This is a genomic window from Pedobacter psychrodurus, from assembly GCF_032678585.1.
In the GTDB taxonomy this organism is placed as follows: domain Bacteria; phylum Bacteroidota; class Bacteroidia; order Sphingobacteriales; family Sphingobacteriaceae; genus Pedobacter; species Pedobacter psychrodurus_A.
This window is the reverse complement of the sequence record NZ_JAVTSN010000020.1, coordinates 1-115343: the sequence shown is the minus strand read 5'-3', so window position 1 is coordinate 115343 and position 115343 is coordinate 1. Positions and strand designations below refer to the sequence as shown.

Annotated in this window: 93 protein-coding genes (1 of these 93 running past the window's edge); 58 read left to right on the top strand and 35 right to left on the bottom strand. The window is 39.6% G+C overall.

From position 1 onward, the window contains the following. Positions 1-2280 carry the 3' portion of a M16 family metallopeptidase gene (locus R2S57_RS14750; protein ID WP_316845719.1) on the top strand. The gene continues 654 nt to the left of window position 1, outside the view, so only the last 2280 of its 2934 coding nucleotides appear in the window; the start codon falls outside the window, past its left edge; it ends in the stop codon at positions 2278-2280. A 566-nt stretch (positions 2281-2846) separates the two neighbouring features. Here the strand turns inward: R2S57_RS14750 and R2S57_RS14745 are convergent. Further along, positions 2847-3899 (bottom strand): glycoside hydrolase family 130 protein, encoded by a 1053-nt coding sequence (locus R2S57_RS14745; RefSeq protein WP_316845718.1) that lies wholly within the window; start codon positions 3897-3899, stop codon positions 2847-2849. A gap of 64 nt (positions 3900-3963) precedes the next feature. Beyond that, complete coding sequence (locus tag R2S57_RS14740) at positions 3964-4149, bottom strand: CsbD family protein (RefSeq protein ID WP_029276197.1); 186 nt, start codon at positions 4147-4149, stop codon at positions 3964-3966. A gap of 197 nt (positions 4150-4346) precedes the next feature. On the opposite strand from R2S57_RS14740, the gene R2S57_RS14735 reads away from it, so the two are divergent. Beyond that, positions 4347-7355 carry a TonB-dependent receptor gene (locus R2S57_RS14735; RefSeq protein ID WP_316845717.1) on the top strand — a complete coding sequence of 1003 codons (3009 nt, stop codon included), beginning with the start codon at positions 4347-4349 and terminating at the stop codon, positions 7353-7355. A gap of 12 nt (positions 7356-7367) precedes the next feature. Next, positions 7368-8735 (top strand): RagB/SusD family nutrient uptake outer membrane protein, encoded by a 1368-nt coding sequence (locus R2S57_RS14730; protein WP_316845716.1) that lies wholly within the window; start codon positions 7368-7370, stop codon positions 8733-8735. 67 nt (positions 8736-8802) lie between these two features. Here R2S57_RS14730 and acs read toward each other — a convergent pair whose 3' ends face one another. Continuing rightward, complete coding sequence (gene acs, locus R2S57_RS14725) at positions 8803-10698, bottom strand: acetate--CoA ligase (RefSeq protein ID WP_316845715.1); 1896 nt, start codon at positions 10696-10698, stop codon at positions 8803-8805. Between the two features lie 121 nt (positions 10699-10819). Here acs and R2S57_RS14720 point away from each other — a divergent pair, with 121 nt between their 5' ends. From R2S57_RS14720 to R2S57_RS14685, 8 genes are all read left to right on the top strand, one after another. After that, positions 10820-11311: a hypothetical protein gene (locus R2S57_RS14720; RefSeq protein WP_316845714.1), complete on the top strand. Its 492-nt coding sequence runs from the start codon at positions 10820-10822 to the stop codon at positions 11309-11311. 91 nt (positions 11312-11402) lie between these two features. Next, positions 11403-11636 carry a 50S ribosomal protein L28 gene (rpmB, locus tag R2S57_RS14715; protein WP_025145121.1) on the top strand — a complete coding sequence of 78 codons (234 nt, stop codon included), beginning with the start codon at positions 11403-11405 and terminating at the stop codon, positions 11634-11636. A 44-nt stretch (positions 11637-11680) separates the two neighbouring features. Further along, positions 11681-11863, top strand: coding sequence for a 50S ribosomal protein L33 (gene rpmG / locus R2S57_RS14710; protein WP_010599807.1), 183 nt, complete (start codon positions 11681-11683; stop codon positions 11861-11863). A gap of 97 nt (positions 11864-11960) precedes the next feature. Further along, entirely contained in the window at positions 11961-12116 is a 156-nt protein-coding gene (locus R2S57_RS14705) for a DUF4295 domain-containing protein (protein WP_010599808.1), read from the top strand. An 85-nt stretch (positions 12117-12201) separates the two neighbouring features. Then, the gene (gene ftsY, locus R2S57_RS14700) at positions 12202-13164 is read left to right on the top strand and encodes a signal recognition particle-docking protein FtsY (protein WP_316845713.1); all 963 of its coding nucleotides are present in this window, start codon (positions 12202-12204) and stop codon (positions 13162-13164) included. A gap of 86 nt (positions 13165-13250) precedes the next feature. After that, positions 13251-13700: a GxxExxY protein gene (locus tag R2S57_RS14695; protein ID WP_316845712.1), complete on the top strand. Its 450-nt coding sequence runs from the start codon at positions 13251-13253 to the stop codon at positions 13698-13700. A 7-nt stretch (positions 13701-13707) separates the two neighbouring features. Continuing rightward, positions 13708-15039, top strand: a complete 1332-nt coding sequence (gene rimO, locus R2S57_RS14690) for a 30S ribosomal protein S12 methylthiotransferase RimO (protein ID WP_316845711.1) — start codon at positions 13708-13710, stop codon at positions 15037-15039. A 192-nt stretch (positions 15040-15231) separates the two neighbouring features. After that, positions 15232-15735 carry a hypothetical protein gene (locus R2S57_RS14685; protein WP_316845710.1) on the top strand — a complete coding sequence of 168 codons (504 nt, stop codon included), beginning with the start codon at positions 15232-15234 and terminating at the stop codon, positions 15733-15735. A gap of 61 nt (positions 15736-15796) precedes the next feature. Here R2S57_RS14685 and R2S57_RS14680 read toward each other — a convergent pair whose 3' ends face one another. From R2S57_RS14680 to R2S57_RS14670, 3 genes are all read right to left on the bottom strand, one after another. Further along, positions 15797-16141, bottom strand: coding sequence for a hypothetical protein (locus R2S57_RS14680; protein WP_316845709.1), 345 nt, complete (start codon positions 16139-16141; stop codon positions 15797-15799). Between the two features lie 104 nt (positions 16142-16245). Then, complete coding sequence (locus R2S57_RS14675; RefSeq protein WP_316845708.1) at positions 16246-18753, bottom strand: family 16 glycoside hydrolase; 2508 nt, start codon at positions 18751-18753, stop codon at positions 16246-16248. A gap of 34 nt (positions 18754-18787) precedes the next feature. Beyond that, complete coding sequence (locus tag R2S57_RS14670; protein ID WP_316845707.1) at positions 18788-20833, bottom strand: glycoside hydrolase family 127 protein; 2046 nt, start codon at positions 20831-20833, stop codon at positions 18788-18790. A gap of 162 nt (positions 20834-20995) precedes the next feature. Here R2S57_RS14670 and R2S57_RS14665 point away from each other — a divergent pair, with 162 nt between their 5' ends. Continuing rightward, on the top strand, positions 20996-21865 hold the full coding sequence (locus R2S57_RS14665) for an AraC family transcriptional regulator (protein WP_316845706.1): 870 nt from the start codon (positions 20996-20998) through the stop codon (positions 21863-21865). A gap of 3 nt (positions 21866-21868) precedes the next feature. On the opposite strand, the gene R2S57_RS14660 is transcribed toward R2S57_RS14665, so the two are convergent. From R2S57_RS14660 to R2S57_RS14650, 3 genes are all read right to left on the bottom strand, one after another. Continuing rightward, positions 21869-22870 carry an NAD(P)H-dependent glycerol-3-phosphate dehydrogenase gene (locus tag R2S57_RS14660; protein WP_316845705.1) on the bottom strand — a complete coding sequence of 334 codons (1002 nt, stop codon included), beginning with the start codon at positions 22868-22870 and terminating at the stop codon, positions 21869-21871. A gap of 119 nt (positions 22871-22989) precedes the next feature. Next, positions 22990-24330 carry an efflux RND transporter periplasmic adaptor subunit gene (locus R2S57_RS14655; RefSeq protein ID WP_316845704.1) on the bottom strand — a complete coding sequence of 447 codons (1341 nt, stop codon included), beginning with the start codon at positions 24328-24330 and terminating at the stop codon, positions 22990-22992. A gap of 76 nt (positions 24331-24406) precedes the next feature. Beyond that, positions 24407-25900 carry a TolC family protein gene (locus R2S57_RS14650; protein ID WP_316845703.1) on the bottom strand — a complete coding sequence of 498 codons (1494 nt, stop codon included), beginning with the start codon at positions 25898-25900 and terminating at the stop codon, positions 24407-24409. 20 nt (positions 25901-25920) lie between these two features. Here R2S57_RS14650 and R2S57_RS14645 point away from each other — a divergent pair, with 20 nt between their 5' ends. The 3 genes from R2S57_RS14645 (at position 25921) to R2S57_RS14635 (ending at position 32284) form a co-directional block, all read left to right on the top strand. Beyond that, a complete protein-coding gene (locus R2S57_RS14645; RefSeq protein WP_316845702.1) occupies positions 25921-26589 on the top strand; it encodes a polysaccharide deacetylase family protein in 669 nt (222 codons plus the stop codon). 455 nt (positions 26590-27044) lie between these two features. Beyond that, positions 27045-29810 (top strand): bifunctional aconitate hydratase 2/2-methylisocitrate dehydratase, encoded by a 2766-nt coding sequence (locus tag R2S57_RS14640; RefSeq protein WP_316845701.1) that lies wholly within the window; start codon positions 27045-27047, stop codon positions 29808-29810. A 194-nt stretch (positions 29811-30004) separates the two neighbouring features. Next, positions 30005-32284, top strand: a complete 2280-nt coding sequence (locus R2S57_RS14635; RefSeq protein WP_316845700.1) for an aconitate hydratase — start codon at positions 30005-30007, stop codon at positions 32282-32284. 1527 nt (positions 32285-33811) lie between these two features. Here R2S57_RS14635 and R2S57_RS14630 read toward each other — a convergent pair. Both R2S57_RS14630 and R2S57_RS14625 read right to left on the bottom strand, forming a co-directional pair. Further along, positions 33812-34246 carry a DUF2007 domain-containing protein gene (locus tag R2S57_RS14630; protein WP_316845699.1) on the bottom strand — a complete coding sequence of 145 codons (435 nt, stop codon included), beginning with the start codon at positions 34244-34246 and terminating at the stop codon, positions 33812-33814. 55 nt (positions 34247-34301) lie between these two features. Further along, the gene (locus R2S57_RS14625) at positions 34302-35639 is read right to left on the bottom strand and encodes a GH1 family beta-glucosidase (RefSeq protein WP_316845698.1); all 1338 of its coding nucleotides are present in this window, start codon (positions 35637-35639) and stop codon (positions 34302-34304) included. A 258-nt stretch (positions 35640-35897) separates the two neighbouring features. Between R2S57_RS14625 and R2S57_RS14620 the strand changes: the two genes are divergently transcribed. Then, entirely contained in the window at positions 35898-36749 is an 852-nt protein-coding gene (locus R2S57_RS14620; RefSeq protein WP_316845697.1) for a hypothetical protein, read from the top strand. Here the strand turns inward: R2S57_RS14620 and R2S57_RS14615 are convergent. The 4 genes from R2S57_RS14615 to R2S57_RS14600 all read right to left on the bottom strand — a co-directional run bounded on the left by R2S57_RS14615 (position 36698) and on the right by R2S57_RS14600 (position 43645). Beyond that, positions 36698-38092 carry a c-type cytochrome domain-containing protein gene (locus R2S57_RS14615; RefSeq protein WP_316845696.1) on the bottom strand — a complete coding sequence of 465 codons (1395 nt, stop codon included), beginning with the start codon at positions 38090-38092 and terminating at the stop codon, positions 36698-36700. The two genes, R2S57_RS14620 and R2S57_RS14615, sit on opposite strands and share 52 nt — an antisense overlap. A 3-nt stretch (positions 38093-38095) precedes the next feature. Further along, positions 38096-39022, bottom strand: a complete 927-nt coding sequence (locus R2S57_RS14610; protein ID WP_316845695.1) for a sugar phosphate isomerase/epimerase — start codon at positions 39020-39022, stop codon at positions 38096-38098. Between the two features lie 361 nt (positions 39023-39383). After that, positions 39384-40895 carry a DUF1501 domain-containing protein gene (locus R2S57_RS14605; protein WP_316845694.1) on the bottom strand — a complete coding sequence of 504 codons (1512 nt, stop codon included), beginning with the start codon at positions 40893-40895 and terminating at the stop codon, positions 39384-39386. A gap of 11 nt (positions 40896-40906) precedes the next feature. Next, complete coding sequence (locus R2S57_RS14600) at positions 40907-43645, bottom strand: DUF1553 domain-containing protein (protein ID WP_316845693.1); 2739 nt, start codon at positions 43643-43645, stop codon at positions 40907-40909. A 208-nt stretch (positions 43646-43853) separates the two neighbouring features. Between R2S57_RS14600 and R2S57_RS14595 the strand changes: the two genes are divergently transcribed. Beyond that, on the top strand, positions 43854-44738 hold the full coding sequence (locus tag R2S57_RS14595) for an AraC family transcriptional regulator (protein ID WP_316845692.1): 885 nt from the start codon (positions 43854-43856) through the stop codon (positions 44736-44738). Positions 44739-44788: 50 nt separating this feature from the next. Here R2S57_RS14595 and R2S57_RS14590 read toward each other — a convergent pair whose 3' ends face one another. Further along, positions 44789-45667 carry a hypothetical protein gene (locus tag R2S57_RS14590; protein ID WP_316845691.1) on the bottom strand — a complete coding sequence of 293 codons (879 nt, stop codon included), beginning with the start codon at positions 45665-45667 and terminating at the stop codon, positions 44789-44791. 100 nt (positions 45668-45767) lie between these two features. Further along, a complete protein-coding gene (locus tag R2S57_RS14585; protein ID WP_316845690.1) occupies positions 45768-47582 on the bottom strand; it encodes a MutS-related protein in 1815 nt (604 codons plus the stop codon). Between the two features lie 111 nt (positions 47583-47693). Here R2S57_RS14585 and rlmH point away from each other — a divergent pair, with 111 nt between their 5' ends. Next, entirely contained in the window at positions 47694-48167 is a 474-nt protein-coding gene (rlmH, locus tag R2S57_RS14580) for a 23S rRNA (pseudouridine(1915)-N(3))-methyltransferase RlmH (RefSeq protein ID WP_316845689.1), read from the top strand. 108 nt (positions 48168-48275) lie between these two features. Beyond that, positions 48276-48404, top strand: a complete 129-nt coding sequence (locus R2S57_RS14575; protein WP_255352031.1) for a hypothetical protein — start codon at positions 48276-48278, stop codon at positions 48402-48404. 60 nt (positions 48405-48464) lie between these two features. Here the strand turns inward: R2S57_RS14575 and R2S57_RS14570 are convergent, their stop codons facing one another. After that, entirely contained in the window at positions 48465-49007 is a 543-nt protein-coding gene (locus R2S57_RS14570) for a DUF5606 domain-containing protein (protein WP_316845688.1), read from the bottom strand. Positions 49008-49160: 153 nt separating this feature from the next. Next, positions 49161-49622: a peptidylprolyl isomerase gene (locus R2S57_RS14565; RefSeq protein WP_316845687.1), complete on the bottom strand. Its 462-nt coding sequence runs from the start codon at positions 49620-49622 to the stop codon at positions 49161-49163. Between the two features lie 233 nt (positions 49623-49855). On the opposite strand from R2S57_RS14565, the gene R2S57_RS14560 reads away from it, so the two are divergent. Both R2S57_RS14560 and R2S57_RS14555 read left to right on the top strand, forming a co-directional pair. Continuing rightward, entirely contained in the window at positions 49856-51037 is a 1182-nt protein-coding gene (locus R2S57_RS14560; RefSeq protein ID WP_082458716.1) for an asparagine synthetase B, read from the top strand. 276 nt (positions 51038-51313) lie between these two features. Beyond that, positions 51314-52054 carry an outer membrane beta-barrel protein gene (locus R2S57_RS14555; protein ID WP_316845686.1) on the top strand — a complete coding sequence of 247 codons (741 nt, stop codon included), beginning with the start codon at positions 51314-51316 and terminating at the stop codon, positions 52052-52054. 68 nt (positions 52055-52122) lie between these two features. On the opposite strand, the gene R2S57_RS14550 is transcribed toward R2S57_RS14555, so the two are convergent. The 4 genes from R2S57_RS14550 to R2S57_RS14535 all read right to left on the bottom strand — a co-directional run bounded on the left by R2S57_RS14550 (position 52123) and on the right by R2S57_RS14535 (position 57543). Beyond that, on the bottom strand, positions 52123-54093 hold the full coding sequence (locus tag R2S57_RS14550; protein ID WP_316845685.1) for a putative porin: 1971 nt from the start codon (positions 54091-54093) through the stop codon (positions 52123-52125). A gap of 37 nt (positions 54094-54130) precedes the next feature. Continuing rightward, positions 54131-54946, bottom strand: coding sequence for a purine-nucleoside phosphorylase (locus R2S57_RS14545; protein ID WP_316845684.1), 816 nt, complete (start codon positions 54944-54946; stop codon positions 54131-54133). Next, complete coding sequence (lpxK, locus tag R2S57_RS14540) at positions 54918-55979, bottom strand: tetraacyldisaccharide 4'-kinase (protein WP_316845683.1); 1062 nt, start codon at positions 55977-55979, stop codon at positions 54918-54920. The genes R2S57_RS14545 and lpxK overlap by 29 nt, the downstream gene beginning before the upstream one ends. A gap of 406 nt (positions 55980-56385) precedes the next feature. Beyond that, positions 56386-57543, bottom strand: coding sequence for a carboxypeptidase-like regulatory domain-containing protein (locus R2S57_RS14535; protein WP_316845682.1), 1158 nt, complete (start codon positions 57541-57543; stop codon positions 56386-56388). 220 nt (positions 57544-57763) lie between these two features. On the opposite strand from R2S57_RS14535, the gene R2S57_RS14530 reads away from it, so the two are divergent. The 10 genes from R2S57_RS14530 (at position 57764) to R2S57_RS14485 (ending at position 68567) form a co-directional block, all read left to right on the top strand. Then, a complete protein-coding gene (locus tag R2S57_RS14530; RefSeq protein ID WP_316845681.1) occupies positions 57764-58903 on the top strand; it encodes a sterol desaturase family protein in 1140 nt (379 codons plus the stop codon). 409 nt (positions 58904-59312) lie between these two features. Next, entirely contained in the window at positions 59313-60443 is a 1131-nt protein-coding gene (locus R2S57_RS14525; RefSeq protein WP_316845680.1) for an NAD(P)/FAD-dependent oxidoreductase, read from the top strand. Next, a complete protein-coding gene (locus tag R2S57_RS14520) occupies positions 60444-61157 on the top strand; it encodes a methyltransferase domain-containing protein (RefSeq protein WP_316845679.1) in 714 nt (237 codons plus the stop codon). Continuing rightward, on the top strand, positions 61154-62206 hold the full coding sequence (locus R2S57_RS14515) for a type III polyketide synthase (protein ID WP_316845678.1): 1053 nt from the start codon (positions 61154-61156) through the stop codon (positions 62204-62206). Before R2S57_RS14520 ends, R2S57_RS14515 begins: the two co-directional genes overlap by 4 nt. A gap of 67 nt (positions 62207-62273) precedes the next feature. After that, on the top strand, positions 62274-62711 hold the full coding sequence (locus tag R2S57_RS14510; protein ID WP_316845677.1) for a 3-hydroxyacyl-ACP dehydratase FabZ family protein: 438 nt from the start codon (positions 62274-62276) through the stop codon (positions 62709-62711). Then, positions 62704-63981, top strand: a complete 1278-nt coding sequence (locus R2S57_RS14505; protein ID WP_316845676.1) for a beta-ketoacyl-[acyl-carrier-protein] synthase family protein — start codon at positions 62704-62706, stop codon at positions 63979-63981. Before R2S57_RS14510 ends, R2S57_RS14505 begins: the two co-directional genes overlap by 8 nt. Beyond that, positions 63974-64237: an acyl carrier protein gene (locus tag R2S57_RS14500; protein WP_316845675.1), complete on the top strand. Its 264-nt coding sequence runs from the start codon at positions 63974-63976 to the stop codon at positions 64235-64237. The genes R2S57_RS14505 and R2S57_RS14500 overlap by 8 nt, the downstream gene beginning before the upstream one ends. Then, the gene (locus R2S57_RS14495; protein ID WP_316845674.1) at positions 64224-64700 is read left to right on the top strand and encodes a 4'-phosphopantetheinyl transferase superfamily protein; all 477 of its coding nucleotides are present in this window, start codon (positions 64224-64226) and stop codon (positions 64698-64700) included. The genes R2S57_RS14500 and R2S57_RS14495 overlap by 14 nt, the downstream gene beginning before the upstream one ends. Before the next feature lie 526 nt (positions 64701-65226). Beyond that, positions 65227-66861, top strand: coding sequence for an L-glutamate gamma-semialdehyde dehydrogenase (pruA, locus tag R2S57_RS14490; RefSeq protein WP_316845673.1), 1635 nt, complete (start codon positions 65227-65229; stop codon positions 66859-66861). Between the two features lie 197 nt (positions 66862-67058). Continuing rightward, complete coding sequence (locus tag R2S57_RS14485) at positions 67059-68567, top strand: arylsulfatase (protein WP_316845672.1); 1509 nt, start codon at positions 67059-67061, stop codon at positions 68565-68567. 224 nt (positions 68568-68791) lie between these two features. On the opposite strand, the gene R2S57_RS14480 is transcribed toward R2S57_RS14485, so the two are convergent. Then, entirely contained in the window at positions 68792-69673 is an 882-nt protein-coding gene (locus tag R2S57_RS14480; RefSeq protein ID WP_316845671.1) for an AraC family transcriptional regulator, read from the bottom strand. Positions 69674-69838: 165 nt separating this feature from the next. On the opposite strand from R2S57_RS14480, the gene R2S57_RS14475 reads away from it, so the two are divergent. The 8 genes from R2S57_RS14475 (at position 69839) to R2S57_RS14440 (ending at position 80329) form a co-directional block, all read left to right on the top strand. Next, complete coding sequence (locus R2S57_RS14475; RefSeq protein ID WP_316845670.1) at positions 69839-70603, top strand: SDR family NAD(P)-dependent oxidoreductase; 765 nt, start codon at positions 69839-69841, stop codon at positions 70601-70603. Between the two features lie 15 nt (positions 70604-70618). Then, positions 70619-71836, top strand: coding sequence for an enolase C-terminal domain-like protein (locus tag R2S57_RS14470; protein WP_316845669.1), 1218 nt, complete (start codon positions 70619-70621; stop codon positions 71834-71836). Between the two features lie 17 nt (positions 71837-71853). Continuing rightward, the gene (locus R2S57_RS14465; protein ID WP_316845668.1) at positions 71854-73506 is read left to right on the top strand and encodes a sodium:solute symporter; all 1653 of its coding nucleotides are present in this window, start codon (positions 71854-71856) and stop codon (positions 73504-73506) included. Positions 73507-73513: 7 nt separating this feature from the next. Continuing rightward, the gene (locus tag R2S57_RS14460) at positions 73514-74815 is read left to right on the top strand and encodes an alpha-L-fucosidase (RefSeq protein WP_316845667.1); all 1302 of its coding nucleotides are present in this window, start codon (positions 73514-73516) and stop codon (positions 74813-74815) included. 15 nt (positions 74816-74830) lie between these two features. Further along, complete coding sequence (locus R2S57_RS14455) at positions 74831-75280, top strand: L-rhamnose mutarotase (RefSeq protein WP_316845666.1); 450 nt, start codon at positions 74831-74833, stop codon at positions 75278-75280. A gap of 41 nt (positions 75281-75321) precedes the next feature. Continuing rightward, positions 75322-77748 carry a glycoside hydrolase family 95 protein gene (locus R2S57_RS14450; RefSeq protein WP_316845665.1) on the top strand — a complete coding sequence of 809 codons (2427 nt, stop codon included), beginning with the start codon at positions 75322-75324 and terminating at the stop codon, positions 77746-77748. 39 nt (positions 77749-77787) lie between these two features. Then, a complete protein-coding gene (locus tag R2S57_RS14445) occupies positions 77788-79980 on the top strand; it encodes an alpha-galactosidase (RefSeq protein ID WP_316845664.1) in 2193 nt (730 codons plus the stop codon). Positions 79981-80068: 88 nt separating this feature from the next. Continuing rightward, on the top strand, positions 80069-80329 hold the full coding sequence (locus tag R2S57_RS14440; protein WP_316845663.1) for a hypothetical protein: 261 nt from the start codon (positions 80069-80071) through the stop codon (positions 80327-80329). A 63-nt stretch (positions 80330-80392) separates the two neighbouring features. On the opposite strand, the gene can is transcribed toward R2S57_RS14440, so the two are convergent. The 3 genes from can to R2S57_RS14425 form a co-directional block, all read right to left on the bottom strand. Further along, positions 80393-81049, bottom strand: coding sequence for a carbonate dehydratase (can, locus tag R2S57_RS14435; protein ID WP_316845662.1), 657 nt, complete (start codon positions 81047-81049; stop codon positions 80393-80395). Positions 81050-81051: 2 nt separating this feature from the next. Continuing rightward, positions 81052-82659 (bottom strand): SulP family inorganic anion transporter, encoded by a 1608-nt coding sequence (locus R2S57_RS14430; RefSeq protein ID WP_316845661.1) that lies wholly within the window; start codon positions 82657-82659, stop codon positions 81052-81054. 157 nt (positions 82660-82816) lie between these two features. After that, complete coding sequence (locus R2S57_RS14425) at positions 82817-83119, bottom strand: hypothetical protein (protein ID WP_316845660.1); 303 nt, start codon at positions 83117-83119, stop codon at positions 82817-82819. 407 nt (positions 83120-83526) lie between these two features. On the opposite strand from R2S57_RS14425, the gene R2S57_RS14420 reads away from it, so the two are divergent. The 7 genes from R2S57_RS14420 (at position 83527) to R2S57_RS14390 (ending at position 89620) form a co-directional block, all read left to right on the top strand. Continuing rightward, positions 83527-85068 (top strand): acyl-CoA carboxylase subunit beta, encoded by a 1542-nt coding sequence (locus R2S57_RS14420; protein WP_316845659.1) that lies wholly within the window; start codon positions 83527-83529, stop codon positions 85066-85068. 134 nt (positions 85069-85202) lie between these two features. Continuing rightward, complete coding sequence (locus tag R2S57_RS14415) at positions 85203-86330, top strand: MFS transporter (protein WP_316845658.1); 1128 nt, start codon at positions 85203-85205, stop codon at positions 86328-86330. Further along, positions 86330-86779, top strand: a complete 450-nt coding sequence (locus R2S57_RS14410; RefSeq protein WP_316845657.1) for a GNAT family N-acetyltransferase — start codon at positions 86330-86332, stop codon at positions 86777-86779. Before R2S57_RS14415 ends, R2S57_RS14410 begins: the two co-directional genes overlap by 1 nt. Positions 86780-86820: 41 nt before the next feature. Then, positions 86821-87936 (top strand): M42 family metallopeptidase, encoded by a 1116-nt coding sequence (locus R2S57_RS14405; RefSeq protein ID WP_316845656.1) that lies wholly within the window; start codon positions 86821-86823, stop codon positions 87934-87936. After that, positions 87936-88190: a hypothetical protein gene (locus tag R2S57_RS14400; protein ID WP_316845655.1), complete on the top strand. Its 255-nt coding sequence runs from the start codon at positions 87936-87938 to the stop codon at positions 88188-88190. The genes R2S57_RS14405 and R2S57_RS14400 overlap by 1 nt, the downstream gene beginning before the upstream one ends. Positions 88191-88292: 102 nt before the next feature. Beyond that, a complete protein-coding gene (gene gpmA / locus R2S57_RS14395) occupies positions 88293-88982 on the top strand; it encodes a 2,3-diphosphoglycerate-dependent phosphoglycerate mutase (protein WP_316845654.1) in 690 nt (229 codons plus the stop codon). Positions 88983-89209: 227 nt separating this feature from the next. After that, positions 89210-89620, top strand: a complete 411-nt coding sequence (locus tag R2S57_RS14390; RefSeq protein ID WP_316845653.1) for a PAS domain-containing protein — start codon at positions 89210-89212, stop codon at positions 89618-89620. Here R2S57_RS14390 and xth read toward each other — a convergent pair whose 3' ends face one another. From xth to R2S57_RS14365, 5 genes are all read right to left on the bottom strand, one after another. Beyond that, positions 89621-90397, bottom strand: coding sequence for an exodeoxyribonuclease III (gene xth / locus R2S57_RS14385; RefSeq protein WP_316845652.1), 777 nt, complete (start codon positions 90395-90397; stop codon positions 89621-89623). It lies immediately after the preceding gene. A 286-nt stretch (positions 90398-90683) separates the two neighbouring features. Continuing rightward, positions 90684-91202 carry an RNA polymerase sigma factor gene (locus R2S57_RS14380; protein WP_316845651.1) on the bottom strand — a complete coding sequence of 173 codons (519 nt, stop codon included), beginning with the start codon at positions 91200-91202 and terminating at the stop codon, positions 90684-90686. A 125-nt stretch (positions 91203-91327) separates the two neighbouring features. Beyond that, positions 91328-91978 (bottom strand): response regulator transcription factor, encoded by a 651-nt coding sequence (locus tag R2S57_RS14375; protein ID WP_316845650.1) that lies wholly within the window; start codon positions 91976-91978, stop codon positions 91328-91330. A gap of 40 nt (positions 91979-92018) precedes the next feature. After that, complete coding sequence (locus R2S57_RS14370) at positions 92019-93095, bottom strand: PAS domain-containing sensor histidine kinase (protein ID WP_316845649.1); 1077 nt, start codon at positions 93093-93095, stop codon at positions 92019-92021. A 364-nt stretch (positions 93096-93459) separates the two neighbouring features. After that, on the bottom strand, positions 93460-94575 hold the full coding sequence (locus tag R2S57_RS14365; RefSeq protein ID WP_316845648.1) for a Gfo/Idh/MocA family oxidoreductase: 1116 nt from the start codon (positions 94573-94575) through the stop codon (positions 93460-93462). 137 nt (positions 94576-94712) lie between these two features. On the opposite strand from R2S57_RS14365, the gene R2S57_RS14360 reads away from it, so the two are divergent. The 8 genes from R2S57_RS14360 (at position 94713) to R2S57_RS14325 (ending at position 103949) form a co-directional block, all read left to right on the top strand. Next, positions 94713-95129, top strand: coding sequence for a DUF1801 domain-containing protein (locus R2S57_RS14360; protein ID WP_316845647.1), 417 nt, complete (start codon positions 94713-94715; stop codon positions 95127-95129). Positions 95130-95444: 315 nt separating this feature from the next. After that, positions 95445-97862 (top strand): alpha/beta hydrolase family protein, encoded by a 2418-nt coding sequence (locus R2S57_RS14355; protein ID WP_316845646.1) that lies wholly within the window; start codon positions 95445-95447, stop codon positions 97860-97862. Between the two features lie 645 nt (positions 97863-98507). Continuing rightward, entirely contained in the window at positions 98508-99404 is an 897-nt protein-coding gene (locus R2S57_RS14350; protein ID WP_316845645.1) for a J domain-containing protein, read from the top strand. A gap of 5 nt (positions 99405-99409) precedes the next feature. After that, positions 99410-99715 carry a chaperone modulator CbpM gene (locus R2S57_RS14345; RefSeq protein WP_316845644.1) on the top strand — a complete coding sequence of 102 codons (306 nt, stop codon included), beginning with the start codon at positions 99410-99412 and terminating at the stop codon, positions 99713-99715. A 94-nt stretch (positions 99716-99809) separates the two neighbouring features. Beyond that, a complete protein-coding gene (locus R2S57_RS14340; RefSeq protein WP_316845643.1) occupies positions 99810-101384 on the top strand; it encodes a helicase HerA-like domain-containing protein in 1575 nt (524 codons plus the stop codon). 260 nt (positions 101385-101644) lie between these two features. After that, entirely contained in the window at positions 101645-102544 is a 900-nt protein-coding gene (locus R2S57_RS14335; protein ID WP_316845642.1) for an NDP-sugar synthase, read from the top strand. Further along, positions 102535-103611, top strand: coding sequence for an aminoglycoside phosphotransferase family protein (locus R2S57_RS14330; protein ID WP_316845641.1), 1077 nt, complete (start codon positions 102535-102537; stop codon positions 103609-103611). The genes R2S57_RS14335 and R2S57_RS14330 overlap by 10 nt, the downstream gene beginning before the upstream one ends. A gap of 47 nt (positions 103612-103658) precedes the next feature. Then, the gene (locus R2S57_RS14325) at positions 103659-103949 is read left to right on the top strand and encodes a hypothetical protein (protein ID WP_316845640.1); all 291 of its coding nucleotides are present in this window, start codon (positions 103659-103661) and stop codon (positions 103947-103949) included. A 508-nt stretch (positions 103950-104457) separates the two neighbouring features. Here the strand turns inward: R2S57_RS14325 and dnaK are convergent. Continuing rightward, the gene (gene dnaK, locus R2S57_RS14320) at positions 104458-106362 is read right to left on the bottom strand and encodes a molecular chaperone DnaK (RefSeq protein ID WP_316845639.1); all 1905 of its coding nucleotides are present in this window, start codon (positions 106360-106362) and stop codon (positions 104458-104460) included. Positions 106363-106821: 459 nt separating this feature from the next. Between dnaK and R2S57_RS14315 the strand changes: the two genes are divergently transcribed. Further along, on the top strand, positions 106822-107181 hold the full coding sequence (locus R2S57_RS14315) for a DUF1304 domain-containing protein (RefSeq protein WP_316845638.1): 360 nt from the start codon (positions 106822-106824) through the stop codon (positions 107179-107181). 106 nt (positions 107182-107287) lie between these two features. After that, the gene (locus R2S57_RS14310; RefSeq protein WP_316845637.1) at positions 107288-107863 is read left to right on the top strand and encodes a murein L,D-transpeptidase catalytic domain-containing protein; all 576 of its coding nucleotides are present in this window, start codon (positions 107288-107290) and stop codon (positions 107861-107863) included. Between the two features lie 184 nt (positions 107864-108047). On the opposite strand, the gene R2S57_RS14305 is transcribed toward R2S57_RS14310, so the two are convergent. After that, complete coding sequence (locus R2S57_RS14305) at positions 108048-109235, bottom strand: SAM-dependent methyltransferase (protein WP_316845636.1); 1188 nt, start codon at positions 109233-109235, stop codon at positions 108048-108050. Between the two features lie 289 nt (positions 109236-109524). On the opposite strand from R2S57_RS14305, the gene R2S57_RS14300 reads away from it, so the two are divergent. After that, positions 109525-111261, top strand: a complete 1737-nt coding sequence (locus R2S57_RS14300; RefSeq protein WP_316845635.1) for a GMC family oxidoreductase — start codon at positions 109525-109527, stop codon at positions 111259-111261. A gap of 11 nt (positions 111262-111272) precedes the next feature. After that, positions 111273-111905: a gluconate 2-dehydrogenase subunit 3 family protein gene (locus R2S57_RS14295; protein ID WP_316845634.1), complete on the top strand. Its 633-nt coding sequence runs from the start codon at positions 111273-111275 to the stop codon at positions 111903-111905. A gap of 185 nt (positions 111906-112090) precedes the next feature. Here the strand turns inward: R2S57_RS14295 and R2S57_RS14290 are convergent, their stop codons facing one another. Beyond that, complete coding sequence (locus tag R2S57_RS14290; RefSeq protein ID WP_316845633.1) at positions 112091-115060, bottom strand: glycoside hydrolase domain-containing protein; 2970 nt, start codon at positions 115058-115060, stop codon at positions 112091-112093. Positions 115061-115343: the final 283 nt, after the last annotated feature.

Here is a 115343-nt window from a genome sequence, read left to right as displayed (position 1 = left end):
AAAAATATCGGTATGGATAACGATGGACGTAAAATGTACGAGAAAATGTTATATGCTTTGTTTCCAACACACAACTACGGACAACAAACTACCATTGGTACCATTGAACATTTAAAAAACCCATCGTTAGTTGAGATCAGAAAATATTACAACAAATATTATGTGCCGAACAATATGGCCTTAATTATGAGTGGCGATATTAACTATGACGACCTGATCAAAAAAATCGATAAAGATTTTGCCTATATGGTTTCAAAACCATTGTCGCTTTACAACCCTGCTCCAGAAAAACCTTTAACTCAGGTTCAAACAGTTGATATTTACGGTCCGAGTGCCGAAAACCTATATGTAGCTTACAGAGGTTTTGCACAAAATACCCACCAAAGTTTATTGCTGGATTTAATCGGAAGCATTTTGGCCAACGGTAAAGCGGGTTTAATGGACATCAACATCAACAAACAACAAAAAATGTTGCGTGCCGGTGCAGGTTATAACTCCATGAAAGATTATGGAATCTTTATTTTATCTGGTTCGCCTAAAGCCGGACAAAGCCTGGAAGAAGCACAGAAATTATTGTTAGAACAAATAGAACTGCTTAAAAAAGGCGAGTTCGACGAAAGCCTGATTAAAGCAACTGTTGCAAACATCAAATTGGCCGAGTTGCAAAGTTTTGATAATAACGATGTTCGCGCAGATTTCGCCATGAATGCCTTTATCCAAAACCGCGGTACGGAGTGGGATAAAACCTTAGCTTCGACCGATGCAATGGGCAAAGTAACCAAAAAGGAAATCGTAGATTTTGCCAATAAATTTTTCATCAATGATTATGTTTCCATCTTAAAACATAAAGGTGAAGACAAAAGCATTGTTAAAGTGGAAAAACCAGCTATCACAGCTGTAAAAACCAACGTTAATGAGGTTTCTCCATTTACAAAAGACATTATTGCTGCTCCGGTAAAACCGATCGCTCCGAAGTTTTTAGACTATACCAAAGACCTTAATTTTGGTAAAGCAGGTATTGCTGATGTAATTGCGGTTCAAAACACGGAGAACGGAATTTTCCGTCTGGGTTACCGTTTCGACATGGGTTCTTACAATTATAAGTTATTGCCATATGCAGCTCAATACCTGTCTTTCTTAAGTACGGATAAATATTCTGCTGAGGATATCAGCAAGGCTTTTTACAACATTGCCTGCAGTTATAGTGTTAACGTGGGTACTGATGTAACCACGGTGTCGATCAGTGGTTTACAGGAAAACTTCGATAAGGCCGTTGCACTTCTTGAAGACGTACTGGCACACTGCAAACCAAACGAAAAAGCTTTGGAAGATTTAAAAGGCCGTTTGTTAAAATCTAGAGATAATGCGAAATTAAATAAATCATCAATTTTAGGCGGTTTAATGAGTTATGCACAGTTTGGTGCCGATAATCCTTTCAATTATGGATTAACCAATGATGAGATCAAGAATATGAAATCAGCTGATCTGATTTATATCTTACATAACCTCACCAATTACAAACACACCATTACTTATTACGGGCCTAAAACTTTAGCAGCGTTTTCTGCTGATATTGTTAAAGCACACCCATTGGCAAAAGAATTTACCGATGCTGCGCCGATCAAGAAATTTGTATACACCAAAACCGATTCGAACAAAGTTTACTTTGCCGATTACGATATGGTGCAGGCAGAAATCCGTTGGGTACGCAATGGCGGCTTATACGATCCAACTAATGCGGCAAAAATCGCTTTATTCAACAATTATTTTGGTGGTGGCATGGGTTCTGTGGTATTCCAGACCATCCGCGAATCTAAGGCGCTTGCCTACTCTACTTTTGCCGTATATTCTTCTCCAAATACCAAAGAGAAAGAGAATTCGATTATCGCTTATGTAGGTACACAGGCCGATAAAATGAACGAGGCCGTTGCTGGAATGAATGAGTTGCTAACTACGCTACCAGAATCGGATAAATCGTTCGATTTGTCTAAAGCCAATTCATTAAATGGTATCGAAACCAGCCGCATCACTAAGGATGGAATTATCTATACCTATCTGGCTGATAAAAAATTAGGTTTCGACCACGATTCAAGAATTGATGAGTACGCCAACTTAAAACCATTAACTTTTAACGATGTAAAATCTTTCCACCAGACCAATCTTTCGGGCAAACCTTACAGCTATTGTATCGTTGCTTCTGAAAAGAAAATCAACATGGCTGATTTAGCAAAATTTGGTCCGGTGACTAAATTGAGTTTAGAGCAGATTTTTGGATACTAATAAGGTTGAGGGCAGGAAGGTAACCCTGATCCCTTAAAATCAAAATTACAAGCGATTCTCGGAAACGGGGGTCGCTTTTTTATTTAGTTCATTAGCCATTGGTTCATTGGTCATTAGTAACAACGTGATCCAGAAACAAATTGTGCTCTTCGTGTCTTAGTGGTAAAAAAGCAAACATCTTCTGTGCTAATCCGTGCTTCCCTGTCTGAATGACAAGGCAGGCGTAGCAGTAAGTTCATTAGCCATTCTTTCATTGATAGCAGGGCGTAGAAACAAATCCTGATTTGGATTGGGAAAGCAGGGTTCCGTAGATTTTTTTAGTGTTTCTTCCGGCTTTCTGTTGCGATCTTTTTTGCCCAACACTTATGCTTAGCCGCAAAAAGGATCTCCACTTCAATCCGGTTTAAAAACGAGATTTTGTGGTATTATTTGGGGCTGTAAAGTGATAAAAACCACTCCGGACTATTTAATCGGTTAACTGACTCCAAACTCTCAACTCCAAACTCCCATCTTAGACCGGTTCATTTGTTGCATCATGTAGAAAAAACAAATTGTGCCTTTGTGTCTTAGTGGTAAAAAACCAGTGCCCCCAAAATTTCCTTTATCGAAAACCTGGCTCCACAAACAAATTCATCGGCGGCGCCATAATAAATGGTTAACTCATCCCCTTTAACAATATGGCCATTTGTAAACACCACCTCACCGAAGAAACCATGCAACTCATAATCAGTGCTTGGCACCATAATAGGCGCTTCGGTTCTGGCCAGTACTTTCGATGGATCATCCAAATCCATTAAAAAAGCGCCCAGACAATACTGGTGTTTTTCGTTTGCACCATGGTATATTTCGAGCCAACCACCTGCAGTTTTTATGGGTGCAGCACCTGCGCCAACACGGGCACTATCCCAAAGGCCCGGTCTGGTTTTAACAATACATTTGTGTTTACCCCAATGGATCCCATCAGGAGATTCGGCCAGCCAGATGTAGTTGCCGCCCAAAGCAACACTACTCGGACGATGAAGCGCATAAAATTTGCCCTTGATGCGTTCCTCAAATAAAGCACAATCTTTATTATGCGGTGGAATAATCATTCCATGATTCTGAAAAGTTTTCCAATCCTTCGTGGTACGCATGCCTACGCCAACGCCATGCTCAGATACTGCAGTAAAAGTTAAATAATAAGTGCCGTCAATCAAGGACACGCGACAGTCTTCGATACCAAAAGTTTCATCCTCTCCCTCACCTTGTAACAAAGAATAGCCATCAGGCTGATAAAAATGTATACCATCATCACTACAAACCAATCGTAAATGCGATAAGGTGGTTAAGTAGTCGGCTCCTTTATAATTGATCACTCTTGGATCGGTTGCATCCAGATGCGGATCGTTTTCTGCGATTGCCATAATTTCTATCCCACTGCCCTTTAATACCGGAAACGAGATTAAACCTTCTTTTTGTTGAGGTCTTTCCGCCACGCGGATGAGCAACCAGATTTTACCGTCAAAGGTAAAAACACCTGGATTTAACAGGCACTCGATTTCCAGTCCGGCCCTGCTGGGGATTAAATCTTTAGGAGAAAGTATAGGGTTTTGGGGAAATCTTTGGGCAATATCGGGCATAAAAATTGTTTTAAAGCAAACAGGCGGCCAAATTGACCGCCTGTTTTTTTTTATAGAATTGATCTTATAATGAGTTGATCCATTTTACGAGTTCATCTCTTCCCTTGCCTGTTTTCTGTTGCAATTTCCCCAACAGCTCATCGTCTTGCCCCTCTTCGTGTTTTAAATCATCATCAGTTAAATCGGCGTAAGCTTGTTTAACCTTTCCTTTTATTTCATTCCACTTTCCTTTTAATTCTAACTTATCCATGCCCGTATTTTTTGGTAATAAATCATATAATTCTTACATCTATCAACACTTTTAGCCACTTTTTGTTTTGATGTAAGCCTCACTAACCAAATAACAAGCAGATTATTTCCTATTTATCAAGGTTTTAAATAAATTTTTAAGTATATTAATGTATTATTTTACAAAAATCAAACATTACTAACTAAACTATCCATTTGATGAAAAAATTACTACTCAGTATGCTTTTGTTTCTCGGTTTAATTTCATTTGCTTTCGCACAAGGCAAAGTAATTACCGGGAAAGTAACATCAGCCTCCGTACCAATTCCAGGCGTTAGCGTATTCGTAAAAGGTTCACCAGCCAACGGTACACAGAGCGATGCCTCCGGTGCTTTTAAATTAACCGTTGCAGATGATGCCAAAACACTCGTTTTTAGCTTTATCGGTTACAAAACCAAAGAAGTGCCCATTACCGGGCAAACCATTAACATCAGTTTAGACGAGGAAAACAATACCTTATCGGATGTGATTGTGGTGGGTTATGGTACACAGAGTAAAAGAGATGTAACGGGATCTATTGCCAGGGTAACTGCAGAAGATTTTAAAGATAAACCGATAACAACTGTTGAAAGCGCATTACAAGGTAAAGCACCAGGTGTTTTTATAAACTCTAGTAGTGGAAAACTTGGTCAGGCCTTGCAGATTCGGGTGAGGGGTATTTCTTCTATATCTGCAAGTAATCAACCTTTATTTGTTATTGATGGGGTACCTATCGTGAGTGAGGCATTGGGAACATATACCGAAGCTGATAATCCGCTTGCGGCCATTAGTCCTGATGATATCGAATCGATGGAAGTGTTAAAAGATGCCGCATCTGCGGCAATTTATGGCGCAAGAGGATCGAACGGAGTCGTATTGATCACTACAAAAAAAGGTAAGCAGGGTAGAACCAACATTGATTTTGGCTATTATGCCGGATTTAGTGACCCAACCAAAAAAGGCGAGTTTTTAAATGCCGATCAATACCGTCAATTATTGGACGCCTCATTTAAATACAATAACTATGATGACGGCGATTATGCCAATGCAGCCGAAATGTGGAAAGATTATACCGGTACTGATGATTGGACCAGTAATAACAACACCAATTGGGTTAATGAAGCTTTTAGGAGAGGCCATACACAACAGTATAGCTTAAACATTAATGGAGGTGATGCAAAAACCAGGTTTATGCTATCAGGAAACTACAATAACAATGACGGAATTATTGTTAATAACCGTTATGTACGTACTGGTGGCCGATTAAGCTTAGACCATACCGTTTCGAAAATTTTAGAGGTTGGAGGTGCTGTAAATATATCCAAAGTAGATAATTACCGTATTCCTACAGATAATGCCTTTTCTAACCCTTTACAGTTAAATGCCTTACCTCCAATTCAACCTGTACGAGATGCATCAGGCGAATTAAATGGTTCTACCGTTTACTATAACAGCTTAATCGATTATGAAAATGGTAAGAATCTATCAACCACGTATAGAACTTTCGCCAATGCTTATGCAAGTTTAAAAATCACACCCGATTTGGTTTTTAGAAGTGAATACGGATTTGATTTCAACAATTTGGAAGAAGAGCAGTTTTTAGGCTCGAAAACACAGGACGGTGGGAGTACAGGAGGTTCTTCTTCAGATTACATGGCCAAATCCATAAACTTTAACACAAACAACACCCTAAACTATACCAAAACTTTTAACGAGAAACATAACCTAAATGTATTGGCGGGTTTTGCATTCCAGGACACAAAATTCCGCTATTCATCGGTAACGGGAACTACCCTTCCATCAGATAATTTTACCAAGATTGCAAGTGCAGCGGTAATTTCTGCTGGTGCATCTTCAGAAACAAGACACACTTTTGTGTCATATCTGGCCAGGGTAAACTACAAATATGAAGATAAGTATTTGCTAAGTGCTTCAATCAGAACAGATGGTTCGTCAAGGTTTGGCGTAAACAATAGATACGGAACTTTTCCTGCAGTTTCTGCTGGCTGGATTATCAACCAGGAAGAGTTTTTAAAATCCAGCAATTGGTTAAGCTTATTAAAACTTAGAGGAAGTTATGGTTTAACAGGTAATGCAGAAATCGGCGATTTCGCTTCTCGCAATCTGTACCGTGGTGTTAATTACGCGGGCATTGGTGGGACTCGTCCAGACCAGTTGGGAGATCCTAATTTAAGCTGGGAAAACACAACCAATTATAATGTAGGTTTAGATTTTGGATTTTTATCCGATCGGATTTCGGGTACCGTCGAATATTATAAAAAGAAAACAACCGATTTATTATTAAATGCGCCAATTGCTGCAACAAATGGTTTTTCTTCCATTACGAGGAATATTGGCGATATGCAAAACAAGGGATTTGAATTCTCATTAAATACCAGAAATTTTGTTGGGGAGTTTAAGTGGTCTACCTCCTTCAATATTTCCTTTAACAGAAATAAGGTTTTACGTTTGGTTGATGACCAACCGATTTATCCTGGAGGAAGATTTTTAGGTAGAATTGCCGTTGGAGAGCCATTGGGTTATTTTTATGGAAAAGCATACGCCGGCGTAGATGCGGCGAATGGCGACGCCATTTATTATGTTGATGCATCAAGAACAACAACGACCAGTGATTATGCTGCTGCTCAAAACCAAAAACTTGGTGATCCAAACCCTAAATTCTTCGGCGGTTTTGGAAATCATTTCTCTTTTAAAAATTTCGATCTGGATATTCAGGCGCAATTTGTTAGTGGTAATGATATTTATAATATGGCAGGTGTTTTTCAATCAGCAAATGGCGATTATTTTGATAACCAAACCATTGATCAGTTAAATTATTGGACACCGACCAACACGATAACCAATATTCCACAGCCAAGGTTTGGTGAAGGAAATGGAACAGATCCATCATCCAGATGGATACAGGATGGGTCATACCTCAGGATAAAAAGTGTAGTTTTTAGCTACAATATACCCAAAGCATTTGCCAACAAATATAAACTTCAAAATGTAAAACTCTTCGCCTCGGCACTAAACCTATTTACCATAACAGGCTATAATGGCTACGATCCTGAAGTAAATACACCCAGTGGTGGTTCTCTCCAGTCTGATAACATTCAACTCGGTCACGATTTCTATACCCCGCCACAAGCAAGAACCATTACTTTCGGCGTAAACATTGGCTTATAAAAACATTGACATATGAAAAATTATAAAAATATATTAGCTGCAATTCTTCTTGTTTTAAGCGTATCCAGCTGTAAAAAACAATTAGAAATAGATCCTAAGCAGAATATAGATGCCAGCGTGGCACTAAACACAACAGCAGATGTTCAAAATGCATTAACCGGCGCTTATACCTTTTTGGCTACAGGCGACTTATACGGAACAAATCTTGTCTTTTTACCAGACCTTTATGCAGACAATAATTATTTAAACTGGCGGGGGACTTTTTCTACTTACGATGATATTGCAAACAAAACCATTGTATCGAATAATGGCGATGTAACCCGGACCTGGATAACCGCTTATAGCGCAATTAACACCGCCAACATTGTACTTTCGGCATTAAATGTGGTAAGTGATGCAGATACCAAAAATGTAATAGAAGGCAAAGCTTTATTTATAAGGGGCATTATGCACTTTGAATTGGTGAGGTTATATGCTCTACCTTACGATGCATCTGGCGCCAATATAAATTTAGGTGTACCCATCATTACAAAGGCCGTTAAAACGATAAATGATGTAAACAATTCAGTTGCGAGAAATACGGTGATAGAAGTATATACAGCAGTAGAAAATGACTTGAAATCTGCCATTACTAAATTGGCTTCTGTTGATGATCAATATGCTGCTAAAGCATTTTTAGCAAGGGTATATCTACAGGAGGGTAAATATAATTTAGCAAGGGATATCGCTAACGATATTATCACTAATAGCCCATATACATTGATTACAAATTCGCTTGAAGCACCTTTTAGAACAAAAAATTCAAGTGAGGGAATTTTCGAAATTAGGCAGAATGAACAAAGTAATGCAGGAACATCTAACGACGGCTTAGCCACTTTTTATGCCAGTTACCAAAACAGTACAGGTGGAGATGTAGGAAGAGCAGACGTTCAGGTAAATACAACTTTTTACAATTCGTTCGAAACTGGTGATAAAAGACAAACTGAATTGATTTATGAGGGTACTGGATCAGGAACTGGTTTTTATACTAAAAAATGGTACAGCTTTTATGATAATATTCCTGTTTGTAGAATTACTGAACAATATTTAATTCGGGCCGAGTGTAATTTTAGATTGGGTACAAGCATTGGTGCTAGCCCGGCTAGCGACATCAATACGTTAAGAACCAGGGCTGGATTAGGAGATGTTGTTCCAACACTGGCCATCATTTTAAACGAACGTGAAAAGGAATTAGATTATGAAGGTTTTAGGCTTCATGACTATAAACGTACAAAGCGATCAATCGGAACTCTTGCCTATAACGACCCTAAATTGGTTTTCCCAATTCCAGACCGCGAAATAAATGTGAATAAAGCTTTGAAACAAAATCCAGGTTATTAAAATAATTCAATAAAGAAAATGCCCCCGAAAAATTTCGGGGGCATTGCTTTTATGCTAAAAATTATGATTACAGCTTCTTTGCTGCTTCAATAATTTCCTCTACAACTCCCGGATCCAATAAAGTAGAAGTATCTCCCAGGTTCGCAGTATCTCCTTCGGCAATCTTGCGTAAAATCCTACGCATAATTTTGCCTGAGCGGGTTTTTGGTAAACCAGAAACAAACAATATTTTATCAGGCTTTGCAATGGCGCCAATTACGCGGGTAACCGTTTGTAAAATATCTTTTTTAGATAATTCTGCCTCGCCATGCATTTCAGGATAAATTACAAAAGCATAAATCCCCTGCCCTTTTACATCATGCGGATACCCTACAACTGCACTTTCTACCACGCCCGCATGCATGTTAATGGCATTTTCTACCTCAGCGGTACCAATTCTATGCCCCGAAACATTTAATACATCATCTACCCTGCCAGTTATTCTATAATAACCATCTTCATCACGCAAACAGCCATCACCGGTAAAATATAAATTTTCGTAAGTAGAGAAGTAGGTCTGTTTACAACGCTCATGATCGCCATAAGTAGTACGCAACATGCCTGGCCAAGGGAATTTAATACAAAGGTTTCCCATTACCCCATTTCCTTCAATCTCCTTACCGTTTTCATCAACCAAAATTGGCTGGATGCCCGGTAAAGGCAAAGTAGCGAAGCTAGGTTTGGTTGGTGTTACCGTTGCAATAGGCGAAATCATAATGCCCCCGGTTTCCGTTTGCCACCAGGTATCTACAATAGGCGCCTTGCCATGACCGATTTTTTCATCGAACCAATGCCAGGCCTCTTCATTAATCGGCTCTCCTACAGATCCTAAAACGCGAATGGTGCTTAAATCCTTGCCATTCAAAGGATCCTCACCAAAACTCATCAAAGAGCGGATGGCTGTAGGCGCAGTGTATAAAGTATTTACCTTGTGTTTTTCTACAATATCCCAAAAACGGGATGGTGTTGGGTAAGTGGGTATGCCTTCGAAAAGAACTGACGTTGCACCTTGCGAAAGCGGTCCGTAAACAATGTATGAGTGACCGGTAATCCAGCCGATATCAGCGGTACAGAAATATACTTCACCTGGCTGATAGTTAAATACGTTCGAAAAAGTATAACCTGCATAAACCATATAACCACCACAGGTATGCACCACACCTTTGGGTTTACCAGTAGAGCCTGATGTATAGAGAATAAAGAGCATATCCTCCGCATCCATTTCTTCAGCCTCGCAGATATCGTTAACGTGTTTCACTTCATCTTCCCACCAAACATCCCTTCCTTTCAACATCGAAACAGGTGTACGGATATGGGTGAGTACAATACATTTTTCAACCGTTGGGCAACCGATCAATGCATCATCAATTACATCTTTTAAAGGAATCTGTTTGTTGCCACGGTAAGAACCATCGGCAGTAATCACGACTTTACATTGCGAATCGTTAATGCGGTCGGCGATTGATTTTGCCGAAAATCCACCGAAAATAACCGAATGAACAGCGCCAATTCTGGCGCAGGCCAAAACAGCGATGGCCAGCTCGGGTACCATTGGCATATAAATACAGATGCGATCGCCTTTTTTAGCGCCGTTACGTTTTAATACGTTTGCAAAGCGACAAACACGCTCGTGCAACATTTTATACGTATAAGTAACACTTTCTTCTTCAGGATTATTCGGTTCCCAAATAATGGCGGGTTTATCACCATTGGTAGCGAGATGACGGTCTAAACAATTTTCAGTAATATTAAGTTTAGCCCCCTCGAACCATTTAATATTGGGTTCGTTAAAGTTCCAGGATAAAACTTTGAACCAAGGTTTACGCCATTGAAAGTTTTGCGCTACCTCACCCCAAAACTGCTCCGGGTTTTCGACGCTTTTTTTATAATCTTCTTCGTACTGCTTAAAAGATGTAATTTGCATTGCTCTGTTTTATATTTTGGATTAGTTGCGGCTAATTTAAATAAATAATATCAACGAAAAATAGTCTAATCGTATCAAAATGAATATCAAACGTTTGATCAAAAAAAATTATATTTGATTTATGAAAAATTTAATGTTATCACTCGCCTTAATGTTAGTTGCGTTCAGCAGCAAATCATTCACCACTATCGAATACAAGAACCTATCTTCTATCGATTCCACCCAAACCTATATTATTCTGGGTAAATCACCTGCAATTGAGTCGGTTATAGTCAGAAAAAGCAAAAAAAAAGGAAATATTTTATATGTATCTGTTGGAAATAAAAAACTTAACGCAACAGATAATAATATGACAGGACTTGGTTTACAAGGAAAATCAGAATCAAAGGAAGCCAGAAATGCATCTGGTCCGGTTTTCGACCAGATAGAAGTTTTAAATGGCGGCTATGACGAAATCAAAGTCGACAAAATATCTACAACGCAGAATATCTACACCATTAAAAACATTAATTTCCCTTTAAGGTTAAAAATGCATTCGGGAAAAGATTATGTAGAATTTGAGTTAAAGGATGCAGGCCGTTGGGATGTGAATGTAAATTATAAAAATAATTAGCTCCGCTATTGTCATTTACAATTATTATTCAGATATTTGCACACTCTTAAAAAAATTAAGCGGACGTATTAAACAACTATATTTACAAGTCATGTCAAGAGTTTGTGATTTAACAGGAAAAAAAGCAATGGTAGGTAACAACGTTTCTCACTCGAACGTTAAAACCAAACGCAAATTTTACCCAAACCTACAACTTCAGAAATTTTATATTCCTGAAGAAAACCGTTGGATTACGTTGAAAGTTTCTACTTCAGCGATTAAAACCATCAATAAAGTGGGTATTAGCGAAGCAATTAACCGTTTCGTAAAAAAAGGATTTTTGTAAAAAACATTAACTGTTGAGATTAACAGTTTTCAATTTATATTAAAATGGCAAAAAAAGGTAACAGAGTTCAGGTTATTTTAGAATGTACTGAACATAAAGAAAGTGGCATGCCGGGTATGTCTAGATATATTTCTACCAAAAACCGTAAAAACACTACTGAGAGATTAGAATTGAAAAAATTCAATCCAGTATTGAGAAAAGTAACCGTACATAAAGAAATTAAATAGGTTAAGAATAAAAGACCAAAGCTTAAAGACTAAAGCATTTGCAAGTCTCAAATCTAATGTCTGATATCTCAAATCTAATAATTAAAATTATAAGAACATGGCAAAGAAAGTAGTTGCAACCCTTAAAACAGGTACAGGTAAAGAATATTCGAAAGTAATTACAATGGTAAAATCACCAAAAACTGGTGCTTACTCATTCAAAGAACTTATCGTACACAACGACCACGTAAAAGATGCTATCGCATCTAAATAAGGTTAATATTTTTTAATATTAAAAGATATTAAAGGCCGTTCCGTTTTAACCGGAAGGGCTTTTTTTGTTATATAAAAATTTAGATATGGGTTTATTCGATTTTTTCAAAAAGAAAGAAACTGCACCTGAGGCTCAGGAAGCACTGGATAAAGGTTTAGAGAAAACCAAAGACGGTTTCTTTAATAAAATCACCAAAGCTGTAGCAGGAAAATCTTCCGTTGATGATGAAGTACTCGATAATCTGGAAGAAGTTTTGGTTACTTCTGATGTTGGCGTAAGCACTACGTTAAAAATTATCAAACGTATCGAAGAACGTGTAGCCAAAGACAAATACCTCAATACTTCTGAACTAAATTTTATTCTCCGTGATGAGATCCAGCTGCTTTTGTCAGAGAACAATAGCAACGATTTCCGCCAGTTCGAATACGGCGACCATAAACCATATGTAATTATGGTGGTTGGCGTAAACGGGGTGGGCAAAACCACGACGATCGGAAAGCTGGCACATAAATTAAAAGAATCAGGACTTAAAGTTGTTTTGGGTGCTGCCGATACTTTTAGGGCCGCAGCTGTTGACCAGATTAAACTTTGGGGCGAACGTGTTGGTGTAAGGGTAGTAGCGCAGGCCATGGGTTCTGACCCTGCTTCTGTAGCTTTTGATACTTTACAATCGGCAGTTGCCAATGGCGAAGATGTTGTCATTATCGATACTGCCGGACGTTTACATAACAAAATCGGTTTAATGAACGAGCTGGGCAAAATCAAACAGGTGATGCAAAAGGTTGTACCTAATGCACCGCACGAAATTTTACTGGTATTGGATGCTTCAACCGGACAGAATGCTTTTGAGCAGTGTAAACAGTTTACCGAAGCTACCGATGTAAATGCATTGGCCATTACAAAATTAGATGGAACCGCTAAAGGTGGTGTAGTAATCGGAATTTCAGATCAGTTTAGAATCCCGGTTAAATACATTGGTGTTGGAGAAAAAATTGGCGACTTACAGCTTTTTGACAAAAAAGAGTTTGTGAACAGTTTGTTTAAATAATACTTTGTAGTTGATTCCATAGAGGGCTCGCTTCGTGGTTGATTTCACAGATAATTGGATGACACAGATTTTTATTAATTTCAGTAATGGAAGAGTATGAAAATCATGAACTTACAGGAATTATAATTGGTTGTTGCTGTAATGTCCATACGCAGTTGGGATTAGGCTTTTTAGAGAAAATTTATGTTAATGCGCTAAAAATAAAACTTAGCCAGGCTGGATTAAAATTTGATATTAAGAAGGAGTTTGTGGTAGTATTCGAAGATCAAATGATTGGCAAATTTAGATGTGACCTGGTAGTAGAAGGAAAAGTAATTGTCGAGTTAAAATCGGTGACTGGATATCAGCCTAGAGTATTTCAGAACCAGCTTATCTCTTATTTGAAAGCAAGTAAAATTAAGACAGGATTATTGATTAATTTTGGCAACACTAGCTGTGAGGTCAAAGAATATCTGTATAAATCTTTTAAATATCCACACCAAAATCAGTGGAATCACCAAATCTGTGGAATCAGGCCGCAAGGAAGGTGTAAATAACAATAATATGAATACCAAAATAGCAAGAAGTAAAAGCGCAGTAAAGCAACCAAAAATTAATGTCATTACATTGGGTTGTTCTAAAAACATATACGATTCGGAAGTATTGATGGGGCAGTTACGTGGCAATAATTTAAACGTTGTACACGAATCTGACAAGATGGGCAAAGATGATATCGTTGTGATCAATACATGCGGTTTTATCGACAATGCCAAACAGGAATCAATTGATACCATTCTACAGTTCAGCGAACTGAAAGAAGCCGGTAAAATTGGCAAAGTAGTGGTTACGGGTTGTTTATCTGAACGTTACAAACCCGAACTGGAATCAGAAATTACAAACGTTGATGCTTTTTTCGGCACGAACGATCTACAGAATATATTACATGAACTGGGTGCGAATTACAAACACGAACTGATTGGTGAGCGTTTATTGACCACGCCTTCTCACTTTGCTTATTTTAAAATTGCTGAGGGCTGTAACCGCCCCTGCTCTTTCTGCGCCATTCCATTAATGCGTGGCAAACACTTAAGCAAGCCAATGGAAGAATTGGTTAACGAGGCTAAAATATTGGCCAAAAATGGCACAAAAGAACTGATCTTAATCGCTCAGGATCTTACTTATTATGGTTTAGATCTTTATGGTGTGCGTAAATTAGATGAATTGATGCGTCGTATTTCAGATGTTCCTGGTATCGAATGGATCCGTTTGCAATACGCCTACCCTTCTGGTTTTCCAATGGAAATTTTAGATGCCATGAACGAGCGCGATAACATCTGCAAATATCTGGACATGCCATTACAGCACATTACAGATAACATGCTAAAATCAATGCGCCGTGGTACAACCAAACAAAAAACTATTGATCTGGTTAACCAAATCAGGGATAAAGTACCTAACATTGCCATGCGCACCACATTAATCTGCGGTTACCCAGGCGAAACAGAACATGACTTTGGAGAAATGAAAGAATGGGTTGCCGAAACAAAATTCGACCGTTTAGGCTGCTTTACCTACTCACATGAAGAAAAAACACATGCCCATACGCTAGTTGATGATATTCCTGATGAAGTAAAACAACAACGTGTAGATGATATCATGGAAATTCAACAAGGTATTTCCTTAGATATCAACCAGGAAAAAGTGGGTAAAACCTTTAAAGTGTTGGTGGATAAAAAAGAAGGCGATTTCTTTGTAGGCAGAACCGAATTTGATTCGCCAGAAGTTGATAACGAAGTTTTAATTGATGCAGCCACAGGTTATGCTGCTAACGGAAGTTTTGTGAACGTGAAAATTGACCGGGCTGAAGATTTCGATCTGTACGGAACGATAGTTTAAAAAATCTATAAATAATATTAAAGCCCGGAAACATCGTTTTCGGGCTTTTATGTTTGCGGTCTGCCAGGATTTAAGTTATTTTAACTGTAGCGAATGCCATACCTTATTCGTTTAAGCTAAAAACCAGATATAAAGCGGTTATAATTAATCATTTATAATCGCTTCATCGTCTCTAAAATAAACATTATTCAGATGAAAAAAATTCTAATTGTGCTTATGGTGATTTTTATCGCCAACTTAGGTTGCAAAAAAGCAGGTGTTGGCGGTGGCGGTTTATGCGCCTGCTCACCAATTACAAATAATCCATTAATTTTAGTAATTAAAAATAGTACCGACGTTGATTTACTGAATCCGAAAACGACGGGCTATTTCGATAAAAACCAGATTCAGCTGTATTCGAAGGATAACAATAACGCAATTAAACAGATCAATTTTGATATCCGTCAACCCTTTAATTATAACAATACCCAGAAAATAGATTATTATCAGCTTACATCCGGAGAAATAACTTATCTAGCTACAAGTATGGAGCATACTTTTTATCTTAAACTTGGTGATAGCAAACCTTACGAACTTAATTTAAAGGTAAATAATAATCTTGTAGAGAAATTATTGATCGATAAAACTGAGGCGCCTAGAGAAATTCAGCAAGTAACCAATTCGTATATAGATAGTATTTACAGGTTAAAGCTTTAGGCCATCTTATCGCTTATCTATTCAATAAAAAAACCCGATGAACATCATCGGGTTTTTTATATTATTTTTTAGGGTCAGGTCTGTTTTTAATCTGACTAGGTTTTAACCAGATTTTAGCACCTTTTGAGTTTACATAATATTTTTCATTTTTTGAATTAATGTAAACATCAGTTCCATCTGGTGCCATTTTACCTTTCCAGGTTTTATCTGCTACTTTCGAACCACCTTTTACAGCTACTTCGGCGGTTTTATTACCGACAGATTTAGCACCTTTACCAATCGCTTTTCCTGTATGATCTAATGCTTTACCCACCTCAGTTTTTTTCTTCTCTTGAGCATTTACATTTAAGGCTACACCGCCAAATAGGGCAAGCGTTAATAAACCCATTACTAATTTCTTTTTCATGACAGCTATATTTTTATTTAAACTATAACAGCCAGCCAAGCAATTTGTTTTTAATTCGATATACATAAATCCCAATATTTCTTTCTTACAGTTATCGGCATGATTTAATCTTTTGAGAAATGCAATATGGTATACGAAAAAGGCAGGAATTTATAACTAGGGCTATTGGCTGGCAATGCTATTTTCGAATATTGGGTTACATATTCTTTTTGATTTTTCACCGTATTATATGCATTCGGGTTTCCTGATAATGTTGAAACCGCGACTTTATTATTTCTATTTTCAAAACCTGTAAATTCAAGATTGACATCTATCGCATCTGCCGTAGTATTCACTACATACAACATCAATGTTTTTCCATTTTCGCTTTTTGCAGCGCTTACATCTAGCGTTCCATTAACCGATGTATTGATCCGTAAGGGCAAATGACTTTCTGCCTGCATTTTTTGGGCATAATACGGTGGCATGCCCCAAACCTGATCTGATGTAAAAAAAATCTGCCCCTGATCCCAATCATTATCGTTTTGCCGGTCGGGCTGTAAGGCATTTGCCGGACTCGAGGTTAATACATCTTCGCTATGTTTCCTGATCGCATTCATATTTGTAGCATGTCCGAGGGCGCGCCCGATACCGTGTTTGCTTCCATTCTCTTCAAAAACGGCAATTTTCATTTTGGTATCAGGATCCCATTTCCTAAAACTGGCCAACATTTTTGTCAATTGTTTATCGGTTTCCGAGCCTGCTGAAGGATCGTCGCCGCCAACATGAAGATCCCAATAATCAGCCTTTCCGTTTAATTCCTTAAAAACATATTCCATATTTGGCGAATCGGGGCGCCACCAGGCGGCACTTACAAATTTCAGCGAAGCATCCTTCTGGAGCATTACATTAGATAATACCTTAAAGCGCTGAACATATTCTTCGTAAGCAGATTTGCTATCGCCATTAAATATCACCTCTTCGTTGCCAATCTCGATGTATTTAACGCCATAAGGTTTAGGATGCCCATTGCTGGCCCGCTTCGCGCCCCATAGGGTTTGCACATCGCCATTTAGATATTCTACCATATCGGCCATATCTTCTGGTGTTTCATAAATATTAACCGCAAAGCAAGGTGTTATTTTCGTCTGCTCACAGAATTTGAGAAATTCTTCTATTCCAAATCCACTTGAGGTATACCAGTTCCAATGACCGCGATAGGGTGCCCTTTTATCAGGATCACCAATCATATTCTTGAACTTATAGTCTGGCGCATTTACCATTGTTCCGGCATAACGCAAAAAAGTTAGGCCTTGCGAAACCAGCATTTTCCCGATGTCGGCCCGTATAGGCAATCCATTAAACTGTTCTGCTCCAGTACCCATTAATACCACCTGATCGATCCACAATTTCCCTTTAGCACTGAGATAAATGGCTAAGCGGGCATGCGCATCTGTTGTACTTGCTTTAAGATTGAATGTGAATTTCTTCCAGTCTTTACCAACACCGTTAAGCTTATGCTGGGCATAGGTTTTGCTTCCAGCGCTATTTTCTAATGCTATGGTAACTGGTCCTTCAGTAGCTCCTTTAAGATATACTCTTCCCTGAAATAACTGATTCTGTTTTACGGCAATGCCCCAGCGGTTTAAACTTCGGTTGGCTATACCAACTTTGCCGATCCCACTGATAAAATTGATGACCTGCGATTTTTTGCCATTGTAAGCCGCAGTGCTATCGAGCTTAAAACTGGCCTTAGCATTTTTGCTATTAATCAGATCCCAGTTATAGCTAATTTCCTCGGCTGTTTGGTTAACCAGTTTTAGCCGCGCGCTTTTATCTTGATCTGATAGATCGATATTTCTGAATTCCATATCCGATTTCCAGGTGCGCAAGCCAATCATCCCCGACAGGATAGGCTTATCTTCATCGATAAATGAAAGCACCCTTTTTCCATTTAGCGAAACATCGATCTGTTTCCCCATTAAAAGCACCTGTACCTGGTTCCAATCCTGTGGCGAGAAACTAACCTCGGTTTCTTTTAATAAAGTAAAGTTTTGCTGGTGTTTACCGAGTGTTATTTTTTTACCATCCGCAGCCAAACTCACTTCATAACCATCAAAGGCATCATCTCCAACCCCTTCGTTCGAAACACGAAAAATTAATCCACCAGCATCACCTTTATTGCGAAACCTGATTTCTGCCGATATCGTGCCATTAAAAATGCTTTTAGCCTCATAGATAAGCTTTGCACTATGATCGGGTTCAACGCCAATATGGTGCACGCCATTCATCATTACGATACTTTGTGTATGCCTACCCGGCGATATATTAACGATACCATCTTTCCCCGTCCAAAAACCGGAATACTTGCGCCACTGATTAAAGTTTATACCTGTGTTTGGTTCTTCAAAACTTTCGCCAAAAATGCGTTGGTTGTAGAAACCCCCATAAATCTCATGGTTTACATCTTCGATATTTGAACCGTAAATAAGCGGACTAATTTTATTTTCCACCTTATCGGCATTGATCCTGATCGTGGCATTTTGCGAAAATAATTTTGCCGGGGCCCAAAATCCCAATACTGCAATTGCAAAAACGGTTTTTAGTACCGCATGACTATTAAATTTATTCATTATAAATTTTTGTTGTGAAGGTTGTAGTAGCGGATTATTTGGCTATCCAAACTTTATAGGGATAAACTCCCCGGTTACCAATGGCATAAAATGGGATAGCGGTAAAATTTACTTCTTTACGATTATCGGTCATCTTACCAGAGATTACATTTACCCCATTGGCAATATCAGATTTATATTGAGCCATTAATTTTGGATCACCCGTTAAATGAATGGCATCGATTCCGGCATTGTCTACACCTTCTAAGGCATAAACTATGGGGCCAGCTGCAATTGCTGTTTTCCCATTAATAGTTTTTACCAGATCATTGGGCACCACCAATCTTGGCTCCACAGGAAGATTAAGTTCGATAATATCGCCTTTTTTCCATTTGCGGTTTATGGATATGTAACCATTCACAGGTTTTACTTCAACCGCATGACCATTAACTTTCAAACTTACCTGTTCCTTAACATGCGAATGGTATAAATCAAATGGATTTTCATTGCCCATTGCCCAGCCCGGAATTCTCACTGCAATATTAAACGCTGTAGACTTCGCTGGATCAATATTTATTTTTATTCCACCTTTCCAGGGATATGCGGTAACTTGTTTAATTACCACATCTGTATTTTTCAGATTTACTTTTGCATCGCTACCGACAAATAGATTTACAAAGATTGTACTTTCATCTTGCCCATAGATGTATTTTGGCAACGCTCCAATCATTTTAAGGAACATTGGTGGGCAGCAAGGGCAGCCATGCCAGTTCCAGCGTTTTCGATCTTTAGAAATCAAAGGATTTTCATAGTGGTAATGCTGGCCATCGGCAGCAACACTCGATAGCATATTGTTATAAATTACGCGTTCAAATTCATCCATATATTTACCATCGGCGAATACAGCATTCATTTGCTGGCTAAAAAAAGCAGAGCCGATAGAAGCGCAGGTTTCGAGGTAGGCCGATTCGGGCAGAAAATAATCTGCTCCAAATTTCTCATCATCGGCAATCGCGCCTTCACCTCCGGTAATGAACATACGTTTACTGATCATATTGTCCCAATAGTGATTGGCAGTATTTAAATATCTTTGATCGTTTTTATATCCCCCAACTTCTGCAATTGCCGTTCCCAGCAACGTTGCGCGTACCGCATGCCCTTCAATTGTTTTCTGTTCAAAAACCGGGATATGGTCTTGATTGTAGCTGCCAAAACTTTGCCTTTTACGGCTTCCGTCAGCATCGGCAAAAACGCCGCGTTTTTCAATCCAATATTTTACAATGGCATCATAGTCGTCTTCCTTTATCGGAATACCCAATTTCTTTTTTAGTTTAGGCTGTGTTTTAAACAATACATAAAGTTTAAAAAATGCTTCTTCAGGTCCGGCGTGTGCCGGTATCACGTTAAGTTTAGGTGCATCACCCATCACTTTGGTTACATAATTTGCCATTTTTACCGCAACTCCTAAAAGTTTTGTTTTTCCGGTAGCATTATAATAGTGGATGCCCGCCTCAACCAACATTCCGGCATTGTATACGTCGTGTTGCCACCGGTCATCTCCGCCGTTTAATCCCCAACGCTGTGTTGGCCTGTTTAGCGTAGTATAGGTATTGATATATCCTTCAGGATCGGCATTTTGAGCCGCCGCAATGCGGTCGATATAGGCATCCATCTTTTTTTCGAGTGTAGCATCAGGATAAGAAACCAATAAATCGGCCCCGCCCCTAAGGGTTTCATACACCAGACCATCGTACCATGGCGGACCATCACTCGACCCAATTGCTTTTTTTCCCTGGGCAACAAGATCAAAATTTAAAAAAGCATTGCGGGTTCTGCCACGCTCGGCCTTTTCTTTGATCATATCATCCAGATCTGGCTCATATTTCCCCTCTAACTTATCCAAAACATCATAAATCGTTTTACTATGCCAAACCTTTAATTTAGGCGACCAAAAGCCATCGTTTATTTTTACGGCACTTAATGGAACAGGTTTGATTTGCCGGGTATTTATAACCTCTTTATTCTGTGCAAAACACAATAGTCCGGTAAAAACCAGTGCAGGGGTGAAAAGTCTTGTTATAATTCGGGTATGGATGCGCATCGTTTATTTTGTGGTTTATCAAATATTAGTAATTTAGTCAAAAATACAGGCCATTATCGTAAAATAATTGCGCGCATTTGATCTATTTTGATACTAAATTGATTTTATCAGAGATATGAAGCTTTATTTACGCAACAAGACTATGGATACGATATACAACAAATGAAATTATTTACCGAAACGATTATTACGGGCGATAAACTCTTTGTATTAAAGGAAGAAACCTTTCCATACAATGATTTTCCGCTACACATCCATCCCGAATACGAATTGATACTGGTTTTAAAAAGCAGTGGTAAAAGATATGTTGGCGATAATATAAATACATTTTCATCCGGAGATCTTTGCCTCTTCGGACCTCATTTACCGCATACTTTTTACAATAAACACCTGCCCGACAACAGAGACGTGCATCAGGTAGTGATTCAGTTCAATGAGGATATGTTTGGCGCAGGATTTTTCGACAAACCCCAGTTTAGTGCGATTAAAGGACTTTTTGAGCGTTCGTTACACGGTATCTGTTTCAAGGGAACTGTTCGCGATAAAGCTACCCAGAAGATCAAAGAGATGTTGACTGCCGATGAAGCAGAATCTGCGTCAAATCTGATATCTATTCTGAATATGCTTGGCAGATCCAGTGAGTACGAACTGCTTTCTCATTATGATTATAAATCGCATGCCATCCATCGTGATACGGAAAGGATGAGCAGGGTTTATCACTATCTGCTTGATAACTTTAAGCGGGATATCCCACTTGGCGAAATTGCGTCAATTGCGAATCTTTCGGAAGAGGCCTTTTGCCGTTACTTTAAAAAGCATACCCGAAAAACACATTCTGAATTTATGAATGAGCTGCGGATCAGTTATGCCTGTAGATTATTGCAGCAGAAACACCTCAGCATCCTCGATGTTTGCTTTGAAAGCGGTTATAAAAACATCTCTTATTTTAACCGTCAGTTTAAGTTACAAATGGAAACTTCACCCCTCCAATATCAAAAAAGAAAGTTTCCTGACGAAATTAGTACACGTTAAAAATCAATTCAGCCTTTCTGCGAGTAATTTCATTTCGATGTGCGGTGAACGGTTTTCGTAAAGGATACCATAAACAGCCTTACAAATTGGCATATCGACGTTGCATGCCTGGTTTTTGATATGCATACATTTTACTGCATAATAACCTTCGGCAATCATGTTCATTTCCAATTGGGCCGATTTTACCGTGTATCCCTTTCCTACCATGTTGCCAAAAGTACGGTTGCGGCTAAACTGTGAATAAGCCGTTACCAATAAATCGCCGAGGTATGCTGATTCTTTAATATCGCGGTTAATGGGGTGTACCGCATCAACAAAACGTTTAATTTCACGGATGGCGTTACTGATCAATACGGCCTGAAAGTTATCACCATAACCTATTCCATGGCAAATGCCGCTGGCTACAGCATAGATGTTTTTTAAAACCGCAGCGTATTCTGTACCGAAAATATCGTCGGATACATTTGTTTTAATATAACGCGTATTCAAAAAAGAAGCGAATGTGCTGGCTTGTGCCACATCGGTGCAGGCAATGGTTAAGTACGACAGTTTTTCTAAAGCCACTTCTTCAGCATGGCATGGTCCACTTACCACTAAAATATCATGGTATGGGATGCCATAATTTTCGTGCATAAATTCGCCAATAATCAGGTTATCTTCGGGAACAATCCCTTTTATCGCAGAAACAATTTTTTTACCTTTTAAATCGTCTGCATTTACAGAAGATAAAGTGCTTTTTAAAAATGCCGCCGGAACATTCAGAATGACGAAATCAGCAGATTTGATGATGAAATTAATGTCTGAAGAGATATGATCTTCCTGGCTGAGCTTAATCTCAACAGAACTGATATAATTGGGGTTATGTTTAAATTTTTTAATATGTTCTATCGCTGCCTCATTGCGCATCCACCAAAAAATTTCCTTTTCAGCTAAATTATCTGCAAGCATTTTTACAATGGCAGTCGCCCAGCTCCCGCCCCCTATCATTGCTATTTTAGGTACCATGATTATAAAAAAGGTTTAAGGTAAAAGGTGTAAGGTTTAGGGTTCAGACCATTTGCCTTAAACCCTAAACCTTACACCTTAAACAACGCAAGTTACTATTTCTTGCGGGTAATTATAAACTACTTCTTGCCGTCTTTGCTAAACAATTGGTCTTTAGATGTTTTTTCTACCAGCATTCCGTCTTTTAATTTGTTTTGGATCGCAGAATATGGACCGGTTACGATTTCTTCGCCTGCTTTCACACCAGATTTCACAATAATGAACTGGTCATTCTGGATACCTGTGGTTACCTCTGTCTTTTTAACTTTTTTGGTTTTAGCATCGTAAGCATAAATATATTGTTTCACCTTTTTATCGGTCAATTTGGACTTCTGCTTGTCGGTATTTTCCTGGTTACCCTGGTTTTGACCTGCATCAGCAGATTTCGCGTTATCGGTAAATACGGCCTGTATTGGAATAGCCAAACCTGTTAACGATTCGCTTTCAATATCAACTGTTGCAGACATCCCCGGGCGGAAAATAGATTGTTGTTTACCTGCCAGTTCTTCCGTAATTCTGATTTTTACTGAGAAATTGGTTACCTGATCTACGGAAGTTGACACTGCAGTACCTACAGCAGTTGATGAACTTGCAATTTCAGTTACTACCCCTCTAAATTTTTTGTCAGAGAAAGCATCAACCTCAATCGAAGCTTTATCGCCTACTTTAACACGGGTAATATCGTTTTCGTTCACATCAACGTTAACCTCCATTGATGATAGGTTAGAAATACGCATAATCTCTGTACCCGCCATTTGCGACGTTCCTAAAATACGGTCTCCCAATTCGATTGATAATTTTGAAACCACACCATCAACTGGCGCATAAATGGTTGTTTTAGCTAAATTTGCTCCAGCTTCTTTAACGTTTGCACCAGTTTGGTCTAAGGTAAATTTTGCACCGGTTACATTTTCTTTTGCACTGGCCAAATTAGCTTTTGCAGTTAAAAATGCCGCTTTAGCCGCATCAAATTCTGATGCAGAAATTACTTTTTTATTAAACAGTTCTACATTACGTTTGTAGGTTGCATCTGCATTTACAAAGTTCGCCTGGTTTTGTATCAATTGTTGTTGCGCAGCAGCTACACTCGCTTTTTGGGCATTAAAACTAGCCACTGTTCTTTCGTAACCCGATTGTAAAACATCCGGACGTACTTTACAAAGCAATTGACCAGCCTTAACAATGTCACCTTCCTTTACCTTTAATTCTACTACCTCTCCCGATACCTCAGAACTTAATTTCACCTCGGTTTCTGGTTGGATTTTACCACTCGCGGTTACTGTTTCTACAACAGTTTTATCTGATGCTTTTTCTGTAGTTACTTTTTCGGTTTTATCACCACCAATCACTCCAGTTAGCTTAAGTATAACTAGCAGAGCCACGATAGCAACTACGGTAATAATAATATGCTTCAGTTTCATAATTTATTGTATTTCGTTTGTTTGTATTAAGGTTGTAATGTTTAAAAGTTAAGCCCTATTCCTCAAGTTTTTAGTCCTAAAAAGTAATCTGTTTGCCTAAATAATAATCGATCACTTTTGCTCTGAACAAAAGATCGTATTTAGCTTGAATAAAATCTATTTCTGCTTTATTTCTATTGGTTTGTGCAGTGCTATAATCCAATGAATTAACCAGGCCTACATTATAGCGTTGCTCAATTACATAAAAAGCATCTTTTTGAGCCTGAAAAGCATTCTGTGTTGATGAATAGCGGCTTTCGGCTGCTTTTAAATCGTAAACAGCTTGTGAGATCACTTTACTTAAATTATTCTTGGTCAATTGTTCTTGCACCTGGGTATTTTGATAGTTGATTTTTGCTTTTCTAACATTAGTTCTGGCTTGAAAACCATTAAAAATCGGAATAGAAAGATTTAGACCAACGTATTGGTTAAAGTTATCTTCTATCTGCGAACCAAAGGCCTGTTTACCCAATACGGTTACAAAATCAGGAGCCACTACAGATTCATTCGTACCTAAAGTCCGTCCTATTTCTGAAAAACCATTAGGAGTAATAGAAAGCACCTTACTTCTACCGCTCGAAAAATTTGATCCCAAACCCGCACCGAATGAAAGTCGTGGATAATAAGATGATTTTGCAACACTAATACCCCTCAATGCGGCTTCTGTTCTTAATGATGCCATCTTAATATCCGGGAAAGTAGTTACCGCACTGGTAAAAATGGTATTAATATCGTAACTGTTCTGTAAAGAATAGTTTTCGGCAATGGCTGGAGCTTTTACTTCAAATCTATTTTCTGGTTGCATTTCCATTAATTGATTTAAAGTTAAATAAGACACCGACAATGTATTTTGAGCGTTTGTTGTATTCAGTTCGGCAGTTGCCACCTGCGATTTGGCCTGAGAAATATCGGCAAGGGTTTTATTACCCGCATCCAATAAAGCCTGCTCTCTTTTTAAGGTCTGTTTAGCAACCTCTAATTGTTGCTGCGACGCAGCCAATAAATCTTTATTGTATAAAATCTGCATGTACGAGGTTACCACCTGCAGAATCAGATCATTTTTGATTTTATCTACATTGGTTTGATCGGCAGCAAGCAAAAGTTTGTTCTGTCTGATCTGATTTATTTTCTGAAAACCCTGAAAAAGATCGGCACTTGCACTTAAGCTACCATTTGCCGATGAAAACTGCTGTGAAATAAACTGATTGGTTGATGGATCGATACTACGTCCAAAGTTTTTATTATAACTTGCTGATCCGTTAAGCGTTGGTAAAAGCGCGTTTTTCGATTGACTGAGCGTTTCATTACTTAAAGCAGCACTAAAAGCCGCCTGTTTGATCTGTAAATTATTTCTAAGGGTATTATCTACTGCTTGCTGGATAGTTAAAACCTCCTGGGCATTAACATTACTAACAAAACCGAGCGCAACAGCAAAAGCAAAACCGGTAATTAACTTCTTCTTGGTAAACATCTTCATAATTTGTTTCAAATCTATATAAACAACTTTAATAATTTCAATCTGTACAGGCATTTAGTAACTTTGTTGCTAAAATGTACCTGATCAAATCACCGCTTCTGCTAAAATGGTATTATCCATCGCTATTATGGAATAAATCCCGCACCGAAAAAGTTATTTATTTGACCTTTGACGATGGACCCATACCCAATGTTACAGATTTTGTATTAAAAACTTTGAAAGCTTTCAATGCTAAAGCTACATTTTTTTGCATTGGCGATAATATTGTAAAACACCCCGATGTTTTTGAACGTGTAAAAACCGCCGGACATGCCATTGGCAACCATACTTTTAACCATTTAAAAGGCTGGAAAACCGATGATGAAACCTATCTCGAAAATACACTAAAATGCCAGGAACTCACACAATCTAATCTCTTTCGCCCTCCTTACGGAAGGATTAAAAAGAGCCAGATCAAAAGTTTGGAGTCGTTAGTTTGGAGTTCGGAGTCTAAAGCGCCAAACAACTCCCAACTCCCAGCTCCCAGCTCCCAGCTCAACATCGTGATGTGGGATGTACTCAGTGGCGATTTCGACATCAAACTCTCACCCGAAAAATGCTATCAGAACGTGATCAAACACAGCGAAAATGGTTCTATCATTGTTTTTCACGATAGTTTAAAAGCATTTGATCGTTTATCCTACACACTGCCTAAAGCATTAGCGTATTTTGCTGAAAAGGGTTTCACTTTTTCAACACTTTAGTCTTAAGCCAATCTTATGCCAAGGCTATATACAGCATTCAATAATTTGAATATCAAATAATTAACGTATATAAAAATAATTAACTGTTCAAAATCGCACAAATCTGTCCGATAACGAACGCTTGTGGAAAGGTGGATCACTGCAATCTTCTTTAAAAGCCGGTATACGATTGATACCCCCTTTGATAAAGCCCTATCAATGATATTGCTATCCTTCAAGAGGAATGATTTAAAATCCTCCCCCAGCACCTTTAGTTTAGAACCATTCCAAATTATCTAATCACCTGCTTAAATTACATTTAAAGATTGCTTTTTGTTATTTTTGCTTTGACCATAAAACCGATTTTTTACGGTCAATAACCACAAATTAACATGTAAATAACAGTATTCTTCTTGTAAAAAGCAGGTGCATTTTTGTATTGCACGAACTATAGCAAAAAGAATAAAATAGCTAAGATGAGTATTTATAACGATTATATCCAGGAGATTGAAGAAAGAAAAACACAAGGTCTTCACCCTAAACCTATTGATGGAGCTGAATTATTAAGCGAAATCATCGATCAAATCAAAAATGTAAATAATTTTAACAGAGCAGAAGCTGTTATTTTTTTCATATACAACACCTTGCCGGGTACTACCGCAGCAGCTGGTGTAAAAGCAGAGTTTTTAAAAGAAATTATTCTAGGCGGAACCATCGTTGCAGAAATTACACCTGATTTTGCTTTTGAGTTGTTATCGCACATGAAAGGCGGGGCGTCTATTAAAGTTTTATTAGACATTGCTTTGGCCGATAATGGTGATAAAGCCCACAAAGCTGCAGATGTACTTAAAACACAGGTTTTCTTGTACGATGCCGATACCGACCGTTTAAAAGAAGCTTACAACAACGGCAATGATATTGCTAAAGAAATTTTAGAAAGTTACGCTCAGGCTGAATTCTTTACCAAACTCCCTGAAGTGGCAGAAGAAATCAAAGTGATCACCTTTATTGCGGGCATTGGCGATATTTCTACAGATTTATTGTCTCCGGGTAACCAGGCCCACTCGCGTTCAGATCGCGAGCTGCACGGTAAATGCATGATTACGCCAGAGGCTCAAGAGGAAATCCAGGCATTGCAGGCACAACATCCGGATAAAAGCGTGATGCTCGTTGCCGAAAGAGGCACCATGGGTGTAGGTTCTTCACGTATGTCGGGCGTAAACAATGTGGCACTTTGGACGGGTAAAAAATCCAGCCCTTATATCCCGTTTGTAAACATCGCCCCAATTGTTGGGGGTACCAATGGTATTTCGCCAATTTTCTTAACCACAGTTGATGTAACTGGTGGTATTGGAATCGACCTTAAAAACTGGGTGAAGAAAACAGATGAAAATGGCAATGTGCTTCGCAATGAAAACGACGAGCCGATTTTAGAGCAGGTTTACGCCATAGAAACTGGTACGGTACTTACAATCAATACCAAAACTAAAAAATTATATAACGGCGACCAGGAGCTGATTGACATTTCAAAAGCTTTGACTCCGCAAAAAGTAGAATTTATCAAAGCAGGTGGTTCTTACGCCATCGTATTTGGTAAAAAAATCCAAACATTTGCCGCTAAAACTTTAGGTATCGAAGCACCGCTGGTATTCGCTCCGGCTAAAGAAGTATCTATCGAAGGTCAGGGTTTAACCGCGGTAGAAAAAATATTCAACAGAAATGCAGTTGGTTTAACACAGGGCAAAGTTTTACATGCGGGTTCCGATGTTCGCGTAGAAGTAAACATTGTAGGCTCACAGGATACAACAGGCTTGATGACCGCTCAGGAATTAGAGGCAATGGCTGCTACAGTGATTTCTCCAATTGTTGATGGCGCTTATCAATCAGGTTGCCATACCGCATCTGTTTGGGATAAAAAAGCACAGGCAAATATTCCTAAACTGATGAAGTTTATGAATGACTTCGGTGTGATTACTGCCCGCGATCCTAAAGGCGAATATCATGCAATGACCGATGTTATCCACAAGGTATTAAACGATATCACCATTGACGAGTGGGCAATTATTATCGGTGGCGACTCGCACACACGTATGTCGAAAGGTGTAGCTTTCGGTGCCGATTCGGGTACCGTGGCCCTGGCATTGGCAACAGGCGAGGCTTCTATGCCGATTCCTGAATCGGTAAAAGTAACCTTCAAAGGTCAGATGAAAGAACACATGGATTTCCGTGATGTGGTTCATGCGACACAATTGCAGATGTTGCAACAGTTTGATGGCGAAAACGTATTCCAGGGGCGTATCATTGAGGTACACATTGGTACGCTATTAGCCGATCAGGCTTTTACTTTTACAGACTGGACGGCAGAGATGAAAGCAAAAGCATCGATCTGTATTTCACAGGACGATACTTTGATCCAATCTTTAGAAATTGCTAAAAGCCGTATTCAAATCATGATAGACAAAGGTATGGACAACCATAACCAGGTTTTACAGGGCTTGATCAACAAAGCAAACAAAAGAATCGAAGAAATTAAAACCGGTATCAAACCAGCTTTAATGCCGGATGACAATGCGAAATATTATGCGGAAGTAGTTATTGATCTGGATATCATCAATGAGCCAATGATTGCCGATCCGGATGTAAATAATGCAGATGTTTCTAAACGTTATACGCACGATACCATCAGAGATTTAACGTTCTACGGAGGCGATAAAAAAGTAGATCTTGGTTTCGTAGGTTCTTGCATGGTACACAAAGACGACCTGAAAATCGTTTCTCAGATGTTGAGGAATGTAGAGAGCAAAACGGGTACAGTATCATTCAAGGCGCCATTGGTAGTTGCGGCCCCTACTTACAATATCATTGATGAATTGAAAGCAGAAGGCGACTGGGAATATTTACAAAAATACTCAGGATTTGAGTTTAGCGATGCCCTACCAAAAAGCTCGGCACGTACCGAATATGAGAACATCATGTATTTGGAACGTCCGGGTTGTAACCTTTGTATGGGTAACCAGGAGAAAGCGGCTAAAGGCGACACCGTAATGGCTACATCTACCCGCTTATTTCAGGGCCGTGTGGTAGAAGATAAAGATGGTAAAAAAGGCGAGTCCTTATTGGCATCTACGCCGGTAGTGGTTCTTTCTGCCATCTTAGGTCGCATTCCAAATATTGAAGAATATAAATTAGCAGTAGAAGGCATTAACTTAACCAAGTTTACCCCTATTTCTACCAAACTATAAGAAACAAATAAACATCTGGTTTGTTAATCAATAACAAGGCTATCTGGTAAAGCGGATAGCCTTTTTGTTTGATGTAAAAATTGGATTAGAATGTTTTTAAATAACACAATTTGACAATTCACAAAAACAAGTCTCTTAAAAATTGTTTAATTTAGTCAGTGTTGTTATTGACAATAAAATAAAATAAAAAAAGTATGGCTTTTGATATAGACATGATCAAAAAGGTGTATGCAAACTTTGGTAGCCGTGTAGAGGCTGCACGTAAAGTAGTTGGCAGACCTTTAACATTATCTGAAAAAATATTATATGCTCACCTTTGGGATGGAGATCCTAAAACGGCATTTAAACGTGGTTCTGATTACGTAGATTTTGCACCAGATCGCGTTGCGATGCAGGATGCAACTGCACAAATGGCTTTATTGCAATTTATGCAGGCGGGCCGGCCACAAGTGGCTGTTCCTTCTACAGTTCACTGTGATCACTTAATTACGGCTAAAGAAGGTGCTGCAATAGATTTACCTCATGCTAAAACAGAAAGTGCAGAAGTTTTTGATTTCCTGTCTTCTGTATCAAACAAATATGGTATCGGTTTCTGGAAACCGGGAGCTGGTATTATCCACCAGGTAGTTTTAGAAAATTATGCTTTTCCGGGCGGAATGATGATCGGAACCGACTCGCACACTGTAAATGCAGGTGGCTTGGGCATGGTTGCGATTGGTGTTGGTGGTGCCGATGCCTGTGATGTAATGGCTGGTTTACCCTGGGAGCTTAAATTCCCTAAATTAATCGGTGTTAAATTAACAGGAAAATTAAACGGCTGGACTGCTGCGAAAGATGTAATCCTTAAAGTGGCTGGTATCCTTACCGTAAAAGGTGGTACTGGTGCAATTGTAGAATATTTTGGCGACGGCGCCATTAACTTAAGCTGTACAGGTAAAGGTACCATCTGTAACATGGGGGCCGAAATTGGTGCAACCACCTCTACCTTCGGTTACGACCAAAGCATGGAACGTTATTTACGTGCCACCGGCCGAAATGAAGTTGCTGATGAAGCCAACAAAATTGCTGCTTATTTAACTGGTGATGATGAAGTTTATGCTGATCCTGAAAACTATTTCGATCAGGTGATTGAGATTGATCTTGATACTTTAGAACCTTATTTAAACGGTCCGTTTACACCAGATTTGGCTACCCCGGTTTCACAGATGAAAGTGGAGGCAGAGAAAAACGGCTGGCCGTTAAAAGTAGAGTGGGGTTTAATCGGTTCTTGTACCAACTCTTCTTATGAAGATTTATCAAGAGCGGCTTCTATCGCCAACCAGGCCATTGCAAAAGGTTTAGTAACCAAATCGGCTTTCGGTATCAATCCAGGTTCTGAGCAGGTACGTTATACTGCAGACCGTGATGGATTTTTGAAAACTTTCGAAGATTTAGATGCTACGATCTTTACCAACGCCTGCGGACCATGTATTGGTATGTGGGACCGTACTGGTGCAGAGAAAGCAGAAAAAAATACAATCGTACACTCGTTTAACAGAAACTTTGCTAAACGCGCCGATGGTAACCCGAATACTTTTGCTTTCGTAGCATCGCCCGAAATGGTTGCTGCAATTGCGATTTCAGGTAATTTAGGTTTCAATCCTTTAACAGATACCTTAACAAACGATAAAGGCGAACAGGTTAAATTAGATCCACCTACAGGCGATGAATTGCCAACCAAAGGTTTTGCTGTAGATGATGCAGGTTTCCAGGCACCGGCAGCTGATGGTTCATCCGTTCAGGTTTTGGTTTCTCCAACTTCACACCGTTTACAATTGTTGGATCCATTTACCCCTTGGGAAGGTACCGACTTAAAAGGTTTGAAACTGTTAATCAAAGCAAAAGGTAAATGTACAACGGATCACATTTCTATGGCCGGTCCATGGTTAAAATTCCGTGGTCACCTCGATAACATTTCCAACAACATGCTGATTGGTGCAGTAAACTACTTCAACGATAAAACAGATAATGTTAAAAATGAATTAACAGGTGAGTACGGTCCTGTTCCTGCAACCCAACGCGATTACAAAGCCGCTGGTTTAGGCTCTATCGTAGTAGGTGATGAAAACTATGGCGAAGGTTCATCACGTGAGCATGCAGCCATGGAGCCCCGTCACTTAGGTGTTCGTGCCGTATTGGTAAAATCTTTTGCCCGTATCCACGAAACCAACCTGAAGAAACAAGGCATGCTGGGTTTAACTTTTGCGGATAAAGATGATTACGACAAAATCTTGGAAGACGATACCATCGATATTTTAGGATTAACGGAATTTGCTCCAGATAAAGCATTAACATTGGTATTACACCATGCTGATGGCACAGAAGAGCAGTTCCCGGTTAACCACAGTTACAACGCGCAGCAGATTGAGTGGTTTGTTGCTGGTGGTGCATTAAATATCATTAGAAGAGACGCGGCTGCTAAAGCGGGGCTTTAAAATAGTCCGAAGTCTTTAGTCCTAAGTCTAGAGTCTATATATCGAATAATCCCATTCTGTTAATTCAGGATGGGATTTTTTGTTGCGAAAATGTATTCTCTAATGAAGGGGCCTTACCCCGATTGCGCTAACCTCCATTCGAAACGTCTTAAAATCGCATTGAAAGTCCTTCGACAGGCTCAGGATGACACCTATGATGTGAAATTTGCCTTCCTTGCAGGAAACGAATTTTCTAGCCCCGGGCGCAGCGGCATCCCTGAAGTGCAGCGCAAGGATACAGCGGAGAACGGGAACAAACTTTAATAGTGGCTTCTGGCCTTGCGCTTCAAAAAACAAAACAAATAATTGCCTTATTTTTTTGGAAAGCAGTTGCAGTGGTTCTTAGGCTGGGTCTGGCCCCGCTAATGCTGCTGCTGGTTAGAAAAAAAACCAGCATTCGCGTATATCGGGTTTAGATGGCAGAGACAATCGCTTTTCGCACGAAAATCCCCTAAGACTATCATGAGGGGAGACTTCGACCTCGTTGCAGGAAATTAACTTTCCAGCCCCGGGCGTAGCGGCATCCCTTAAGCGCAGTTTAAGGATACAGCGGAGAACGGGAACAAACTTTAATAGTGGCTTCTGGCCTTGCGCTTCAAAAAACAAAACAAATAATTGCCTTATTTTTTTGGAAAGCAGTTGCAGTGGTTCTTAGGCTGGGTTTGGCCCCGCTAATGCTGCTGCTGGTTAGAAAAAAACCAGCATTCGCGTATATCGGGTTTTAGATGGCAGAGACAATCGCTTTTAGCACAAAGACTCTCTGGACCACCGTGAGGGGAGACTTTGCCCTCGTTGCAGGAAATTAACTTTCCAGCCCCGGGCGCAGCAGCATCCCTGAAGCGCAGCGCAAGGATTCAGCGTAGAACGGGAACAAACTTTAATAGTGGCTCCGGGCCTTGCGCTTCAAAAGATAAAACAAATAATTGCCTTGTTTTTTTTGGAAAGTAGTATTAAAATATTTCCCAAAGAACAGATCATTTTAAATAGGGTATGAAGCGATATTTTGTTGTATAAATATGCATTGGAAAACTTTTATAATCAATCATAAGGGAGGTTAAAAAGAAATGATTTCCGCTTTTCAATTGAATTTTAACATAGTGGTAATTTGTCCACAGCGTGATTCGGCGGTTTGCAAAATCACGATTATTTTCTTGATAGATCCCGATATGCTGTTCAATAACGTCGATATCTCTTTGTTTAAATTCAAATCGCTGGTTATTATCTATATAAGTATACGAATCGGAATCGTCAGATATTGTAAAACTAACGTTTCGATTTTTGATATAATAGGTGATGTGTAAATAAAAAACTGGTAGTAAAAAGATGAATACAACTAATAATATGTACCAAAAGAAGCGGAAATTTACAAATGGCCACCAGCCAAGCGCATCAATGGTCAGGGGAGTTATAATTAAAACACCTGGTAACCAGCAATACTTCAAAGATCTAAGCTGATGTTTAAGATCAATTTTAAAGGTCATGCCGGCTTTAAAACTCGTGACCACAATCGTAACAATGGTAGCATTTATTGGCCTTAACGGGAGTAGTAACCGTTAGAAAGGCCAATATGGTGGCCCAAACACTATATTTTTTATCGGTTGCCATACCATAACCCACATTTTTAGACCCACATTTTTCACAAGGCACTGGGCCTTCTTCTGCTTCTTCGCCAGGAACCGTATCATCTGAAGTTTCGAGCGCCAAACTATTGTCTTCGGCCAATAAGGTATCAATGGCTTCTACATCGCGTTCAAAAACGATGAGTTTTACCCCTCCAATTGCCTGGTTGTATAATGGCTGGATCGTAGACACATTTTCATCTGCCAGGAAACAGGAGAAACCACTGTCTTCCAATCTGGCTTTGATAATGTTGGCCTCAATAGGATTATAATACGTGCTATAAACAACGGTTCTATCATTCATAAATCAAACATAATAATTTGTTTAATAAAAGAAAGACAAAACCACGATTTATCAACTAGCTTTTTAGGAACTCCTGCCACCAATAACCAGAATCTTTAATATTACGTTCTTGTGTTTTAAAGTCGTTGTAAATTAATCCGAACCTGGCGGTAAAACCTTCGGCCCATTCAAAGTTGTCCATTAATGTCCAGGCCATGTAACCGCTAACATTTACACCTTCGTTTTTAAGTTTTAACAGGGCATCGAGGTAAAGTTTAAAATATTCGATCCGCTCAGGGTCTTCTATCCTTCCATCGGTTAATTTATCGTGGTAAGCTGCACCGTTTTCGGTGATGATGATATTTTTGATATTCGGATAAGCCGCAAACTGTTTTATAATATTATAAAAGCTATCGGCATTGATCTCCCAGCCCATCGCTGTATGTGGTTTTTTCCTGCTTTTGGCTTTCACTTCCCAGGCTTGGATTACCGGAATAAAGGCATTGTACTTTACCGTTAACGGGAAATAGTTTTGAAGTCCGACAAAATCAAAATCGAATTTCATCCGTTCCTGAAGCCGCCAGGTACCATACTCAATCTGAAATTTTTCCAGTACATCCCAATTGGCGGTAGGAAAACCCATACCCTGGGTAGGCTCTACAAACAGGCGGTTCATTAAACAATCTACACGTTTGGCCGTAAGCAGATCATTGTCGCTTTGCGTGTTTGGGATCACTTCCGAACAGGAGAAGGTAGTACCGATATTGGCTTTGCTGATCTCGGCGCGCAAAATCTTTCCTCCATCAGCCTGCGCTAAGGCCGTATGCAATACTGCCGGAAAGAAATTACTCAGACCCGTTTTACCAGGCGCATGTACACCCAGCATATAACCCAAAGAGGTATAACCGAAGGGCTCATTTAAGACAATCCAGTTTTTCACCTTATCGCCATATTCTAAAGCGCAGATGCTTACAAAAGCATTAAAGGCTGCATTGATGCTGAAACTTGTCCAGCCACCCTCATCTTCTAAAGCTTGTGGCAGATCCCAATGATAGAGCGTCACATAGGGCGTAATTCCCTGTGTTAAACATTCGTCGATAAGGTTGTGATAAAAGCGGATACCTTCCTGGTTGATCTCTCCCCTGCCTGCAGGCAAAATCCGCGACCAGGCAATAGAAAATCTAAAAACTTTAAATCCCAAAAGTTTAACCAGGGCAACATCTTCAGTGTATCGATGGTAAAAATCGCAGGCAGGGTCTAATTTATGGTTCTTCTTTATTTTTCCGTTTTTCGCCGTAAAGGTATCCCAAATGGAAGGCCCTTTACCATATTGGGTTGCGGTACCCTCTATCTGCGCTGCAGCTGTAGCTACTCCCCACAAAAAATCTGAACCAAAATCGCTTGCCTTAACCATTGTTATCCATTAATTGCCATAAGTTGCAAGTTTAATATTAACAAATCATTAACAAAGAATAGAAAAGACTTTTTGTATACCATTATATAACCCTTTATGAATGAACACTAACTCTTTTAACACGAAGCCTACCTCTTGTATATCTGGGGGGCTGCCAAACACCTAAAAGTTTGAATTAAGCACTAAAAAGCTCCGCGAACGAAGCTAATTGCTCCAACAACAGACTAAAAAGTCTCAGCGAGGGACCGAATTGCTCCAATGTACCGCTCAAAATCATCAATTCGCCACTCAAAAGCTCCGATGCACCGCTCAAAAGCATCAATTCGCCACTCAAAAGCTCCGATGCACCACTTAAAAGCTCCGATCAGCCACCTAAAAGCTTCAGCGACGGACCTAATTGCTCCGATGTACCGCTCAAAAGCATCAACTCGCCACTCAAAAGCTCCGATGCACCACTTAAAAGCTCCGATCGCCCACCTAAAAGCTTCAGCGACGGACCTAATTGCTCCGATGTACCACTTAAAAGCATCAATTCGCCACTCAAAAGCTCCGATCAGCCACCTAAAAGCTTCAGCGGCGGACCTAATTGCTCCGATGTACCTCTCAAAAGCATCAACTCGCCACTCAAAAGCTCCGATGCACCACTTAAAAGCTCCGATCAGCCACCAAAAAGCTTCAGCGGCGGACCTAATTGCTCCGATGTACCTCTCAAAAGCATCAACTCGCCACTCAAAAGCTCCGATGCACCACTTAAAAGCTCCGATCAGCCACCTAAAAGCTTCAGCGGCGGACCTAATTGCTCCGATGTACCGCTCAAAAACATCAATTCGCCACTCAAAAGCTTCGATGCACCACTTAAAAGCTCCGATCAGCCACCTAAAAGCCTCAGCGACGGACCTAATTGCTCCGATGTACCGCTCAAAAGCATCAATTCACCACTCAAAAGCTTCGATGCACCACCTAAAAGCTCAGATCAGCCACCTAAAAGCCTCAGCGACGGACCTAATTGCTCCGACAATGGGCTTAAAAGCTCCGTCAACAGGCTTGAGTCATGATTACTATGGTGCCTTAACTACAACAGTATCCTGTGCGAGCATGGGTACTTTATAATTTCCGGTATCTAAACTTACTTTCGGTAATAGTTTTTTTATACTGGCCAGATCGGTTTTACTTACTCCTGTTTGGTAGATGTACAGAAACTTGAGGTTTTGAAGTTTCTTTAACTGATTAATCCCCTTAGCCGTAACTTTTGTGCCCACTAAACTCAATGACTGTAGCTGATCTAAATCTTTTAAAGCCATTAAACCCGCATCGGTGATTTGGGTATTGTTCAAACTCAATCTCGTTAAGTTTTTACAATTTTTGAGCGCCGTTAATGTTTGATCATTTACCTTGTTATTTTCCAACTTAAGCCAAAGCAACTGTTTATCGATGGATTTAATCAGATCTAAAACATCTTTACCCATCGATTGTGCATTGATAAAGTTTGCCGAAAGGTAATTTGTATTCTGTGCGATTGGGATCACTGTGATACCTGCATCTGTAAATTTCTTCAATACAGTATTGTCAACAGCGCTTACCTCTTCTGTCGGGATATCGCTGTTTTTTATTTCTCCACCTGCTGCCTCGCCTTTTTGCAAACTGGCCAATACCGGTTTGATCTCGTCGGTTTGGGGCAGCTCTTTAAATTTCTTTTTAAAATCGGCACCATTGTTTATCCACCACTTTAACAAGGTAATTTCGTTGGCGGTAAGCTGAGGTTTTTCTTTGGGCGCCATGTGGTCTTCATCACTTAACGGCAACAGAATCCGTTTGATCAGCTCACTTTCGTCGGCTTTGCCTTTTACAAGGGTATGCCCATCTTCTCCGCCTTTTAAAATATAAACTTCTTCATCTAATCGCAGTTTACCTTTCTGTTTTTCGCTGCCATGACAACTGTAACACCTGCTTTTGAAGAGTGGCTGAATGGCATTTTGATAAACAAAGGCTTCTTGCACATTGGCAATAGCCGGAATGGCTGGTCCTCCTGCTTTACCACCTGTTTTAAGTGGTGCAGTTAAATAATCAGAACCATGGGTTAAAGAACCGCCCATGTGGCCAGTAATGGATATGAGCACAACAAGAATAGTAGCAACTGTTCCAAGTATCCCGTTAGATTTAACTTTTTTATAAATAACCAATAGCGCCAGCGATAAAATGGCAACACTAATGCCCATCCATTGGTGATAACTTACCAATTTACCATCATAATCACCTCCATTGGCCAAAAGATAGCCGGTAACGCAAGAAACAATAGCACTAAGCGCCCCTAAAAACAACATAAGGGGAATTGCAGGCTTCAGGTTGGTAAAGCTGGCTTTAAAGGACAATAGGATACAGATACAGGCCAACAATAAAATCCCAATGGGAAGGTGGACAAATACAGGGTGAAAACGGCCAAAAAACTCAAGCATCTTTTATTGATATCTCTTTCTTAATAAATTCATCATATACACATTAATGCCCCATTGATCGGCAACAGGCTGACGGGTATAAGGTAAGGTAGGCATATAATCTGCCGGACCAAATTCGGTAAGGATAGTCATCCGTTCTCCGTTTTGCTTTTTCCGTGCGATGACCTTGTCCCACCAGGCCAGATGTGCCTCCACCACTCTCGCCCATTCTGGTGCCCGCGGATCGTTTACCTGTGGCCCTTCGGGGTGCCCAACACGCGAATGGATGTGATCTGTTTTTTCTAAAATAAAATCAATGGTCTGTTTTTGATCACTCAATAAACTTTCGTGTACATTACACCAATGCGAAATATCGAGGGTGAATCTTACTTCAGGGTTTTTCTCCGCAAAATTCCTGGCAACAGGCGCGGCAAACATCATCCTGCTGCGGTGTGTTTCGTGATAAATCGGTATGCCCGACGATTTTCGTTTTGCCGTTACATAATCGATAATCTGTTTGTTTTCTTCGTAACTGAAATAGTCTTTTCCCGAATGGCAATTGATGTAAACGGGTTTTTGGTAGGTATTGGCACAAATGGCATCTAAACTCTTTTTAAAAACAGCTAAATGCTCACCTATATTTGATGCCGATCCTGCACATAAGAACCCAATCTCTAATTTATGCTTTTTAACGGCTTCAAAAAGTTCTTTTACCGCCTGATCTTCTCCTGGCCACCACACTTCTATCCCCTCATAACCTTCCTTTTTAGCAGCTGCACAAAATTCATCCCTGCTACCGTCAAAACCCCAATCGGTTTGCATAAATAAAAGTTCGTATCCAGCCTTTGCTTTTACACTTTTAAATGCATTTACATTTTGTATCGGGGCCAAAAATGAGGCCGCGGTTACCACCGCTGTATTTTGTAAAAATTTTCTCCTGGTTTGAGACATAATAATTGAATGTGTGAATTATTGAATGAGAGAATGGTTTGTTAGTTTATTGGTCATTGGTTTACTGGTCATTGGTTCATTGGTCATTGGTCATTGTTTTATTGGGTTAATCGGTTAATTGTTTAAATCGGTTAACTGTCAACCGAAAACTGGCAACTGCTTCACTGGTCAATAGTTGATAGTCTAATCGTTCATTAATTCACTGATAATTGGTTATTGAATATTAGTGATTTGTTTAATCGGTTAACTGTGCGCTAACCGCTAAACCCTAAACTAAAAAAGCTAACTGTGCGTCAAGCGCCTGGTTCCAACCTCAAGAGGTTAATCGACTTTCGACTCAAGACTTCGGACTCCGGACTCATTAAGCCACCACTTCGCTGATCACCTTCCCCGCTACATCGGTTAACCTGAACGGGCGGCCCTGAAATGGGTAGGTAAATTGTTCATGATTAAAACCCAACTGATTTAAAATAGTAGCCTGAATATCAAAAGCATCAACTTTTCCACTGATCGCACTGTAACCTATTTCGTCGGTTTCGCCATGTGTAAAACCTTTTTTAACGCCTCCGCCGGCCATCCAAATGGTAAATGCTTCTGTATGGTGATCGCGCCCTTTAAACGGATTTTGTATGCCATTCCGGTTTTCCATCATCGGTGTACGGCCAAATTCGCCACCCCATACCACTAAGGTTTCTTCCAACAAACCACGTTGTTTTAAATCGAGCAGTAAGGCCGTGATCGGTCTGTCGATGCTTCTGCATTTATTTTTCAATCCGATATTGAGTGAGTTGTTTGGATTGTCTCCGTGTGCATCCCATCCCCAATCGAATAACTGAATATAGCGTACTCCTTTTTCCACCAGTTTTCGGGCAAGCAATACATTATTGGCAAAACAGGCTTTACCAGGTTGTGTGCCATACATTTCATGAATATAGGCGGGTTCATCATTGATGTTCATCACCTCTGGTGCCGATATCTGCATCCGGTAGGCCATTTCATATTGTGCAATCCGCGATAAGATTTCCGGATCATTATACTCCTGGTATTGTTGCTCATTGGCTTTGTTAATCGCTTCGATAGAGGCTTTCCGCAAATCGCGGTTCATGCCATCGGGATCTTTGATAAATAACACCGGATCTCCTTCACTGCGGCATTGCACACCCTGGTATACCGATGGTAAGAAACCACTGCCCCAAACACTTTTCCCGGCATCGGGGAAACTTCCCCCACTGGTAAGTACCACATAACCTGGCAGATTTTGATTTTCTGAACCCAAACCATAAGTTACCCAACTACCCATACTTGGCCTGCCTAAACGGGGCGAGCCAGTATGCACCAGCAACTGTGCCGGAGCATGGTTAAACTGATCTGTTTTCACCGCTTTTAAAAAGGTTACCTCATCTACCATAGTCGAAAAATGCGGTAAATTATCGCTCACTAAAGCACCAGACTGACCGTGTTTGGCAAAAGTAGCCTGCGGTCCCAACATTTTGGGTACACCGGTGATAAAAGCAAATTTTTTCCCGGCCAGTAAAGATGGCGGACAATCTTGCCCATCCATTTTCATCAGTTCAGGTTTAAAATCAAATAACTCCAATTGAGAGGGCGCACCAGCCATGTGTAAATAAATTACACTTTTGGCCTTCCCTACCAAAGGTGGCGATTTGGGCAATAATGGATGTGCGGGATCGTAGGCAATTTTGGTTTGTGGACTCGAAAAAAGGTTTCCACAGCCACCCAGCAAAGAACCCATTGCCAAAGCACCCAGTCCCATGGCACTTTCTTTTAAAAAATGTCGCCGCGAGTGGAGGCGTGCATTGGCCTCATGCGCTTCTTTAATTAATCTATGTGCATTTAACTCATCTCTTGTCATAATAGATCAACTTAATTTTTGGTAATTACTTCATCCAGGTTAAGCATTGCATTGGCCACTAAAACCATTGCCGCATCTTCTGGCCTAAATTTCTTTTGTTTATCGCCCATAAATGCCGATACATTGGCCGCATTTTTTCTAAATTCATCAAATGCCTTTGCATATAAATCCTCGAATACCTTTAATCTGTTTTGCGGAATGGTTTTATACAGGATGAGTTCGTAGCCTTTCGAAATTTTAGATTTACTGGTGTTCCCCCCAACTTTGCCCATACGTACTGCCAGTTTTCTGGCCAGATCGATATACACACTATCATTTAAAGTAACCAAGGCCTGTAAAGGGGTATTGGTACGGATGCGCCGAGGGCTACAAACTACCCGCGAAGCACCATCAAAGGCAATGGCCGATGGATATGGAGCCGTTCTTTTCCAATAGGTATAAATCCCTCTGCGGTACTGTTCGCCTCCATCGCTAGTGACCCATTTGGCACCATTGTAAGGTGAAAACCAAATGCCTTCAGGCTGCCAGGGCATTACCGGCGGTCCGTACATCTTATTACTTAACACACCACAAACAGCTAAACTCTGGTCTCTCACCTGCTCAGCACTCAACCTGATACGTGAGCCGCGGGCATAAAATTTGTTAAACAAGTCTTTTTCCTTCAATTCTTCCGATACTTTACTGTCTTGCCGGTAAGTAGCCATCATTACCAGTTCTTTCAGCATCTTTTTAACACTCCAGTTGTATTTGTACATAAACTGATAGGCCATAAAATCCAATAGCTCCTGATGGGTTGGCGCCATGCCCTGCGTACCCATATCTTCAAGCGTTTCTACCAAACCTGCCCCGTACAATTGCTCCCATAAGCGGTTAACCATTGTTCTGGATACCAGCGGATTTCTTTTATCAGTAAGCCACATGGCCAAACCCATCCGGTTATCGGGGGCATTTTTAGGCATCGCAAAACCCAAAGAATTAGGCACACCCACTTTTACCTCTTTACCTTTTGATGTCCATGCGCCACGCTCAAATACATAGTTTTTGCGCTGCATGCTTAATGGATTTTCGACCATAATCGGCGTGGTAGGCACTTGCGCATTCATTAAATCTGCAAATGTTTTTTTCATGGCCGCGTATTCGGGCTTACCCTTACCAGGAAACTGTTTGGTAAAGTAAAACCAATCGAAATACACTATAAACTGATCCGGATTTTTGACTGAAGGATTGGTATATTTTAGGTACACATCCTGTTGGCCACGTTGTTTGGGAAAATCGACCTCCACGTTTTGATAACCCTGGGTTTGGGCTACTTTCCACGATTTAATCACTGGTCCGTTTGGTGAACCCAGATGCAGACTCATCGTACCATTTGGCTGACTGCAGTTGAACCGCAGAATCAATTGATCTACATTTTCGAGGTTTACAGATTTTAACCTGGCCGATGAACTATTTTTAAAATAAAGTGCAATGTTATTGTTGCCAATTACCGAATTCACCAATTCATCAGCCGTTGTTGAATTGATGGTGGGCTCTCCTGTTTTCAAAAACAGGCTCATCTGATCAGCTCTTTCTTTGCCTGCAACCGTTTTAACCCAACTGGTTAAATGATTGAGTTCATTTTTTAAACTGTCGTTAAAATTCCTGAGCAAAGGGTACTCTGCTGATACATCTTCATCTCTGGTATTGTTAAAATACGACATGAATTTGTAGTATTCATCATGTTTAAAGGGATCGTAGGGATGGCTATGGCACTGAACACAAGAAAAAGTGGTGCTCATTAATCCTTCCCAGGTGGCATTTACCCGATCTAAAACTGCTGCTGTTCTAAACTCTTCGTTATTGGTACCCCCTTCATCATTGGTAGGGGTATTGCGGCTAAAAGCTGTCGCGATGTACTGTGCATCAGTCGGGTTTGGAAATAAGTCGCCAGCGATCTGATCCGTCACAAATTTATTATAGGGCATATCGCTATTAAAAGCTTTAATTACCCAATCGCGATAACTCCAGATATTCCGGTTGGGATCGCTTTCGTAACCTTTTGTATCGGCATAACGGGCAATATCGAGCCACATGGATGCCCAACGCTCACCAAATTTAGGCGAAGCCAATAAACTATCAACAAGAATACGATAAGCTTGGGGCTCATCTTTACTGTTCAGATAAAATTTCGCCAGCTGATCTGATGGATAGGTTCCGATCAGATCCAAACTTACCCTTCTTAGTAAAGTAGCTTTATCAGCCGTTTTAGAAGGTTCGAGTTTGTTTTCTTCGAGTTTTGCAAAAATAAATTTATCCAGGTCGTTGCGCGCCCAATCGTTACCCACATCGGGCACTTCTGTTGGTTTTACACTTACATAGGCCCAGTGCTTGCCCCATTTTGCGCCCTGCTTTATCCAGCCGCTTAAAATATCAATTTCATCATTGTTTAAGGCTGGATGTTTATAAGGCATCCTTTCTTCAGGATCATTAGATTTCAGGCGTTTTATAAACTCGCTATCTTCCGGGTGACCAGGAATAATGGCCGGTTTACCACTTTTGGTGTTGGCCAGGGCTTCTTCCCTAAACAGCACACTAAAACCACCCTGTTGCTTAACGCCTCCATGGCAAGAAATACACTTTTTATTTAAAATAGGTTTAACCTGTGAATTAAAATCAATTGGTTTCTCTGAAGAAAAAAGTGAAAAAGCAATTAAAGCGATTGCCACCAGCACAAAGCCAGAGGCAAATAGTATTTTTTTATTCAATAACATTTGGTTAAAATAAACTTAAGCTAATTTTTATCAGTTTTGTATTTATATACAAAGTTAAATTAAGCTAAACATCAATCCAAGAAACAATGATTAGCCTTATCCACTAAATGATTGTTTCCCTTAACCAAAGATCAAAAAAATATAAAAGATAAAAATGTATTAACTTGCTCAAAAAATGGATTATATTACTTTTTATTAAAAATTGAACATGGAGAAGCTACAGGATAAACCAAAAAATAGTTTTGATTTGCTAAAATCCATCATCATTCCAAAGAATGTACTTCTCAAACAATGTACAGACAATGGAATCATAAATAATATATTCATTACCGACATGGGCTATTACCGTAAGGCATTGAACCACTATATCCAAAGAAAAAATGGTGCGGAGCAACATATTCTAATATATTGTGTAGAGGGAATGGGAACCGTAGAATTTCAAGGTACCGTATACCACATCGAAGCAGGAAATTATATCATCGTCCCTAAAAAAACACCCCATATTTACCAGGCCGACCCAGATTTACCATGGACTATTTATTGGTTCCACTTTTCAGGGATAGGTGCCGACCAGCTTGTGACATCGTTACAGCACTATAAAGCTTATGCAGGTTTTAGTGAGGAACGGACCCTCTTGTTCGATACCATTTATAACCGGTTGGAAAGAGGTTTTAGCAGAGAAAACATCATTTATGCCAATTTATGTTTCCACTATTATATTGCCGAAATCGTTTATTCCGATAAACTGCCCAATAACGATAAAATCATGGATCCTGACAAGGTTGAAGAAGCTATAGATTTTATGCGGAACAACCTCGAGAAGACGCTTACCTTAAAAGAAATGGCTTTGGCAGTGTACCTTTCCCCCTCCTATTTATCGGCTATATTTAAAAAGAAAACGGGCACTTCGCCCATTGATTACTTTAACCAGCTTAAAATTCAGAAAACCACTCAGTATTTGCTTTTCACCAATTTAAGGATCAATGAAATTGCACAGAAAATCGGCATTAACGATCCTTATTATTTTAGCCGGCTGTTCTCCAGCGTGATGGGCATTTCGCCAAAACAATATCGGGATAATCGGTTTAATTAAGATATTTTTGGATTGTGCTCAGATGTAATCATCTTAGAAGATTTAATATTTCAAACCATTCTAGATGAAATATGATGATCAATATCAAAATTTGCCCAAACAATTTCCCGATCCACCATGGTGAAACGTTGGTAGTGATTATATATTGATGCCACCTTAAAATCTGGCTCCATAACCAGCCACCAAGTTTTACTGTCAGATTTTAGATCCACACTGATTAAATTATACATCTCTTTTATCTCATCCAATGATTTTTCAAAGTTGGTATTCTCAAATCTCCTGAAAATTAAATATTGCAAATTGGCAATTATAGCGTCATAATCAGAAGCTAGTTTTTTAACAAGCTCTACTTTATCGTCTATTTGCTGATCCTCGCTTTCTGTACTGATTGATAATTCAATATTATGATCAGGATGAAGATTTGGCACTACCCCATACCAGTTTTTCTCTTTTCTGTTGTAAATCAATCGACCAAAAGGTTCAACAATAATGCTTTTGGAATCATTATATATACTTTCTTCTTCTTTCCGAAGTTGAAAAACCCTCATACAAATAAACGTGATCAAAAAAGACGGCCCGTAGGTAACCAAAAATTCATCAACAGCAAGAGACATTAACTTTCCAAATACCAATAAGTAAAGCATAAACAATGCTATTGAGGTCATAAGCGCATTGCCTGCAATCCTCTTTTTATGATAAACTGACTGGGCGATGCCATTAATTTTACGCATATTAAATAAAAGTGCGCAGAAAGTAAAAGCAATAAATACGGCAGCATCTTTCAGATCCAAATGAACATTAACGCTATAATTTGAAATAATGATTGGCAATATCTTGAGGTACGCCATCATGATTGCAAAGGTGATCGGAAGGCTAAGTAACAGTGTAGTTAATGTCACTTTTAAGCTATAAATAATGGCCTGTTTCATGAGAAATCGTAGTCTAGAGCAGTTTTAGCGTTTTGTTAAAAGTTGAAGTTAAAAATTTAATCTATTAAATAGCAGATTAAAATATCCAACTCCACCAATATTAATCCAACGTCAAACCAATTTCCTTCAATAAAATAGCTGCATTAAAAGTCTTACACGGCCCGTATTTTAGCAAATAATCAAATCTCATTTCGCCCTCGGTAATTTGAATATCGAAATGGAAATTACGTACGGTTTCGGGATGGCCTTTAATCAGATCGGCCAATTGTAAATCGTGGGTGGCAAAAAGTGCAGGTGTTTTTTCGGCAATCAGCTTTTCTACAAAAACTTTCGACCCCAGGTATTTATCCCTGCTGTTTGTGCCCCGCAGCATTTCGTCAATCAACACAAAAGTATCCTTATCTTTTACTACGTTGTCTAAAATCATTTTCAAACGGTTTAGCTCGGCCTTAAAAGTAGAAGTACTTTCATTCAATGAATCCTTGATCCGCATATAGGTATTGATCGAAAAAACAGATAATTGCATTGTTTTGGCACAAACAGGTGCACCAGAATACGCCAACACCATATTAATGCCCAAGGTGCGCAGAAAGGTACTTTTACCAGCCATATTGGAACCGGTTACAATATCAACAGTAGGTTTTGCTTCCAGGTGAAAATCATTACTTACCCTCAATTTTTCGTTAATCAGCGGATGGCCGATATGGGTACCCGTTAAGGCAAATTGATCTGTCACGACCGGAAAAACCCAATCAGGCTGATTATAAGCCGTTGTGGCTAATGAAATGAGTTCTTCGAAATCGCCTAAATGATCAAGTGCAGAAATTACATCCGCTGATGATGACTTGTACCAGCTTGCCAAACTGATACAACACCTCAAGTCCCACAATAAAAGTGCATTTAATATTCCACCTACAATGAGGTTCAACCGGGCATCAAAATTCTGGATAATTTTAGATAAGGCTTTGATTTCTTTACTGACCGGAATTTTAGAATCTAATAAGTTTAATGTGTATGGGCTTTTCCAGTTTTGATTTTCTGTCCACAAAATGGCGCTGGCATAACCGTTAAGCAAGCCTGAGCTTCCACCGAAACTATAAAATACCTTGTTAATCTTTGCACCCAATAACACGTTCCATCCCGTGTGGATCACAAACAGCAAAGCCAATATCTTCCAAAAAACACTACTAACAAACAGCGCGGCCAAAATTAGGCCAATAGAAATATAAGGCAGCAGTTTTACATAAAACCTTAAAAAGCCTCCTTTAACAAATTCCAGTTGTGCGCCTAATTGTTGTTTTAACTGGATTTTAATCTGTTCTATTCTATCCGGATCGTAGCCATGCAGACTAGCCCTAAAACTATAGGTTTCGGCTATCTTTTCAATCACTTCTTTTACGGCTTCCTGACGCAGGCGAATTTTATCCAGGATCGGTTTTTCTGCAAAACTTTTGGCCAATAGCTCATTTCCACTTTTGGTACTGCAACGGTTAACAAGCGCAAATAGAGAAGCATTTCCAAAGATATCAAGATCGGAGCTATATGGATGGAGTTCCGATTCGAAAGTTTTACCCTGATCGTAGCCGTTTTCTAAACCGTTTAAAATATTCCACTCGTTTTGGTACACCCATAAAAGCTGTTTTTTATAATCGATTTCCCGGTCCAGAATGCTTTGCCGGCGTACAATAAACGCAAAAGCAATTACAGGCACCACTAAACCAAACTGTATTAAGGTGCGTAATCCATCATCTGCAGAGCGCAGCAGTAAGACAAACAGTAAAATTTCGGCCAAAAACAAACCGATACGCATGAAAGAAAGCTGATCAATCAGTTTTTTCGTTTGATCGATCTCTCCTGTAACCTGCTTAATTTTCTGATCGTAACCGGCTATTATTTCTGCTTGTTGTTTTAACATGATGGCTTCTGTATATATATTTTCGAAGGCATCAGACTGATAAATTGTATTATTTGTTACAATTTTCTCTAAGTTTGAATCTCGAAAATTCTAAAGATAGGGAAATATTAAATGAAGATTACGCTGATCGCCATTGGCAAAACCGAAGACAAGTATCTGATTGAAGGCATTGACAAATACATCAACCGCCTGAAACATTATATTAACTTTAGTTTTTTGGCCTTGCCAGATGTAAAAAACGTTAAAAACCTCAGTGAAGCACAGCAAAAAACCAAGGAAGCTGAACTGTTGCACAAACAAATCAATAATGGCGATGTTGTTATTTTATTAGATGAAAAGGGGAAAAAATACAGCTCGGTAGCATTTTCCAACTACTTAAATAAACAGATGATCGGCAGTGTGCAGCATTTAATTTTTATTATTGGCGGACCGTATGGCTTTGACGAAAGCATTTACAAAAGGGCAAACGGTTTAATCTCCTTATCCGACATGACCTTTTCGCACCAGATGATCAGGTTGTTTTTTGTAGAGCAGCTTTACCGCGGATTCAGCATTTTAAAGGGCGAACCCTATCATCACGCATAGCCTGATGGAAGATGGCTGAGGTAGGATGGATAATGGGAAAGGTGAGATGGAGGATGGAAATAAAATATGGAAAAGCAAGATAAAAATCATCATTAAATAAAAGAGACGATGTTATTAGATAAATATAAACGGGAATACCGATATAAAAGCAATCAGAACGGCAATAATAAATACCTATGGATCAGCATCATTGCTTCTTTGGTTATCGTTGCATTGCTTTATTATTTCTTCGATTAATTCCACAAAAAAAACACCAGACGAATCGCCTGGTGTTTTCTATTATAAGTAAAATAAAGCTTAAACGCCTTTTTTACTGGTCATGCTCGCTTTTTTAGCTGGCGCTGAAGTTTTAGTAGTAGCTTTAGCACTTGCTGATGCTTTAGATCCTGTAGCTTTTTGTTTTTTATCTGAAGCTGCTTTTTCTTCTGATAATTTAACCTCTGCAGGTGTACCTGGTGTTTCAGGAGTCTCTTCTGTAAACAAAGGAAGATCTTTTAACAAGTTATACCAGGTAATGATTTTCTTCATATCAGAAGCATAAACTTTTTCCTGATCGTGACCTGGTGCTACTTCAAGAAAGTAAGCACGTAAATCGCCTTTCAAATCCGGAGTAGCTCCTTTTGCAGAAATCTTGGCAAAAATATCAGCCAGTTTAATTTCTTCTTCTTCACCATACACGGTAATATCTTCTAATGAAGCTAATTTTGTATTGGTGATATTGGCTACAACTTTAGTTTTCTGAGCATCTAAACCCTCTAAAATGTAACCTACTTTATTTTGTCCAACCAGTTTAAATAAACCTGGTCTGCCAGATACGGCAACAATTCCTCTTAAATTCATATTTTTTGTGAGATATGAGATTCGAGATATGAGATATGAGAAACCACTCAAATCAAATAACTAAAACTCTTTGTTCAATTATTAAATGAGATAGAAGCATCAATCAGAGCAATTAAGTCTCAAATCTAATGTCTCAAATCTCGCCTCTATTTTTTAATCTTCTAAAACTTCAATGTTTAAAATTTTATCGCCCTGGCGGATATCATCCACAAGATCAACATTCTCCACAACTTTACCAAAACAAGTATGGTTACGGTCTAAATGTGCTGTATTTGCTCTGCTGTGGCAGATAAAAAACTGTGAACCACCAGTGTTGCGGCCAGCATGGGCCATTGATAATACACCACGGTCGTGAAACTGATTTTCACCGTCCAGTTCGCAATCAATTTTGTAACCCGGGCCACCAGTACCTGCTAAATGTGCTTTAGCCGGGTCTTTTGAATTTGGGCATCCACCCTGAACCATAAAGTTAGGAATTACACGGTGAAAAGTTACACCATCATAAAAGCCTTCTTTAGCTAATTTTTTAAAGTTTGCAACGGCTTTCGGCGCATCATTGTCGTAGAATTCTACAGTCATTTCGCCTTTTTCTGTTTTTATTATTGCTTTACTCATATCAATATCGGTACTAATTTTAAATTTTATTTACCTCAAAAACTTTCTCGTTTTTTTAGTAGAGGGCAAAAATAACAAAATTGTATAACTTATAACATCATTAAATTTTTCTATACAGTTTAAATGCGGTATTTTAGTGTTTTAAGCGAATTGATTTGACAAAGAAATATTATATCCTGCTGATTTGCCTGCTTTGCTCCCTAGGCTTAAGGGCTTCATCCCTGTTGATTTACATGGACGAGGACCAAAAAAACCACCTTAAAGCTTATGGGATTGCTTATTGGACGATCAGCAAACAGCTGGAGGTGGATTGGCTTTTAAACTACCGTGGCGGAAGCTTTTTAATTAAATATAATAAAACGGTTGAGGATGAACTTAAAATCCGTGGGGTATCTTACGAAGTACTGGCCGACGGGAAGGTGACCAATCTGTTGAACGAGATCAGTGATCCTTCGGTAAACATGGAGATGGTTAAACTGGAGAAAACGCCAAAAATTGCCGTTTACTCACCAAAAAGTAAATTACCCTGGGATGATGCGGTAACACTGGTATTAACCTATGCCGAAATACCTTATGAGGTAATTTATGATGATGATATTTTACAGGACAAGCTGAGCAAATACGACTGGTTACACCTGCACCATGAAGATTTTACCGGACAATATGGGCGTTTCTGGGCCAATTTCAGGTACGCCACCTGGTACCAGGAAGATGTCAAAAACCAGGAAACCCTGGCCAAACGTATGGGTTATAAAAAAGTTTCGGAAATGAAACTGGCAGTAGCTAAACACATTAAAGAGTACTGTGCAGGTGGTGGTTTTCTGTTTGCCATGTGCTCGGGTACCGATAGTTTCGATATTGCGCTGGCTGCCGATGGTGTAGATATCTGTGCGCAGATGTTTGATGGTGATGCTGCTGATCCTAATGCACAGGCCAAATTGGATTTTAATAAAACACTGGCTTTTCAGAATTTCAAACTGGACAACAACCCGATGAATTATGAATTTTCGGATATTGATGCTACTCAGACCCGAACACTGAACCAAAGCAACGATTATTTCACACTATTCGATTTTTCGGCCAAATGGGACCTCGTACCCACGATGCTCACGCAGGATCACGATAAGGTAATCAAAGGTTTTATGGGGCAAACTACGGCCTTTAGAAAAAGCCTGGTTAAAACAAGTGTTACCGTTTTGGGCGAAAACAAAGGTGCTGCAGAGGTAAGGTACTTACACGGCGAAATTGGCAAAGGACAGTTTACTTTTTACGGCGGCCACGATCCTGAAGATTACCAGCATGCTGTTGGTGATCCGCCAACAGATTTAAACCTGCACCCAAATTCGCCAGGCTACCGGTTGATTTTAAATAATGTGCTTTTCCCAGCGGCAAAAAAGAAACCGCAAAAAACTTAATTTCGGTTTCGCTTTGGCATTGTAGATTTAAGCTGGGAATGCTTCATTCTTTTCTCTATTCCTGTTATGTATACAGACAAATGCCCCTGCCACTTGAAGTAATAGGCATGGTAATTATACTGAAATCCATCAAAAAAGAACCTGTAAACCAATAGATTATAGAATTATTTGTAACAGACTTGATACTTTGGCACAGCTTTTGGAATTGAGGCTTGTAATTAACAACAGGTAAAAGCCTGAAATTTTTAAACAAGATTCTTCTAAAAGAAAAATATTATGAAAAAGTTATTATTAAGCGCTTCAGTTTTATTATTGGCAACAGGTGCATTTGCACAGACAAAAATGACTGGTGAAACTTCGCGTTTTGGAATTAAAGCCGGTGTTAACCTCTCAAAATTTCATGCTGGTGGCGATGATGCCGCAGCCAATACTTTTAACGATAATGCAAAAAACAATGTTGGCTTTAATGTGACCGCATTTGGTGATTTTGGTGTAGGAAATAATTTCTTTATCCAGCCAGGTGTATCACTTCAAAACAAGGGCAATAAATTCGAATCTGTGAGCACGAATACCGCTTTGGGTAATACCGTTACCACCACATCTTCTGTTAAAACCAATTTAATGGCCATTGAGGTGCCGATTAATGCAGTATTTAGAATTCCTACAGGTGATGCTGGTTCAGTTCAGATCAGTGCAGGTCCGTATATAGGCTTTAATATTTCAGGTAAAGACAAAGGTGAAACTACCGTTACAACCGTGAACAATTCGAATAATAACAGCGCTACTGTTACCACCTCTAACGATAGAGACTTATCGTTTGGCAGTGCCAGTGATAAAAACTACAACAGTACAGAATTTGGTGCAAACTTTGGATTAGCTTACCGTACCAATTCAGGATTTTTAGTGGGTGCCAACTATGGTTTAGGTTTAACAGATTTAACACCTAAAGACAGACAGGCGAACACCAATAAATTAACTAACCGTGTGTTAGGTTTCTCAGTTGGTTATTCTTTCTAAGAAAAGCCTTAAAATAAAAAAGCTGTGCCGATGTAAAATTGGCACGGCTTTTTTAATGCCTGATGGTTTTAATCGTAAAAGTTCCAGGTTACGCCAAATTTTAATAAGGCATCCTGCATAGGGTATCTGTTTACAGTATAATATCCTGTTTGAAACAAACCTTGATTGATAAAATCGTATTTAACAAACAGATTGGCCCGCTTTAAATTGGCTTTAAAAAACACATCAACAATCGGTTTGGAAACAAAGCTTACCGGATTGGCTTCATCGATATAAAACTGTGCGGTTGCCGGTGAGTACAGATAATTTGCATATTCCGTATTGTACCTTACATCGATACCAATGTTTGCTTTTAACACCTTAAAAAAGGTATTATCAAAATAAATGCTATTATAAGTATAAAATTCGGGTGTTCTTAAAATGGCATTTTTGTCGGTTTTTTGGTAAGCAACATAATTTTCCATCGCAAATCTGCCAAACTTCCACTTCTTCGACACATCAAACCTGATTAAACTGATATCTGCTGTTTCCTGCTTAGGCAAAATGGCTGTTGTACCATTGCTATGGTCGGCAGCAAAATACAGGTAGTTACTGGTTAAGAAATATTTAGCCCCTACATTAAAAGCATATTTATCATTGATGTAGTTGAAAGATAAATTGGCAATTTTGGTGTTTTTAAAATCGTTATTGCTCCATTGGTAGTGGTTGCCATGGTAATAGTTGAAAATGGTAGCTGGCGTTTGGTTCTGCACGTATGCGCCTAATTCGAGCCGGCCTATTGTTTTACCCAAAAGGATTTTACTTTTCGCTTCATAAAGGTAATCGCCGGCATTTTCGCCTTGCAAAATCTGCTGAACATCTAAGTTAAAATCGATATTATTCGAGAACCTGTAACCCGCAGCGCCTAAAATGGTAATGTTTTGATAGGCAAAGCGGCTTTGCTCAAAATATTTACCGTCTTGTTTAATGCCCAGAAACTCATGTTTATAATAATCGTGTCTGACGCCAGCATCAAGTTTTAGCTCATTTTTAATGAGCGAAGAACTTTTAGGCCTTAAGAAGAAACTGTAAATAAATTCATTTTTGATGTGCTGCACATGGGTAGAATCGTTTGTAAAGGTTGTGCTATTGATGCCCGGAGGCAAAACATTGTTCGGATCGGTACCATTTTTATAAAAATCGTAACTTTCGTTATTGTACTCAAAGGTATAGGTAACCTTATTGGTTGGCAAAACAGCATTGTTTGCATTGGCAGATGTATCTATCCGGCCTACATAATAAGTTTGCTTTAAAAACACAGTATTCTTTTTATACATGTTCCGCGCATCCGACAGGTTTACCGCTTCGGCATCCCTCGTGATCTTATTATAACCCGGATCAAAAATATTTTGAGCCACTACCGAACCGTTTTCATAACCACGCATGGTGTTAAAAATGGCCGATGCCCACATATTGTACCGTTTGCTTGGCGATTGATACCAGGAAAATACAGCCACATTCAAATTATCGCCACGTTGCCTGGCATAAAAACCTTTAGAATCTCCACGGTTAAAATTTACGCCCACATTCCAGTTTTTCTTGATATTTTGGGTATGGATGGCTCTAAAAAGCTGTTCCGTTTTTCCACCGCTTATAAAATACAAACTCGTAAAGGGCGTTCGGGCCTGGTAATAAATAATATCTTCAGGTGTTAACGCATAATAATCGAATGAATGGAAGCCTACATCAAAACCGATCCTTTTACTGGGCTCGAACAACAATGGCCGCGCGGCTAAACCCATGTTACCCGTACTGATGGTAGGATGCAAGGGCTGCAAAAGCGGACTATAATTCTGGATATTGGTAGTGGTGGTGTCTAAAGGCAATAATACGATGCTATCTTTACTTAACGATAGCTTGGTAAAACGGATATATTTTGCAGTAAAAACAACTGAATCTTTTCCGCCATCCAATTTTTTCCGAACCGAATCGAGTTCCTTATTGGTACCCACGTTTGTTTTTAAATCCTGTGCAAAGGCCTCATTGATGCCAGCTAGCATGAACAGCAAAAAACAGATTTGAACAACCTTACGCATCTTACAGTTCGGCGATTAAGCGGGTTAAAATTTCAGTCATTTTTGGCTCAGCTTTGGCCGCAGCAGCCAAAATTTCGTCTAAATTAAAGGGCTGCAGATCTTCAGGAAAACCTTCGTCTGTTAACACAGAAATGGCAAAAACAGGCAAACCTGCATGGTTGGCCACAATTACTTCTGGCACAGTGCTCATGCCAACGGCATCGGCACCTATCAACCGCAAATATTTATATTCTGCCTTGGTTTCTAAATTCGGACCTGAAACGGCTACATAAACACCTTTGTGACATTTAATATCAACTTCTTTGGCTATAGTTAAGGCCTTCGCAATGATATCGCGTTTATAAGGCTGGCTCATATCCGGAAAACGTGGCCCCAAGTCACTTTCAATCAAACCTCGCAATGGGTTATCGGGCTGTAGATTAATGTGATCTTCAATAATCATTAAATCGCCTTTTCTGAAGTCGGGGTTTAATGAACCTGCTGCATTGGATACAATCAGGTTTTCGATGCCCAAACCCTTCATTACCCTTACCGGGAAGGTAATCTGTTGCATGCTATAGCCTTCATAATAATGTAAACGCCCTTGCATGGCAATAATTTTCTTGCCGTTTAATGTTCCAAAAATTAATTTACCACTATGAAATTCTAAAGTAGAAATCGGAAAGTTTGGAATATTAGAATACATCAACTGATGCTCAACTTCGATTTCCTTTACCAGGCCACCCAAGCCAGTACCTAAAATAATGCCTATTTCTGGCTTAAAGTTCTCTGTTTTACGTTTTATATATTCAACGGTTTCTTCTATTGCTCTTAACATAGTTTAAAATGAGTTCGTCAAAGGTAATCTTATCTTCTTCAAATAATTCAACCTCGATGGGTAAATAATATACAGGTAAATCTACCAGTAAATCTTCAAATCCGGTAGCTCTTAAACGCTTGCTATCCTTTTCTGTTGTGATGATGATTTTATCTTTTTTATTTCCGGTTAAAAAAGTGCTTTTAAACTTCTGGATATCGGCTTCTTTAAAAGCATAATGATCCGGAAATTCTTCGTGTTTAATTGTTTTGGAATATTTTCCAAGCTCCTCAATGAGTGGATCGGGGTTCGCGATCCCCGTTAATAGGAAAATTTCGAAATCCTTAACCGATTGGAGCGTACGGCTTTCGTTCTGGTATAAATGAATAAGATCACCATATTTCAGGTACGAATGTAATACGGGCTGATCGGCATTGGGCTGTAGCTCGTTTACCGATGCCTGTTGTGCAACATGTAACAAGGGCGCGGGCGATTTGGTCACCAATAATACATCTGCCCTTTTACGTGAGGAGAAAACATCCCTCAAATTACCTGCCGGTAATAAAAACTGTAAGGTGCCCAATTTCCTAAATTCGAAAAGCAGGATGTTAAAACCTGCCCTTACCGCGCGGTGCTGAAAGGCATCATCCAGAATAATCAAATCATGGTTTTCTTTGAGCTGTTTAATCCCATGTACACGGTCTTCGCAAACGGCAACGGTAACACCTGCAAATTTCTGATGGTATTGTAGCGGTTCATCGCCTATGGTTTCGGCAGTCGCATGGGCATCAGCCAGAATAAATCCCTTTGTTTTGCGGCCATAACCCCTACTCAATATCGCAATTTTATAATCGGCCAATAACCTCACCAAGTATTCGGTAGTGGGTGTTTTGCCCGATCCGCCAACAGCCAGATTGCCTACGCAGATTACGGGTAAATCGAATTGTACAGATCGCATCAAGCCCCAATCGTATAATTTTTTGCGGAGTATAATGGCGATTCCATAAATCAACGAAAAAGGAAGCAGTAAAAGACGTAGATAGTTAACTAACATATTGTGGTTTCAAAAATACTGATTATTTAAAAAAGAAAGGCATCAGCCTAATAAAGCAACCGTTAAGGCGATGGAATGGTTTTCATCAGCATGTAAAATGGAAGAGAGATGATGGAATGACCAAGATTAGTTTGGAGTTGAGCGTTTGGAGCTTGGAAAGATGGAAACAGTCCGAAGTCGATCAACCATTCGGGTTGGGGGTTCAGAGCTGGGAGTTTGGCGTGGATGAGCCGATTAATCAGCCTTGCGCTTGGCGTAAAGTTAACCGATTTAAAAAATCACTAATGACCCAGCTCTGCTTCCTCCTCGCCATTTTTTCTGCATACTCTGCGGTTAAACGGCGATAGCATTAGCCGCCCTACAACAGTTAACCGATTTAAACAATTAACCGATTAACCCAATAAACTTAAAACTGTTCCAATATATCTTTATCCGATTTATAGGTTTCGACAATTACCTTTGGAATAGATAGGTTATGTTTTTGATAAAGTGCTGTCCAAAGCTCAACATTGTTCTTTTTAGGGTATAGATAAAAATCCTGTCTGAGTTTTAAGGTAGAATAGTTGTTGTTGTTTTTTTGTTCGGGGTCTATATTTTCCAGAAAAAGCAGTTCCATCTCGGCCGAAGGCTCCCCTTCCGAAAATAATCCGGCTACCACATTACACTTTAAATAAGTGGAAGATAATTTAGCTAAACCATTTTCGATGCTATAGTTTTGCCTGTTTATCCAGATCATACTTTTGTTTATCGTAGCAATATTGCTTTCCATCCCTTTAATCAGATGTTTATCTACGGTGATATAAACCCACCCGTTCTTGCGCTTGTAAACTACATTCCTTGCCCTGGTAAAAGAGATTTTATAACACTTGGTGTCTTCATATTCCACCTGACCTTCAATTTCATAATCGTTATCCTCGCTGAGCATGTTATCGTTAAGATTACTTACAAAATAAGACTTAAGCTCAATTCTTAAATCAACCGCATAATTGATCTTCACACTACCAGTTTTCTTGAGTTCCTTAAGCCTTCGTAGCCCATCCAGTTGCAACTTGATATCATTTTTATATTCATCAGTATGGAGGTTTAACAAACCTTCGGCATAACTGTAGTATTTACCATCCTTTACCATGTATTGCCTGCACAACAGTTTTTCGCTCACCACACCGGTATCGGCAAGGTGCGCGATCGCATTTTTCATTAGGGTAGCAGCAAAATTAGCAGGATAAATATGGACATCATCTAATTTAACGTATTTGTCTTTTAGCTTAACGATGAGGTCACTGGCAATGCTGCGTTCATCAACTTTAACTGAATGGCTTTCATAACCCACCGAACTGAACGAAAGCGATTGGCCTTTATTTAAGGAGTCTATTTTAAAGCTAAAGTTTCCTTCAGGATCGCTAAGGGCAATTAATTTTTGTTTATTATAAATCGATACCGATGCAATGCCTTTATTGGCTTCGTTAACAACCTGCCCTTTAATCATTTGTTGCGCCAAGGCGCGTGGCAAGATGAAAAAACAGCTTATAAAAATGGCTGATATGATTTTTAAGTGGTATGGCATGGGTTTGAGGCGTTATTTATTTAATATTTGGCTATTAAGGGTGTAATTTAATTATTCTTCTTAAATAACGAAAATATAAAGAAGGCCAGGCGTTTAGAGCCAGGCGTTTGGCGTACAGTTAACCGATTTAAACAATTTACCGATTAACCCAAAACCAAACTAAATCCTTAATTATTCTATCTTTTTTTATTATCATTGTTGTTTATCAAAACATAATTTAATGTCTCCAAATAAAAGATTAGTAGTAGGCCAGGGCCAGATTAGCGGATATATCTCTATTTTTTTAGCCGTATTGGCACTTTTAGGTATCTTGTGTTTTCATTATCCCGAAAAACTCACCACCCCCGAGTTCCGCGAAATATATACGAAAGATAGCATGGAAGCTTTAATGCTTGGTGGTGTTATTGCGTGTTTTTTCTTTTCATTGTTAAGCTTAATCCTGAGCAAAAAACTTAAATGGGCATGGCCTGGTTTTACTCTCGGTGCCCTGGCAGTAGTATTAGGTGCATTAAGCGTGGAAGGCCGCGATGTTGCCAAATCGGGCTGGCATTTTGGTTTGGACTGGATGATTCTGGATTTACTTTTAATGGTAGCCATTTTTGTTCCGTTAGAATTGTTCTTCCCAAAAAACAACGATCAGACCAAGTTCCACGAAGAGTGGCGTACCGATTTAACTTATTTTGTAATCAGTCACCTGTTTATCCAGTTTTTCGGTATTGTTACACAAAAACCTGCCGTATTGTTTTTCGGTTGGATGGGTTTAGACAAGCTCCATACCTGGGTGCAAGGCTTGCCTTTTATTGTGGCTTTGTTCCTGGCATTTTTCAGCACCGATTTGTTTCAATACTGGGCACACCGTTTCTTTCATACCCGGGTATCGTTATGGCGTTTCCACTCGATACATCACTCTACTCAGAATATGGATTGGCTGGCTGGAAGTCGCACGCACTTTATCGATATCTTTTTCACCCGTGCCATGACGTTTATCCCGCTGTACGTATTGGGTTTTTCATCAACGGTGTTTAATGTATACATTATTTTTATCGCCATCCATGCGGTACTGATCCATGCCAATACGCGGATTAACTTTGGTCCAATAAAATATATTTTTACAACACCTCAATATCACCACTGGCACCATTGCGAGGACCCTAAATATTACGGACATAATTTTGCCTCTATATTCCCTTTTATCGATATGATTTTCGGCACCTATTATTTACCGGGCAAAGAATGGCCGGCTGGTACGGGTGTACACGAAGCAGCTTATCCGAAAGGTTTTGTTAAACAATCTATTTATCCTTTTACCAAGAGTCCGTTTGATACGGATCTGAATATGGAAGAACGGAGCGATAGATAAAACCTGGCACTAACGCTCATTTAATGTCAGTAGGCTAAGAGCTTTAACCACAGATGGGCACACCTGCCCGACTGTTCAGGCCATGATAAACACAGATCTTTATATTCCCGTCTGAATGACGGAGCTGCAATCCCGTTTAATCAAAAAAAAGAGTTTTAGAACTAAAGCTAACGCTCGTTTCTAACGAGCGTTGAATAGTTTATCGTTTATAAGATAAAATCGTTAAGCTATTGATGCAAACCCAATGCAAATGGCCACAAACAAATATCATTCCTGTCAGATGGTAACATCTGACAGCACATATAGAACGATAAAATCGTTAAGCTACTGATGCATTCGTTTGGAAACAAGCGCAAGCGGTGGAACAATCACATCATTAAAACGTTATATTAGCGTTCCATCTCATCTTATGCAGTCCGAAACAGAAATTATAATTATTGGTGGTGGATTGGCCGGCTTAACTGCCGCACTCCACTTACATAAACTGGGCATACCTGTGGTACTGATTGAGAAGGATATCTACCCCCACCATAAAGTTTGTGGGGAGTACATTTCGAACGAAGTGCTCCCCTATTTTGAATGGCTGGGTTTAGCGATCGAAAATCTGAAACCTACTTTCATCAGCGATTTGCTTTTCACATCCCTTTCGGGCAAAAGTATTCAGACCAAATTGCCACTTGGTGGTTTTGGGCTAAGCCGGTATACCATCGACCATTATCTCTATACCGAACTCATCAAAAGAAATATAAGGGTAATACACGATCGTGCAATGCAAATCAACTTTGCCTATGACCAATTTACGGTAGAAACCGCAAATAACACTTATGTTGCACCTTATGTGATCGGGGCTTATGGAAAAAGATCTGCCATAGATGTTAAACTCAACCGGCAGTTCATTCATAAACAATCGCCCTATCTGGCTGTAAAAGCCCATTACAAATCCGATTTCCCGAATCATATAGTTAGTCTGCATAATTTTGAAGGTGGTTATTGTGGCGTTTCGAAAGTAGAAAACAACCGGTTAAACATCTGTTATCTGGCCGATTACGAAAGTTTCAAAAAACACAAAAACATAGTGGCTTACCAGGAGAACATCCTGTACAAAAACAGCCACTTAAAATCGATTTTAGAAAATGCAGAAAATTTATTCGAGTCGCCTTTAACCATTAGTCAGATTTCTTTTCAAGCCAAAGAACCTGTTTATCAACACATTTTAATGATTGGTGATACTGCAGGGCTTATCCATCCGCTCTGCGGAAACGGCATGGCCATGGCTATTCATGGTGCTCAGCTTGTTTCTGTACTATTACATCAAAAACTCGAAGGTAAAATCACTTCACGTACAGCATTGGAACAAAAATATACTGCACAATGGAACAAGGAATTTAAAACCCGCTTAAAGATGGGCAGGATTTTATCTGCATTGCTCAGAAACAATAAATTTGATGGCTTTGCTATGAATACCTTAAGCAGAATGCCTTTTCTACTCAAGCAAATGATTAAACAAACACACGGAAAACCAATCCATATCTCACAATAAATGTCTGTAGATACCACATATAGAAGCACTGCCCCCGAAATTATGGATGACTTTGCCATGGAGGGTGAAATATTACGTGATGCGCTCGATAAAATCGCCAGTATTAACCAATTGCTTGGCGGTAATAAAGTTACATTGGATGGCATTAAAAGCTTAATCGACAGCAAACCAAAGCAGGAAGTTATACGTATTACTGATATTGGCTGTGGAAATGGCGATATGCTGCGCACTTTGGCCGATTATGCCAAAAGCCAGGGTTTACATTTTATTTTAAAAGGCATTGATGCCAATAGTTTTACCATCAAACACGCGGAAAGTTTATCCACCAGTTATCCAAATATCTCCTACTCATGTAGCGATATTTTTCAGGATTTAAACAAGGATGAACCCTGCGATATTATGCTCTGTACCCTAACGTTACATCATTTTAAAGATGAAGAGATTATTGATTTATTGGAAAACATTAAAAAATCGGCCAAAATGGGCATCGTCATCAACGATCTGCAAAGAAGCGCCCTGGCTTATCGTCTTTTTCAAGCTTTGTGTTATGTATTCCGTTTAAATGATATGTCGCGGGAGGATGGATTAGTTTCTATTCTCCGGGGATTTAAAAGAGCAGACCTGATTAAATACAGCAAACAATTAAACCTGAAATCGGGTTCGATTAAATGGAAATGGGCTTTCCGCTACCAATGGATAATTAAAACAATATGAGCGTAATCGTAAAAGCAGTAAGTAAAGCCTTGCCCGAATTCTGGAGATCAACTGATGAAATTTTACCTTTCCTTGATGTTTGGCTAAAAGATCAGGACGACCGCTTTGTCAGAAAAGTAAAAAAGATTTTCGAAGGTGCGGCGGTTGACAAACGCTATTCGATCATGTCGCCCGAAGAAGTATTTAGCGATTTAAGTTTTGAGGAGCGAAACAACATTTATGTTAGGGAAGGCATCAAACTGGGTGCGCAATGTTTAACATCAGCACTCGAAAAAGCCAGTTGGCAAGCACAGGATTTAGATTACATTATTACCGTGAGCTGCACAGGCATCATGATTCCTTCTTTAGATGCCTATCTGATCAATTTATTAAAACTCCGGCAGGATATTGTGCGTTTACCCGTAACCGAAATGGGCTGTGCCGCTGGGGTATCGGGCATTCTTTACGCTAAAAACTTCCTGAAAGCCAACCCTGGTAAACGTGCGGCAGTGGTAGCAGTAGAATCGCCCACGGCAACTTTTCAACTCAACGATTTTTCGATGGCCAACATTGTAAGTGCGGCCATATTTGGCGATGGTGCAGCCTGTGTGCTGTTAAGTTCGGACGAGGCAGACCATGGTCCGGAAATTTTAGCCGAAGAAATGTACCATTTCTATGATGCCGAAGAGATGATGGGTTTTAAACTCACCAATACCGGGTTGCAAATGGTACTCGATGTAGCCGTGCCCGAAACAATTGCCGGTCATTTCCCCGATATCATCCACCCCTTTCTGGCCAAAAATAATTTGCTTATTAATGATATCGACCACCTGATTTTTCACCCCGGAGGAAAAAAGATTATCCAGATCGTGGAAGAACTGTTTGGCCAGCTCGGTAAAAATATAGATGATACCAAAGAAGTATTAAGACTTTACGGAAATATGAGCAGCGCAACGGTTTTGTATGTTTTAGAAAGGATAATGGATAAAAAACCCGCAGCAGGCGAAAAAGGTTTGATGCTCAGCTTTGGGCCAGGTTTTTCGGCACAGCGTATACTTTTACAATGGTAAACATTCAAAACTAAGTCATTCAATCATTCAAAATTCAATCCTTCTCTCATTTAATACTCAATCACTCATGAAAAAAGAGATCATCGCTCAACTCCCCTATGGCAAATCTTTTCTATTTGTTGATGAGTTGTTGCATATTGATGAAAACGGCGTGACCGGCACCTATACCTACGATGAAAAGCTTCCCTTTTACGAAAGTCATTTTAAAGATCATCCCGTTACACCTGCTGTGATCCTCACCGAAACCATGGCGCAGATTGGATTGGTTTGTTTAGGGATTTACCTGTTAAAAGAGATCAATCAAAATGTATCCATCGCCATGACATCAAACGCTATTGATTTTTTAAAACCTGTTTACCCCGGTGAGCAGGTTACAGTAACGAGTGAGAAAGTGTATTTTAGGTTTAATAAACTAAACTGCAAAGTAATAATGGAAAATACGACAGGCGAAATCGTTTGCAAAGGAAATATTTCGGGTATGTTAATTTCAAAGGGACATGAATAACAGGGTTGTGATTACAGGTTTAGGCGTTTGCGCACCAAATGGCACAACTATTCCAGAATTTTCGGATGCGATAAAAAGAGGGATTTCCGGCATCCGCCATCAGCCCGATCTGGAAGCCTTAAACTTTTCCTGCCAGATAGCCGGAAAACCCGAGTTAAACGACGAACGCATCAGCCAGTATTTTACGCCACTCGAGTTACGTAACCTAAATAGCACAGGCATTGTTTATGGGGTAATCGCAGGCTTAGATGCCTGGAAGGATGCAGGTTTATCAATCGAAAATAACGATGAACCCGATTGGGACAGCGGCACTATTTTCGGTGCCGGAACCTCGGGGATAGATAAGTTTAGGTGGGCGATTAATAAAATTGATGACCTTGAAATCAAGAAACTGGGCAGTTCTGTAGTGATCCAGACCATGGCCAGCGGCGTAAGTGCATTTATCAGTGGTAAACTTGGTTTAGGGAATCAGGTAAGTACCAATTCATCTGCCTGTGCAACCGGAGCCGAAAGCATTTTACTGGCATACGAAAGGATTAAAACCGGGCAGGCTAAACGAATGCTGGCAGGCAGCACCAGCGATAGCGGTCCTTACATTTGGGGCGGTTTTGATGCGATGAAAGTATGCACTTTTAAACATAATGATGCGCCTGAAAAAGGTAGCAGACCAATGAGTGCAACGGCAAGTGGTTTTGTACCCGGAAGTGGGGCTGGCGCTTTGCTTTTAGAATCGCTCGATAGTGCTCTGGCCAGAAAAGCCAAAATATATGGAGAGGTAATGGGTGGACATATCAATTCTGGCGGTCAGCGGGGATTGGGTACCATGACTGCCCCCAACCCAATTGCCGTTCAGCGCTGCATACAGGCTGCCTTGCAAAATGCAGGCATCGAAGCTCACGAAATAGATGTGATTAATGGTCACCTTACGGCTACCACTAAAGACGCCCTTGAAATCGAAAACTGGAAAATAGCATTACAATTACCGACCGATAATTTCCCTTATATCAATTCGTTAAAAGGCATGATCGGTCATTGTATTGCAGCTTCAGGAAGTATCGAATGTGTGGCGTCGGTATTGGAACTTCACGAAGGATTTATTTTTCCCAATATTAACTGTGAAGACCTAAACCCAGAGATCAGTACATTAATCGATGTAAAAAGCATTCCACAAACATTAATTCAACAACCAATTAATATCTTAGCGAAAGCCAGTTTCGGATTTGGCGACATTAATGCCTGCGTTATCTTTAAAAAATACTCCCATGAATAAAGAACAGATCATCGAAGCCTTAAAAACCATTGTTGAACCTTATAGCGAAGAAACATCGGCTTTGACACATATCGACGAAAACACCGATTTCATAAACGACCTGAAAATAAACTCCGCCAACCTGGTTGACATTATTTTAGACATTGAAGAAAAATTCAACATTGAAATAGACAACGATTCGATGGCCAAAATGCTCAATGTAAAAGCCACCACCGAAATTATAGCAGAAAAACTGGAAGCACGTGCTGGGCAATGATATTGTTGATTTAGTACTGGCCAAAACCCAAAGCAACTGGCGGCGTAAAAATTATCTTGATAAAATTTTCACGGCTGAAGAACAGTTACTCATTAGCTCATCAGAAAAACCTGATGAAATGGTGTGGCTATTGTGGAGCATGAAAGAATCGGCCTATAAAATCTATAACCGTAAAACGGGTATACGGAGTTTTGCACCAAAAAGTTTAGAGTGTACGATCCTTTCGAACACCAGCCTAACTTATGGCGAAGTGAATATTGAGGATGATACTTATTTCACAAAAAGCGATATACAAGCGGAGTACTTGCATACCATTGCTTCCCCCGTTTGGCGTGAACTAGAGAAAATTAAGATCAATATTTACGAGTTACCAAACCATTTGTTCGATTATAAAAAGACTAAACCAGGCTGTGTGAGCCATCATGGGCAATATTTGGCATTGGTGTATGAATTCCAGAGTTGACAACTTTAATATAGAGTTGACAACTTTACTAGCAGGGTGGCAATAAAAGTTGTCAACTCTTCTCGTGCGTAATCCTCGTGCAGGCAGGGATCTTCAATGAAGAAAATCACCCTAAATCTGCGGTATTTTCTGCGTAATCTGCGGGAAACAAAGGAAGAGCTAAATGAGTGTCAGTTGGTAACAACCGACACCATTAAAAGAGTTGTCAACTTTACTAGCAGGGTGGCAAGAAAAGTTGTCAACTCTTATTACAAAAGTAAAAACCACTAAATCCCCCCTAAATCTGCGGCATTTTTCTGCGTAATCTGTGGCGAACAAAGGAAGAGCTAAATGAGTGTCAGTTGGTAACAACTGACACCACTATAAAAAAAATCCAACCACCCATATTTTAACCACAATAAACTCAAAATTAACCGCTATCTAATCTAACGGATACAATCAAACGTTTGCCTTCTTTTCTTTACAGAATAATGGAATGGCCTAGCTCAAAAAGCCTTATATTTGCCCAAATCATAAAAAATAAAATATGCTTAAAGGATTTTTTAACGTACCCACTCCGGTAAACGAACCTATATTAAATTATGGCCCAGGCAGCAAAGAACGTGCACTTTTAAAAGAAGCACTGGCCGAAGCCCGCTCATACCAACAAGACATTCCGATGTATATTGGCGGCAAACAAGTTCATACCACAAAAAAAGGTAAAGTTGTTGCACCACACGATCACCAACATATTTTAGCTCAGTTTAGTATTGGCGATAAAACCCACATTACTCAAGCCATTGATGCGGCCTTGGCTGCAAAACAAGATTGGGAAAACCTAACCTGGGAACACCGTGCTGCTATCTTCTTAAAAGCTGCCGACCTGATTGCAGGTAAATACCGTTATAAATTAAATGCTGCCACCATGTTGGGTCAAAGCAAAAACGCCTACCAGGCCGAAATTGATGCAGCTTGCGAGTTAATCGATTTCTTACGTTTTAACGTAAGCTACATGGTAGACATTTACAAACAACAACCTCCTGTTTCTCCACGTGGAAGCTGGAACCGTGTAGAGCAACGCCCTTTAGAAGGTTTTGTTTTCGCCCTTACCCCTTTCAATTTTACGGCCATTGCTGCTAATTTACCAGCATCTGCTGCCATGATGGGTAATGTTGTAGTTTGGAAACCTGCTGATACACAAGTTTACGCGGCTAACCTGTTGATGGAAATTTTCCGTGAAGCAGGTTTACCTGACGGCGTAATCAATCTGGTATATGCTGATGGTCCTGAAACTGGTGAAGTGATTTTTAACCACCCAGATTTTGCAGGCATCCACTTTACAGGCTCAACTAAAGTATTCCAGGAAATCTGGAAAACCATCGGAACAAACATCCATAAATACAGATCATATCCACGTATCGTTGGCGAAACCGGTGGTAAAGATTTTATCCTGGTACATCCATCGGCACAAACAAAAATTGCCAGTACAGCAATTGTTCGTGGTGCTTTCGAATACCAGGGACAAAAATGTTCTGCAGCCAGCCGTGTGTACATTGCTGAAAGTCTTTGGCCAGAGATTAAGGAACAAATGATAGCTGATCTGGCTACTTTTAAAATGGGTGGAACAGAAGATTTCGGCAACTTTATCAATGCCGTAATCGATGAGCGTTCTTTCGATAAATTGGCTAAATATATCGATCAGGCTAAAAAAGATAAAGGTGTAGAAATTATTGCTGGTGGCAACTACGATAAAACTAAAGGTTATTTCATTGAACCAACCATTTTAGTGGTTGATGATCCGAAATATACAACCATGAGTGAAGAATTGTTTGGTCCGGTTTTAACTGTTTACGTTTATGCAGACAAAGATTTCGATCAGATTTTAGAAGTAATTGATACCACTTCTCCATACGCTTTAACCGGAGCTTTAATTGCTCAAGACAGGTATGCGATTGACAAAGCAAGTCATGCTTTACGCAATTCGGCTGGTAACTTCTACATCAACGATAAATGTACTGGTGCCGTTGTAGGTCAGCAGCCATTTGGTGGTGCAAGAGGTTCGGGTACAAATGATAAAGCTGGCTCGATGATCAACTTATTGCGTTGGGTTTCTCCACGTACCATTAAAGAGGTTTTCGAATCGCCAACTGATTACCGTTATCCGTTTTTAGCAGAAGATTAAGATTATTATATATTAGGCCAAACATCATTGTTTGGCCTTTTTTATGTCCATAGTCTTCGTTTGTAACAGGGATTAGTGAGAAAAGCGATTGTATCGCTTAACTGATAAACCACATTAAAAATTTGGCTCTCGGACATCCTCGTTATAAACGAGGACGATTGTATTAATTTAAAAAAAATGCCAATACCTTTCTAACCATGAACCACAAACATTTATTATCGCTACTTGTCTTTCTGACGAGCCTAAACTTTTACGCCACCGCCCAAAAGAAACCCAATGTGATTATCATCTATGCCGATGATCTGGGTTATGGCGATCTGAGTTGTTATGGCGCAACCAAAATCAAAACACCAAATATTGATGCACTGGCCAAACAGGGATTAAGATTTACCAATGGCCATGCCACCGCCTCTACCTGTACGCCTTCACGTTACTCGTTAATGACGGGCAGATATGCCTGGCGAAAAAAGGGAACAGGCGTTTTACCTGGCGATGCGGCATTGATTGTACCAACAGACAATAGTTCACTTCCATCTGTTTTTCAGCAGGCAGGTTATAAAACAGGTTTGGTTGGCAAATGGCATTTAGGCTTGGGTACAGCGGTAGAAAAAGACTGGAACAAAGAAGTAAAGCCGGGTCCGAGAGAAGTTGGTTTTGATTATTCGTTTATTTTTCCGGCAACTGCCGATAGGGTGCCAACCGTTTTTATGGAAAACCAATTGGTGGTAGGCTTAGATGCGAACGATCCGATTACGGTGGATTATAAAAATCCGATAGGAACCGATCCGACAGGGAAAGATCATCCGGAGCTTTTAAAAATGCCTGCGGAAGCAAATCATGGCCACAACATGACGATTGTAAATGGCATTGGCCGTATCGGTTTTATGCAGGGTGGCAAACTGGCACGTTGGACGGATGAAGAACTTCCCTTCACATTTTTAACCAAAGCCAAAAATTTTATCGAAGACCACAAACAAGAGCCATTTTTTCTATACTATGCCTTAACCGAACCACATGTACCCCGTTTACCGGCCACCATGTTTAAAGGTAAAAGTGAACTGGGTTACAGGGGTGATGTAATTTTACAGCTCGACTGGGCTGTCGGCGAAATTACGAAACAGCTGAAATATCTTGGTCTGGATAAAAATACCATGATTATTTTCAGTAGCGATAACGGTCCGGTAATTATGGACGGTTACGAAGATCAGGGTGCCGAAAAACTGAACGGACATAGCCCTGCAGGCGAATTACGTGGCGGCAAATACAGCATTTTAGAAGGGGGTACCCGCGAACCTTTTATTGTTTCGTGGCCGGCTAAAATAAAACCAGGTGTTTCTGGCGCACTGGTATCGCAGATTGATTTCCTGGCCTCTTTTGCCAGCTTCTTCAATATCGAAAGCAAAAACGCAATCGACAGTAAAAATGTGTGGAATGCTCTTATTGGAAAAGATAAAAAAGGCCGCGATTTTTACATCGAACAGAGCAACCAACTGGCCATCGTTAAAGATAACTGGAAATACATCAGGCCATCAAAAGGAGAAGCATATTACAAGCTTACCCATACCGATACCGGCAACTTGCCTACCGCACAATTATACAATTTAGCAGATGATGTAGGCGAGAAAAACAACCTGGCCTCGAAATACCCTGAAAAAATAAAAGAACTGGAAACTTTATTAAGTATGGAAGAGGCGAAGACAAAGTAATTCTCGGATCCATCATACCATAAAGATCTTTCGACTACGCTGCCATTGATGGGCTCCAGTAAAGCGGTCGTCATCCGATAGGTATCGGATGACGATACTTCGAGGCGATTTACCACCATTATCTCCTGTCATTTATAGCGATTTTTATAAAAGAAATTATCCCTCAGGATGACATTATGCCAAAGAACAAATTTCGATTATTCACCCTGAACCTCCTCGAAGCACTAATCTACCACCAACATCTTCTTATACTCCTTCGGCGTAACCCCTTTGGCGAGTTTAAAAAACTTATTAAAATTAGAAAGACTGTTGAACCCGCAGGAATAAGCCAGTTCACTGATCTGCTGATCGGTTTGAGCCATTAATTTACAGGCATGGCCTATCCGCACCTCATTTACAAAGGTTACAAAAGTTTTCTGCGTACGGTTTTTGAAATACCTGCAAAAGGCCTGTTTGTTCATATTTGTCATTTCGGCCGCTGCATGGAGCAGAATCTCCTGATTAAAATTATCAAAAACATATTTTAAAATTTTATCCATCCGATCATTATCTTTCAATTGATAGTTATTGGTATAACCCGGACTGGTTAACAGTTCGTAATTCTTGGTAGAACAGAGCAGGTTTAAAATTTCGAGCACTCCGATTAAACGCCCGATTTCTTCGGTCTGCAGGGCTACTTTTAACATCAGTTCCTTTAACTTCTTTTTAACCTCACTGCCAAATTTCATTCCTCTTTTGGCCAGTTGAAAAAAGTTTTTAATCCGTTGAATATTATCTGGTTCTTTAAAAAGATCAAGAATTTTATCTGGATGTATAAATATGGAAACCGACCGCGCGTGAGCATGTGCATCAACATCGTTAAAATATTGATTACTGTTGTGCCATACGTGCGGCAGATTAGAACCTACAAAAATCAGTTCATCTGAATTAAAATCTTCAATGCTATCGCCAATCATACGTCGTCCTTCGCTTTCGATAGTATAAGTAAGCTGACATTCTTCATGGAAATGAAACTCGGTAGAAAAGTAAGGTGCATCAACCACCTTTAAACCATATACATCGTTTATTTTACCATCCAGTATTTTAGCGAAAATGGGTTTCATCATATTTGGTTAAGGGAAGCAAGTTATGAAAAACTGATATATTATCATAACTCAGCATTAAAATATCAATAATAGCTAATATAGCATCAGTATCAGCGAACCTTATTCCAGTCATTCTTAATTTTCATCAATAAATTAGCGAAGTATTAACCAAATAGTAAAACTAGCATGCTTGAAAATAAAATTATCGTACTTACCGGCGGTGGCGACGGTATAGGCTGGGAATGTGCAAAAGCTTATCTAAAAGCAGGCGCTACCGTTTGTATTTTGGATAAAAACCAGCTCAGCAACGATAAACTGGAAGCACTCAATGGCACCGATACATTAGTTTTAACCTGTAACATCGCCAACGAAGCTGAGGTAGCAATGGCATTTAATACCGTCGTCGAAAAATACAGCCGTATTGATGCCATTCACAATAATGCAGCCATTGCGCACCCATCAAAAACCTTAGATCAAACTAGCAATTCGGAGTGGGATTTATTAATGGACATCAATTTAAAAAGCATTTTATATACGACCCGTTATGGAATAGCCCATTTAAAAAAAACGCAGGGCTGCATTTTAAATACGAGTTCGATGGTGGGTAGTATCGGACAGGATAACCATGCGGCTTATGTAGCCACCAAGGGTGCAATTAATGCCCTCACCAAAGCCATGGCCTTAGATTACGCTTCATTTAAAATCAGGGTGAACGCCGTATCGCCCGCAGCAATAAACACCCCAACATTACAAGCCTGGAGCCAGGAGCAACCTAATGCAGCTGAAATTGAAAAATACCTGAATCACTTACAGCCATTGGGCGATATGCCTGCTGGTGATGTAATTGCCGATGCCTGTACTTTTCTTTTAAGCAATGCTGCCCGTTTTATTACCGGAACAATTTTACCGGTAAGTGGTGGTGCAGAGCTTGGATACAGAACCATTTTATAATCCCGACTATTAAACATGATAAACAAAATTGAAGTTAGCGATAAACGATTTGAACTGGCAACTGGTGCCGGAAGCGATGCCATACACAAAGATCCCCAATATTCATATGCCGTAACACAACTTACCGAAAATGGCAAAACCGGAACAGGACTGGCCTTTACACTGGGCGCAGGTAATGATCTGGTTTGTAATGCTGCAAAATTTTATGCAGATACTTTAAAAGGCATTGGCATTGAAGAGTTGATGGGCAATTTTGGAGAAACTTTTAAAACCTTATCAAACGAACAACAGTTTAGGTGGCTAGGTCCACACAAAGGCGTAGTGCATTTAGGATTGGCTTCTGTTACCAATGCCTGTTACGATTTATGGGCAAAAAAGCGTGGTGTACCCTTATGGAAATTGCTGATTGAGCTTAGTCCGGAAGAAATTGTAAACACCCTAGACCTTTCTTACCTTGAAGATGTACTGACGAGAGCGGAAGCTATAGACATGCTGCAAAGTCAGGCGGATTCAAAAAAATCGAGGGAAGGAATACTCGATGCTGGCTATCCAGGTTACGATACTTCTGTGGGCTGGTTTAATTACGATGACGAAAAAGTACGCGAAAACTGTAAAAAAGCGATTGACAATGGTTTTACGGCCATGAAATTGAAGGTGGGTTCAGCAGATCCAAAGAGAGACATCAGAAGGGCAAATATTGTCCGGGAAGTTGCTGGAGAAAACTCAAAGGTAATGTTAGATGCCAACCAGCAGTGGACTTTACCACAGGCAATATCGATTTGTAATGAATTAAAAGATATGAACCCTTACTGGGTTGAAGAGCCTACCCATCCCGATGATGTTTTGGCCCACCAAACTTTAGCAAAAGCCATTGCACCTGTAAAACTGGCACTCGGCGAACATGTACCCAATCGCATTATTTTTAAAAATTATTTACAAACCGGCTGTACCAGTTTTGCGCAGGTAGATGCCGTACGCGTTGGCGGCGTAAGCGAATTTATTACCATTAGTTTGATGTGCAAAAAATTTGGCGTTCCGGTTGTACCACATGTTGGCGACATGGGCCAGTTGCACCAGCACCTCGTACTGTTTAACCACATTGCCATGGGACATGAGGCTTTATTTTTAGAACATATCCCGCATTTAAAACAACATTTTGTAAACCCGATCAAGATTGAGAAAGGTGTATATATCACACCGCAAGAAGCAGGGAGCAGCTGTGATTTAAAGTAAACATTAACTAACCAAATATGATCAGCACCATAGATATTGTAATTACCATCGCCTATATATTATTTATTGTAACCATAGGGCTGTGGACAGGTACACGAAAGAAAAAGGATCAGGAGACCACAAGCGGCGAATATTTTTTGGCTGGCAAAAGCCTCAAATGGCCCATGATTGGCCTGGCCTTATTCGCTACCAATATTTCATGCCTGCACTTGGTAAGCTTAGCCCAAAGCGGATTCGACTCGGGGCTTTTAAACGGCAATTTCGAATGGATGGCTGCTTTTACGCTCATCTTTTTAGCCCTGCTTTTTATCCCTTTTTATATCCGATCGGGCATCTCTACCCTTCCCGATTTTTTAGAACGCCGTTATAACCGTGCCTGTAGAGATTGGCTGGCATTTATTTCCATCCTTTCGGCCATTATTATCCACATTGCCTTTTCCTTTTTAGCAGGAGGTATCGTGCTCGAAACCTTATTTGGCATTAACATGTACACGAGCATTATTGTAATCGCAACACTAACAGGCTTGTACACCATCATTGGTGGACTAAAGGCTGTAGTGGTTACCGAAACCATACAAAGTTTGGTGCTAATTACCGGCGCAATCATTATTACTGTATTTGCCTGGAACAAAATTGGTGGCTGGGAGCACATGACTGCTATACTGCAAAGGGAAAATACGATGGATAAGCTTAGCATGATCCGCCCAATAGGAGATAAAAGCGGCATGAGCTGGGTTGCGGTATTCTTAGGTTATCCTATTTTGGGCATCTGGTACTGGTGCGCCGATCAAACCATTGTACAACGTGTTTTGGGTGCCAAAGATGAAAACCATGCCCGTGTAGGTGCGCTATTTTGTGGTTTCATTAAAATTTTACCTGTTTTTATATTTGTACTTCCTGGCTTATTTGCCTACGCTTTATACAAATCGGGCTCAATGGATTTATCAAGCTTACAGAGTGTCGGTGCCCATGGCGAAACCGTTTTAAATACCAAAGGGATTTACACCTTAATGATTACCCAGCTTTTACCAAAAGGATTAGTGGGTATATTGGTGGCTGCGCTCCTATCGGGATTGATGAGCCAAATTGCAGGGGCATTAAACTCTATTGCCACCTTAAGCAGTTACGATTTATACAAACGTTTCAAACCCGAAACCACAGATAAACAATTGATAAACGTTGGGCGTTGGTCGGCAGGTATAGCCCTGATCATTTCTATTGCGTTGTTGCCTTTATTAAACAGTTATCAAAGTTTGTTCGAAGGTATAAACGATGTAATTGCTCACATTGCGCCACCTATTACCTGTGTATTTCTATTGGGTGTATTCTGGAAAAAAGCATCAGCTGAAGCGGCACAATACACCTTGCTTATCGGCTCCGTGTTGGGCGTAGCGGTGTTTATTGTAAATAAGGTGTATGGCACGGAAACCTTTATCGGTCAAATCCCATTCATGATGATGGCATTTTACCTCTTTTGCGTATGCGCGGTTACACAAATTGTGTTTTCATATATCTATCCCGTAAAACATACGGCTCAAAGTGAAGTATTGTACTGGAAGTCCATCTGGGAGCCGTTACAAAGTAAAGGATGGAGTGGCATAGGTAATTACAAATTTTTATCGGTGGCACTTCTGGCCCTCATGGGTATTTTATATGTTTATTTTAAATAGAATTGATATGAAAAAAAGTTTCTTGTTTCTGATTGCATTAACGACATTTTTGAGCGTTACTGCACAAACAAAAAAGAGTAAACCATCTCCAGTAAACGATTTCATGGATAAACGCTTTGGCATGTTCATCCATTGGGGGCCGGTAAGTTTACGGGGTACCGAAATTGGCTGGAGCCGTGGCGATCAGGTGGAGGTACAGGATTACGACAACCTGTACAAAGAGTTTAACCCGGTGTTGTTTGATGCCGATGCTGTTGTAAAAACCGCAAAAGATGCGGGCATGAAATACCTCACCATTACCGCACGCCACCATGATGGCTTTTGTTTATGGCCGAGTGCCTATACAGATTTTGATATTGCCCATACACCCTATAAAAAGGATATTGTTGGCGCATTAAACGAAGCCTGCAAAAAACAGGGCATTAAATTCTGTATTTATTATTCTGTATTAGACTGGCACCATCCCGATTATCCGATCCACTCGCCAAAAAACCAAAGTATCGACCCAAAATCGGATATGAACCGCTATATCGTTTATATGAAAAATCAGCTAAAAGAACTGATTACCAAGTACGATCCTTATATGCTCTGGTTTGATGGCCAGTGGGAAAAACCCTGGACAGATGAAATGGGAAAAGATCTGTACGACTACCTCAAAAAATTAAAACCAGATGTGGTGATCAATAACCGGTTGGGAAAAGAATTTGCAGCAATGGAAAATAAAAACATCGATGCTTCCAAAATGGTAGGCGATTACGACACGCCCGAACAGGTAGTTGGGAAACTAAATATGACCACTCCCTGGGAAAGCTGTTTTACTATCTGTAACCAATGGGCCTGGAAACCAAATGACAAGATGAAATCGTTAAAACAGTGTCTAGATATTATTTCGAAAACAGCTGGTGGTAATGGAAATCTTTTGTTAAACGTTGGCCCAATGCCTGATGGACGGATCGAAACCCGCCAGATTGAACGTTTAAAAGAAATCGGCGATTGGTTAAAAATTAATGGTGAAGCCGTTTATAGTACATTAGGAGGCCCGTACCAACCCAACAACGATTATGCAACTACCAGAAAGGGTAACAAAATTTATCTCCATGTGCTCAATACCAGTTTGGCTAAACTCAGTTTAAAAACCATTCCGGGCAGAAAAGTTAAAAAAGCGTACCTATTAAATAATCAGGCAGTTAATATTGAACAAAAAGAAGGCATTTCGGTTCAACTTCCTGCTGGCCAAAGCAATCAATCAGATTATATTGTGGTACTCGAATTAAATGGCGGTGCTGAAGATGTTCCCGTAATTAACTAAATCAATTCTGACCACATGAAAAATTTAAAATCAATCCATGCATGGCTCTTAGTTTTATCGTTTTGCCTATTGGCCTGTAATCCGTCGACAAAAACAGAAGCGACAACATCACAAGAACCAACCAAAGTTGTACGTTATGGAACTGTTACTGGCTTAAAGCCTGAAAAAATTGCCGATTACAAAAAACTACATGCAGCGGCATGGCCAGCAGTACTCAAAAAAATCAGCGACTGCAACATCCGCAACTATTCTATCTATTTAAAAGAAATAGACGGAAAACCCTATCTCTTCAGCTACTTTGAATACACCGGGAAAGACTTTGCTGCCGACATGAAGAAAATGGCTGCCGATACCACTACCCAGCGCTGGTGGAAAGAAACTGCGCCTATGCAAGTTCCCCTACCCGATGCTGCTGCCAAAGGCGAAACCTGGAGCAGTATGGAAGAGGTGTTTCACCAGAACTAAATGGTACCCGTTAATTAATATATAATCTGAAATTATCCCAAATGAACAAAATACGCCTCTTCCTTCTTTTTACTTTAGCCATCTGTACTGTTACGAAAGTTTGGTCGCAGTCGATTCACAATGACAAGGTCTGGTTTACATCCCCAGCAAATGCTGGTATAAAAGACAATCCAGATGGATGGAAAAGTGATCCCGAATGGTTAAAGGCACTTCCTGTGGGCAATGGTTTTTTAGGGGCAATGGTATTTGGTGATGTCAACCGGGAACGGATACAGCTTAACGAAAAATCTTTATGGAGCGGCAGTGTGGATGATAACGACAATCCGGATGCCGCAAAATACATCCCTGAAATACGAAATCTCCTTTTTGCAGGGAAATATAAAGAAGCAGCCGAATTAACGAATAAAACACAGGTGTGTAAAGGTAAGGGCTCTGGTCAGGGCAATGGTTCCAACGCTCCTTTTGGCTGCTACCAAACCCTGGGCGACCTGAGGATAGACTTTTGCAAAAAATCCAGCTTTAAAAACTACTACCGCGAACTCGATCTGATTACCGGAATAGCCGTAACCAGCTACGAACAAGATGGTATTAAATACAAAAGAGAGGTTTTTGCCAGTTTTCCAGATCGGGCATTGGTGATTCGGTTAACTTCCAGCAAGGCAAATGCTTTATCTTTTTCATTATCATTAGATCGGCCCGAACGCTTTAAAACCCATGCCAAAAATGGCCGCTTAGTGATGAGCGGAATCTTAAATAACGGCAAAGGTGGCGATGGCATGCAATATAAAACCTATGCCATACCACAGCTTACAGGCGGAACAATAAAAGTTGATGGAAATTCGCTACAGATCTCAAAAGCCACTTCAGTTACCATTATTTTAACTGCAGCTACAAATTACCGTCTGCATTACCCCGATTATACCAATGCAAATTTTGAGCGCGAATTGGATGGAGTAACTAAAAAAGCAACGGCAAAAACTTACGCATTGTTGCGCCAAAGGCATATAAACGATTTCTCTTCTTTTATGAAGAGGTCGAGCCTCCGGTTAAACAATAGCACCAATAATTTACCCACGAACGAGCTGATGGCTAAAAATGTGCAAAGCCATAACGAATCGGCTTTGTACGGCTTATATTATCAATTTGGCCGTTATCTTTTGTTATCCTCATCTCGTAAAGGGAGTTTACCTGCCAACTTACAAGGCATCTGGGCCAATCAGATCCAAACCCCATGGAATGGAGATTACCATACCAATATTAATGTTCAGATGAATTACTGGCCAGCTGAAGTAACCAATCTATCCGAATGTCAGGATCAGTTTGTTGATTTGGTTTCATCGCTACTAGAACCCGGAAAACGCACTGCGAAAGTACAATACCAAATGAACGGCTGGGTACTCCATACCATTACAAATGTTTGGGGTTACACCTCCCCAGGCGAACATCCAAGCTGGGGTATGCACGTTGGTGGTGGTGGCTGGATGTGCGAACATTTATGGGAACATTATGCCTTTACTAAGGATAAAGATTATTTAGCTAAGGTATTTCCCATTTTAAAAGAAGCCAGTACGTTTTATTTAGATTGGCTGGTAAAAGACCCGAAAACTGGGAAATTGGTGTCAGGACCATCCCCATCGCCCGAAAATTCATTCCTGGCACCCGATGGCGCCAAGGTGCAGATCAGCATGGGGCCAACCCACGATCAGGAGCTGATTTACGAATTGTTCAGCAACACTTTAAAAGCAGCTGCAATTTTAAAAACAAATGATACCGATTTCCTTAAAAAAATCAATAATGCCAGGCAAAATTTAGCCGCTCCAAAAATAGGTTCAGATGGAAGATTGATGGAATGGGCAGGTGAATTTAAGGAACCGGAAATACAACATCGTCATTTAGCACACTTGTACGCTCTCTATCCAGGTAGCCAAATTACAAAAGATAAAACACCCGAACTGGCTGAAGCAGCAAAAAAATCACTGGAAATAAGAGGCGATGGTGGCGTTGGATGGACATACGCCTGGAAAATCGCACTCTGGGCCAGGTTAAATGATGGTAACAGGGCTTTTAAAATATTAAATGCACAATTGCGTCCCACTTCAGATACGGATACAAAATATGATCAGGGCGGAGGAACTTATTATAATCTGTTTGATGCCTGCCCTCCTTTTCAGATCGATGGAAATCTGGGGGTAATTGCTGGCATGACCGAAATGTTATTGCAAAGCCACGAAGATTTTATATCCTTATTACCTGCACCACCAAGTGCCTGGAAAGATGGTTCGGTAAAAGGATTGGTTGCACGGGGTGGTTTTGTAATCGATATGAACTGGAAAAACCATCAATTACAATCGGCGACCATTGTAGCCAAAAAAGGAGGATCTTGTGCCATTCGTTATCAAGGAAAAAAGTTTATATTAGAAACTAAAGCCGGGCAGCATTATCAACTTAGCGCTGCAGATTTTAAATAAACCAGCGACTAATCGCAACCTAAAAAATACACACCACTGATGAAATTGCTAAAAACATTTCTGATAGCCCTGTTCATTTTTCAATTTTTAAGCGTTTCCGCTCAAGAAACCCCTCTAGCCTATTCAACAGGGATAGAAAATTTAAGTGCGTCCGATTGGCTTGTAAAGCAAAACAATCAACAGGCCCAGATTTTTTACTCGGCTGATAAAAATGGTATAATCCTATATAATGGATTGGTGAAACGTGTATTTACACTGTCGCCAGATTTAGCTTGCATCGATTATAAAAACATGAGCAATGGTCAACAGTTGATCCGTTCAATAAAACCAGAAGCTAAAGTTACCATAAATGGTACGGCTTACAATGTTGGCGGACTTTCAGGACAAAAAGAAAACGCATACTTCCTTACCCAATGGATCAATCAACTTGATGCAAAAGCCGACTTTGGTTATAAATCATTCAAAATAGATTCCATAAAACCTTTTCTCAAGTGGAGAAATAGCACCTGGGCTTCGAACAATCGTCAGGCAAAAGGAAAAATGATCACCTTTAATTTTGAAAGTAATCAACCTGTTTTAAAAGGAATCATTATCAACGTACATTATGAACTTTACGATGGCCTTCCATTGATCGTCAAATGGCTGAGTATAGAAAACAAAGGGGGAAAAGAGGTTAAGATTGGCCGTGTGGTCAATGAAATTTTAGGAGTAGTGGAAGAAGAAAGTGCTGTAGTGGGTACAGAGGAGCAAATGAAAAAGCAACATGGCATTTACATCGAATCGAATTATGCCTTTAACAACTCCATGACTTATGAAATCAGCGATCAAACCACACACTGGAAAAAAGATAGCACTTACACTTCGCAGGTTAATTACGACTATAAAACCCCTGCTTTATTGGAAATATATCCTGAAAATGCAGTTGGAATTTCGTTAAAACCTAAAGAAATCTTCAATTCTATCCGTACCCACGAACTATTAATTGATACCTACGACCGGGAAAGAAAGGGATTGATGATCAAAAAAATGTACCGCACCATTGCCCCCTGGACTACACAGAACCCTATTTTTATGCATTTGGTCAGCAAAACCGATGAGGAGGTACTAAATGCAATTGAACAATGCAAAAATACTGGTTATGAAGCGCTAATTATGAGTTTTGGCAGTCACTGTAACATGGAAGACACCTCAGCTAAAAACATAACTCATTGGAAAAATATTGCGGATATAGCGCGTAAAAAGGGCATAGCCATTGGTAGTTATTCGCTTTTTAGCTCCCGTCATATTAGCGAAGAAGATGATGTGGTAAATCCAAAAACGGGCAAAATTGGTGGCGCATTTTTTGGTAATGCACCATGTTTTGGTAGTAAATGGGGTTTAGCCTACCGCGATAAGATTAAATATTTTTTAGCCCAAACCGGTTTTAGCATCTGGGAAAATGATGGCCCTTACCCTGGTGATATCTGTGCTTCAACCACGCACCCCGGTCACCGTGATAAAGAAGATTCACAATGGAAACAAATGGAAATCCAAAAAGAACTTTACCACTGGTGTAATGAAAACGGTATTTATGTAAATGCCCCGGATTGGTATCTTTTGGATGGCACGAACAAAGTTTCGATAGGTTATAGAGAAGTGAACTTTTCGCTGCCGCGCGATCAACAGAAAATTTTAAACAGACAAAACATTTTTGACGGCAACTGGGAAAAAACACCATCAATGAGCTGGGGTTTTGTACCCTTAACTAAATACCAGGGCGGTGGGCTTGAAGCCATTCTTGAGCCACTTTCCGAACACCTCACCGATTATAAACAGTTGATGATGCAATATTACGGAGCGGGTGTACAGGCCTGTTACCGTGGTCCGCGTTTATACGATATCGAAGCCACAAAAGAAACAGTAATTGAAGTAATCAACTGGTATAAGAAATACCGCAACATTTTAAATAGCGATTTACTTCATTTACGCAGACCTGATGGCCGGGATTGGGACGGTTGGCTGCATGTAAATCCATCACTCAAACAAAAAGGACTCACCATGATTTTTAATCCATTAAAAGAAAAAATCACCAGAAAAATCAAAATACCATTGTACTATACAGGCTTAACGCAAACGGCATCTATCCGAATTAATGATGGAAAACCTCAACAATTCAAATTGAATAGGGCTTACGAAGCTGAAATAAGCATTAGCCTTAATCCGGAAGAATATAAATGGATTACGATTGAATAATGTGCGAAAGTATGGAAGCTTATCGTCAAACAATCTAAAACCAATCCTATTCTGTGCTGTTCTATATCAATAGTTTAATATGTTGATCATGGAAAGTACAAAAGACAATAACAAGAATTTAGGCGATAAAAATGCAGACAATGCTGCTGATAAAACCAATATGCCTGATCAGTTGGTGCCCCGCCACCGCAGCAACGACAAAGAAAAGAACAACACTGTAGAAACCGATGCAGGTAATCTGGGCAGAAATTTCGGAAGGGGCGATTTTGGTTCGGAAGAAGCAAGAGAAGATGCCGAAAAAGGGAATAAGGGCCATGCCGGCAATATGCCACACAGTACAGAAAAATAAAAGCCCCCGATGTAAAATCGGGGACTTTCCCTAACAACTAAAAAATAACACCTATGGGGTGTTTTATCCTACTTTAAACGCAGGGGCAACATCATCAAGACAATTACAGGTTACTTTTAAGTCTTTAATGATTCCTGTTTTTAAGCTATATACCCAGGCATGTACCGAAAGCTCCTGGCCATTGGCCCAGGCACTTTGTACAATCGATGTATTGGTCACATTTGCAGCACCTTCAATCGCATTTAATTCAACCAGGCGATCGAAACGCTGATCGGGATCTTTGATGGTTGCCATTTCACGTTCGTGCGTGCGATAAACATCGCGGATATTTCTCAACCAGTTATCAATAATACCAACCTGTTTATTGCCCAATGCAGCTTTAACACCTCCGCAACCATAATGGCCGCAAACAATTACATGTTTTACTTTTAATACATTAATTGAATAATCGAGCACTGAAAGCAGGTTCATATCCGTATGCACTACTACATTGGCAATGTTTCTATGCACGAAAATATCACCAGGTTTAGTATTGGTAATCTGATTGGCCGGTACACGGCTATCAGAACAGCCAATCCACAATACTGGCGGGCTTTGACCTTCAGACAGTTTATCAAAAAAGGTTGGATCACTATCAATCGTATCTTTAACCCAATCTTTATTGCCTTGCAACAAGTTATCGTATGTTATATCTTTCGTTTCTATTGTTTTTGCGCACATAACTATAATTTATTAATTTCTTCTTCTACTTTAATATTTAATTTTGGTACTGTATAATGTTTCTGGATATTCTCCAGAGTTACAATAATACCTTTGGTATAGGCATTATGTTTGTAATTATAAATGGTTTCCAATACATCAGGATCGATATACCTGGCATTCGAACCATCAATAATTACATTTGTTTCTTTCGGGATATTCGTTAAAACTACCTGTATCGCTGCTTTATTTAAAAAGGAAACCTCTTCTGCCAGTTTAATCCTGATATTCTTTTTGTCGCCCTCATTCGAGATTCTGTAAAAAAACGGGTTGCGCATATTGGTACGTAATAAGTAAAAAATCGAAACCAACATCCCTACAGCCACGCCTTTTAACAAATCGGTAAATAAAACCGCTACAACGGTTACCACAAATGGCACAAACTGATCCCAACCTTTATGGTACATGTGTTTAAACAAACTGATACGTGTTAATTTATACCCCGTTACCAAAAGAATGGCGGCCAAACACGACAATGGTATCATATTAATTAAACCTGGAATAAATAACAAGGATAACAACAACCAGGTGCCATGGAAAATAGCCGACATTTTGGTCCTTCCACCTGCATTTACGTTGGCTGAACTCCGTACTATTACAGATGTCATGGGTAAACCACCAACCATTCCGCTGGTAATATTCCCTAAACCCTGGGCAATTAATTCCCTGTTTGTTGGCGACACACGTTTAATCGGATCAATTTTATCGACCGCTTCAAGGCTCAGTAAGGTTTCTAAACTCGCCACAACAGCAATGGTTAAGGCCACAATGTATACGTTCTTATTGGCCAGTTGAGAAAAATCGGGCATGGTAAACAGACCTAAAAATTCACCAAATCCGCTTACTACCGGGATTTTCACCATCTGATCGGCACGTAAAGGATGATCTGTACCTGCGAAAAGTAGAGTTCCTACAACACCTAGTGTTACCACTAACAGTGGGGCTGGTACAACTGCCAATTTAGGGAATCGGGGCCAGATGAGCAGAATGGCTATCGATAATAAACTGATTACTACAGCACCTAAACTAAAATGGCTTACTGCTGCCGTAATCGCTGAAAAAGTATTTTCGTGATCTTGTTGAAAGAATCCTTCATCACCACTAAAATCGGTATCAACACCTAATGCATGTGGCAATTGTTTTAAAATCAAAATCAGTCCGATTGCTGCAAGCATTCCTTCAATTACACTTGAGGGGAAGTAATTACCAATGGTTCCGGCTTTTACCAAACCTAAAACCAGTTGGAATACCCCTGCCAATACAACAGCAAGTAAAAAGGTTGGGTAGCTGCCCAAGGAGGTTATGGCACCTAAAACAATAACGGTTAAACCCGCTGCAGGGCCACTCACACTCAATTGCGATCCGCTAAAAGAGGCAACTACTACCCCTCCAATAATACCTGTAATTAAACCAGCAAATAATGGGGCACCTGAGGCTAGTGCAATACCTAAACATAATGGCAATGCCACTAAAAACACTACAATACTTGCAGGTAAATCTTTCTTTAAATTCTTTTTAAGAATATATTTCTTCACGTCCGAACCTGAAAAGGCCGGGTTAAACTTTTGCATAACGATATAATTATCTAGTAAATTTTAACGAATAAATCGCGGGGGAACTTTAAAACCAGACTGCAAAAAGACCAGGCGTACCATGCGAAATTTTAAACACAACAGTAATGCTCAATTCAATTGAGTAGGCAAAATAGGTTACCCCAAAAAATAAAGACTAGATAAAGTTGGGCGGCGGAGTTGGAACAGTAGGATGATATGGATCTACATATCTCTTGAAGTGTTCGATGAAACTGCTCTTCAATATAAAATGGCTCGAAGAGAATTCGTAAGAAAAGATAGGATGATTGAGTTCAACAAGTTTGAAATCGGTGAATTTTGCAGTGTCTTTGGCGGCATCCTTTCCGCCGTCATGCTCTAACTCAATCTGCATGATTACAGCATTCATGATTTCCTTGTCGATACTCGTACAAAAAACCGGTGCACCAGATATCCCCATCTTCGCCATGAAAATGAACATAAATGCTGTAACGATTAAATACTTGTATTTTCTTAAAAACATCTGCTAATTCTAATGTTGTTCTAATACTAACGGCTACAAAAATAAACGGATAATTGGTTTTTCAATGCTTTAGGCTGTAAAAAAAATGTAATATAACAGATAGGCGATTGCATTTGGTATAAAAAGTTACACTATTCAAGCGCTCTGGAAACAGCGGGTTCAGTTATTATCGGTGAGTTCAGTCCTGCAATACGACAAATCTTTTTGGCAACATTAGTTTAAAAATCAATTAACCTCTTAACCAAAAAGGATATCGCTGCTGTCAGGTTTAATCAACAAAGTGTATGGTTCTTGGGCAAATAACATTCCACAAGCCTTGCATTACCGTTAGTAATTTTTAATTTTAAAATCTCATAGTTTCAGCAATGGATAAAAAAATAGCATTACTTAAAGATAAAATTAACCAGGCCAACCTTGGCGGCGGACAAGCGCGGATCGATAGTCAGCATAAAAAAGGCAAACTTACTGCCCGCGAACGCATCCATTTTTTAATGGATGAGGGCAGCTTTGAAGAAATCGGCATGATGGTTACCCACCGCAGTACTGATTTCGGCATGGAACGTGAAAAATATCTTGGTGATGGTGTAATAACAGGATACGGAACAATAAACGGAAGGTTAACCTACGTTTTCTCTCAGGATTTTACCGTATTCGGTGGCTCACTTTCCGAAACCCACGCAGAAAAAATCTGCAAGTTAATGGATATGGCCATGAAAAATGGCGCACCGTTAATCGGCTTGAACGATAGCGGCGGCGCCCGTATTCAGGAAGGCGTGGTTTCCCTGGGTGGCTATGCCGATATTTTTTATAAAAACGTTCAGGCATCTGGTGTTATCCCGCAGCTATCTGCCATTATGGGCCCTTGTGCCGGAGGCGCTGTTTATTCTCCAGCGATTACCGATTTTATTTTAATGGTCGAAAATACTTCATACATGTTTGTGACCGGCCCAAATGTGGTTAAAACCGTAACACACGAAGAAGTAACTTCAGAAGAATTAGGTGGCGCCAGCACACACGCCACAAAGTCGGGCGTTACCCATTTTGCCTGCGCCAATGAAATTGAAGCCATTAACCACGTAAAAAAGTTATTGAGTTATATGCCTCAAAACTGTGAGGAAATTGCCGAACATTTACCTTACGAAGCAGCTGATGAAAGCCGGCCTGAGCTCAATACATTTATGCCAGAAAATGCTTCGCAGCCATACGATATCCGTGAAGTAATTGCCGCTGTTGCAGATGCTGATAGCTTTTTAGAAGTACACGCCGCTTATGCTGAGAATATTGTAGTAGGTTTTGCCCGCCTTGCAGGCCGAAGCATCGGTATTGTAGCCAATCAACCCGCCTATTTAGCGGGGGTTTTAGATAGCAATTCTTCAACTAAGGCCGCCCGTTTTGTCCGCTTTTGCGATTGCTTTAACATTCCTTTATTGGTATTTGAAGATGTTCCGGGTTTTTTACCAGGAACCGATCAGGAGTGGAATGGCATCATCACCAACGGGGCAAAATTATTATATGCTTTTAGCGAAGCTACCGTGCCCCGTATTACGGTTATAACCCGAAAAGCCTATGGTGGAGCTTACGATGTAATGAACAGCAAACATATTGGCGCAGATATGAACTACGCCTGGCCAAGTGCCGAAATTGCTGTAATGGGTGCCAAGGGTGCTGCAGAAATTATTTTTAAAAGAGAGATCCGCTCGGCAGAAAATCCTGAAGAAAAGTGGCTGGAAAAAGAAAAACTATATTCAGATATCTTCGCCAACCCCTATCGGGCAGCAGAACGTGGTTTTGTTGATGAGGTAATTGAACCCGCTCAAACCCGTATAAAGTTGATAAAAGCTTTTAAGATGTTAGAAAATAAGGTGGTGAATAACCCGAGAAAGAAACACGGAAATATACCTTTGTAGAAAATAGTCCATAGTCATTAGTCCATAGTCTGGGAGTATATCAATCTCGGCCTCCAAGACTCATGACTGGGGACTTCCGACTTAAGACTAACATGCAGATTACCCCAAAATTATCCCGGACAGACATCCTCCTCATGGCTTTTTGCACAGGCCTGATTGTTGCAAACATTTATTATTGCCAACCTTTGGTCATCCTCATCGCGAAAGATTTTAACCTTACCGAAACCGATGCAGGAAGAATTACCTATCTCACACAAATTGGTTATGCTTTAGGGCTTTTCCTTTTAGTCCCGCTTGGGGATATGTTTGAACGCAAAAAACAGATCCTTGTCATTACCGGCCTGGCCATCTTTGCCTTACTGATTGCTGCAGTTTCGCACACCTTCTTTGTACTCGAAGTGGCCTCTGTGCTCATCGGAACCTGCTCTATTGTACCGCAGCTCATTTTGCCGCTGGCCGCCAATTTAAGCAACGACGAAAACCGTGGTGCCAATATCGGCATGATTATGAGCGGTTTGCTGGTTGGCATTTTAGCCTCTCGTGCGGTAAGCGGAAGCATTGGCTTTTGGTTAGGCTGGAGAGCAGTTTATTATATCGCTGCCGGAATTTGTGCATTGCTGATCCTTTTAATGGCGAAACGTTTCCCGCAAAGTTATCCCGCTTTTAAAGGCACCTATAAAGAACTGATGCGATCGATGTTCGGTTATATTAAAACCCAGCCTGCCTTGCGGGAAACATCGATTATCAACTTTTTGGCCTTTGCTATTATCAGTGCATTCTGGACAACGATGGTATTGTTCCTCGCCAACCCACCATTTAACTTTCAAACTTTACAGATCGGATTATTTGGCATTGCAGGTGCCGCAGGTGCATTGGCTGCACCACTGGTGGGTAAGTTGAGCGACGGCAATAATCCACGCAAAAACTTAATGATCGGTTTTATTCTGCAAATTGTGAGTATCGCCCTGTTTTATTTTACAGGCAGCCATTTATACCTGTTTGTAATCGGTATTGTATTGATCGATATCGGTCAACAGGCCATACACGTAACCAATCAGACCCGAATTTATACCTTGATACCAGAAGCAAGAAATCGGCTGAATACCATTTTCATGTCAGTTAGTTTTATTGGTGCCAGCTGTGGCTCTGCTTTGGGTTTATGGCTTTGGGATCAGGGGGGATGGGCACTGTTTTGCTATGGAATGACAGGTATTATCTTACTCAATATTTTAATCTATAAGTTTTACGGCAGAAAATCATAATGGTTCAGATTGAGCAAATATTCCCTTCTTTAACCTGGCGAATCAGACATGAAACCATGTATCCTAATCAACCTTTCGACATAGTAAAATTACCAGATGATTTTGATGGCATACATTTCGGTTTGTATGCTGATCATAAATTAACAGGAGTAGTTTCCTTGTTCCATAAAGAGGATGTTTATCAATTTAGAAAGCTTGCAATATTGCCCGATGCACAAAAAAATGGTTACGGCTCAAAGCTTATCGACTATATATTAGATTTTTGTAAAATTCAAAAAGCGACAAAACTATGGTGCAATGCCCGTGTAAATGCTAAAGAATTTTATTTTAAATTTGGCTTGCACGAAACCGATAAAACCTTTTTTAAAGATGGTTACGATTTTGTAGTTATGGAATTAATATTAAATTACGAAGAACCACAAAGGCACGAAGAACACAAAAAAATATAAGCTTTGTTCATTTTGTACTCTGTTGGTATAATAAATATCATATGGCTAAGAAAAAAGACGACGAAAAAAAGAAACATACACCTGTAGTAACCAAAAAATCGCTACAGTTTCTTGAAGAATACATCAATAACCCTGCGCCTACCGGTTACGAATGGGAAGGTCAAAAACTTTGGTTAAACTATTTAAAACCATATATCGACGAACACTTTATCGATAATTATGGCACTGCAGTAGGCGTAATTAACCCTAAAGCTAACTTCAAAGTAGTTATTGAAGCACATGCTGATGAAATTTCGTGGTATGTCAACTACATCACCAGCGATGGTTTAATTTATGTAATCCGCAACGGCGGTTCAGATCATCAGATTGCGCCTTCAAAACGTGTAAACATCCATACCGAAAAAGGTTTGGTGAAAGCAGTATTCGGCTGGCCGGCAATTCACACCCGTCATGGCGAAAAAGAGCAGGCACCAGAGTTAAAAAACATCTTTTTAGATTGTGGCTGTACGACAAAAGAAGAGGTTGAAAAACTAGGCATTCATGTAGGCTGTGTAATTACTTACGAAGATGAGTTTATGGTTTTAAACGACCGTTATTATGTTGGCCGTGCATTAGATAACCGTGTTGGTGGTTTTATGATTGCCGAAGTTGCCCGTTTATTAAAAGAAAACAAGAAAAAACTTCCATTCGGATTATACATCGTAAACTCTGTACAGGAAGAGATCGGTTTGCGCGGTGCAGAAATGATTGCGCAACGCATTAAACCAAATGTGGCGATCATTACTGACGTAACACACGATACCACCACGCCAATGATTAACAAAAATATTCAGGGCGATTTAGCTGCAGGTAAAGGCCCCGTGGTTTCTTACGCACCAGCTGTTCAAACCAATCTGAATAAATTATTGATCAAAACTGCCGAGAAAAACAATATTCCATTCCAGCGTCAGGCCTCTTCACGTTCCACCGGAACAGATACCGATGCCTTTGCCTACTCAAATGGTGGCGTTCCATCGGCATTAATTTCATTGCCGTTACGCTACATGCACACCACCGTAGAAATGGTGCATAAAGAAGATGTTGACAATGTAATCAGCTTGATTTACGAAAGTTTATTAAACATTACCGATGGTCAGGATTTCAGGGAATTTAAATAATGGAAAAAGTAAACCATAAAAAAATCATCATCAGAACCTTACTGAAGTTTTTACTGATGATTTTGATCATTTTTACGCTAAACTCATGGCCAAGCATTAAACAAAGCCTAAGCGGTAATGTTCCGCCTTTTGCGTATTGGCTCGACCATAGTTTTAAAATAAGCAACATCATCCTGATTTTAGGGTTTACAGCTTATTTCTATTACAAAGATTTAACCGATCAAAGAGAACTGATCGAAAAAACAAATAATTAAAATTCTAAGAAGTCAAGTTTTTTAATGGCCAAATCGCTATAAAACTTGACTTCTTTTTTTTTCATATCCAGAACATTCTACATCTTATTTGTTTAATCATTTATGAAGAAAATTGTACTCATCCGCCATGGCCAAAGTGTTTGGAACCTCGAAAACCGTTTTACCGGATGGACGGATGTAGATTTATCAGAAAATGGTTATCAAGAGGCTAAAAAAGCAGGCGAAATTTTAAAAAAACACGATTATAATTTTGATATCGCTTTTACCTCGCTATTAAAACGGGCCATAAAAACCCTTCATATTATTTTAGAAGATTTAGATCACCTTTGGATTCCAGAATATAAAAGCTGGCATTTAAATGAGCGCTTTTATGGTGCATTACAAGGCTTAAACAAAGCAGAAACAGCAGCGCAATACGGTGCCGATCAGGTTTATAAATGGAGAAGAGATCCGGATGAGGAACCGCCTCAAATTACAAAGGATGACGAACGCTACCCAGGGAATGACCTTCGTTATCAACTTTTAAAACCAGAAGAAGTGCCCTTAACTGAAAATCTGAGCGATACCATTGCCAGAGTATTGCCTTATTGGAACGAAACCATAGTGCCGGCAATAAGCAGAAACGAAAAGGTAATTATTGCTGCACATGGTAATAGTTTAAGGGCGCTGATTAAATACATCGACAATTTATCTAATGAAGAAGTGATCGCTTTAGAAATTCCTACAGGTGTTCCTCTGGTTTACGAACTGGATGATAATCTGCAAAAAATAAGGCATTATTATTTGGAGTAAATTACGCAGGGCAGCATACACTTAACAGATTTGAGAATAAGTTTGCTATCTGCAATGGCATCATTAACAAGATGGCTATCCATCAATATGCCAATCATTAAAGCATCGGGAGAAAAAAACACCAATCCACCTATAGGCTAAAACTTTAAGCATTAAGTTATTGTTATTTATACTCGAAATTATAGCTACATTGTTGCGTTATTTTAACAATTAGTTTATCCTTATTTATGAGATCAAATAATAAAAGCATCGATCTCTCAATTATCTGCGATGATCATTGGGATGTCGTTTTCGATCATGTTGGCATTGGTTTTTGGGTGTTAAGTGTTTCAACTGGCATACTCCGCTCCACAACATCATTTAAAATAAATTTTGGCTATCCTCCGGATGGTGTTTTAAGCTATGAAACTGTTTTAGGTTCAATTCTATCAGAAGATCTTGATCATGTTCAGGATGAAATCGAACATGCCGTTACCGGAGAAAAAAGCAGTTATAATGTAGTATATCGAATCCGCCGCCCTGACGGAGAAATTAGGTGGATTAAAGCAGATGGGATATTATCCCGACAGGATGGCGAAAGTTTAAAATTAATTGGAACAACATTAGATGTGACTGATCTAAAACAAACAATATGCTAATTATAAATCAGTAAGTTCAATCCATACAGGTCCGTGGTCGCTTGTTTTTTCCCAACCCCTAACATCTCTATCCACTCCAGCCGATTTTAAGCGATCGCTAACCTGAGGACTAAGCAAAAAATGATCAATCCTTAACCCCGCATTTCTGCCATAAGCGTTACGGAAATAATCCCAAAAAGTATAAATGGTTTCAGTAGGGTATAGTTTTCTGATCGCATCTGTCCAACCCTGTGCCAGTAAATTTTGAAATGCCAAACGCGTTTCAGGACGGAATAGGGCGTCTTCTACCCACCGTTCTGGTTTGTAAGCGTCAAGTTCGGTAGGGATCACATTGTAATCGCCAGCTAAAACCACAGGTAAATTATATTCCAATAGCTTTGCTGCATGGGCTGTAAAACGCTCAAACCATTGCAATTTATAATCAAACTTTGGCCCTGGCGCAGGATTACCATTTGGAAGGTACAAACAGCCAATAACCACATTATTTACCATAGCTTCTATATAGCGGCTATGCAGATCTTCAGGATCGCCATCCAAACCCCGCTTCAATTCTTTTATCTCCAGGTTTCTGGCCAATATGGCAACGCCATTCCAGCTTTTCTGCCCATGCCAAATGGCATTATAACCTGCATCTTTAATAGCCTGTTCAGGAAATTTTTCTTGAGGTGCCTTTAACTCCTGCAGGCAAACTACATCAGGTTGTGTTTCTTCCAACCAGCGTAATAATACAGGCAAGCGACCATTCACTCCATTTACATTATAAGTTGCTATTTTCATTTTATAAATCTCCGCAATAAAACTCAAAAAATGAAAACAAGTAACCACATTTTATTTGGTAAAAACGGTGTAAAAATACTTGTAAAGGGCAATCTCAAACAGATTTAAACTCATTTTTCAAAACTAAATACTAAATTAAAATGTTTAATTTTGGAGATTCATTCATGTTTGAGCGCATGTTTGAGTTTAGATATAGGGATGGGCCAAAAAGCCTGTCCCTTTTTTTATAGCTAAACATTAATAATCGCACTCAAATAAGTGGATATACACTTAAACGGGCTCAAGATTATGCCGCCAGGCCCGATCTGTAATTTTTAAGCATTTTCTTTAACAAACCTCTGGCCACATGAATTTTGGTTTTTACAGTACCCAGTGGAATATCCAACTCAGCGGCAATTTCATGGTATTTATAACCTTCAAAATAACGACAGAAACAAAAGCGGCAATCTTCTGGCAAGGCATTTAATGATTTCTGGATATCTTCCATCATAAACTTTGCTGTGCCGGCATTGGTTGATGCACTTGGCGCCAGCTGCACAGAAGTTAAATCCTCTTCTTGCTGGATGGTTTCATTTTTGCGCTTTACTTTATAGTAGTGATTGAGAAAAGTATTTTTTAAGATGGTAAAAAGCCAGGCCCTAACATTACTGCCCATTTCAAACTTAGCCGAAAACCTAAAGGCCTTCATAAAGGTATCCTGAACCAGATCTGCCGCGTCGTCTTCATCACGGGTATACGCTAATGCCCGATCGAATAGTGGTTGCCGATATTGGTAAATGTCGCAATTGAAGTTTATAGTTTCCATGTTGGTTTTAGGGTTGATGTAGTTATTCAACAAATAGTGTCAACCCAATGTTATCTGTAGAAATACCCGATTTTTTACGGTTTATTTAAAACGCCAGAAAACACACCCTAAAACGACCAAAAATGCTACACGATATAACCGTTTCGCATCACGAAACGCACCAAAGAAGCCGAGTTATTGGTACCGGTTTTATTAATCAACGCCTCCCTTTGGCTTTCTACCGTACGCCTGCTTAAGTATAATTTATCTGCAATTTCCTGGTTGGTTAAACCATCTGCTATGAGTTTTAATACGTTAATTTCGCGTTCCGAAAAGTTGATTTCACTATTTGTTTTTTGCGAAAGCATATTTAATTGCGTGTTAAAACGCTCTAAAATGGAGATACATAAATTAGAAGACAGATAACGTTTTCCCTTCATTACATGCTTTAAACAAAACAGCAGTTCATCCTCCTCAATGTCTTTCGAGAGGTAAGCAAAAGCTCCTGAAATAAAGGCATTTGAAGCATACTTTTCATCATCCAAAATAGAAAGCACAACAACTTTTGTATCGTATCCCTGCGCTTTTATTGCACTGATTAAACCTATGCCATCGAGGTTTGGCATTACGATATCTGATAAAACAATGTCGGCTTTTACGCCTTTTTCCAGGAGTGCTAAAACAGCCAAACCATCAGATACTTCTGCTACAACTTTAATCCCTTCATGTTTTTCGATAAGTGCTTTAAGTGAGGCACGGATAATATGGTGATCGTCCGCAAGAATAATGTTAATCATAATTCAAATATAACTTACGCTATTTTAAAATTAAAAACGGCTACTTCGGTAGCTCGATATAAAAGGTGGTTCCAACACCAACTTTGCTCTTAAACCAGATTTTTCCCTGATGCAACTCCACAATGGCTTTGATTATGCCCATCCCGAAACCACCAGATTCTTCTCCTTTCAAACCAGGCCTTAAAGTTTCTGGCAAATGATCAAAAAGTCCGGCCTGCAGCTCTTCAGGGATTCCAATCCCATCGTCGGTTACACTGATTAAAACAGTGTTATCCAGTTCTTCGGCATGCAAGCCTATATAACCATGATCGGCCGTAAATTTTAAAGCATTCGAGATTAAGTTATTGATCACCTGCAAAAACTTCATACTGTCTAAACGCAGGTAAATCTGTTCGGCAGAACTGGTGAACTGTATATTTTTAGTTTTACCCAGTTTAGACCGTTTGTAAAAACGAACCACATCTCTAAGCTCCCACACCAGATCGGCCCTTTCCTTTCCGATTTCTACTACCGAAGATTTTAAAAACTCGCGGTTAATCATGCTCCGTACCAAAAGCAGATTACGTTCGCACATATCCTTAATAAAACTTAACGAATTCATCATCTGTTCATCGCCCGTTTGTGCAATGCCATCTTCCATTGATGAAGCCGTTAATTTCATCATGCCAAGCGGTTCTTTTAAATCGTGCGCCAACACTTCTAAGGTTATATTCTTTCTGGCATTAATTTGCTCAATATGGATTTTGTTGTGCCGCATTACCGTGGTATCTTCTATAGTACCAATCAAACGCTGTCCGCTTGTATCTGTAACTGTGAAAATTATGATACGCACATACTTCTCCCGATCAGCAAATAACAGGCGGAATTCATATTTTTTTTCTGTTCCATCCGCTAAACATTCCTCATAACACGAAATTACATGGGCTAAATCTTCAGGATGAATGCGGTTTAACAACATTTGTGGATTACTTAAAACTTCATCCAGATCAAGTTCCCAAATTTCACCTATCGCCCTGTTTAGGTATGAAAAGGTTTCCTGCTGAGGTACAAAAATAAAATAGCCATCAACAGACAAATCGCCAAGTCTACAAAAAAGCTCGTTATTTATTTCAGTCATGATTTAGTTTTTGATAATTTTTAAGGACAATTACGAACATTTGAAGTAATCAAATCACAAACATCAAAGTCCTAAAAAAGTTTTTAATTGAGGAATTTGCGTATAACTACGCGGCATTTTTACAGTATTTTACACAAGCAGGCAAAATATCAGGATGTTTTAATCAAGATATTAACATTTTCCACACGATGTGTAAAATTATTTTGCAGAATAAAACTAACTATTGCCTAAATTGTTAAGCATAAAACAAAGACAAAAAAGTCCTGTGAGCGGGAGATCCGCGGAGGGCAGGCACACCATAGAAAGATGAAAATCTTTTATCAATAGCCATCCTTACGGTGGCTATTTTTGTTGTGCAGGCACGCTATTTTATAATTACTTTTTTGCCCGTTTTAGCAGAAATTTTAGCGGCCTCTAAAATTTTCACCACAATTAAATTATTGGCTAATGATGACAGATCATTTGTCGGGTTAATTTCACCCTTTAGAACGGCAGATAAATAGTTTAAATGATTTGCATACATCGGTGCCAATGTTTTCGCCTGATAAATCTTATAATCTTCCTTACCGCTTATCTTTGCCCTTATATTTTTTTCGTTAATGGCCTGGATATAACCTGTTGCCCCAAACACCTCCATATCTTTGATGCTAAATGGCCAGTTCCAGGAGGCCTCAATAATTCCAGTAGCATTAGGGTATTCCAATAAAATCGTGGCATCATCATCTACATTGGGATAAACATCTTTTTTAATCTGATGTGTAACCGCAGCTACCGAGATTGGCGCTTTTCCATCCATCAGCCAGGTCATTAAATTCGCACCATAACATCCAAAATCCACCAGTGCTCCAGCCCCATTTTTATTTGGATCGGTTAACCAGCTTAAAAATTCCTTACTTACCCCAATTTCTTTCGGACCTTCGTGTCCATCATGAACGATTATTTTTCTTAAGGCACCTACACTGTTGCTTTCCTTCACATCTGTATAAATCTCCTGGTTACTCGGGTACCAGGTGGTTTCGTAATTGGTAAGTACATGTACTTTATACTGTTTGGCCAGTGCTGCCATCCTTTCGGCCTGTTTAACATTTAGTGCCAAGGGCTTTTCTACCATGACCGATATGCCTAGCGGAGCAGCGGCTTCTACAACCGCCAGATGATCGCTAATGGCATTGTAGGCCAGCACAACATCAGGCTTCTTTTTCTTTAATAAATCAGGCAGATTAGTAAATAATACACTGTCAGGAATTTTATAACGGGTTTTAAACTTGTTCACCAGCTCAGGGTTACTTTCTGCTATGCCGATAATATTAACTTCGGCCTTTTGATAACTGTTCATAATCAGATACACATGATCATGATTTAACCCGGCTACTACCACATTTAACTTCTGCTGCGCATTTGCACTCACAAAAGAAAGTATTAAGCAAATAATTAAACAGTTAATGCGCAAAATATAGTTAAATGGATGGGATGCTTTCATATTGATGTTTCTTAAATTGACCGTGACCAAATTAGAAAATTATAAAAGGCTTAGGCTTAATACTTAAAAATATTACAAATGGGATGTTAGATTTTGTAACAGTTCTTGAATAAGCTTATATTCATATTAAAAAATTAATGGCACAGAATAAAACCACCGAAAACGATTTAAGCGTTAGCGACTTTATAAACACAGTAACCGACGAAACCAAACGGAAAGATTGTTTTGAGCTATCCGCAATGATTACCGGAAAAACAGGCTTTACAGCTAAAATGTGGGGAACCGCCATTGTTGGTTTTGGCAGTTACCATTATAAATATGAAAGCGGCAGAGAAGGCGACGCACCATTGGTAGGTTTTTCGCCACGGCAAAATGCCATTGCTTTATACTTTTCTTCACAATTTAAAGACCGGGATGCGCTGCTAGCCAAATTTGGGAAACATAAAACAGCCAAAGCCTGCGTTTACGTAAAAAAATTGAGCGATATCGATGTGGAAGTCTTAAAAGAAATGGTTGTGAATTCTGTCGAAAGGATCAGTAGTTTGTATCCTTAAAATGATGGAAGATGTAAAAGGGAGGATGGAATTGGAGCCCACCGCCGATGATAAGTAATTTTCTTTGCCACGCCCGCCTGAACGGCATAGCAGGGAAGCACAGATGAGCATGGATAGCTTCGCATTCTATTTTTCTTTAACGTATTGTCATCCTGAATGCAATGAAGGATCTTTCTATAAGGGTTAAAGTCTATTTTCATTGCATCCATCATGACTGAAGAATTATCTACCTACCGATGTAAATAAGAAGTTACGCTACAATAAGTTAAATTTTGCAATATTTGATTGTTCCCTATTTCGAACAAAAAACCGGAAATGATTAAAAAACTACACCTCTATTTATTAATAGCTGGCACTTGCGTATCGCTAAATGCGACCGCACAGGATGCCGTAAGCTACCAAAGCCCACCAAAAGAAATTGCAGATTTATTACTTGCAAAACCAACACCTGGCGTAAGTGTAGATGGTAAAGCAGAGTGGATCCTTTTTAGCGAGCGCAATTCTTACCCTTCAGTTGAAGAACTGGCCATGCCCGAATACCGGATTGCAGGTTTGAGATTAAATCCTAACAACTATTCGCAGAGCAGACAGACCTACATTAACAACTTCAGTCTTAAAAATATAAAATCCAACCAAACCTTTCAGGTTGCCGGATTACCAACACCATTGTATGCCAGTAATATCAGCTGGAACCCATCAGAAAATAAAATTGCCTTTACCCATACCACGCAGAAAGGGGTCGATCTTTATATCATCGATCTGGCTACAAAAAAAGCAACTAAAACCAACAAAGCTTTCTTAAATGTTGTTTTAGGCAGTGGCCTTACTTGGTTAAACGATAATACCATTATTTACCGTACCGTAACCAAACCCGCCAGTGCTGCACCTACAAAACCCCTAATGCCAAAAGGGCCAACCATTCAACAAAATTTAGGTAAAGCTGCCCCTAGCGCTACTTATCAGGATTTGATTAAATCACCTTTTGATGAACAGTTGTTTGCGTTTTTTGCAACTTCGCAATTGGTCAAAAATACTGCAGGTGTAGAAACATCAATTGGTAAACCTGAAATTTATGGCTCAACCAGTTTATCACCCGATAAAAACTATATGATGGTAGAAACCATCCGCAAACCTTTTTCGTACCTTGTTTCGGCTTATGGTTTCCCATCAACAGTAACCATAACCGATTTAGCCGGTAAAACTGTAAAAGTAATTGCCGAACTGCCATCTTCAGAAGGTACACCATCTGGTTACGATAATACGCAAAATGTACCACGTGGTTTCGACTGGCGCGATGACGAGCCTGCTACATTGGTCTGGAGTAAACCTTTAGATAGCGGTTTAATTAAAAAAGACGTGCCATTTCATGATGCAGTTTATGCTTTAAGTGCACCTTTTACAGGGGCAGAAAAAGAATTATTCAAAACACAAACCCGTTACCGTGGTATACAATGGGGTGATGCCAACCTTGCCCTTATTACAGAAGGTTTGCGAAGCAAACAAACCAATAAAGTAAGCCGCTATAACCCAACAACAGGCGCAGTAGAAGAATTATACAGCCGCAACCAAACCGATGCTTATGGCAATCCAGGTACTCCGGTGACCACAAAAAACAAATATGGCCGACAGGTAATTAAAACTGTTGATAACGGCACCAAATTATTAATGAACAATATTGTTGGTTCATCAGAAAAAGGAGATTTGCCATTCCTGGCTAAATTCGACTTAGCAACCAAAAAGAACGAAATCATCTGGAGAAGTGCTGAGGGAACTTTTGAATATATAACTGACGTAATTAATCCTGATAAACTGGTTTTACTTACCCGTAAAGAGAGTCAGAAATTGGTTCCCAATTATTTTATTAAAAATCTGATATTGCGCATCGCAGATCAGCCGATTACCAATTTTACCAACCCATACCCATCATTAGAAGGCATTACCAAACAGAAAATTTCTTATAAACGTGCCGATGGTGTCGATTTAACTGGCGATCTTTACTTACCTAAAGGGTACAACAAAGATAAAGACGGACCATTACCTGCACTCATATGGGCTTACCCGCGCGAATTTAACTCCGCAGCAGATGCTGCACAGATCCGTGGCTCGAAAGATAAGTTTACCACCATTAGCTGGGCCTCCCCCATTTTTTGGGTAACCCGTGGTTACGCTGTTTTAGATAATGCCGAGATGCCAATCGTGGCCAAAGACGGAAAAAAACCTAACGATACTTTCGTTGATCAGTTGCAATTAAACGCAGAAGCCGCCATTAATAAACTGGCCGATTTAGGCGTTGGTGATAAAAAACGGATGGCTGTAGGTGGCCATAGTTATGGAGCTTTTATGACGGCGAACTTATTGGCCCACACCAATCTTTTTGCAGCGGGCATTGCACGTAGTGGCGCTTATAACCGTACTTTAACACCATTCGGTTTCCAGAATGAAGAACGTACCTATTGGCAGGCGCCACAGTTGTATTATGAAATGAGTCCGTTTAGCTATGCCGATAAAATCAAAACCCCATTACTTTTAATCCATGGCGATTCTGATGATAACCCAGGTACTTTCCCAATTAACAGCGAACGTTTCTTTAACGCTATAAAAGGAGCTGGCGGCACTACCCGTTTTGTATTTCTACCTTATGAGGCACACAGTTATCGTGGCAAAGAAAACTTACTGCATATGCTCTGGGAGCAAGACCAGTGGTTGGAAAAATATGTAAAAAACAAAAAATAAATCTCTCTCTACCTTTATCGATTAAAGTGCCCCGCTTTGGGGCACTTTTTTTATTTATGATTTCCACGTGGTGTCAGATATTACTATCTGACACTCATAACGAATACTAGTTTAATCGCTTGGTTTCTTACTTTATGATAATTTCATGTGGTGTCGGATATTCCTATCTGACACTGATAGTAAATCGCTTGGTTTCTTACATTTTCATATATACACCTATCCTGTTTTAAATTTGTGGGAAGAGTTAAATGGGAACATCTAACTCCACAATCAATGCTTATCGAGTAAAATACCAGCAAAGTAACTTTGAAAGTTCCCCGCTATGCGCAGCGACAAATCAAAGTAACTTTGAAACCTTCCTGCAGTCAGCTGCTAAGAATCATTATAAATAAGAGAGTTATGCACATAGGTTAGTTTTGACCTTTTTTAATTCATATTTCCGAAAGCCACCATTGGCATTATCCATCAGCTAGAATCGCAACAGCTAACTACATCCCATTCATTTCACGCCCTTTGCTCTATTCTCTTTGCCCATTGCTCTATTTCCTATGCGCTTTGCACCACGCCTTATCCACATTTCCACACTAAATTCTTACATTTACCCCATAAAATTGAACATTCCCTTTACTTATTTGTTAAGCCATTATGGACTACATAGACTATTATAAAATCCTCGATTTAAAGAAAGATGCAACGGCTGAGGATATTAAAAAAGCTTATAGAAAATTAGCCAGAAAACACCATCCCGACCTTAATCCCAATAATGAAGAGGCCAATAAAAAGTTTCAGCAAATTAATGAGGCCAACGAAGTTTTAAGCGACCCTGAGAAAAGGAAGAAATACGATAAGTATGGTAAAGATTGGCAGCATGCCGATCAATTAGATGCACAACAGCAGCAGCAAAGGCAGTATCAATCGCAAGGTAACGGTTACGGCGGGGGCAATAGCTACTCGGGCGGTTTTGGTGGTGATGATTTTTCTGATTTCTTTTCTTCCATGTTTGGTGGCGGAGGTAGAAGCAGCAGAAATTCCCCTTTTAAAGGTCAGGATTACAATGCCGATTTACAGTTAAATCTGCTCGATGCCTATGCAACCCATAAGCAGACCTTAACCGTTAACGGAAAACAGGTACGCATTACCATTCCGGCAGGTGTAGAAAACGGGCAAAAAATTAAATTACCTGGTTATGGTGCACCGGGTGTTAACAACGGCCCTCCGGGAGATTTATTTATCAAATTTAACATTACCGACGATCCTAAATTCAAACGTAAAGGGAACGATATTTATATTCAAGAAGAGATAGATGTATATACGGCCATTTTAGGTGGCGAAAAAATCGTTGAAACCTTAAATGGCAAAGTGAAACTTAAAGTACCTGAAGGTACCCAGCCCGACGCCACTTTACGTTTAAAAGGAAAAGGATTTCCTGTTTATAAAAAAGACAATCAGTTTGGCGACCTGTATATCAAATGGCAGGTAAAATTACCGACCAGTTTAAATGCCGAACAAAAAGAATTATTCGAAAAACTTTCCAAATTCTAACCATTATGGAAACCTATCTAATACCTGTAGAAGATATTTGTGCTTATCACCATGTGGAGATCAATTTTATCCATTCTCTCGAAGATTTTGGCCTGATCCACACCACCGTTAAAAAGCAATCGGTTTTTTTGCCTATTGATGAATTAAGCAAACTGGAGCAATACCTGCGTTTGGCACAGGATCTGGAAATTAATTTAGAGGGTATCCATGCCGTTTCGCATCTGCTCAATCAATTGCAGAATATGCAACAGGAAATAACGGCGCTTCAGAACGAACTAAATTATTATAAGCAGCTTAACCAACACCACTAAACAACCGTTTGTGCATTATTTGGCATTAAAAGTGCTAACAAAAACACAACCTTTTTAAGATATGTTTCTTAAATTGGCAATCTAATTTTAAAAAATGAGCGATCTTTCTTCAAAATTCATCGAAAAAATAAAATCATCTTATGCCCCAACGGGTTCGTACATTTATTTAGGCGCCGGAATTTTAGACGGTCAGGTTTACAGCGAAGCGGAAGTTAATTTGTCGTTAAAAATGATGAATAGGCATGGCTTAATTGCTGGCGCTACAGGTACAGGTAAAACACGTACCCTGCAGTTATTGGCAGAACAGTTATCGGATGCCGGTGTTCCTGTTTTTATGTTAGATGTTAAAGGCGACTTATCCGGACTAAACCAGCCTGGTGCGGTTAATCCAAAAATAGAAGAAAGGGCGCAACAGCTCAACAAACCTTTCTCACCCACTGGCTTTCCAATTGAGATTTATTCGCTTTCTGGCAAAATGGGATCACAAATGCGGGCAACAGTGCTCGAATTTGGCCCTACACTTTTATCAAAAGTATTGGATTTAAACGATACACAATCGGGCGTTATGGCGGTAATATTCAAATATGCCGACGATAACAAAATGCCCATCATCGATTTAAACGATTTAAAGAAACTGGTATCTTACCTATCAGAAGGTGCTGGTGCAACCGAAATAAAAAGCAGTTATGGTACCATATCAACCGCAACATCAGGTACGATTTTAAGAAAAATAGTAGCCATAGAGCAACAGGGATTAGCAGGAATGTTTGGCGAAAAATCTTTCGATATTGAAGATCTTTTTGAACGTGTTGATGGCAAAGGAACCATCAGTTTGTTAAACATTGCAGATGTTCAGAACCAACCTGTTTTGTACTCCACATTTTTATTGAGCTTGTTGGCCGAATTGTTCAATACCATGCCAGAGGTTGGCGATTTGGATAAACCAAAACTGATTTTCTTTTTCGACGAAGCACATTTGTTGTTCAAAAACTCTTCGAAAGCATTTTTAGAGCAGATAGAAACCATTATCAGGCTAATCCGCTCGAAAGGAATTGGTGTTTTCTTTTGTACCCAGGCACCAACCGATGTTCCTGAAAGTGTTTTAGGTCAGTTGGGAAACCGCGTACAGCATGCACTAAGGGCGTTTACCCCGAATGATGTGGATGCTTTAAAGAAAACTGTTAATACTTATCCAAAATCAGATTTTTACGAAATAGACAAAATATTAACTTCCTTAGGCACCGGACAAGCTTTGGTCACCGTACTAAACGAGAAAGGGATACCTACAGAAGTTTCAGCGACTATGCTTACCCCACCTAGGGCTGTTATGGGGCCGCTTACTGCAGCAGATTTCGATCAGGTGGTGCATGCCAGTCCGATGTATACCAAATACAAAGATCCGATCGACCCGGAAAGTGCTTATGAAATATTGACCAAACGCATTAACGACCAAACTGCAGCAGCTGAACAACAAAAACAAGAAGTTGAAGCGCAGAAACAGGCCGAGCAGGAAAGTAAGCCTAAACCTGGTGAAAAGAGTTTAGTAGAGCAGGTAATGGGCGCAACAATAACCCGTCAGATTGGGAAAGAGATTGTACGTGGTATTTTCGGTATGCTTACAGGCAAAAAAACACGTTCAAAAACTGGCGGTGGTTCGTTTGGATTTTAAATAAATGATATAAATACATGATAACATTAAGCTAATGGCCCACAAGGGCCATTAATAACAAACATAGAAATTACTATTTTCGCAACAACAACACGCCAGATTGGTAAAGAGATTGTACCCGGTATCTCGGCATGATTACAGATTTAAAACAATGGGCCCTTTCTGTTAAGATTAAGTGGCTATTATTAATTTCGCAAAGTGAACCCAACCTGATTAAATCATTAAAGGTTCATTTTAAAATAAAAAACAATAAAAAATAGATGAAACCTACCCTATTAATATTGGCTGCAGGTATGGCAAGCCGTTATGGAAGTATGAAACAGATTGATGGCTTTGGCCCTAATGGCGAAACCATTATTGATTATTCCATATATGATGCAATTAATGCTGGCTTTGGCAAAGTTGTATTTATCATTAAAGAAGAATTTGTAAACGAATTCAAAGCCATTTTTGAACCGAAACTTGAAGGAAGAATTGAAACAGATTACGTTTTCCAAAATTTCGATTTAAAACAGTTTGGTATAGAAGAAGAAATATACAGAGAAAAACCCTGGGGTACTGCACATGCAATCCTTTCGGGCAGAAATGTAATTAAAGAACCATTCTGTGTAATTAACGCGGATGATTATTATGGGTATGATGCCTTTAAAAAGATGGCCGATTTCTTAACTACTGAAGTAACCGACAGCAACTATTCTATTATCGGTTATGAGATTGGCAAAACCTTATCAGAATTTGGTGCCGTTTCGCGTGGTGTTTGCAAGGTAGATGAAGCTGGCAATCTTGAAGAAATTGTAGAACGCACAAAAGTTTATCCTAAAGATGGCAGCATTTTTTATGAAGAAAATGGAGAAGAATTTCCGCTGGCATTTGAAACTCCTGTTTCTATGAATTTCTGGGGATTTACGCCAGCAGTTTTCAAAATTACGGAAGAACTTTTCAGGGAATTTGCAGAAGCAAATAAAGACAAACCTAAAGCTGAATTCTTTATCCCATTAATTGGCGAAAACCTGGTAAAAAGCAATACGGCAACTTTTAAAGTAGTACCAACCTCAAACAAATGGTTTGGTGTAACGTATAAAGAAGATAAACCTTATGTTCAGGATAGTATTGACCAATTGGTTAAAAACGGAACATATCCGGAAAAACTATGGAACTAAATTTAGATTCCGAAGTTTTAAAAGCCTACGGATACGCTAAAGAAAATATAAAAATTACACAAATAGGTACGGGTTTAATCAACCGTACTTATTTGCTTTCGCCCTTATCTGAAAAGAAGAAATACATTCTTCAGAATATAAATACTTCGGTTTTTAAGTCACCCCAGGCCATTGCAAATAATCTACGGTCAATCGCTGATTATCTTGCCTTTAATTACCCCGAATATCTTTTTATAAAACCTGTTTCTACAACCAATAGTGAAGAAATGGCATACATCCATCATGAATATTGGCGGATGCTTCCTTTCGTACCCAAAACCATCTCACTCGATGTTTTAGCTGATCCTAAGCAAGCCTATGAGGCCGCGAAACAATTTGGCAAGCTGAGCAGATTACTAGATCACTTTGATGCCAAAACGCTTCAACCGACTATCCCTGGTTTTCACGATTTGGCTTTAAGATACGGGCAATTTACCCTAGTACTAAGCCATACAGAAGAAACGCTAAAGAATGAGGCAAAAGCACAAATTGAAGAGGCTTTAGCACATAAATACATTTTAGATTATTACACTTCCTATTCACATAGAAAAGACTTCCCCGATCGGGTAATGCATCATGATACCAAGATCAGTAATGTATTGTTAGATGATGAAACCTTCGAAGGGATTTGCGTAATCGACCTGGATACCATTATGCCAGGGAAATTCATCTCCGACCTGGGCGATATGATGCGTACTTACCTTTGCGCCTTCTCTGAGAATGAAACCGATTTAAGTAAGATCAAGATACGCCTGCCTTATTTCGAGGCCATGATAAAAGGTTATTTATCAGAAATGAAAAGTATTTTAACCCAAACAGAAAAAGAGCTTATCTTATTTTCAGGTAAGTACATCATTTACATGCAGGCTTTACGTTTCCTGACTGATTTTTTAAGCGGCAATAAGTATTATCCGATAAGTTATCCCACACAAAACTTAGATCGTACTAAAAATCAGTTTAAACTGTTGCATGAATTATCTGCAAACGAAAAAGAATTGCAGGATATTATTGAAGAGAATTTGGTTTAGTTCTTATCCAATACAGACCTGTTAGGTTTAAAAATAACATGAACGTGATGAAAAGAAATAGTTGCAAAGTTTTTCCTTTTATTTTTGCGACAATAATTTTCTGTGTCTTCACTTTTACAACGCTTATTGCAGCCGGCGCTGTTGATGAAGGTACAAATGGAAATAGTGCCATAATACAGGCATTAGCTAAACTATTCTATATCTTTCGTTTTCCAACGCATACCCTATTTTTTAACTTTATGGATGGACGTTTCTTCTTTCTCGGATTAGGCATCAATTGTTTATTCTATGGTTTCATAATAGAGAGAATCGTTTCTGTGTTTAGTAAAAGAAATTAAACAACAGGCCATTTTCAACCATGTCAGGTATATAAGGGTCATATAAGCTTACACAATCGCTATTCAAACCATCCCAAAGCATTAACGTCTCCTACATAAACCCCTGCCCATTGCAGGCGGGCGATAGCAGCGAAAATACTTTTTAAAGCATTGGCCTTAATAGGAAACCATTGCAACAGATGGAAAAGATGCTTAGTTCCTCAGCGCAACAGAAGTTTAAAAGGATTGTAGCGAATGGCGGGGCTGTAATATCCGAAAAGTGCAGAACCATTCGTTTTCAAAATCTTTTGAACCAATATAAGCTAAACAATCGCTATAAAATTATTTTAAAGTTCAAACCTCGCAGGTTTCGAAACGGCGAAGCCCTCAATGGGGCAATTAAAAATTTAAACTATCCGAATTAAACCTGCGAGGTTTAAATCGGATACAAAAAAAGCGTTCCTGAACTTAATCAGAAACGCTTTTTTATATACCCAGGACTCTCGACTTGGGACTGAAGACTCCAGACTTATTTCTCTTCTTTTACTTCTTCAAAATCAACATCGGTAACGTTATCGCCACCACCTTGAGGTTGACCATCAGCTTGTGGTTGCTCACCACCTTGAGGCTGACCGCCATCTTTGTACATTTCCTCAGATGCTACGTTCCATGCAGCTTGCAATTCAGCTTGTGCTGCATCGATATCTGCAAAGTTACGTGATAAATGCGCTGCTTTCAATTTCTCTAAACCAGCTTCGATTGGTGCTTTTTTATCAGCAGATAATTTTTCACCAAACTCTTTTAATTGTTTCTCGGTTGAGAAAATTAAAGCATCAGCACCGTTGATTTTATCAGCTTCTTCTTTTTGCTTAGCATCGTCTGCTGCATTAGCTTCAGCTTCTTCTTTCATTTTTTTGATCTCAGCATCAGTTAAACCTGAAGATGCTTCGATACGGATTTTTTGCTCTTTACCAGTGGCTTTATCTTTAGCACTTACGTGTAAGATACCGTTAGCATCAATATCAAAAGATACTTCTACCTGAGGCACACCGCGAGGTGCTGGTGGAATACCATCTAAAATGAAACGGCCAATTGTACGGTTCTGACCAGCCATTGGGCGCTCACCTTGTAAAATGTGGATTTCTACTGACGGCTGGTTATCAGCTGCAGTTGAGAAAGTCTCCGATTTTTTAGTTGGGATAGTTGTGTTCGACTCGATTAATTTAGTCATTACACCACCCATAGTTTCGATACCTAATGATAAAGGCGTAACGTCTAATAACAATACGTCTTTTACATCACCAGTTAACACACCACCTTGAATAGCAGCACCAATCGCTACAACCTCATCAGGGTTAACACCTTTACTTGGCTCTTTACCAAAGAAAGCTTTAACCGCTTCCTGGATAGCAGGGATACGGGTTGAACCACCTACCAAGATAATTTCGTCGATATCGCTTGTGCTTAAACCAGCATTTTTCAAAGCAGATTTACAAGGATCGATAGTACGTTTGATCAAACTATCAGCCAATTGCTCAAATTTAGCACGGGATAATGTACGTACTAAGTGTTTAGGGCCGCTAGCATCAGCAGTAATGTATGGTAAGTTAATTTCAGTAGAAGTTGTGCTTGATAACTCAATTTTAGCTTTCTCAGCAGCTTCTTTTAAACGTTGTAAAGCCATTGGATCTTTTGCAAGGTCCATGCTATTTTCTGATTTAAACTCGTCAGTTAACCAATCGATAATAATGTGGTCAAAGTCATCACCACCTAAGTGTGTATCACCATCAGTAGATTTTACTTCAAAAACACCATCACCCAATTCCAATACAGAAACGTCGTGTGTACCACCACCACAGTCAAAAACAACAATTTTCATGTCTTTGTGTGCTTTATCTAAACCATAAGCTAAAGCAGCTGCAGTAGGCTCGTTAATGATACGTTTTACAGTTAAACCTGCAATCTCGCCTGCTTCTTTAGTCGCCTGACGTTGTGCATCATTAAAATAAGCTGGTACAGTAATTACCGCCTCTGTAACTTCCTGACCCAAGAAATCTTCAGCAGTTTTTTTCATTTTCTGCAAAATCATTGCAGAAATCTCCTGCGGAGTGTATTTTCTGTCGTCGATTTCAACACGTGGAGTGTTGTTATCACCTTTAACAACTTTATAAGGTACACGCCCAGCTTCTTTCGCACTTTCGTCGTAGCTGTTACCCATAAAGCGTTTAATCGAATATATCGTTTTTGTTGGGTTGGTTATAGCCTGACGTTTAGCAGGCTCGCCAACCTTGCGCTCACCGTTTTCTGCAAAAGCAACAATAGACGGTGTAGTACGTTTACCCTCACTGTTTGCGATAACTACAGGCTCGTTGCCTTCCATTACGCTCACGCAAGAGTTTGTTGTTCCTAAGTCTATTCCAATAATTTTTCCCATTGTATTTTTAATTTCTCTTTTTAAAGTATTATAATTTCTACTCCTATTAAACAATGCTTGTGCCAATTGGTTTTTGGCAGATAATATGTGTAAAAGACTGATAAAATGTAAAAAAAGAGGTCTGATCTTACTGACAGCATGACAGAAAGGGGTGGATGATGTGAAATGGAGGATGGATGAGGGGAAGTAAAAAGGATAAAAACCAAAGCGAAGTATATTTTAAAAAGGGTTTGAAAATGAGAGTTAGTAGTACTTCGGGAACACCTGCCCCGCTATCCGCTACTTCCGATGAAGGATCGGAACCGCTTTTATCGCCAGCCTGCAACGGGCAGGGGTTTAGTTAACAGCTGTTAATGCAAAAAATAACCACAAAGTTTCCTATATTTAAATTACAATCAACCTGTGCAATCATTTAAATCTGTGCAATCCTTTTAAAAAACCTGTGTAATCCAATCTACAATGCAATTAGCAGCTCAAATCTTAATCGGCCTCGTGGCCTTCATCCACATCTATATTCTTTGGCTGGAAATGTTCGCCTGGACCACCAGAGGGCCAAAAGTTTTTAAAACCATACCTAAAGATTTATTTGTGCCCACAAAAACGTTAGCTGCCAACCAGGGTTTGTACAATGGGTTTTTAGCCGCAGGTTTAATCTGGTCGTTATGCATCAACGATCATCAATGGAAGTTTTATGTGGCCATATTCTTTTTAACCTGTGTAATCATTGCCGGTATTTATGGCGCGGCAACAGCGAGTAAAAAGATTCTTTATGTGCAATCAATCCCGGCTTTAATTGCATTGATTTTATTACATCTGTAAGGTCGATCCTGTAGGTTGGTATTGCAACCATCCAACGTAGTAAATTTCTATCGGTCGCGTGTCGCACCGACCGAAATAATTAATTCTTTAGAGCCATTCATCATATATGCACAAGCTGTTCGCTCTTCTTATCTTATTTACACTATTCGGTTTTAAACCCACGGCCAATAACAAAATAAGTGAAAAGAGAATTAACGAAGCCTTAGCTTTCTGCAAGAGAAACAAGATGGATACCTCAATCGTCATTATGGTTGATATGAGTATTCATTCAGGTAAAAACAGACTATTCGTTTACGATTTTAAGCAAAAAATAATTACGATTGAAGGATTGTGCGCTCATGGAGTTGGCGGTGGCAGTACGCCAAATAAACCTGTTTTTAGTAACAAGGAAGGTAGTTATTGCACTTCTTTGGGCAAATATAAAGTTAAAGGCCGTGCTTACAGCAACTGGGGCATTAATATCCATTATAAAATGCATGGCTTAGAAAAAACAAATAGCAATGCTTTTAAACGGATTGTGGTTTTACACTCTTATACCCCTGTCCCTAATCAAGAAATTTATCCGCAAACTTTATTCGGACAAAGTGCCGGCTGCCCTGTTTTATCAGATGGTACCATGCGAAAAATAGACGCAATACTCAAAACCAGGAAAAAGCCGGTATTGCTTTGGATTTATGAATAATATTCAAAGTATAAAAAGCGATCGTCACCCTGAACTTGTTTCAGGGTCTATTTTGCAAGGGGATTGATCCTATCAGTCGGTATTTCTCCGACCGAAACGCCATATATGTTTTTATAATTGTGTGATAGATGCTGAAATAAATCCGATAGCTATCGTATCAGCATGACGACGGAACTAGAAAAAACTACAACTCAAACAATCTTTCCAAATGATGGTAACCGATGCCAAAGTATTCCTTGCTCGCTTTAATCTTGAGTAAAATCTCCGCTTTTCGCTCAGCGCCATGCGCCTTGCCCTTTAGCCCCACCACAAGTACATTTTTTGGCGTATGGGCATCCGAAATAAATTCAAATACCTTGGTTTTATATCCAAAATATTCTAAAATAAGCGCCCGTATCCCATCAGTTACCATTTCGGCCTGACGTTCTAAAAAGATGCCATATTTTGTTAAAAAGGAAACATCATTTTTCACTTTATTTTGCTCAATTTCCCTACGGATCTGTTTATGGCAACACGGTGCAACCACAATGAGTTCGGCATTGGCTTTAATTCCTTTAAAAATGGCATCATCTGTTGCCGTATCGCAGGCATGTAACGCAATTAACAGGTTAACATCATCAGCATTATAATCTTCAATCGTTCCCTGAACAAAATTTAATTGATCAAAAGCAGCTTTATCCGCAACCTGATTACACAATTCGACCATATCCTGGCGATACTCTACCCCAACCACTTCAGTTTCCAATTTCAAAACCGAATGCAGGTAATCGTATAATGCAAAAGTTAAATAACCTTTCCCTGAGCCCATGTCGGCTACTTTTTTAATCGTACCCGCAGGCAGCTCTTTAATTAAAGAACTTAAAATTTCAATATAATGGTTAATCTGGCGGAATTTATCCTGAGCGTTTTTAAACACTTTACCATCGGCATCGGTAATTTTTAATTCCGTTAAATAAGATTTTGAATCAGGCTTGATTAATCTCGCTTTTTCTTTGTCGTGACTGGCAGAAGGTGCCGCTTTAGCCGACGCCGCTATTTCTCTCAAAACAACCTTGCCATTGTTCAGCTCTTCCAAAATCAGATCTTTTTCTGTAGTAAACAAAGTGCCGATTTTAAATCCTTTCTCCAGATAATCAGAGATTAAAGATATCGCCTCATCAGGAGCATAATTTTTCACCACATCGCGTGTTTTATAGCGATAGGTAATTGCCAGCTTTTCCTCGCGTTTGATCACAATTTTACGGATCAGCATTTGTTTTAAGGCTTCTTCTTCGCCTTTATAATTCCCTAAAGAAACTTTTACAAAAGTTGCTGCATTCAGGCTTTCTTTTAAAGCTGTGGTGAATTGTTCTCTATATAATAACACTGGCATCGATAAATTTGAATACAAAGATAATCAAGTTTATCTGGAGCAGCACATACAGGGCATAATGTAACAATAGGGCGACTTTATAAATAAATGGAAGATGTAAAATGTAATGTGGACAGCCGTTTTCACCTCAAAAAATCGTTGGCATTGCATTAAACAAATGAATGAGGTAATACGATTTAGAAATACTGGCGGAGTTATTATCTATATTGATTCCAAAGAAGCCGAACACTTTTATTTCAAAAAATTAAGCTTTAGATTAGAGTTTATAAAAAACATCTAACCACAATTCATGAGTGACTTTCAGATAAAAAAATCGCCTACCGTTTATGATGCCATTGTTGTTGGCTCTGGTGCGGGTGGCGGAATGGCTGCATATGTTCTGGCGCATGCAGGTCAAAAGGTTTTAATGCTCGAAGCCGGTCAAAATTTCGATCCACGTTTAGATTCACATCAATTAAAATGGCCTTGGGAATCGCCACGTCGTGGTGCAGGTACTGTTCGGCCATTTGGCGATTTTGATGCTTCTTACGGTGGCTGGGAATTAGAAGGAGAACCTTATACCCAGAAAAACAAAAGTGAGTTCGAATGGTTCCGTTCGCGTATGCTGGGTGGTCGTACCAACCACTGGGGAAGAATTTCGTTACGAATGGGTCCCCAGGATTTTAAGCCTACCGATGGTTTAACCGACGATTGGCCGATTACTTATGCCGATGTTAAACCATTTTATGACAAAGTAGATCGCATGATCGGTATTTATGGAACAGCAGAAGGTTTAGAAAATGAGCCTGATGGGATTTTCATGAAACCACCAAAACCTAGATTAAATGAACTTTTTATCAAAAAAGGGGCAGAAAAAGCAGGTGTAAAAGTAATTACTGGTCGTGGATCTGTATTGACAGAAGCATTACCCAATAATAGCGATCGTGCACCTTGTTTTTACTGCGGTCAATGCGGCAGAAGCTGTAAAGTTTATGGCGATTTCTCTTCTTCATCCTGTTTGGTAAACCCCGCTGTAAAAACCGGAAATCTTACTGTAATTACTGATGCAATGGTGCGTGAAGTGATTACCGATAAAGATGGAACCGCCAAAGGTGTTTCTTATGTAAACCGTAAAGACCTGCAAGAATATCAGGTTACTGGCAAACTGGTTATTTTAGGTGCCAGTGCCTGCGAATCTGCCCGTATACTATTAAATTCAAAATCATCATCACATCCAAACGGTTTGGCCAACAGTAGTGGTGTGGTAGGAAAATACCTGCACGATTCTACAGGCGCAAGCGTTTCGGGTTTTCTTCCGCAGTTAATGGACAGAAAACGTTATAACGAAGATGGTGTGGGTAGTGTGCATATCTACTCGCCCTGGTGGTTAGATAACCGGAAATTAAACTTCCCACGTGGTTACCACATTGAGTATTGGGGCGGAATGGGTATGCCTGCCTACGGCTTTGGTGGCGGCGTAGCACAAATGAACGGAATGGTGCCAGGCCGAGATGGTAAAATGAAAGAAGCCGGAGGTTATGGAAAATCGTTAAAAGATGATTACCGCCGTTTTTATGGAACAGGTGTAGGTATGGCTGGTCGTGGTACCGCAATTGCCAGAGAGAGCAACTATTGCGAAATAGATCCCGATACAGTAGATAAATATGGTATTCCGGTTTTAAGGTTTAATTATAAATGGGACAAAGATGAAGTTCTACAAGCTAAACACATGCAGGAAACTTTCCTTTCCATTATGAAAGAAATGGGCGCAGTAGTAACTTCTGAAATTCAAGGCGCAGATACCAACTATGGTTTACTTAACCCAGGAAAAATTATCCATGAGGTTGGGACGATCCGCATGGGTGACGACCCTAAAAAATCAGCGTTGAATAAATATTGCCAGGCACATGATTGCAAAAACCTGTTTGTGGTAGATGCCGGTCCGTTTGTACAACAAGGTGATAAAAACGCGACCTGGACCATTTTAGCCCTTTCGATGCGTACTGCCGAATATATTTTAGCTCAAAAGAAAAAACAAAACATTTAAAGAATTACTATATGAACAGACGTGATTCCATAAAAGCATTAGGTTTAACAGTTGTGAGTACTACTGTATTATTAGAAGCCTGTAAACAGCCCGATGCCAAAACCGATATTACAGCACCCGAAGAAACAGGAAAGGAAACCGGAAGAGAACCATGGGAAATTGAACGCGATAAAAAACTAAAATCAGAAACCTATTTCACCAAACATGAAATGGCTACGATTACGGTTTTGGCTGACATTATCATTCCTAAAGATGAGGTATCGGGCAGCGCATCCGACGCCAAAGTGCCAGAATTTATCGAGTTTATTGTAAAAGATATCCCCGAACATAAAGTACCCATGCGTGGCGGTCTGAAATGGCTCGATGTGTACAGCTTTAATAAGTTCCAGAAACCCTTTGTGGAAGCATCTGCAGATCAACAAATTTCGATTGTAGATGAAATTGCCTACCCTAAAAAAGCCCGACCAGAAATGCAGGCAGGTGTAACCTTTTTCAATAGAATGAGAAATTTAACAGCGTCAGGTTTTTACACTACAGAGATTGGGGTAAAAGATATTGGTTACGTAGGTAATGCACCGAATCAATGGGCCGGCGTTCCTCAAGATGTACTGAAGCAGTATGGCATGGAGAATGTGAAGGTATAAGCATATACAAAAGAAGTCAAGTTTTTAGTAGCAAATTGGCCATAAAACTTGACTTCTTTGATTCACAATATTGTTCCCCGTTTGCAACGAGGATAAATGAGAAGATCGATTGTATCGATCTTAATTATAAGTACACATTATAAATGTGTTTCTCAATAATCCCGATTGCAAATCGGGATTATAACTTACTCCACGATCAAGATCAAACCTTTTCCTTTTTCTACAAGAACCGATTTTCCTTCAGGGTAACTTCCTGCTATTTGAAATTTGTCGATTGCTGGTGCTGCTATTTTCACTTTACCGGCATCTAAACCCAGTTTAGCCCAATCAATCGTCAGATTAACCCTTACATCGCCCTGTGCCCAACTGGCTAAGGCAATCATCGTTTTACCTTTTTGTTTATAAACTGTTGCCAATACTTTGGCGTTATCGGTTTTAACCGGACAGTTTTCGCTCCAGTAACCGATCATTTGAGATCCTTTTATACCAAAGTTATCCCAGGCCTTCCACAAAGGTTTCGGATCACTTTTGTCAGACCAGCCTAAGCGGCTTGTCATGCCGTAAATCATACCACGCCAAGGGTTTCCATCATCTTGCAACATCTCTCCCATTAAACCGAAAGGAATTCCGCTTACTTCGGTTAAAAAGAAATCAGGATTGTTTTTTTGATAATCGAAATATTCGCCAAACCATAAACGGTTCAGGTAAGGGAAATGCTCCAGATATAAAATGGCGCTATTGTTAAAACCATCGCTTTTATTGTATTGGTTTGCCGAGTGCAGATCAATAATACCAGGATGATTATTTTGGGTCAGTACACGTTTTATGCGTTTCATCGTTACACGATCAAAAGCCACATCATCTAAATATACACCATCTATGCCCACATTATTCACCAACCAGTTCATTCCTTCTACATAATAGTTGTGCCAACGGTTCATTCCACTGTTAATTACTGCGGCATCTTTAATTTCGGGCACAAACCACGCGGCTATATAATTAGAGTCTAAATGTTCCTGTAGCCAGCTAAAACCTCCGCCCTTACCAGGAGAATAAACTTCAGTGCCTAAACTTCTTAAAGCAGGCCACTCGTAGGCATGATTGGATAATTCACGCACGGTATTATAAATTTTTACTTTTAAACCTTTCGCGTGTGCATTATCAATATAACCTTTCATCTTTTTCCATTCTATGAATGGATAATTGATCCAGGGGTTAATTGGTGTAGCATGGTGAATATTCACTACCGTTGCTCCTGTTGATTTAATCGTATCTAAGTCACCATATTTATGATAAAAACGGTTGTCCCACTGAAAATCGGTATCAATTAAGTGAAAAGGCGTGATCAATAAATTGAAATTGTAATACAGCACATCGCCTTTTTTCATACTTCTGGCACCCGTAAAGTTGTCGGCAAGCATCGAACTTCCTTTTACATTGATCTGGATCCCACCTTTATCCCCATTTCCCCACGATTTTGGCAATAATAAGGGCTTCTGAAGATAGAAATTCGTATTCAGCGGGCGAACATAGTTTTCATCTCTTAAGTTGTAATACAGGCCCGCATTTACGTTCCCGATCCAAACAGCATCCTGGTTTTTATTCGCTACATCCCATTTCCATTTTACCGTATCTGGCCTAACGCCGCCTTTTTCACCTAAACCCATCAAATATTTTGTTGAATTCTTTTCAAAAGGGATATGAAAATCAACATTGCTAAATTCTACATCTTTTAAAGCGGTTACCTTAACCACATAATGCACATAACCATCAAATTCTAAGGCTCCTTCCAAATCCATTTTCAGGTTATCGGAAGTATTTGTTGCCATCCATTTCACTGTTCCGGCTTCTTTGCTGGTAATCTGGAAATTATTTGGAACAAATTTCTCCTGCGTTTTTGGTGTATTAAAAAAGTGAAAGTGGATTGGTTCAGCTAAAATATTATTTGGCTTTTCACTATAAGCGGTCATCTCTGCGTTAAAGAAAGTTTGGATTTGTTTAGGAAAACCATCAGCGTTGATTTCGAATTTTCTCCCTAAAAGCGATATTACATTTCCATCAACCGTTAGTGGTGTGTATGGGGCAACTACAGTGTTCGACTGCGCCAAAGTAGAATTTAACCAGGTTAAACGGGTCTGTTTATTTGGCGTTCCTACACCCGCGTCAGCTAACACCTCATTACCAACAGTAATTTTAACATCAATCACTCTAGACTTTCCCTTGGCTTTAACCGTAAATTTACCAGTGTAGGTACCAGCAGCAGTATTCTTGGGAACATTAACGGTAATCCACATCGGTTGAATTTTACCAGTAGCTACATTTACGGTTTCAACCAAAGCTCTATTATCATAACTCGTTCCATTGGTATTTAAACAGTTGATGTATTTAGAAGAAATTACTTTTCCTGTGTTGGTTTTCAAATCTCCAAAGCTCACAGTCAGGTTACTTAACTCTTTCAATGCGAATACACCCAATTGGAAAGCATAATTTTCCCCTTTACTTGCTGAGCCAACAAATGAATTGCTTGCTCCTTTTTGTACCCAGCGGTAAGGCAGATCATGCTGCATTTTGATCGGATACATTCTGTCTTCAGGAAATACGATAAAGGCTTCAGACGGATATTTGGCTTTTATAGCCGATGTTTCTTTTGCTGTAGCAATCACTTCCATCGGATAGAAGGAGTTGAAAGCATCTATAGATTGGATCTCAATCACAACAGTGTTTACTTTAACCTGTTTCGCAGTAGTTAACCAGTCTGGGTCGACTTGCTTAGGTTTGATGTAAACTCCCTTTGGGTAATTGCTCCTGCCTTCGTTTTTATACGCCAGATAATACACATAATATTTTCCAGCGCCAGAAGCCTCGAAATAAATATCAGCACTTTCCCTGGTCAGCTTATCTGTACCAATAACAGAAACCGTTTTACCATTGGCATCCTGAATGATGATGCCTTTTAATTCTGGATGTTCATCCCTCCTGCGCCAATCAATTTTGGCATGCGCTATTTTACCAGTGCCGGCAAATTGAACAACAACCCTGTGGTTACCCAACGAATCAGGGTTCCAGGCATTGTTACCGTTGGTATATTTTAGTGTTTGTGCGTTAAGAGATAGCTGTCCGAAAAGACAGAGCAATAAAAAAAGCCTAAATTTCATTTCAAATTTGTTTGAGGCTAATTTATAGATACCCAGCTGAAATAATGCTATGTAATGAAAAAATGAGACAAACGTTTGTCTATTTGGTTCATTGGTTCATTAGTTCATTTGTTCATTTGTCAATGGTTCAGTGGTTCATTGGTTGAGCGCATTTTGCCTAATGGAGTTCATTCATAGTGGTTTCAGATGTTACCATCTGACACAGAAACTTAATCCCCCTATAATTCCATCCTATTCATAGTTCTGCAACCGTCAGATGATAATATCTGACGCCACAAAACGG

Excerpts from the sequence above, each read along its gene's own strand:
- rpmB (WP_025145121.1), top strand. The coding sequence starts at position 11,403 with ATGTCAAGAGTTTGTGATTTAACAGGAAAAAAAGCAATGGTAGGTAAC.
- R2S57_RS14305 (WP_316845636.1), bottom strand. The coding sequence starts at position 109,235 with ATGCCAGTGTTATTATATAGAGAACAATTCACCACAGCTTTAAAAGAA.
- acs (WP_316845715.1), bottom strand. The coding sequence starts at position 10,698 with ATGCAAATTACATCTTTTAAGCAGTACGAAGAAGATTATAAAAAAAGC.
- R2S57_RS14575 (WP_255352031.1), top strand. The coding sequence starts at position 48,276 with ATGTTATTAGATAAATATAAACGGGAATACCGATATAAAAGCAATCAG.
- R2S57_RS14515 (WP_316845678.1), top strand. The coding sequence starts at position 61,154 with ATGAGCGTAATCGTAAAAGCAGTAAGTAAAGCCTTGCCCGAATTCTGG.
- R2S57_RS14510 (WP_316845677.1), top strand. The coding sequence starts at position 62,274 with ATGAAAAAAGAGATCATCGCTCAACTCCCCTATGGCAAATCTTTTCTA.
- R2S57_RS14330 (WP_316845641.1), top strand. The coding sequence starts at position 102,535 with ATGGAACTAAATTTAGATTCCGAAGTTTTAAAAGCCTACGGATACGCT.
- R2S57_RS14465 (WP_316845668.1), top strand. The coding sequence starts at position 71,854 with ATGATCAGCACCATAGATATTGTAATTACCATCGCCTATATATTATTT.
- R2S57_RS14640 (WP_316845701.1), top strand. The coding sequence starts at position 27,045 with ATGAGTATTTATAACGATTATATCCAGGAGATTGAAGAAAGAAAAACA.
- can (WP_316845662.1), bottom strand. The coding sequence starts at position 81,049 with ATGTGCGCAAAAACAATAGAAACGAAAGATATAACATACGATAACTTG.
- gpmA (WP_316845654.1), top strand. The coding sequence starts at position 88,293 with ATGAAGAAAATTGTACTCATCCGCCATGGCCAAAGTGTTTGGAACCTC.
- rlmH (WP_316845689.1), top strand. The coding sequence starts at position 47,694 with ATGAAGATTACGCTGATCGCCATTGGCAAAACCGAAGACAAGTATCTG.
- R2S57_RS14470 (WP_316845669.1), top strand. The coding sequence starts at position 70,619 with ATGATAAACAAAATTGAAGTTAGCGATAAACGATTTGAACTGGCAACT.
- rimO (WP_316845711.1), top strand. The coding sequence starts at position 13,708 with ATGAATACCAAAATAGCAAGAAGTAAAAGCGCAGTAAAGCAACCAAAA.
- lpxK (WP_316845683.1), bottom strand. The coding sequence starts at position 55,979 with ATGTTAGTTAACTATCTACGTCTTTTACTGCTTCCTTTTTCGTTGATT.
- dnaK (WP_316845639.1), bottom strand. The coding sequence starts at position 106,362 with ATGGGAAAAATTATTGGAATAGACTTAGGAACAACAAACTCTTGCGTG.
- pruA (WP_316845673.1), top strand. The coding sequence starts at position 65,227 with ATGCTTAAAGGATTTTTTAACGTACCCACTCCGGTAAACGAACCTATA.
- R2S57_RS14610 (WP_316845695.1), bottom strand. The coding sequence starts at position 39,022 with ATGTCTCAAACCAGGAGAAAATTTTTACAAAATACAGCGGTGGTAACC.
- R2S57_RS14405 (WP_316845656.1), top strand. The coding sequence starts at position 86,821 with ATGGCTAAGAAAAAAGACGACGAAAAAAAGAAACATACACCTGTAGTA.
- R2S57_RS14390 (WP_316845653.1), top strand. The coding sequence starts at position 89,210 with ATGAGATCAAATAATAAAAGCATCGATCTCTCAATTATCTGCGATGAT.
- R2S57_RS14530 (WP_316845681.1), top strand. The coding sequence starts at position 57,764 with ATGTCTCCAAATAAAAGATTAGTAGTAGGCCAGGGCCAGATTAGCGGA.
- R2S57_RS14460 (WP_316845667.1), top strand. The coding sequence starts at position 73,514 with ATGAAAAAAAGTTTCTTGTTTCTGATTGCATTAACGACATTTTTGAGC.
- R2S57_RS14655 (WP_316845704.1), bottom strand. The coding sequence starts at position 24,330 with ATGAAACTGAAGCATATTATTATTACCGTAGTTGCTATCGTGGCTCTG.
- R2S57_RS14615 (WP_316845696.1), bottom strand. The coding sequence starts at position 38,092 with ATGCTTGAGTTTTTTGGCCGTTTTCACCCTGTATTTGTCCACCTTCCC.
- R2S57_RS14455 (WP_316845666.1), top strand. The coding sequence starts at position 74,831 with ATGAAAAATTTAAAATCAATCCATGCATGGCTCTTAGTTTTATCGTTT.
- R2S57_RS14475 (WP_316845670.1), top strand. The coding sequence starts at position 69,839 with ATGCTTGAAAATAAAATTATCGTACTTACCGGCGGTGGCGACGGTATA.
- R2S57_RS14430 (WP_316845661.1), bottom strand. The coding sequence starts at position 82,659 with ATGCAAAAGTTTAACCCGGCCTTTTCAGGTTCGGACGTGAAGAAATAT.
- R2S57_RS14315 (WP_316845638.1), top strand. The coding sequence starts at position 106,822 with ATGCAATTAGCAGCTCAAATCTTAATCGGCCTCGTGGCCTTCATCCAC.
- R2S57_RS14545 (WP_316845684.1), bottom strand. The coding sequence starts at position 54,946 with ATGTTAAGAGCAATAGAAGAAACCGTTGAATATATAAAACGTAAAACA.
- R2S57_RS14370 (WP_316845649.1), bottom strand. The coding sequence starts at position 93,095 with ATGACTGAAATAAATAACGAGCTTTTTTGTAGACTTGGCGATTTGTCT.
- R2S57_RS14555 (WP_316845686.1), top strand. The coding sequence starts at position 51,314 with ATGAAAAAGTTATTATTAAGCGCTTCAGTTTTATTATTGGCAACAGGT.
- R2S57_RS14600 (WP_316845693.1), bottom strand. The coding sequence starts at position 43,645 with ATGTTATTGAATAAAAAAATACTATTTGCCTCTGGCTTTGTGCTGGTG.
- R2S57_RS14730 (WP_316845716.1), top strand. The coding sequence starts at position 7,368 with ATGAAAAATTATAAAAATATATTAGCTGCAATTCTTCTTGTTTTAAGC.
- R2S57_RS14300 (WP_316845635.1), top strand. The coding sequence starts at position 109,525 with ATGAGTGACTTTCAGATAAAAAAATCGCCTACCGTTTATGATGCCATT.
- R2S57_RS14695 (WP_316845712.1), top strand. The coding sequence starts at position 13,251 with ATGGAAGAGTATGAAAATCATGAACTTACAGGAATTATAATTGGTTGT.
- R2S57_RS14520 (WP_316845679.1), top strand. The coding sequence starts at position 60,444 with ATGTCTGTAGATACCACATATAGAAGCACTGCCCCCGAAATTATGGAT.
- R2S57_RS14350 (WP_316845645.1), top strand. The coding sequence starts at position 98,508 with ATGGACTACATAGACTATTATAAAATCCTCGATTTAAAGAAAGATGCA.
- R2S57_RS14650 (WP_316845703.1), bottom strand. The coding sequence starts at position 25,900 with ATGCCTGTACAGATTGAAATTATTAAAGTTGTTTATATAGATTTGAAA.
- R2S57_RS14295 (WP_316845634.1), top strand. The coding sequence starts at position 111,273 with ATGAACAGACGTGATTCCATAAAAGCATTAGGTTTAACAGTTGTGAGT.
- R2S57_RS14505 (WP_316845676.1), top strand. The coding sequence starts at position 62,704 with ATGAATAACAGGGTTGTGATTACAGGTTTAGGCGTTTGCGCACCAAAT.
- R2S57_RS14585 (WP_316845690.1), bottom strand. The coding sequence starts at position 47,582 with ATGTTAAAACAACAAGCAGAAATAATAGCCGGTTACGATCAGAAAATT.
- R2S57_RS14365 (WP_316845648.1), bottom strand. The coding sequence starts at position 94,575 with ATGAAAGCATCCCATCCATTTAACTATATTTTGCGCATTAACTGTTTA.
- R2S57_RS14525 (WP_316845680.1), top strand. The coding sequence starts at position 59,313 with ATGCAGTCCGAAACAGAAATTATAATTATTGGTGGTGGATTGGCCGGC.
- R2S57_RS14570 (WP_316845688.1), bottom strand. The coding sequence starts at position 49,007 with ATGAATTTAAGAGGAATTGTTGCCGTATCTGGCAGACCAGGTTTATTT.
- R2S57_RS14415 (WP_316845658.1), top strand. The coding sequence starts at position 85,203 with ATGGCTTTTTGCACAGGCCTGATTGTTGCAAACATTTATTATTGCCAA.
- R2S57_RS14535 (WP_316845682.1), bottom strand. The coding sequence starts at position 57,543 with ATGCCATACCACTTAAAAATCATATCAGCCATTTTTATAAGCTGTTTT.
- ftsY (WP_316845713.1), top strand. The coding sequence starts at position 12,202 with ATGGGTTTATTCGATTTTTTCAAAAAGAAAGAAACTGCACCTGAGGCT.
- R2S57_RS14670 (WP_316845707.1), bottom strand. The coding sequence starts at position 20,833 with ATGCGCATCCATACCCGAATTATAACAAGACTTTTCACCCCTGCACTG.
- R2S57_RS14645 (WP_316845702.1), top strand. The coding sequence starts at position 25,921 with ATGTACCTGATCAAATCACCGCTTCTGCTAAAATGGTATTATCCATCG.
- R2S57_RS14450 (WP_316845665.1), top strand. The coding sequence starts at position 75,322 with ATGAACAAAATACGCCTCTTCCTTCTTTTTACTTTAGCCATCTGTACT.
- R2S57_RS14345 (WP_316845644.1), top strand. The coding sequence starts at position 99,410 with ATGGAAACCTATCTAATACCTGTAGAAGATATTTGTGCTTATCACCAT.
- R2S57_RS14595 (WP_316845692.1), top strand. The coding sequence starts at position 43,854 with ATGGAGAAGCTACAGGATAAACCAAAAAATAGTTTTGATTTGCTAAAA.
- R2S57_RS14680 (WP_316845709.1), bottom strand. The coding sequence starts at position 16,141 with ATGAAAAAGAAATTAGTAATGGGTTTATTAACGCTTGCCCTATTTGGC.
- R2S57_RS14720 (WP_316845714.1), top strand. The coding sequence starts at position 10,820 with ATGAAAAATTTAATGTTATCACTCGCCTTAATGTTAGTTGCGTTCAGC.
- R2S57_RS14290 (WP_316845633.1), bottom strand. The coding sequence starts at position 115,060 with ATGAAATTTAGGCTTTTTTTATTGCTCTGTCTTTTCGGACAGCTATCT.
- R2S57_RS14480 (WP_316845671.1), bottom strand. The coding sequence starts at position 69,673 with ATGATGAAACCCATTTTCGCTAAAATACTGGATGGTAAAATAAACGAT.
- R2S57_RS14420 (WP_316845659.1), top strand. The coding sequence starts at position 83,527 with ATGGATAAAAAAATAGCATTACTTAAAGATAAAATTAACCAGGCCAAC.
- R2S57_RS14560 (WP_082458716.1), top strand. The coding sequence starts at position 49,856 with ATGGACGAGGACCAAAAAAACCACCTTAAAGCTTATGGGATTGCTTAT.
- R2S57_RS14425 (WP_316845660.1), bottom strand. The coding sequence starts at position 83,119 with ATGTTCATTTTCATGGCGAAGATGGGGATATCTGGTGCACCGGTTTTT.
- R2S57_RS14375 (WP_316845650.1), bottom strand. The coding sequence starts at position 91,978 with ATGATTAACATTATTCTTGCGGACGATCACCATATTATCCGTGCCTCA.
- R2S57_RS14635 (WP_316845700.1), top strand. The coding sequence starts at position 30,005 with ATGGCTTTTGATATAGACATGATCAAAAAGGTGTATGCAAACTTTGGT.
- R2S57_RS14310 (WP_316845637.1), top strand. The coding sequence starts at position 107,288 with ATGCACAAGCTGTTCGCTCTTCTTATCTTATTTACACTATTCGGTTTT.
- R2S57_RS14355 (WP_316845646.1), top strand. The coding sequence starts at position 95,445 with ATGATTAAAAAACTACACCTCTATTTATTAATAGCTGGCACTTGCGTA.
- R2S57_RS14380 (WP_316845651.1), bottom strand. The coding sequence starts at position 91,202 with ATGGAAACTATAAACTTCAATTGCGACATTTACCAATATCGGCAACCA.
- R2S57_RS14550 (WP_316845685.1), bottom strand. The coding sequence starts at position 54,093 with ATGCTAGCTGGCATCAATGAGGCCTTTGCACAGGATTTAAAAACAAAC.
- R2S57_RS14665 (WP_316845706.1), top strand. The coding sequence starts at position 20,996 with ATGAAATTATTTACCGAAACGATTATTACGGGCGATAAACTCTTTGTA.
- R2S57_RS14400 (WP_316845655.1), top strand. The coding sequence starts at position 87,936 with ATGGAAAAAGTAAACCATAAAAAAATCATCATCAGAACCTTACTGAAG.
- R2S57_RS14675 (WP_316845708.1), bottom strand. The coding sequence starts at position 18,753 with ATGAATAAATTTAATAGTCATGCGGTACTAAAAACCGTTTTTGCAATT.
- R2S57_RS14590 (WP_316845691.1), bottom strand. The coding sequence starts at position 45,667 with ATGAAACAGGCCATTATTTATAGCTTAAAAGTGACATTAACTACACTG.
- R2S57_RS14335 (WP_316845642.1), top strand. The coding sequence starts at position 101,645 with ATGAAACCTACCCTATTAATATTGGCTGCAGGTATGGCAAGCCGTTAT.
- R2S57_RS14360 (WP_316845647.1), top strand. The coding sequence starts at position 94,713 with ATGGCACAGAATAAAACCACCGAAAACGATTTAAGCGTTAGCGACTTT.
- R2S57_RS14625 (WP_316845698.1), bottom strand. The coding sequence starts at position 35,639 with ATGGTTAAGGCAAGCGATTTTGGTTCAGATTTTTTGTGGGGAGTAGCT.
- R2S57_RS14620 (WP_316845697.1), top strand. The coding sequence starts at position 35,898 with ATGTACCGCTCAAAATCATCAATTCGCCACTCAAAAGCTCCGATGCAC.
- xth (WP_316845652.1), bottom strand. The coding sequence starts at position 90,397 with ATGAAAATAGCAACTTATAATGTAAATGGAGTGAATGGTCGCTTGCCT.
- rpmG (WP_010599807.1), top strand. The coding sequence starts at position 11,681 with ATGGCAAAAAAAGGTAACAGAGTTCAGGTTATTTTAGAATGTACTGAA.
- R2S57_RS14500 (WP_316845675.1), top strand. The coding sequence starts at position 63,974 with ATGAATAAAGAACAGATCATCGAAGCCTTAAAAACCATTGTTGAACCT.
- R2S57_RS14735 (WP_316845717.1), top strand. The coding sequence starts at position 4,347 with ATGAAAAAATTACTACTCAGTATGCTTTTGTTTCTCGGTTTAATTTCA.
- R2S57_RS14740 (WP_029276197.1), bottom strand. The coding sequence starts at position 4,149 with ATGGATAAGTTAGAATTAAAAGGAAAGTGGAATGAAATAAAAGGAAAG.
- R2S57_RS14605 (WP_316845694.1), bottom strand. The coding sequence starts at position 40,895 with ATGACAAGAGATGAGTTAAATGCACATAGATTAATTAAAGAAGCGCAT.
- R2S57_RS14565 (WP_316845687.1), bottom strand. The coding sequence starts at position 49,622 with ATGAGTAAAGCAATAATAAAAACAGAAAAAGGCGAAATGACTGTAGAA.
- R2S57_RS14410 (WP_316845657.1), top strand. The coding sequence starts at position 86,330 with ATGGTTCAGATTGAGCAAATATTCCCTTCTTTAACCTGGCGAATCAGA.
- R2S57_RS14485 (WP_316845672.1), top strand. The coding sequence starts at position 67,059 with ATGAACCACAAACATTTATTATCGCTACTTGTCTTTCTGACGAGCCTA.
- R2S57_RS14325 (WP_316845640.1), top strand. The coding sequence starts at position 103,659 with ATGAAAAGAAATAGTTGCAAAGTTTTTCCTTTTATTTTTGCGACAATA.
- R2S57_RS14745 (WP_316845718.1), bottom strand. The coding sequence starts at position 3,899 with ATGCCCGATATTGCCCAAAGATTTCCCCAAAACCCTATACTTTCTCCT.
- R2S57_RS14705 (WP_010599808.1), top strand. The coding sequence starts at position 11,961 with ATGGCAAAGAAAGTAGTTGCAACCCTTAAAACAGGTACAGGTAAAGAA.
- R2S57_RS14685 (WP_316845710.1), top strand. The coding sequence starts at position 15,232 with ATGAAAAAAATTCTAATTGTGCTTATGGTGATTTTTATCGCCAACTTA.
- R2S57_RS14340 (WP_316845643.1), top strand. The coding sequence starts at position 99,810 with ATGAGCGATCTTTCTTCAAAATTCATCGAAAAAATAAAATCATCTTAT.
- R2S57_RS14440 (WP_316845663.1), top strand. The coding sequence starts at position 80,069 with ATGGAAAGTACAAAAGACAATAACAAGAATTTAGGCGATAAAAATGCA.
- R2S57_RS14445 (WP_316845664.1), top strand. The coding sequence starts at position 77,788 with ATGAAATTGCTAAAAACATTTCTGATAGCCCTGTTCATTTTTCAATTT.
- R2S57_RS14630 (WP_316845699.1), bottom strand. The coding sequence starts at position 34,246 with ATGAATGATAGAACCGTTGTTTATAGCACGTATTATAATCCTATTGAG.
- R2S57_RS14660 (WP_316845705.1), bottom strand. The coding sequence starts at position 22,870 with ATGGTACCTAAAATAGCAATGATAGGGGGCGGGAGCTGGGCGACTGCC.